Annotated in this window: 103 protein-coding genes, 4 tRNA genes, 1 other RNA gene and 1 pseudogene (2 of these 109 running past the window's edge); 47 read left to right on the forward strand and 62 right to left on the reverse strand. The window is 66.6% G+C overall.

What is annotated here, in order from left to right; translation table 11 throughout:
* From C5E10_RS08535 to C5E10_RS08550, 4 genes are all read right to left on the reverse strand, one after another.
* A protein-coding gene (locus C5E10_RS08535) for a Na+ dependent nucleoside transporter N-terminal domain-containing protein (protein ID WP_104241284.1) crosses the window boundary here: on the reverse strand, positions 1-110 show its 5' portion. It extends 85 nt beyond the left edge of the window; the window shows 110 of its 195 coding nt (coding positions 1-110); its start codon is at positions 108-110; its stop codon lies beyond the left edge, outside the window.
* A gap of 37 nt (positions 111-147) precedes the next feature.
* Complete coding sequence (locus C5E10_RS08540) at positions 148-573, reverse strand: DUF948 domain-containing protein (protein ID WP_104331253.1); 426 nt, start codon at positions 571-573, stop codon at positions 148-150.
* Between the two features lie 197 nt (positions 574-770).
* Positions 771-1,400 (reverse strand): 30S ribosomal protein S4, encoded by a 630-nt coding sequence (gene rpsD, locus C5E10_RS08545; RefSeq protein WP_104241286.1) that lies wholly within the window; start codon positions 1,398-1,400, stop codon positions 771-773.
* 198 nt (positions 1,401-1,598) lie between these two features.
* Positions 1,599-2,924 (reverse strand): replication-associated recombination protein A, encoded by a 1,326-nt coding sequence (locus tag C5E10_RS08550; RefSeq protein WP_104331254.1) that lies wholly within the window; start codon positions 2,922-2,924, stop codon positions 1,599-1,601.
* A 69-nt stretch (positions 2,925-2,993) separates the two neighbouring features.
* On the opposite strand from C5E10_RS08550, the gene C5E10_RS08555 reads away from it, so the two are divergent.
* The 3 genes from C5E10_RS08555 (at position 2,994) to C5E10_RS08565 (ending at position 5,758) form a co-directional block, all read left to right on the forward strand.
* A complete protein-coding gene (locus C5E10_RS08555) occupies positions 2,994-3,773 on the forward strand; it encodes a peptidylprolyl isomerase (protein ID WP_104331255.1) in 780 nt (259 codons plus the stop codon).
* A 136-nt stretch (positions 3,774-3,909) separates the two neighbouring features.
* Entirely contained in the window at positions 3,910-5,142 is a 1,233-nt protein-coding gene (locus C5E10_RS08560; protein WP_104241289.1) for a DUF349 domain-containing protein, read from the forward strand.
* A 40-nt stretch (positions 5,143-5,182) separates the two neighbouring features.
* Positions 5,183-5,758 (forward strand): hypothetical protein, encoded by a 576-nt coding sequence (locus C5E10_RS08565; RefSeq protein ID WP_146080204.1) that lies wholly within the window; start codon positions 5,183-5,185, stop codon positions 5,756-5,758.
* Here C5E10_RS08565 and C5E10_RS08570 read toward each other — a convergent pair.
* The 14 genes from C5E10_RS08570 to C5E10_RS19295 form a co-directional block, all read right to left on the reverse strand.
* On the reverse strand, positions 5,745-7,979 hold the full coding sequence (locus C5E10_RS08570; protein WP_104241291.1) for a bifunctional (p)ppGpp synthetase/guanosine-3',5'-bis(diphosphate) 3'-pyrophosphohydrolase: 2,235 nt from the start codon (positions 7,977-7,979) through the stop codon (positions 5,745-5,747). The two genes, C5E10_RS08565 and C5E10_RS08570, sit on opposite strands and share 14 nt — an antisense overlap.
* A gap of 85 nt (positions 7,980-8,064) precedes the next feature.
* Entirely contained in the window at positions 8,065-9,135 is a 1,071-nt protein-coding gene (secF, locus tag C5E10_RS08575) for a protein translocase subunit SecF (RefSeq protein WP_104331257.1), read from the reverse strand.
* On the reverse strand, positions 9,135-10,898 hold the full coding sequence (secD, locus tag C5E10_RS08580) for a protein translocase subunit SecD (protein WP_228502687.1): 1,764 nt from the start codon (positions 10,896-10,898) through the stop codon (positions 9,135-9,137). The genes secF and secD overlap by 1 nt, the downstream gene beginning before the upstream one ends.
* Positions 10,899-10,956: 58 nt before the next feature.
* A complete protein-coding gene (yajC, locus tag C5E10_RS08585; protein ID WP_181057836.1) occupies positions 10,957-11,352 on the reverse strand; it encodes a preprotein translocase subunit YajC in 396 nt (131 codons plus the stop codon).
* A gap of 125 nt (positions 11,353-11,477) precedes the next feature.
* Entirely contained in the window at positions 11,478-12,512 is a 1,035-nt protein-coding gene (gene ruvB / locus C5E10_RS08590) for a Holliday junction branch migration DNA helicase RuvB (RefSeq protein WP_104331258.1), read from the reverse strand.
* Positions 12,509-13,132 carry a Holliday junction branch migration protein RuvA gene (gene ruvA, locus C5E10_RS08595; protein WP_104331259.1) on the reverse strand — a complete coding sequence of 208 codons (624 nt, stop codon included), beginning with the start codon at positions 13,130-13,132 and terminating at the stop codon, positions 12,509-12,511. The genes ruvB and ruvA overlap by 4 nt, the downstream gene beginning before the upstream one ends.
* 4 nt (positions 13,133-13,136) lie before the next feature.
* The gene (ruvC, locus tag C5E10_RS08600; RefSeq protein WP_104331260.1) at positions 13,137-13,763 is read right to left on the reverse strand and encodes a crossover junction endodeoxyribonuclease RuvC; all 627 of its coding nucleotides are present in this window, start codon (positions 13,761-13,763) and stop codon (positions 13,137-13,139) included.
* 5 nt (positions 13,764-13,768) lie between these two features.
* The gene (locus tag C5E10_RS08605) at positions 13,769-14,533 is read right to left on the reverse strand and encodes a YebC/PmpR family DNA-binding transcriptional regulator (protein ID WP_104241297.1); all 765 of its coding nucleotides are present in this window, start codon (positions 14,531-14,533) and stop codon (positions 13,769-13,771) included.
* Between the two features lie 128 nt (positions 14,534-14,661).
* A complete protein-coding gene (locus tag C5E10_RS08610) occupies positions 14,662-15,966 on the reverse strand; it encodes a M18 family aminopeptidase (protein WP_104331261.1) in 1,305 nt (434 codons plus the stop codon).
* Between the two features lie 46 nt (positions 15,967-16,012).
* Positions 16,013-16,609 (reverse strand): pyridoxal 5'-phosphate synthase glutaminase subunit PdxT, encoded by a 597-nt coding sequence (gene pdxT / locus C5E10_RS08615; RefSeq protein ID WP_104331262.1) that lies wholly within the window; start codon positions 16,607-16,609, stop codon positions 16,013-16,015.
* A gap of 7 nt (positions 16,610-16,616) precedes the next feature.
* The gene (gene pdxS, locus C5E10_RS08620) at positions 16,617-17,534 is read right to left on the reverse strand and encodes a pyridoxal 5'-phosphate synthase lyase subunit PdxS (RefSeq protein WP_104331263.1); all 918 of its coding nucleotides are present in this window, start codon (positions 17,532-17,534) and stop codon (positions 16,617-16,619) included.
* Between the two features lie 118 nt (positions 17,535-17,652).
* Complete coding sequence (locus tag C5E10_RS08625; RefSeq protein ID WP_104331264.1) at positions 17,653-18,225, reverse strand: HIT domain-containing protein; 573 nt, start codon at positions 18,223-18,225, stop codon at positions 17,653-17,655.
* Complete coding sequence (thrS, locus tag C5E10_RS08630) at positions 18,222-20,144, reverse strand: threonine--tRNA ligase (protein WP_219820342.1); 1,923 nt, start codon at positions 20,142-20,144, stop codon at positions 18,222-18,224. Before thrS ends, C5E10_RS08625 begins: the two co-directional genes overlap by 4 nt.
* 199 nt (positions 20,145-20,343) lie before the next feature.
* Positions 20,344-20,760 (reverse strand): hypothetical protein, encoded by a 417-nt coding sequence (locus C5E10_RS19295; RefSeq protein WP_219820338.1) that lies wholly within the window; start codon positions 20,758-20,760, stop codon positions 20,344-20,346.
* A gap of 208 nt (positions 20,761-20,968) precedes the next feature.
* On the opposite strand from C5E10_RS19295, the gene C5E10_RS08635 reads away from it, so the two are divergent.
* From C5E10_RS08635 to C5E10_RS08650, 4 genes are all read left to right on the forward strand, one after another.
* Complete coding sequence (locus C5E10_RS08635) at positions 20,969-22,081, forward strand: fatty acid desaturase family protein (RefSeq protein WP_374953495.1); 1,113 nt, start codon at positions 20,969-20,971, stop codon at positions 22,079-22,081.
* Between the two features lie 116 nt (positions 22,082-22,197).
* Positions 22,198-23,040: a phosphoribosyltransferase family protein gene (locus tag C5E10_RS08640; RefSeq protein ID WP_104331266.1), complete on the forward strand. Its 843-nt coding sequence runs from the start codon at positions 22,198-22,200 to the stop codon at positions 23,038-23,040.
* Positions 23,041-23,092: 52 nt separating this feature from the next.
* Positions 23,093-24,574 (forward strand): nicotinate phosphoribosyltransferase, encoded by a 1,482-nt coding sequence (locus C5E10_RS08645; protein ID WP_258071049.1) that lies wholly within the window; start codon positions 23,093-23,095, stop codon positions 24,572-24,574.
* Entirely contained in the window at positions 24,571-25,242 is a 672-nt protein-coding gene (locus tag C5E10_RS08650; protein ID WP_104331268.1) for an NUDIX hydrolase, read from the forward strand. Before C5E10_RS08645 ends, C5E10_RS08650 begins: the two co-directional genes overlap by 4 nt.
* 46 nt (positions 25,243-25,288) lie before the next feature.
* On the opposite strand, the gene C5E10_RS08655 is transcribed toward C5E10_RS08650, so the two are convergent.
* Positions 25,289-26,206, reverse strand: coding sequence for a methyltransferase domain-containing protein (locus tag C5E10_RS08655; protein ID WP_146080205.1), 918 nt, complete (start codon positions 26,204-26,206; stop codon positions 25,289-25,291).
* Between the two features lie 492 nt (positions 26,207-26,698).
* Between C5E10_RS08655 and C5E10_RS08660 the strand changes: the two genes are divergently transcribed.
* Positions 26,699-27,145: a hypothetical protein gene (locus C5E10_RS08660; RefSeq protein WP_104331270.1), complete on the forward strand. Its 447-nt coding sequence runs from the start codon at positions 26,699-26,701 to the stop codon at positions 27,143-27,145.
* Between the two features lie 137 nt (positions 27,146-27,282).
* Here C5E10_RS08660 and C5E10_RS08665 read toward each other — a convergent pair whose 3' ends face one another.
* The 5 genes from C5E10_RS08665 to C5E10_RS08685 all read right to left on the reverse strand — a co-directional run bounded on the left by C5E10_RS08665 (position 27,283) and on the right by C5E10_RS08685 (position 29,541).
* A complete protein-coding gene (locus C5E10_RS08665) occupies positions 27,283-27,984 on the reverse strand; it encodes a hypothetical protein (protein WP_146080206.1) in 702 nt (233 codons plus the stop codon).
* 506 nt (positions 27,985-28,490) lie between these two features.
* Positions 28,491-28,970, reverse strand: a complete 480-nt coding sequence (locus C5E10_RS08670) for a hypothetical protein (protein ID WP_104331272.1) — start codon at positions 28,968-28,970, stop codon at positions 28,491-28,493.
* 286 nt (positions 28,971-29,256) lie between these two features.
* Positions 29,257-29,328 (reverse strand) — tRNA-Val (locus tag C5E10_RS08675).
* 6 nt (positions 29,329-29,334) lie between these two features.
* A tRNA-Cys gene (locus tag C5E10_RS08680) sits at positions 29,335-29,405 on the reverse strand.
* Positions 29,406-29,469: 64 nt separating this feature from the next.
* Positions 29,470-29,541, reverse strand: a tRNA-Gly gene (locus C5E10_RS08685).
* Between the two features lie 308 nt (positions 29,542-29,849).
* On the opposite strand from C5E10_RS08685, the gene C5E10_RS08690 reads away from it, so the two are divergent.
* The 8 genes from C5E10_RS08690 (at position 29,850) to C5E10_RS08725 (ending at position 35,978) form a co-directional block, all read left to right on the forward strand.
* Positions 29,850-29,922 (forward strand) — tRNA-Val (locus tag C5E10_RS08690).
* Positions 29,923-30,777: 855 nt separating this feature from the next.
* Positions 30,778-32,220, forward strand: a complete 1,443-nt coding sequence (locus tag C5E10_RS08695) for an MFS transporter (protein ID WP_104331273.1) — start codon at positions 30,778-30,780, stop codon at positions 32,218-32,220.
* Between the two features lie 48 nt (positions 32,221-32,268).
* The gene (locus C5E10_RS19555) at positions 32,269-32,853 is read left to right on the forward strand and encodes a 4'-phosphopantetheinyl transferase superfamily protein (RefSeq protein ID WP_104331274.1); all 585 of its coding nucleotides are present in this window, start codon (positions 32,269-32,271) and stop codon (positions 32,851-32,853) included.
* Between the two features lie 36 nt (positions 32,854-32,889).
* On the forward strand, positions 32,890-33,840 hold the full coding sequence (locus C5E10_RS08705; RefSeq protein WP_104331275.1) for an aldo/keto reductase: 951 nt from the start codon (positions 32,890-32,892) through the stop codon (positions 33,838-33,840).
* Entirely contained in the window at positions 33,837-34,808 is a 972-nt protein-coding gene (locus tag C5E10_RS08710) for an AfsA-related hotdog domain-containing protein (RefSeq protein WP_181062696.1), read from the forward strand. The genes C5E10_RS08705 and C5E10_RS08710 overlap by 4 nt, the downstream gene beginning before the upstream one ends.
* Complete coding sequence (locus tag C5E10_RS08715; protein ID WP_104331277.1) at positions 34,805-35,155, forward strand: hypothetical protein; 351 nt, start codon at positions 34,805-34,807, stop codon at positions 35,153-35,155. Before C5E10_RS08710 ends, C5E10_RS08715 begins: the two co-directional genes overlap by 4 nt.
* Complete coding sequence (locus C5E10_RS19560) at positions 35,152-35,337, forward strand: HAD hydrolase family protein (RefSeq protein ID WP_104331278.1); 186 nt, start codon at positions 35,152-35,154, stop codon at positions 35,335-35,337. Before C5E10_RS08715 ends, C5E10_RS19560 begins: the two co-directional genes overlap by 4 nt.
* Positions 35,334-35,978: an MBL fold metallo-hydrolase gene (locus tag C5E10_RS08725; RefSeq protein WP_181062697.1), complete on the forward strand. Its 645-nt coding sequence runs from the start codon at positions 35,334-35,336 to the stop codon at positions 35,976-35,978. The genes C5E10_RS19560 and C5E10_RS08725 overlap by 4 nt, the downstream gene beginning before the upstream one ends.
* Here the strand turns inward: C5E10_RS08725 and C5E10_RS08730 are convergent.
* The 6 genes from C5E10_RS08730 to C5E10_RS08755 form a co-directional block, all read right to left on the reverse strand.
* Complete coding sequence (locus C5E10_RS08730) at positions 35,975-36,943, reverse strand: zinc-binding dehydrogenase (RefSeq protein ID WP_104331280.1); 969 nt, start codon at positions 36,941-36,943, stop codon at positions 35,975-35,977. The genes C5E10_RS08725 and C5E10_RS08730 overlap by 4 nt on opposite strands.
* A 99-nt stretch (positions 36,944-37,042) precedes the next feature.
* Entirely contained in the window at positions 37,043-37,504 is a 462-nt protein-coding gene (locus C5E10_RS08735; RefSeq protein WP_104331281.1) for a MarR family winged helix-turn-helix transcriptional regulator, read from the reverse strand.
* Positions 37,505-37,553: 49 nt separating this feature from the next.
* The gene (locus C5E10_RS08740; RefSeq protein WP_104331282.1) at positions 37,554-37,937 is read right to left on the reverse strand and encodes a hypothetical protein; all 384 of its coding nucleotides are present in this window, start codon (positions 37,935-37,937) and stop codon (positions 37,554-37,556) included.
* Positions 37,938-38,060: 123 nt separating this feature from the next.
* Complete coding sequence (locus tag C5E10_RS08745) at positions 38,061-39,035, reverse strand: helix-turn-helix domain-containing protein (RefSeq protein ID WP_146080207.1); 975 nt, start codon at positions 39,033-39,035, stop codon at positions 38,061-38,063.
* Between the two features lie 257 nt (positions 39,036-39,292).
* Positions 39,293-41,092, reverse strand: coding sequence for an HSP90 family protein (locus tag C5E10_RS08750; RefSeq protein ID WP_104331284.1), 1,800 nt, complete (start codon positions 41,090-41,092; stop codon positions 39,293-39,295).
* Complete coding sequence (locus C5E10_RS08755; RefSeq protein WP_146080208.1) at positions 41,089-42,624, reverse strand: hypothetical protein; 1,536 nt, start codon at positions 42,622-42,624, stop codon at positions 41,089-41,091. The genes C5E10_RS08750 and C5E10_RS08755 overlap by 4 nt, the downstream gene beginning before the upstream one ends.
* Between C5E10_RS08755 and C5E10_RS18840 the strand changes: the two genes are divergently transcribed.
* From C5E10_RS18840 to C5E10_RS08765, 4 genes are all read left to right on the forward strand, one after another.
* Positions 42,607-43,389 carry a hypothetical protein gene (locus C5E10_RS18840; protein ID WP_146080209.1) on the forward strand — a complete coding sequence of 261 codons (783 nt, stop codon included), beginning with the start codon at positions 42,607-42,609 and terminating at the stop codon, positions 43,387-43,389. The two genes, C5E10_RS08755 and C5E10_RS18840, sit on opposite strands and share 18 nt — an antisense overlap.
* A gap of 421 nt (positions 43,390-43,810) precedes the next feature.
* Complete coding sequence (locus tag C5E10_RS19130) at positions 43,811-43,984, forward strand: hypothetical protein (protein WP_181062698.1); 174 nt, start codon at positions 43,811-43,813, stop codon at positions 43,982-43,984.
* Between the two features lie 257 nt (positions 43,985-44,241).
* A complete protein-coding gene (locus C5E10_RS08760) occupies positions 44,242-45,399 on the forward strand; it encodes an MFS transporter (RefSeq protein WP_258071059.1) in 1,158 nt (385 codons plus the stop codon).
* A gap of 170 nt (positions 45,400-45,569) precedes the next feature.
* Positions 45,570-46,511 (forward strand): HNH endonuclease family protein, encoded by a 942-nt coding sequence (locus C5E10_RS08765; RefSeq protein WP_104331287.1) that lies wholly within the window; start codon positions 45,570-45,572, stop codon positions 46,509-46,511.
* Between the two features lie 53 nt (positions 46,512-46,564).
* On the opposite strand, the gene C5E10_RS08770 is transcribed toward C5E10_RS08765, so the two are convergent.
* Both C5E10_RS08770 and C5E10_RS08775 read right to left on the reverse strand, forming a co-directional pair.
* Positions 46,565-47,653 (reverse strand): ankyrin repeat domain-containing protein, encoded by a 1,089-nt coding sequence (locus C5E10_RS08770; RefSeq protein ID WP_104331288.1) that lies wholly within the window; start codon positions 47,651-47,653, stop codon positions 46,565-46,567.
* Between the two features lie 66 nt (positions 47,654-47,719).
* Positions 47,720-48,409: a hypothetical protein gene (locus C5E10_RS08775; RefSeq protein ID WP_104331289.1), complete on the reverse strand. Its 690-nt coding sequence runs from the start codon at positions 48,407-48,409 to the stop codon at positions 47,720-47,722.
* Between the two features lie 87 nt (positions 48,410-48,496).
* Between C5E10_RS08775 and C5E10_RS08780 the strand changes: the two genes are divergently transcribed.
* Positions 48,497-48,703, forward strand: coding sequence for a hypothetical protein (locus C5E10_RS08780; RefSeq protein WP_104241325.1), 207 nt, complete (start codon positions 48,497-48,499; stop codon positions 48,701-48,703).
* Between the two features lie 19 nt (positions 48,704-48,722).
* Here the strand turns inward: C5E10_RS08780 and C5E10_RS08785 are convergent, their stop codons facing one another.
* A complete protein-coding gene (locus tag C5E10_RS08785) occupies positions 48,723-49,049 on the reverse strand; it encodes a hypothetical protein (protein ID WP_104331290.1) in 327 nt (108 codons plus the stop codon).
* Between the two features lie 68 nt (positions 49,050-49,117).
* On the reverse strand, positions 49,118-49,360 hold the full coding sequence (locus C5E10_RS08790) for a hypothetical protein (protein WP_146080210.1): 243 nt from the start codon (positions 49,358-49,360) through the stop codon (positions 49,118-49,120).
* Between the two features lie 166 nt (positions 49,361-49,526).
* Here C5E10_RS08790 and C5E10_RS08795 point away from each other — a divergent pair, with 166 nt between their 5' ends.
* On the forward strand, positions 49,527-50,417 hold the full coding sequence (locus tag C5E10_RS08795; RefSeq protein ID WP_104331292.1) for a DUF5996 family protein: 891 nt from the start codon (positions 49,527-49,529) through the stop codon (positions 50,415-50,417).
* Between the two features lie 42 nt (positions 50,418-50,459).
* On the opposite strand, the gene C5E10_RS08800 is transcribed toward C5E10_RS08795, so the two are convergent.
* Positions 50,460-50,678, reverse strand: a complete 219-nt coding sequence (locus C5E10_RS08800; RefSeq protein ID WP_181062700.1) for a DUF3263 domain-containing protein — start codon at positions 50,676-50,678, stop codon at positions 50,460-50,462.
* A gap of 87 nt (positions 50,679-50,765) precedes the next feature.
* A complete protein-coding gene (locus tag C5E10_RS08805) occupies positions 50,766-51,329 on the reverse strand; it encodes a hypothetical protein (protein ID WP_104331294.1) in 564 nt (187 codons plus the stop codon).
* Positions 51,330-51,473: 144 nt separating this feature from the next.
* On the opposite strand from C5E10_RS08805, the gene C5E10_RS08810 reads away from it, so the two are divergent.
* A complete protein-coding gene (locus C5E10_RS08810; RefSeq protein ID WP_146080211.1) occupies positions 51,474-51,677 on the forward strand; it encodes a hypothetical protein in 204 nt (67 codons plus the stop codon).
* Positions 51,678-51,767: 90 nt separating this feature from the next.
* On the opposite strand, the gene C5E10_RS08815 is transcribed toward C5E10_RS08810, so the two are convergent.
* Positions 51,768-54,170, reverse strand: coding sequence for an ATP-dependent DNA ligase (locus C5E10_RS08815; RefSeq protein WP_104331296.1), 2,403 nt, complete (start codon positions 54,168-54,170; stop codon positions 51,768-51,770).
* Between the two features lie 93 nt (positions 54,171-54,263).
* On the opposite strand from C5E10_RS08815, the gene C5E10_RS08820 reads away from it, so the two are divergent.
* Positions 54,264-55,292 (forward strand): Ku protein, encoded by a 1,029-nt coding sequence (locus C5E10_RS08820; protein WP_104331297.1) that lies wholly within the window; start codon positions 54,264-54,266, stop codon positions 55,290-55,292.
* Positions 55,293-55,398: 106 nt separating this feature from the next.
* Complete coding sequence (locus C5E10_RS08825; RefSeq protein ID WP_104331298.1) at positions 55,399-58,260, forward strand: ExeM/NucH family extracellular endonuclease; 2,862 nt, start codon at positions 55,399-55,401, stop codon at positions 58,258-58,260.
* Positions 58,261-58,364: 104 nt separating this feature from the next.
* On the opposite strand, the gene C5E10_RS08830 is transcribed toward C5E10_RS08825, so the two are convergent.
* The 4 genes from C5E10_RS08830 to zapE form a co-directional block, all read right to left on the reverse strand.
* Positions 58,365-59,243 (reverse strand): hypothetical protein, encoded by an 879-nt coding sequence (locus tag C5E10_RS08830; RefSeq protein WP_104331299.1) that lies wholly within the window; start codon positions 59,241-59,243, stop codon positions 58,365-58,367.
* Positions 59,244-59,355: 112 nt separating this feature from the next.
* Positions 59,356-59,856, reverse strand: a complete 501-nt coding sequence (locus C5E10_RS08835) for a DUF456 domain-containing protein (RefSeq protein WP_104331300.1) — start codon at positions 59,854-59,856, stop codon at positions 59,356-59,358.
* 122 nt (positions 59,857-59,978) lie between these two features.
* Positions 59,979-61,211 (reverse strand): ammonium transporter, encoded by a 1,233-nt coding sequence (locus C5E10_RS08840; RefSeq protein WP_104331301.1) that lies wholly within the window; start codon positions 61,209-61,211, stop codon positions 59,979-59,981.
* Positions 61,212-61,417: 206 nt separating this feature from the next.
* Positions 61,418-62,404: a cell division protein ZapE gene (zapE, locus tag C5E10_RS08845; protein ID WP_104331395.1), complete on the reverse strand. Its 987-nt coding sequence runs from the start codon at positions 62,402-62,404 to the stop codon at positions 61,418-61,420.
* Positions 62,405-62,573: 169 nt separating this feature from the next.
* Between zapE and C5E10_RS08850 the strand changes: the two genes are divergently transcribed.
* Entirely contained in the window at positions 62,574-63,017 is a 444-nt protein-coding gene (locus C5E10_RS08850; RefSeq protein ID WP_104331302.1) for a SufE family protein, read from the forward strand.
* 260 nt (positions 63,018-63,277) lie between these two features.
* Here the strand turns inward: C5E10_RS08850 and C5E10_RS08855 are convergent.
* Both C5E10_RS08855 and C5E10_RS08860 read right to left on the reverse strand, forming a co-directional pair.
* A pseudogene (locus C5E10_RS08855) lies at positions 63,278-64,160 on the reverse strand (IS5 family transposase).
* 48 nt (positions 64,161-64,208) lie between these two features.
* Positions 64,209-65,390 carry an alpha/beta hydrolase gene (locus tag C5E10_RS08860; RefSeq protein ID WP_104331303.1) on the reverse strand — a complete coding sequence of 394 codons (1,182 nt, stop codon included), beginning with the start codon at positions 65,388-65,390 and terminating at the stop codon, positions 64,209-64,211.
* Between the two features lie 104 nt (positions 65,391-65,494).
* On the opposite strand from C5E10_RS08860, the gene C5E10_RS08865 reads away from it, so the two are divergent.
* The 4 genes from C5E10_RS08865 (at position 65,495) to C5E10_RS08880 (ending at position 70,765) form a co-directional block, all read left to right on the forward strand.
* Positions 65,495-66,100: a DUF3000 domain-containing protein gene (locus C5E10_RS08865; protein ID WP_104331304.1), complete on the forward strand. Its 606-nt coding sequence runs from the start codon at positions 65,495-65,497 to the stop codon at positions 66,098-66,100.
* The gene (locus C5E10_RS08870; protein WP_104331305.1) at positions 66,090-67,316 is read left to right on the forward strand and encodes an HRDC domain-containing protein; all 1,227 of its coding nucleotides are present in this window, start codon (positions 66,090-66,092) and stop codon (positions 67,314-67,316) included. Before C5E10_RS08865 ends, C5E10_RS08870 begins: the two co-directional genes overlap by 11 nt.
* A 75-nt stretch (positions 67,317-67,391) precedes the next feature.
* A complete protein-coding gene (locus C5E10_RS08875) occupies positions 67,392-68,618 on the forward strand; it encodes a thiolase family protein (RefSeq protein ID WP_258063782.1) in 1,227 nt (408 codons plus the stop codon).
* A gap of 5 nt (positions 68,619-68,623) precedes the next feature.
* Positions 68,624-70,765, forward strand: coding sequence for a 3-hydroxyacyl-CoA dehydrogenase NAD-binding domain-containing protein (locus C5E10_RS08880; protein WP_104331306.1), 2,142 nt, complete (start codon positions 68,624-68,626; stop codon positions 70,763-70,765).
* Between the two features lie 78 nt (positions 70,766-70,843).
* Here the strand turns inward: C5E10_RS08880 and C5E10_RS08885 are convergent, their stop codons facing one another.
* The 5 genes from C5E10_RS08885 to dut all read right to left on the reverse strand — a co-directional run bounded on the left by C5E10_RS08885 (position 70,844) and on the right by dut (position 77,034).
* A complete protein-coding gene (locus tag C5E10_RS08885; protein WP_104331307.1) occupies positions 70,844-71,995 on the reverse strand; it encodes a glycerol dehydrogenase in 1,152 nt (383 codons plus the stop codon).
* Between the two features lie 153 nt (positions 71,996-72,148).
* Entirely contained in the window at positions 72,149-74,965 is a 2,817-nt protein-coding gene (gene acnA / locus C5E10_RS08890; RefSeq protein WP_104331308.1) for an aconitate hydratase AcnA, read from the reverse strand.
* A gap of 119 nt (positions 74,966-75,084) precedes the next feature.
* Positions 75,085-75,834, reverse strand: coding sequence for a DUF3159 domain-containing protein (locus C5E10_RS08895; protein ID WP_104331309.1), 750 nt, complete (start codon positions 75,832-75,834; stop codon positions 75,085-75,087).
* The gene (locus tag C5E10_RS08900) at positions 75,831-76,586 is read right to left on the reverse strand and encodes a DUF3710 domain-containing protein (RefSeq protein WP_104331310.1); all 756 of its coding nucleotides are present in this window, start codon (positions 76,584-76,586) and stop codon (positions 75,831-75,833) included. Before C5E10_RS08900 ends, C5E10_RS08895 begins: the two co-directional genes overlap by 4 nt.
* Complete coding sequence (gene dut / locus C5E10_RS08905; RefSeq protein ID WP_219820339.1) at positions 76,573-77,034, reverse strand: dUTP diphosphatase; 462 nt, start codon at positions 77,032-77,034, stop codon at positions 76,573-76,575. Before dut ends, C5E10_RS08900 begins: the two co-directional genes overlap by 14 nt.
* Before the next feature lie 75 nt (positions 77,035-77,109).
* On the opposite strand from dut, the gene C5E10_RS08910 reads away from it, so the two are divergent.
* Positions 77,110-77,574, forward strand: coding sequence for a DUF3093 domain-containing protein (locus tag C5E10_RS08910; RefSeq protein WP_104331311.1), 465 nt, complete (start codon positions 77,110-77,112; stop codon positions 77,572-77,574).
* 113 nt (positions 77,575-77,687) lie between these two features.
* On the opposite strand, the gene C5E10_RS08915 is transcribed toward C5E10_RS08910, so the two are convergent.
* A complete protein-coding gene (locus tag C5E10_RS08915; protein ID WP_104241348.1) occupies positions 77,688-77,984 on the reverse strand; it encodes a DUF4193 domain-containing protein in 297 nt (98 codons plus the stop codon).
* Between the two features lie 214 nt (positions 77,985-78,198).
* Between C5E10_RS08915 and sepH the strand changes: the two genes are divergently transcribed.
* Positions 78,199-79,299 carry a septation protein SepH gene (sepH, locus tag C5E10_RS08920; RefSeq protein WP_181062701.1) on the forward strand — a complete coding sequence of 367 codons (1,101 nt, stop codon included), beginning with the start codon at positions 78,199-78,201 and terminating at the stop codon, positions 79,297-79,299.
* A 9-nt stretch (positions 79,300-79,308) separates the two neighbouring features.
* Here sepH and C5E10_RS08925 read toward each other — a convergent pair whose 3' ends face one another.
* Complete coding sequence (locus C5E10_RS08925) at positions 79,309-80,457, reverse strand: alkaline phosphatase family protein (protein ID WP_104331313.1); 1,149 nt, start codon at positions 80,455-80,457, stop codon at positions 79,309-79,311.
* A gap of 52 nt (positions 80,458-80,509) precedes the next feature.
* Between C5E10_RS08925 and C5E10_RS08930 the strand changes: the two genes are divergently transcribed.
* A complete protein-coding gene (locus tag C5E10_RS08930; protein ID WP_258071052.1) occupies positions 80,510-83,044 on the forward strand; it encodes a DNA topoisomerase (ATP-hydrolyzing) subunit A in 2,535 nt (844 codons plus the stop codon).
* A gap of 117 nt (positions 83,045-83,161) precedes the next feature.
* On the opposite strand, the gene C5E10_RS08935 is transcribed toward C5E10_RS08930, so the two are convergent.
* Positions 83,162-85,261, reverse strand: coding sequence for a type IIA DNA topoisomerase subunit B (locus C5E10_RS08935; RefSeq protein WP_104241351.1), 2,100 nt, complete (start codon positions 85,259-85,261; stop codon positions 83,162-83,164).
* 219 nt (positions 85,262-85,480) lie between these two features.
* On the opposite strand from C5E10_RS08935, the gene C5E10_RS08940 reads away from it, so the two are divergent.
* Positions 85,481-86,161 (forward strand): alanine racemase C-terminal domain-containing protein, encoded by a 681-nt coding sequence (locus C5E10_RS08940; RefSeq protein ID WP_104331314.1) that lies wholly within the window; start codon positions 85,481-85,483, stop codon positions 86,159-86,161.
* A complete protein-coding gene (locus tag C5E10_RS08945; protein WP_104331315.1) occupies positions 86,158-87,207 on the forward strand; it encodes an alanine racemase in 1,050 nt (349 codons plus the stop codon). Before C5E10_RS08940 ends, C5E10_RS08945 begins: the two co-directional genes overlap by 4 nt.
* A 67-nt stretch (positions 87,208-87,274) precedes the next feature.
* On the opposite strand, the gene C5E10_RS08950 is transcribed toward C5E10_RS08945, so the two are convergent.
* Both C5E10_RS08950 and C5E10_RS08955 read right to left on the reverse strand, forming a co-directional pair.
* Positions 87,275-88,033 (reverse strand): type 1 glutamine amidotransferase, encoded by a 759-nt coding sequence (locus C5E10_RS08950; RefSeq protein WP_104241353.1) that lies wholly within the window; start codon positions 88,031-88,033, stop codon positions 87,275-87,277.
* Entirely contained in the window at positions 88,030-89,313 is a 1,284-nt protein-coding gene (locus C5E10_RS08955) for a Mur ligase family protein (RefSeq protein ID WP_258071053.1), read from the reverse strand. The genes C5E10_RS08950 and C5E10_RS08955 overlap by 4 nt, the downstream gene beginning before the upstream one ends.
* Before the next feature lie 228 nt (positions 89,314-89,541).
* On the opposite strand from C5E10_RS08955, the gene C5E10_RS08960 reads away from it, so the two are divergent.
* Positions 89,542-89,781, forward strand: a complete 240-nt coding sequence (locus tag C5E10_RS08960) for a hypothetical protein (RefSeq protein WP_104241354.1) — start codon at positions 89,542-89,544, stop codon at positions 89,779-89,781.
* Between the two features lie 87 nt (positions 89,782-89,868).
* Here C5E10_RS08960 and C5E10_RS08965 read toward each other — a convergent pair whose 3' ends face one another.
* The 3 genes from C5E10_RS08965 to C5E10_RS08975 all read right to left on the reverse strand — a co-directional run bounded on the left by C5E10_RS08965 (position 89,869) and on the right by C5E10_RS08975 (position 93,739).
* Positions 89,869-91,275: an RNA polymerase sigma factor gene (locus C5E10_RS08965; RefSeq protein WP_104331316.1), complete on the reverse strand. Its 1,407-nt coding sequence runs from the start codon at positions 91,273-91,275 to the stop codon at positions 89,869-89,871.
* 131 nt (positions 91,276-91,406) lie between these two features.
* Positions 91,407-92,723, reverse strand: coding sequence for a nitrate/nitrite transporter (locus tag C5E10_RS08970; RefSeq protein WP_104241356.1), 1,317 nt, complete (start codon positions 92,721-92,723; stop codon positions 91,407-91,409).
* Between the two features lie 101 nt (positions 92,724-92,824).
* Positions 92,825-93,739, reverse strand: coding sequence for a proteasome assembly chaperone family protein (locus C5E10_RS08975; protein ID WP_104331317.1), 915 nt, complete (start codon positions 93,737-93,739; stop codon positions 92,825-92,827).
* 102 nt (positions 93,740-93,841) lie between these two features.
* Here C5E10_RS08975 and C5E10_RS08980 point away from each other — a divergent pair, with 102 nt between their 5' ends.
* From C5E10_RS08980 to sucB, 3 genes are all read left to right on the forward strand, one after another.
* Positions 93,842-95,308: a leucyl aminopeptidase gene (locus C5E10_RS08980; RefSeq protein WP_104331399.1), complete on the forward strand. Its 1,467-nt coding sequence runs from the start codon at positions 93,842-93,844 to the stop codon at positions 95,306-95,308.
* 91 nt (positions 95,309-95,399) lie between these two features.
* The gene (gene lpdA / locus C5E10_RS08985; protein WP_374953494.1) at positions 95,400-96,800 is read left to right on the forward strand and encodes a dihydrolipoyl dehydrogenase; all 1,401 of its coding nucleotides are present in this window, start codon (positions 95,400-95,402) and stop codon (positions 96,798-96,800) included.
* Between the two features lie 32 nt (positions 96,801-96,832).
* On the forward strand, positions 96,833-98,314 hold the full coding sequence (gene sucB / locus C5E10_RS08990; protein ID WP_104331319.1) for a 2-oxoglutarate dehydrogenase, E2 component, dihydrolipoamide succinyltransferase: 1,482 nt from the start codon (positions 96,833-96,835) through the stop codon (positions 98,312-98,314).
* Positions 98,315-98,319: 5 nt separating this feature from the next.
* Here the strand turns inward: sucB and C5E10_RS08995 are convergent, their stop codons facing one another.
* A complete protein-coding gene (locus C5E10_RS08995; protein ID WP_104331320.1) occupies positions 98,320-100,053 on the reverse strand; it encodes a hypothetical protein in 1,734 nt (577 codons plus the stop codon).
* Between the two features lie 116 nt (positions 100,054-100,169).
* Between C5E10_RS08995 and C5E10_RS09000 the strand changes: the two genes are divergently transcribed.
* On the forward strand, positions 100,170-100,889 hold the full coding sequence (locus tag C5E10_RS09000; RefSeq protein WP_104298719.1) for a DUF4191 domain-containing protein: 720 nt from the start codon (positions 100,170-100,172) through the stop codon (positions 100,887-100,889).
* A gap of 36 nt (positions 100,890-100,925) precedes the next feature.
* Here the strand turns inward: C5E10_RS09000 and C5E10_RS09005 are convergent, their stop codons facing one another.
* Entirely contained in the window at positions 100,926-101,351 is a 426-nt protein-coding gene (locus C5E10_RS09005) for an RDD family protein (RefSeq protein WP_104241362.1), read from the reverse strand.
* 165 nt (positions 101,352-101,516) lie between these two features.
* Between C5E10_RS09005 and glnA (C5E10_RS09010) the strand changes: the two genes are divergently transcribed.
* Entirely contained in the window at positions 101,517-102,941 is a 1,425-nt protein-coding gene (glnA, locus tag C5E10_RS09010) for a type I glutamate--ammonia ligase (protein ID WP_068492563.1), read from the forward strand.
* A 134-nt stretch (positions 102,942-103,075) separates the two neighbouring features.
* Positions 103,076-103,402, forward strand: a complete 327-nt coding sequence (locus C5E10_RS09015) for a hypothetical protein (RefSeq protein ID WP_104331321.1) — start codon at positions 103,076-103,078, stop codon at positions 103,400-103,402.
* Between the two features lie 58 nt (positions 103,403-103,460).
* Here C5E10_RS09015 and C5E10_RS09020 read toward each other — a convergent pair whose 3' ends face one another.
* Entirely contained in the window at positions 103,461-106,478 is a 3,018-nt protein-coding gene (locus C5E10_RS09020; RefSeq protein ID WP_104331322.1) for a bifunctional [glutamine synthetase] adenylyltransferase/[glutamine synthetase]-adenylyl-L-tyrosine phosphorylase, read from the reverse strand.
* A gap of 3 nt (positions 106,479-106,481) precedes the next feature.
* The gene (gene glnA / locus C5E10_RS09025; RefSeq protein ID WP_104241365.1) at positions 106,482-107,819 is read right to left on the reverse strand and encodes a type I glutamate--ammonia ligase; all 1,338 of its coding nucleotides are present in this window, start codon (positions 107,817-107,819) and stop codon (positions 106,482-106,484) included.
* A gap of 75 nt (positions 107,820-107,894) precedes the next feature.
* On the opposite strand from glnA (C5E10_RS09025), the gene panB reads away from it, so the two are divergent.
* Complete coding sequence (gene panB, locus C5E10_RS09030; protein WP_228502331.1) at positions 107,895-108,722, forward strand: 3-methyl-2-oxobutanoate hydroxymethyltransferase; 828 nt, start codon at positions 107,895-107,897, stop codon at positions 108,720-108,722.
* A 33-nt stretch (positions 108,723-108,755) separates the two neighbouring features.
* Here panB and C5E10_RS09035 read toward each other — a convergent pair whose 3' ends face one another.
* On the reverse strand, positions 108,756-108,944 hold the full coding sequence (locus C5E10_RS09035) for a hypothetical protein (protein ID WP_104241367.1): 189 nt from the start codon (positions 108,942-108,944) through the stop codon (positions 108,756-108,758).
* 12 nt (positions 108,945-108,956) lie between these two features.
* Between C5E10_RS09035 and map the strand changes: the two genes are divergently transcribed.
* A complete protein-coding gene (gene map, locus C5E10_RS09040; protein WP_104331323.1) occupies positions 108,957-109,829 on the forward strand; it encodes a type I methionyl aminopeptidase in 873 nt (290 codons plus the stop codon).
* A 40-nt stretch (positions 109,830-109,869) separates the two neighbouring features.
* A complete protein-coding gene (gene ppgK, locus C5E10_RS09045; protein ID WP_104242077.1) occupies positions 109,870-110,652 on the forward strand; it encodes a polyphosphate--glucose phosphotransferase in 783 nt (260 codons plus the stop codon).
* A gap of 89 nt (positions 110,653-110,741) precedes the next feature.
* On the opposite strand, the gene rnpB is transcribed toward ppgK, so the two are convergent.
* An RNA gene (rnpB, locus tag C5E10_RS09050) (RNase P RNA component class A) lies at positions 110,742-111,108 on the reverse strand.
* A gap of 322 nt (positions 111,109-111,430) precedes the next feature.
* Here rnpB and C5E10_RS09055 point away from each other — a divergent pair.
* Positions 111,431-112,747: an ABC transporter substrate-binding protein gene (locus tag C5E10_RS09055; protein WP_104241369.1), complete on the forward strand. Its 1,317-nt coding sequence runs from the start codon at positions 111,431-111,433 to the stop codon at positions 112,745-112,747.
* Positions 112,748-112,858: 111 nt separating this feature from the next.
* Positions 112,859-113,975: the 5' portion of a carbohydrate ABC transporter permease gene (locus tag C5E10_RS09060; protein WP_104331324.1), read on the forward strand. 14 nt of this gene lie beyond the right edge of the window; the window shows 1,117 of its 1,131 coding nt (coding positions 1-1,117); its start codon is at positions 112,859-112,861; its stop codon lies off the right edge, out of view.

Below are 113,975 nucleotides of genomic sequence, written 5' to 3' on the forward strand. Positions count from 1 at the left end.
CGACCGTTCACGCCAGCGAAGAACTTGCGTCCTGCCGGAGTCGAGTTGACGAGGTGGGCGAGGGCGAACCCTGCGGCGATGCCGCCGATGATGCTGAGTGCTGTGCGCATGCGAACTCCTGTGAAGAGGGGTGAGGGGTCGGACGGGTCAGCGCGTGGCGCGCGGCTTCGGCTTCTTCGGCGTGCTCTTCGGCGTCGACTTGACCTTGGACTTGGACGGCCCGTCGCTCTTGAGGCTCGAGATGCCGGCGCGCACTGCCGCGGAGAACCCGGCGAGCTTGATGAGGGGGCCGCCGACACTGGCGGCGGTGAGCGCGACGAGGCTGGAGACGTTGCTCGTCGTCTCGGACACGTGGGTGGTGATGCTGTCGATCTTCGCGAGCTGCTTGTTGGCCTCGAGGACGGTGACCTGCGTCTCGGCGAGCGTCGGGGTGATCGCATCGACGGACTCGCGGATGCCGCTGCGCACCTCGTCGAGGACGCCGCCGAGCTTCAGGAGAGGGACGGCGAGCAGAAGGACGAGGACGAGGAAGACTCCGGCCGCGATGAGGCCGGCGATGTCGCCACCAGACATGGTGCTCCTTACTGAGTGCAGCGAGCTGCCGCACGGATAGACGAACGGGGCTGCCGCGCGCGTAGACGAGCGGCACAGTGCCGCAGGACAGACAAAGGGGCGGGCCATCTTGCGATGACCCGCCCCTATGCTAGTTGGCTCTCGCGGCTCGGGCTGTCCCGAACTGCCAGTTCCGGCGAACCGGAGCGCCTGCTTGGCTAGCGAGCAGCGTAGTACTCGACGACGAGCTGGACTTCACACGTCACCGGGACCTCGACACGCTTCGGGCGGCGCACGAGGCGCGCCTGGAGCGTTGCGAGGTCGACATCGAGGTACGCGGGGACCTTGGGGAGGACGTCCGCGTGGCCACCGGCGGCGGCGACCTGGAAGACCTCGAGGGCCTCCGAGCGCTGCTTGACCTGGACGAGCTGTCCCGGCTTCACGCGGAAGCTGGGGCGGTCGACGAGCTTGCCATCGACGAGGATGTGGCGGTGCACGACGAGCTGGCGAGCCTGTGCCGTGGTGCGGGCGAAGCCCGAACGCAGGACAAGCGCGTCGAGGCGCATCTCGAGCAGCTCGACGAGGTTCTCACCCGTCAGGCCCGCCGCGCGACGCGACTCTTCGAAGACGATGCGAAGCTGCTTCTCGCGGAGCCCGTACTGGGCGCGCAGACGCTGCTTCTCGCGCAGACGGACGGCGTAGTCGCTGTCGGTCTTGCGACGCGTGCGGCCGTGCTCTCCCGGTGCGTACGGGCGCTTCTCGAGCGCGCGCTCTGCCTTCGGGGTGAGTGCGATGCCGAGTGCGCGGCTGAGGCGCACCTTGCTGCGTGAACGTGAGGTCTTGGACACAATTGCCTTTCGAGCGAAGTTTGGCGCGCGTGAGCGCGCAGAAATGAAGTTGCTCTCCGCCAAGGCCATGCCCCGGCGTCAAACTTGAGCAGTGTCGCGCGTGCGTCGGCTACAGACTGCACGCCTTGCTCTCGGACGCGCAGCCGCACGCGACCCCGGGAGGTAGACCGAGAAAGACTAGCACAGTGGGAGCCGCGCTCAGGGTCCTGGCTTGGTGATGGCCCGCAGCTTCTCGAGCCTCGCAGCTATCTCCCGCTCTTCTCCGAACCGGGTCGGCGAGTAGTACTCGCGCTGGCTCAGCTCGTCGGGGAGGTACTGCTGCTCGGAGACTCCCCGTGCGTCGTCGTGCGGATACCGGTATCCCTTGCCGTGGCCGAGGCGCTTGGCCCCGGCGTAGTGCGCGTCCCTGAGGTGCTTCGGCACGCGGCCGATACCGCCCGCCTTGACGTCGGCGATCGCCGCGTTGATGCCCGAGTAGGCAGCGTTCGACTTCGGGGCAGTCGCAAGGAAGACGGTCGCCTGGGCGAGCGGGATGCGTCCCTCAGGCATGCCGATGAGCTGAACGGCGTCGGCCGCGGCCACCGCTATCTCGAGCCCCCGCGGCTCGGCGAGGCCGATATCCTCGCTCGCGAGCACGATGAGCCTGCGGGCGATGAAGCGCGGGTCCTCCCCCGCCACGATCATGCGTGCCAGGTAGTGGAGTGCCGCATCTGGATCGCTGCCCCGCACCGACTTGATGAACGCGCTGATGACGTCGTAGTGCTCATCGCCGTCCCGGTCGTAGCGGAGCAGCGCCTGATCCGAGGCACTCGAGACGATCTCGGCATCGATCGTCGTCTGCCCGGAGGCCTGGGCGGCGGCCGCCGCCGCTTCCAAGGTCGTGAGGGCCCGCCGTGCGTCGCCCGAGGAGAACTGCACGATCGCGCGCTTGGCGTCGTCCGCGACCTCGAAGGCGCCGCCGAGGCCGCGCTTGTCAGTCGTCGCGCGGTCGAGCAGCTCGACGAGGTCTGCCTCGTCGAGCGGCTGCAGGGTGAGCAGCAGACTCCTGGAGAGCAGCGGGCTGATGACCGAGAACGAGGGGTTCTCCGTGGTCGCCGCGACGAGCGTGACCCAGCCGTTCTCCACGCCGGGGAGCAGCGCATCCTGCTGGGCCTTGGTGAACCTGTGGATCTCGTCGAGGAACAGCACCGACTGGATGCCGTACAGGTCACGTTGGGTGAGCGCCTCATCCATCACCTGCCGCACGTCCTTCACGCCGGCGGAGATGGCGGAGAGCTGCGTGAATCGCTTGCCGGACGTGTGCGCGATGGCCTGCGCGAGGGTCGTCTTGCCCGTGCCGGGTGGCCCCCAGAGGATCACGGACGTTCCTGCACGCGTGTCCTGCTCGGGCGAGGCGAGGGCGCGCAGGGGCGAGCCGGGGCGCAGCAGGTGCCGCTGACCCACGACCTCGTCGAGAGATCTCGGGCGCATCCGCACCGCGAGGGGCGCAGTTGTGCCCGCAAGGCTTGGCGCGTCACCTGTCATGAAGCCCGATGTTAGTAAACTCCCCTCTGGTGCCTGCACGGCATGCTGAAGACAAGCGAATGAGGCACAGTGGCAACTTCGGACAAGAACTCCCGCGAACAGCGTCGGCGGACCCGCGAGTACGAGGCGCGCGTCGCCGTCCACGAGCGCGGCGTCCGGCGCCGCAGTCGCGACAACCGCACATGGACGATCGCTCTTGTCGTGGTCGCCCTCGTCGTCGGCGCGCTGCAGGTCTTCTACTTCACGGGCGGTCCAGGAGCACCAGCCCCCGCCGCGGACGAGACGACGTCCCCTGCGGCCACGCCGTCCGGCGAGGTACCGGACCCGGCGCTGGCAGAGGGACGCACCTGGACGGGCGAGATGACCTTCAACGGCGACCTCACGCTGGGCATCGAGCTCGATGGCGCAGCCGCCCCGCAGGCAGTGGCGAACATGGTCTCGCTCAACGGCCAGAACTACTTCACCGACACCTCCTGCCACCGGCTCACGACCGAGGGACTCTTCGTTCTGCAGTGCGGCGACCCGACAGGAACGGGAACAGGCGGCCCCGGCTATAGCTGGGGTCCCATCGAGAATGCGCCGGAAGACGGCGTCTACCCCGCTGGCACGATCGCCATGGCTCGCCAGGGCGGCAACGCGGAGAGCATGGGCAGCCAGTTCTTCATCGTCTACGAGGACACCATCCTCCCGGGCGATGCCGCAGGCGGCTACACCGTCATGGGGCAGGTCACGGACGGCCTCGACGAGTTCATCGCGGGGATCGTCGAGCCGGGTGTCGACCCGGCTTCCGGCGGCGGCGACGGCGCTCCAGTGGCGCCCGCCGTCATCACCTCCCTCTCCCTGCAGTAGCGGATCGAGCGGGCAGCCTGCCGGAGCGGGACGGTGAGACTGGGCATGCCCTGGTGAACGAAACGCCCGCAGTGTCCTAGCATGGGGAGTCAGTCGCGCAAGCTGCGCAAACGCCTACCGTGAGGGAATACTCGCCATGTCTGCACTCCCCCAGAATCCGTGGGGCCGCGTCGAAGAAGACGGCACCGTGTACGTGATCGAAGATGGAACTGAGCGCAAGGTCGGCCAGTACCCCGATGGCACGACAGAGGAAGCCCTCGCGTACTTCGTTCGCAAGTTCTCCGACCTCGAAGGCCAGGTGTCTCTCCTCGAGCAGCGCGTCAAGAACGGAGCTCCGGCCTCTGACATCGCCAAGTCCGCCAAGCACCTCAGCGCACAGCTGAGCGACGCGAACGCGGTCGGCGACCTCGCCGCACTCCGTTCGCGTCTCGAGGCGCTCGGCGGCACCGTCAGCGAGCTCACCGAGCAGCAGCGCGAGGCGCAGCAGGAAGAGATCGCCGGGGCGCTCCAGGAGCGCGAGGCGATCGTGGTCGAGGCTGAGCGCCTCGCCGCCCAGCCTCCTGCCTCCATCCAGTGGAAGCAGACGACGGCCAGCATCGACGAGCTCTTCGCGAAGTGGAAGACCCACCAGCAGGACGGGCCACGGCTGCCGAAGGCTGAAGCCAACGCGCTCTGGAAGCGATTCCGTGGCGCGCGCAGCACGCTCGAGCGTGAGCGTCGAGCCTTCTTCGCGGAGCTCGACGCGAGCCACAAGACGGCTCGCGATGCCAAGACCAAGATTCTGGAGCGGGCTGAGGCGCTTGCCCCTCGCGGCGCCGACGGTGTCGCTGAGTACCGCAGGCTCCTCGATGAGTGGAAGGCCGCGGGCCGTGCGGGCCGCAAGTACGACGACGCGCTCTGGAACCAGTTCAAGGCTGCCGGAGATGTGCTCTTCCAGGCCAAGGGCGAGGTCGACGCAGCAGAGAGCGTCGAGTACTCCGCCAACTACGAGGCCAAGGCCGCTCTTCTCGAGGAGGCGACCCCGATCCTCCAGCTGACCGACCGCCGGGCGGCGCGAGAGAAGCTCGCCGACATCCAGCGTCGGTGGGATGAGATCGGGCGTGTGCCCCGTGAGAACTTCAAGGCCACGGAAGACCGCCTTCGCGCCATCGAGCAGCATGTGCGCAAGCTCGACGACGATCACTGGCAGAAGTCCAACCCCGAGCGTCAGGCCCGCAGCCAGGGCATGCACAGCCAGCTGACCGAGGCCATCGAGAAGCTCGAGGCCGAGCGCGCCGACGCTGAGGCGCGGGGTGACAAGCGGGCTGTCAAGGAGGCTGAAGAGGCCCTCGAAGCCCGCCGCGTCTGGCTCGCCGCCATCGGCAGCTGAGGCTGAGCGTCACTCCACAGCAGGCGAGACCGTCTGCCGTGTGAGTCACGAAGTGGGGCAGGATGCGAGCGTGCATCCTGCCCCACTTCGTCTTCTGTCCTTCGCCGAGCTCCAGGTCATGGAGCGGGACGGTGAGATCTTCCGTTTCGGCCACGCGTGTGCCGTGGGGTACGCGTCGATCGCTGGGCAGCTCACGGCGGAGGACCGGGCTTCGACGCTCGCGCGTCTCGTGACCGGCAGCTGCGCCGTGGGTGGCGAATCAGCGATCTGGGTGCATGCGGGTGGCCCTGCGCCGCAGCAGCTCACGTTGGCGTCCCCGCGTGGTGCGCGGCCGCCGAGGCGGCAACGTGCGGGCGTGAGGTACAGGTCCACCGCTCCGCCGGCGGAGGCCGTTGTGCTCGTCGGTGGCGTCCGGGTCGTCCGGGCCGATCTTGCGCTCCTGGATCTCCTGCACGACCCGGAGAGCAGCCAGGCGTCGATCGATCACGCGGTGCGGCTGCTCGCCAGGGACCCGGTGGAGCTTCTCGCTGACTATCCCAGCCACCGGAGACCATTCGTCTCGCTCGCGAGGGACCGCGCGACGCTGTCCCGCTGTGCGAGTGCTACTGCGTCTTGACCCGGTACACGTCGTAGACGCCGTCGATCCTGCGGACGGCGTTGAGCACGCGGTCGAGGTGCGTCGTGTCGCCCATCTGGAACGAGAACTTGCTGATGGCGAGGCGAGCCTTCGAGGTGTGCACGGTTGCGGAGAGGATGTTGACGTGGTGCTCGCTCAGCACGCGCGTCACGTCGCTGAGCAGTCCGGAGCGGTCGAGCGCCTCCACCTGGATGTTCACGAGGAACACGCTCGAGGAGCTGGGGGCCCACTGGACCTCGATCATGCGCTCGGGCTCGCGCCGGAGGCTCGCGACGTTGTTGCAGTCAGCGCGGTGCACGGAGACGCCCTGGCCGCGTGTGACGAAGCCGAGGATGTCGTCACCTGGCACGGGAGTGCAGCACTTCGCGACCTTGACGAGGATGTCAGGCGCACCCCGGACGAGGACGCCGGAGTCGCTCGTGGTCGGGATCGTCGTGCCGGGGGTGAACTGCGGCGCCTCATCCGCGGCGGGGACGTCCTGCTCCTGGCGGAGGGCTGCCTGCAGCTTCTCCATGACCGACTGGGTCGAGACGTGCCCGTCGCCGACTGCGGCGTAGAGGGCGGTCACGTCGAGGTAGCGGAGGTTCGACGCGACCGAGGAGAACGCCTCCTGGACGTGGTCCTTGTTGAGCGGGAGACCGGCCTTCCGCAGCGCCTTGGCGACGGAGTCCTTCCCCTGCTCGATGGCCTCGTCTCGGCGCTCCTTCGAGAACCACTGCCTGATCTTGTTCTTGGCTCGGGCGCTGGCGACGAAGGTCAGCCAGTCCTGCTTTGGCCCGGCATCCGGATTCTTCGAGGTGAAGACCTCGACGACGTCGCCGTTCTGCAGCTTCGAGTCGAGGGGCAGAAGACGCCCGTTGACCTTCGCGCCCATGGTCCGGTGACCGACATCGGTGTGGATCGAGTACGCGAAGTCGACGGGCGTGGCCCCCGCGCTCAACCCGATGACCTTGCCCTGGGGCGTGAAGACGTAGACCTCCTTCGCGCCGAGGTCGAAGCGGAGGGAGTCGAGGAACTCTCCGGGGTCGGTGGTCTCCTGCTGCCAGTCGCTCAGGTGCTTGAGCCACGCCATCTCGGTGCGGGTCTCGTCAGCCTTGTCCTGCTTGCCGGACTGGGCGTTCTGCTTGTACATCCAGTGCGCCGCGACGCCGAACTCTGCGCGGCGGTGCATCTCGATCGTGCGGATCTGGATCTCGACGGGTTTGCCGTCCGGTCCGATCACCGTGGTGTGCAGCGACTGGTACAGGTTGAACTTGGGCGTCGCGATGTAGTCCTTGAATCGCCCTGGCATGGGCGTCCACCTGGCGTGGATGGCTCCGAGGACGCCGTAGCAGTCGCGCACCGAGTCGACGATGAGGCGGATAGCCGTGAGGTCGTAGATCTCGTCGAAGTCGCGGCCCCGCACGATCATCTTCTGGTAGATCGAGTACAGCTCCTTGGGGCGCCCGTAGACGTCGCCCCGCATCTTCAGCTGTCGGAGGTCGGACTGCACCTCGGCGATGACGCGCTGCACGTACTTCTCGCGCTCGGGCTGCCTGTGGGCGACGAGGTTCTTGATCTCGGAGTAGATCTTGGGATTGATGACGGCGAAGGAGAGATCCTCGAGTTCGTTCTTCATCGCCTGGATACCCATGCGGTGCGCGAGGGGCGCGTAGATCTCCAGCGTCTCCTTCGCTTTGCTCTTCGCCTTCTCCGGGGACATGAAGCCCCACGTTCGAGCGTTGTGCAGGCGGTCGGCGAGCTTGATGACGAGGACGCGGATGTCCTTTGACATCGCCACGACCATCTTGCGCACGGTCTCTGCCTGCGCGTTGTCGCCGTACTTGACCTTGTCGAGCTTCGTCACGCCGTCGACGAGCATCGCGATCTCGTCGCCGAAGTCGGATCGAAGCTCGTCGAGCGTGTAGTCGGTGTCTTCGACGGTGTCGTGGAGGAGCGCGGCGGCCACGGTGATCGAGCCGATGCCGAGATCGGCGAGGATCTTCGCGACGGCGACCGGGTGCGTGATGTAGGGCTCGCCGCTGCGGCGGAACTGCCCCTCGTGGGCGTCCTTCGCCACCTCGTAGGCCCGCTGCACGAGTGCCGTGTTCGCTCGAGGGTCGTGCTTTCTGAGCGACTTGAGAATCGGCTCGAGGACGTGCACCGGCTGCTTCGCGAACATTCGCGGCATTCGCCAGCGCAACGAGGAGACCTCACTCATGCAGCACCTCCATATGCATCATCACCCTGGCCTGCGTGGGTACGCGGACCAGGGTGATGACAAGTTATCACCGTGCGGGGTGTCCTCAGGACGCGGACGCCTTGGGCGCCGGCTCGGACTCCGAGGCGACTGCCTCTTCGTCGTCTTCGGCATCCGCATCCGCCTCGTCGCGCTCCTTGAGCGTGCGGGCGCGAGCCGCGAGGATGCGCTTGTCCGTGCGTGCGATCTCCGGCTCGCGTGAGCGCAGCGCAGCGTACAGCGGGCCCGCGACGAAGATCGTGGAGAGCGCTCCGACGAAGATTCCGATGAACAGCGCGAGGGCGATGTCCCGCAGCGTGCCCGCGCCCATCAGGAAGGCGCCGATGAACAGGATCGCTCCGACCGGGAGCAGCGCGACGACCGAGGTGTTGATCGAGCGCACGAGGGTCTGGTTGATGGCCAGGTTCACGAGCTCGCCGAAGGTCCGGGAGGATTCCGCGTTGTAGTCCTCGGCGTTCTCACGGATCTTGTCGAAGACCACGACGGTGTCGTAGAGGGAGTAGCCGAGGATGGTGAGGAAGCCGATGACCGCTGCGGGGGTGACCTCGACGCCGGTGACGGCGTAGACGCCCGCGGTCACGACGAGGTCGTGGGCGAGGGCGACGAGTGCCGCGATCGACATCTTCCAGGTGCGGAAGTACAGCGACATGAGGATGGCGGCGATCGCCACGAAGACGCCGAGGCCGATCACCATCTGACGGGTGATGTCCTGCCCCCACGATGGCCCGATCGTGGACAGGTTGACGTCCTCGACAGGCACGGAGTACGCCTCGGCGAGCTGCGCACGCAGCTCGGTGTTGGCGTCCTCGGAGAGGGCGTCGGTCTGCACGCGGATTCCGCCGTCGCCGAGGACGGCGACCTTCGCGGGGGTTGCCGTGAACTCGGCGGCGGCCGCGATGGCTGGCTCCTGCTCGTCGGTCGCCGGCTGCGAGACCAGGAACTCGGAGCCACCAGTGAACTCGATGCCGAGCTCGAGGCCTCCGCGGAGGATCGGCACGAGGATCGAGATGAGGACCGCGATTCCCGCGATGGAGAACCAGATCTTCCGTCTGCCGACGAAGTTGAACGAGCGCTCCCCCGTGTACAGGTCGTTGCCCAGGGTCTGGAACTTGCTCATCAGGCCTTCTCCCCATTGCTCGTGGTCGACGTCTGGTCGGCATTGGCCGATCCGGCCGCCACGAGGTCATCGCCGCCGGCCTTCTTGGCGGCTTCTGCCTTGCGCTCGGCGAGCGTCTGTCGGCGCTCGGCCTCGCGTGTTGCGCCGCGCTTCTTCTGCTCCGGGGTGCGGAACGTGCCGCGTCCGCGGTACACCGCGCCGAGCGATCTGGGATCGAGGCCCGAGGCGGGGTGTCCGTCCGCGAAGAACGGTGTCCGAGCGAGCAGGCGCATGAGTGGGTGGGTGAAGAGGGTGACCACGATGATGTCGATGATCGTCGTGATGCCGAGTGTCAGCGCGAAGCCGCGCACGTTGCCGACGGCCACGAACAGCAGCACGATGGCGACGAGGAAGTTGACGGCGTCCGATGCGAGGATCGTTCGGATGGCGCGTGTCCAGCCGCCCTCGACGGCCGAGACAAGCCCCTTGCCGTCTCTCAGCTCATCCTTGATGCGCTCGAAGTAGACGATGAACGAGTCGGCCGTGATGCCGATGGCGACGATGAGGCCCGCGACACCCGCCAGCGAGAGCCTGTACCCCTCTTGGTTGGAGAGATACGTCACGACGATGTAGGTCAGGGCCGCGGCGATGACCAGCGACGCGACGGTCACGAGTCCGAGCGTGCGGTACTGGAACAGCGAGTAGACGACGACGGCCGCGAGCCCGATGAGACCGGCGATGAGGCCGTTCACGAGCTGCGAGCTGCCCAGTGTCGCCGAGATCGTGGAGGTCGACTGCGCGACGAAGTTGAAGGGCAGCGCGCCGAACTTCAGCTGGTCGGCGAGGGCCTTGGCACTCTCCTCGTTGAAGTTTCCGGAGATCTGCGGCTTGCCGTCGGTGATCGCCGCGTTGGTGGTCGGAGCCACGATGACCTGGTTGTCGAGCGTGACCGCGAAGCGGTTCTGGTTCTCCGTCAGCCCGACGAGTCGCTCGGTCACGGCGGCGAACTCCTGCGTGCCCTGCGCATCGAACTCGATGTTCACGGCCCACTGGTTGGTGGTCGCACCGGTGCTCGTGGTCGTGAGACCGCTGGTGGCGTCGGCGATGCGCTCACCCGTCACCTCGACCGGACCTAGGACGTACTTCTCCGTGCCGCTGTCGTCGCAGGTGATGAGCGGCTGGGTCGGGTCGATGTCAGCGGCGGGTGCGAGGTCGGCGCAGTTGAACTGCAGGAAGTCGACGTACATCTGCTCGGTGACCCAGTTGATGTCGCTCGCGTTCGTCGGCTCCGCCGTTGGCGTCGTCGAGAGCTCCTCAGGCAGCTGGTCAGCCGGGATGGCCTGGCTGTTCGCGGCCTGGTCGGCGACGAGCACGGCACGGAACTCGAGCTTGGCCGAGTTCTCGATGCGGTCACGCGTGAGCTGATCCATCTCACCTGGGACGGAGACGACGATGTTCCGACCGCCCTGGGTGGTGATCTCCGCCTCGGAGACGCCGGACGCGTCGATGCGCTGGCGGATGATCGAGACCGCCTGCTGCATCTGCTCGGACGACGGGTCCGCCTGGCCCTCCGGCAGCTGCGCGGCGAGCACGACCTGGGTACCACCCTCGAGGTCGAGCGCGAGGCGAGGCGTCCACTGACCGCCTTGCGTGGCAACGGCCAGCCAGTTGAGGCCCACGAGGGCAAGGATGAGGATCAAGAGCCACGTGAGCGTGCGCCAGGCGCGCTGGACGATGCCAGCACCCCGACCACGACGCGCCGATGACGTTGTCGACTTCGCCAAGAGAGTTCTGCCTTCTGACCTCAAGACGAGGCCCGTGCGTGAGAGGTGAGGGAGTCGCCTACGCCTTGTTGATGTTCGGTCCGGACTCGGAGCCGTTGTCGCTGTCGCGGCGCTCGGACTCAGCCTCGGCCTCGAGCTCGGGACGCTCTTCGACGGCCTCGTGCTCGGAGAGCGCGGAAGCGTCGTCCGGGACAGCCGGCGTGAGGATGTTGGCGACGGTCATCGAGTGGACGCGCAGACGCGTGCCCGGCTCCGACTCGATCGTGGTGATGTTGTTCTCCTCGTCGATGTCGACGATGGTGCCGTAGACGCCGCTCTGCGTCATGACATCCGCGCCGATCACCGCGCTGCTGCGCATCTCCTGCTGCTGCTGAGACCTCTTCTTGTTGCTACGCCACATGAAGAAGATCATGACGCCGAGGAGGACGAGGGGAAGGAGAAGCGTGAGATCCATTGTGGGTGCCTTTCTGGCAGTCCGTACTACGACTATGCACGCCCGGAACGACGGCAAACGCATCTAGTGTACGTCGCGGTCGTCCGGATGTCGCTCAGCAAGAGCTGGAGGGTTGAAGCTGGTTCCTAGATGTCGAGAGCTGCCCGCTGGGGTGCTCCCCCGCCAGGGAGGGTGCGCCCGAGGTGCGCGTAGGCCTGCTGCGTCGCGACGCGGCCCCTCTGCGTGCGCGTGACGAGTCCGGTCCGGACGAGGAAGGGCTCGACCACGCTCTCGACGGTCTCCGCCTCCTCGCCGACGGAGACGGCCAGCGATCTCACGCCGACCGGTCCCCCGGCGAAGCGATCGATGAGCGCCTGCAGGACGGCGCGGTCGAGGCGGTCGAGGCCGAGCGCATCCACGTCATAGACGAGGAGTGCGTGCTGCACGGCCTGCTCGTTGGCGTCGGTCTCGTGGACGAGGGCGTAGTCGCGCACTCTCCGGAGGAGTCGGTTCGCGATTCGCGGTGTGCCCCGGCTGCGGGTCGCGATCTCGGCGAGCGCCGCATCGTCGACGCGGAGGTCGAGCAGGCGGGCCGCACGGGCGAGGACCCGTTCCAGCTCGGCGTCCTCGTAGAACTCGAGGTGCGCGGTGAAGCCGAAGCGGTCGCGAAGGGGGTTCGGGAGGAGGCCCGCCCGGGTGGTGGCGCCGATGACGGTGAACGGGGCAAGCTCGAGCGGAACGCTCGTTGCGCCAGCGCCCTTGCCGACCATGATGTCGATGCGGTAGTCCTCCATTGCGAGGTACAGCATCTCCTCGGCCGTGCGCGCCATGCGGTGGATCTCGTCGATGAACAGCAGCTCACCCGGCACCAGGCTGGAGAGGACGGCCGCCAGGTCGCCCGCGTGCTGCAGCGCCGGACCGCTCGTGAGTCGAATGGGCTGCCCCGTCTCCTCGGCGACGATGAGAGCCAGCGTCGTCTTTCCGAGGCCAGGGGGGCCAGCGAGCAGGATGTGGTCCGGGGTGCGGCTCTGCAGGGCAGCGGCCTTGAGGAGCAGCTCCAGCTGCACTCGCACCTTCGCCTGGCCGACGAACTCGGCGAGGTTCGCTGGTCTGAGGGCTCCCTCGAAGGCGATCTCCGCCTCGGACTCGGGTGCTTCGGGGAAGTGCGAGGCGTCGGTCACGATCGGCTCCCAGCCGGCCCGAGCAGCTTGAGTGTGGCCCGCAGCAGCTTCGCGACGTCCTGCTCTTCACCCTCGAGCGCCTTCGCGGCGTCCTCGACCGCAGGTGAAGCCTGCCGTTCTGCGTAGCCGAGGCCGAGCAGCGCTTCGACCACGTCGCGGCGCACCGCCGCCGCTCCGCTGTCGGAAGACGGCTCCCCCGTGGTCGTGCCCGGGGCAGGCGCGAGAGTGATCTTGCCCGCGAGCGAGAGGATGATGAGCTTGGCGGTCTTGGGGCCGATGCCGCTCACTGCCGTGAAGGCCTTGACGTCCTCCTCGCCGACGGCGCGTGCGACCTGCTCCGGCTCGAGATGAGCGAGCACGCCGAGCGCGGACTTAGGGCCGACTCCGGTGACCGTGATGAGGTGCTCGAAGATCTCGAGTTCCTCCGGTCGCTGGAACCCGTACAGAGTCCAGGCGTCTTCGCGGACGACGAGGTGCGTGCGCAGCAGCACCTCGGAGTCGAGGCGGAGCTGCAGAGCATGGGCTGGGGTCACGAAGACCTGGTAGCCGACACCCGCGGCCTCGATCGTGACCGTTGTGGCGGTCCGGTACAGCACCTGGCCGCGGAGGGAAGCAATCACCGGTCTACCGTACGCGGCGGCCGCGAGATTTCGCGGCACGCTCGGCGGCGAGCCACGCGCTCTGCGCGGTTGTCGGCGCGTCCGCAGGCCGCCCGGCTGAGGCGACGGCTCGCTGCGCTGGCGTCTGGCCCCCCGCGGGCTTGAGGGTGTCGAGCGGGGATTTCCATGCCGAGCAGATAGCGAGCGCCAACGCGTCGGCGGCGTCGGCCGGCTTGGGGATGTCGTCGAGTCGGAGGATGCGCTGCACCATCGTGCCGACCTGCTTCTTCTCGGCTGAGCCGTAGCCGGTGACGGCGGCCTTGACCTCCGACGGGGTGTGCAGGACAGCGGCGATGCCCCGACGTTCCGCCGCGACGAGGATCACTCCAGAGATCTGGGCGACCCCCATGACGCTCGGCAGGTTCTGTTGGGCGAAGACGCGCTCCAGGGCGATGGCATCCGGCTTGAACTCGTCGAGCACGGCCTCGATGCCGTCTGCGAGGAGTCGGAGGCGCCGCTGCAGCTCATCTCCGGGAGCTGACGTGACCACCGAGACGTGCACGAACTCGACACGCTGTCGGCCGTGCGCGTCGACGATGCCGAGGCCGCAGCGCGTGAGGCCGGGGTCGATGCCCAGGATTCGCCGCGGCACTCGGACTACTCGTCGTCTTCGGAGAGCTGCTGCTGCACCTCGGCGGAGACGTCGATGTTCGTGAAGATGTTCTGCACGTCGTCGCTGTCCTCGAGTGCGTCGATGAGGCGGAACACCTTGCGAGCGGTGTCGGCGTCGGCCTCGACCTTGACGTTCGGCACGAACTCGGCGTCGGCGGAATCGTAGTCGATGCCAGCGGCCTGCAGGGCCGTGCGTGCGCCGACCATCTCGCTGGCTTCCGTGCGGATCTCGAACACGTGCCCGTGGTCGATGACCTCCTCGGCGCCGGCGTCGAGGACGACCTCGAGCACGTCGTCCTCGGTGGGGGTCTCCTCGTGAGGGACGACGATGACGCCCTTGCGCTCGAAGTTGAAGGCAACGGAGCCCGGGTCCGCCATGTTGCCGCCGTTGCGGCTCATGGCGGTGCGCACCTCGGCCGCCGCGCGGTTCTTGTTGTCGGTGAGGCACTCGATGAGCAGCGCGATGCCACCGGGGCCGTATCCCTCGTACATGATCGTCGTGTAGTCGATCGACTCGCCCGTGAGGCCCGCGCCGCGCTTGACGGCCCGGTTGATGTTGTCGATCGGGACGCTGGTCTTCTTCGCCTTCTGGATGGCGTCAGCCAGCGTGGGGTTGCCAGCGATGTCGGCGCCGCCGATCTTCGCCGCGACCTCGATGTTCTTGATGAGCTTGGCGAACGACTTCGCGCGACGCGAGTCGATGATGGCCTTCTTGTGCTTGGTCGTCGCCCACTTGGAGTGTCCGGACATCTGTTCTCCGTTGTTCTAGCGCGTCTCACCTGCGGTGGGCGCCTGCTGCTGTTCGTATGCACGCTGACACCGTGGCCCGAGAAGTGGACGCCACTGGTCGCCGTCGGCGAGCGGTCTCTTCGTCTAGTTTACGCGTGCTCCGGCCAAGCGCCCGCGAGGAACACAGCAAGTGCGCGTTCGAGGGCCTCGATGTCGGCGATCGCGGCCAGCTCGCGGGCCGAGTGCATGGAGAGGATGGGGATGCCGACGTCGACGGTCGAGATGCCGAGTTCGGTGGACGCGATCGGGCCGATCGTCGAACCGCACGGCAGCGAGTTGCTCGACACGAAGGCCTGCACGGCCACGCCGGCGTTCTGGCAGACGCCGGTCCAGAGTGCGCTCCCACGCGCATCCGTCGCGTAGCGCTGGTTCGCGTTCAGCTTGAGGAGGGTTCCTCGGCCCGCGATGGGCCGGGTCTCGTCGTCGTGCTTCTCTGGATAGTTCGGGTGCACGCTGTGGCCCAGATCGCTCGAGACGAGCCACGAGGCGGCCAGCGCTCGCCGCTGCTGGGCGGGACCTGCGCCGAGGCCCTCCTGGATGCGAGCGAGCACGTCGCCGAGGAACGGGCCGGCCGCGCCGGAACGGCTCGCGGAACCCACCTCTTCGTGGTCGAAGGCCGCGATGACGGGGATCACGCCACTCGGCACGGTCTCGACGAGTGCCGTCGTCGCGGCGTGGACGCTGACGAGGTTGTCGAGGCGTGCCCCGGCGAACAGCGCCTCGCCGTGTCCGAAGAGCTGGGCGTCCTGGGCATCTGCGAGGAAGAGGTCGAAGCCCGTGATCGATTCCGGGTCGACCCCGGCGTCGGATGCGAGCGCCGCTACGACACCTCCCGCTGCCTCGAGACCGAGGACGGGGTGGGTATGGCGCTGCGGGTCGAGGACGAGTCCGCGCTCGTTGACGCCCCGGTCGAGATGGATCGCGAGCTGCGGGATGCGCGCGATGGGTCCTGAGGCGGCGAGCACGGTGGTGCCGTCAGCGAGGGCGAGGCGGCCAGCGACGCGCAGCTCGCGGTCGAGCCAGGAGTTCAGCAGCGGCCCGCCGTAGACCTCGACCTCGAGGCGCTGCCAGCCCTGCGATGTCGACTCCGGGTTCGGCTTGAGCTTGAACCCAGGCGAGTCGGTGTGCGCTCCGACGATCGCGAACGGCGTGATCGGCGACGTGGACTCCGGCACTCGCCACGCGATGACCGCGCCGTCGCGGACGACGACGTAGCCGCCAGCCTCCTGCGGCCATTCATCGCGTTCGTCGAGCGACGTGAAGCCGGCATCCTCGAGCCGCCGTGCGACCTCAGCTGCCGCGTGATAGGAGGAGGGGGCTTCGCGGATGAAGGCAGCGAGGGACTCGCTGACCTGCTTGCTCCTGGCTGCCTTGCTCGGACGGCGTCTCGCCATGTTCTGCTCCTGGTTCTCTGTCGAATCGGTCGGTGCGTGGCGTCGTTCAGCCGGCGTGCTCGGCGACCCGGTCGAGGAAGTAGCTGTGGAACCGGGTCTCGCCGCTCATCTCGGGGTGGAACGACGTCCCGAGGAGGTTGCCCTGCGCGACGGCGACCACTCGACCGTCCGGGAGCGCCGCCATGACGCGGGCACGGCTCCCGACGGCATCCACGACGGGGCCGCGGATGAAGGTGGCGTGCACGGCCGGCTCGCCCAGCTCCGGAACCTCGATCTGCGTCTCGAACGACTGGTTCTGCGAGCCGAAGGCGTTCCGCCGCACCGACACATCGAGGCCGCCGAAGCTCTGCTGCCCCCTGATCGCGTCGACGACGGTGTCGGCGAGCATGATCAGGCCGGCGCACGTGCCGAAGACCGGCATCCCAGCTGCGATTCGATCCTGGATGGGCTGGGCGATGTCGAAGATCCGAGACAGCTTGTCGATGACACTCGATTCGCCTCCGGGGATCACGAGGCCCGAGACTTCTTCGAGCTGCGCCGGGGTGCGCACGAGCACCACGTCGGCGCCGAGGTCCGTGAGCACCTGCTGGTGCTCACGGACGTCGCCCTGCAGGGCGAGGACGCCGACTACGGGAGTCGCCAACGCCTCGCTACCAGCCGCGCTCAGCGAGACGGTGCGGGGCTGCGAGGTCGGAGACGTTGATGCCGACCATGGCTTCGCCGAGTCCGCGCGATGCGGCAGCGATCACGGCAGGGTCGTCGAACGCGGTGGTCGCCTTCACAATGGCGGCGGCGCGCTGGGCCGGGTTGCCCGACTTGAAGATGCCGGAGCCGACGAAGACACCGTCTGCACCGAGCTGCATCATCATCGCGGCGTCGGCCGGGGTCGCGACGCCACCCGCGGTGAAGAGCACGACGGGCAGCTTGCCGGTCTCGGCGATCTCGCGCACAAGTTCGTAGGGAGCCTGGAGCTCCTTCGCGGCGACGTAGAGCTCGTCGCGGGTCATGGACGTGAGGGCGGCGACCTCGCCGCGGATCTTCCGGATGTGCTTGGTCGCCTCTGATACGTCGCCCGTGCCGGCCTCGCCCTTCGAGCGGATCATGGCGGCGCCCTCGTTGATGCGCCGCAGCGCCTCGCCGAGGTTCGTGGCGCCGCAGACGAACGGCGTCGTGAACTGCCACTTGTCGATGTGGTTGACGTAGTCGGCGGGGCTCAGCACCTCGGACTCGTCGATGTAGTCGACGTCGAGCGCCTGCAGCACCTGCGCCTCGACGAAGTGCCCGATGCGAGCCTTCGCCATGACGGGGATGGAGACCTCGGCGATGATGCTCTCGATGAGGTCGGGGTCGCTCATGCGGGCGACGCCGCCCTGCGCGCGGATGTCGGCCGGGACGCGCTCGAGGGCCATGACGGCGACAGCGCCGGCGTCCTCGGCGATGCGCGCCTGCTCTGCGGTGACGACGTCCATGATCACGCCGCCCTTGAGCATCTCCGCGAGGCCGCGCTTGACCCGGTTGGAGCCTACGGTCCCGTCGACGGCGACGAGGGGGGCAGTGCTTTCGCTCATGATGTCCTTACTTTCCGCGTGCAGAGAGTGCATGGCGGTTCGGAGATGAATTGGCTCAAGTGTAGACGCGCGTGCGTCCCGGCTTGATTGGGCGACTGCCCAATCAAATCGCGGTAGATCAGGCCTTCGGCCAGGCGTCGGCGAGGGCCTGGCGGGTCTCGCCGAGCAGCGATGGGAACGCCTTCGTCTTCGCGATGATCGGGAAGAAGTTGGCGTCGAACTGCCAGCGAGGCACGATGTGCTGATGCAGGTGCCCGGCGATGCCAGCTCCGGCCAGACGACCCTGGTTCATCCCGATGTTGAAGCCGTCGACGTTCGAGACTGCGCGGAGCACACGCATCGCGGTCTGCGTCAGGTGCGCGATCTCGAGCACCTCGGCCTCGGAGGCCTCGTCGTACATCGCCACGTGCCGGTACGGGCACACGAGCAGGTGACCGGAGTTGTACGGATAGAGGTTCATGACCACGAACGCGTGCTCGCCCCGGGCCACGATGAGCGACTTCTCGTCGTCCATCGTGGGCCCGACGCAGAACGGGCAGGCATCCTGTGCGGGGTCCTGGCCATCCTGGATGTACGCCATCCGGTGCGGCGTCCAGAGCCGCTGGAAGGAGTCGGGCACCCCGGCAAAGTCAGCCGAGCGCTCGATGCCGAGGCCGTCGAGCTCGCCTTCGGGGAACCCGAGCGCGCTCATGCCAGGTCTTCTGCCGTGTTCACGAGCAGGTGCTCGTCGACGGCGCCGCGGACGAGGCGGATCGCGTCCTCGATCGGAACGCCGTTGCGCTGGGTTCCATCGCGGAAGCGGAAGGAGACCGTCTTCGCGGCGCGGTCGTCCTCGCCGGCGATGAGCTGGAACGGCACCTTCGCCTTCGTGTGGTTGCGGATCTTCTTCGGCATGCGGTCGTCGGACGCGTCGAGCTCGGCTCGCACGCCGTGGGAGCGCAGCTCGTCGACGATGCCCTGGAGGTAGTCGCCGTACTGCTCCGCAACCGGGATGGCGACGAGCTGCACGGGCGACAGCCAGACTGGGAAGGCGCCGGCGTAGTGCTCGACGAGCACGCCGAAGAAGCGCTCGATCGAGCCGAAGAGGGCGCGATGGATCATGACGGGACGCTGGCGCGTGCCATCCGGAGCCGCGTACTCCATGTCGAAGAGCTCTGGCAGGTTGAAGTCGAGCTGGATGGTCGACATCTGCCAGGTGCGGCCGATCGCGTCGCGCGCCTGCACGGAGATCTTCGGACCGTAGAACGCGGCTCCGCCCGGATCGGGGACCAGGTCGAGTCCGGACTCGGTGGCGACCTCCTCGAGCGTGCGCGTCGCTTCCTCCCACGTTGCGTCGTCGCCGACGAACTTCTCGGGGTTCTTGGTCGACAGCTCGAGGTAGAAGTCGTCGAGGCCGTAGTCCTTGAGCAGCGAGAGCACGAACTTGAGGGTGCGGGTCAGCTCGTCCCGCATCTGGTCGCGCGTGCAGTAGATGTGGGCATCGTCCTGGGTGAAACCGCGTGCGCGGGTCAGGCCGTGCACGACGCCGGACTTCTCCATGCGGTAGACCGTGCCGAACTCGAACATCCGCAGTGGCAGCTCACGGTAGGAGTGCGCGCCCTGGTTGTAGATCAGGTTGTGCATCGGGCAGTTCATGGGCTTCAGGTAGTAGTCCTGGCCCTGCTTGGTGACGTTGCCCGCCTCATCCACTTCCTCGTCGATGCGCATCGGCGGATACATGCCGTCTCGGTACCAGTCGAGGTGCCCGGAGATCTCGTAGAGACGCCCCTTCGTGATGTGCGGGGTCGAGACGAAGCTGTACCCCTCCTGCACGTGGCGCTTTCGCGAGTGCTCTTCCATCTCGAGCTTGATGATCCCGCCCCTGGGATGGAACACCGGCAGCCCGGATCCGAGCTCGTCCGGGAAGCTGAACAGGTCGAGCTCGCGGCCGAGGCGACGGTGGTCGCGCTTCATGGCCTCCTCGATGCGCTCCTTGTAGGCCCGCAGCTCGTCCTTCGTCGGCCAGGCCGTTCCGTAGATGCGCTGGAGCTGCGGGTTCTTCTCGGACCCGCGCCAGTAGGCGGCCGCAGAGCGAAGGATAGAGAAGCCATTGCTGAGCATCCGGGTCGAGGGGATGTGTGGCCCCCGACAGAGGTCCTTCCAGTAGACCTCTCCCGTCTTCGCGTCGACGTTGTCGTAGATAGTGAGCTCACCAGCGCCCACCTCGACCGACTCGTTGTCGGCGTTCGCGCCGCTGCCCTTGAGCCCGATCAGCTCGAGCTTGTAGGGCTCGTCGGCGAGTTCGGCCCGTGCCTCATCGTCGGTCACGACCCGACGCACGAAGCGCTGCCCCTGTCGCTGGATGCGCTGGGCTTCCTTCTCGATGGCCTTGAGATCCTCCGGTGTGAACGGGGTCTCCACGTCGAAGTCGTAGTAGAAGCCGTCGGTGATGGGAGGTCCGATGCCGAGACGCGCATCCGGGTTGATCTTCTGGACGGCCTGCGCGATGACGTGCGCGGCAGAGTGGCGGAGGATGTTGAGTCCGTCGGCACTGTCGATCGTCACCGGTTCCGTGATCGCCCCGTCCGGCACCACCGTGGCGAGGTCGACGAGCACACCGTCGAGCTTCATCGCGACGACGGAGCGGTCTGTGAAGAGCTCGAATCCGGTGGTCGTCGCGCCGCCGTTCTCGTGCGGGCGGATTTCGGTCTCGAGGTCAACGGGATCGCTGGTCACGATGCTCCTTGTCGTTAGGCATGAACAAGCGACCACTTTATCGCGCGACTGCCCTCGCGCGGCGCACGGAAGCCGACCCTGAGGAGCGGGACTCCTAGTTCTTGCGACGTCCTTCGCGGGGCGTGAACGTGCCGATGTCCTCGGGGGTGTCCGAATCGGAGCGTGTCGCCGAGGGGCGTGCGCCTCCGCTTGCGGGCTTCGCGTCGCCACTCTCGGCCGAGGCCTTGGAATCGGACTCGGCCTTGCCATCCCTGCCAAGGGTGTCGACCAGGCTGTTCAGAGCCAGGAGCGCCAGGCGGATCTTCTGGTGGTGTCGGCCCTCGGTCTTGACGTCGAGCTTCTCGGCGAGCTTCACGGCCTGATCCTTGATGACGCTCTCTCGTCCGGTCACGACCTTCTTCAGGCCCGTGTGCACGGCCTGGACTCGCGCACCGGAGTTCGCGGACTCCCGCATCCGCTCACCCCTCGCTGAGCCAGTGCTGTCGCCTGCGCCGCTGCCCGTCGAAACCATGATTCCTCCAAGTGCGCCGACCGGCGCGATCCGTGATGGCATCAAGATACGCGCAATCGCGATACATCGCGTGTGAAGACGCTGGGTGACGACTCGCACAGATACACAGCCAACAAAGCAGCTCCTCCCGCTAGCCTGAAGTCAGCGATCGGCGCACTGCCTTTGGCGAACGAAACAACCAAAGGTTGCCGACCGAGGGGATCCTCACATTACGACTTCATCTTCTGCGCTCCCCCAGGGCATCGGCCGGATCCGTACCACCAAGCCCCGCACCCCGGGAGCGAAATCCGTCACGCAGAGCTACAGCGCCGTGTCGAAGGTCATCCGCGAGATGGGCTTGCTCAAGCGCACTCGCTGGTTCTACGGAATGCTGGCTGCTGGCCTCATCGTCGCACTGGGCGGAGCCATCACCGGGTTCATCCTGCTCGGTGACAGCTGGTTCCAGCTGCTCATCGCTGCAGCCCTCGGCGTCATCTTCACGCAGTTCGCCTTCATCGCCCACGAGGCGTCGCACCGACAGGTGCTCGAGTCCGGCCCGGGCAACGACCGCCTCGGTCGCTTCCTCGCTGCTGGTGTCGTCGGCATGAGCTACAGCTGGTGGATGACGAAGCACACGAAGCACCACGTGAACCCGAACAAGATGGGCAAAGACCCCGACATCGACTTCGACACGATCTCCTTCACGGAGGAGGACGCTCGGAAGCAGACCGGTCTCCTCGCGCTGATCACGCGGAAACAGGGCTACCTGTTCTTCCCGCTGCTCACCTTCGAGGGCTACAACCTGCACTTCCGCTCGATCAAGTCCCTCTTCACTCGCCAGCCCATCAAGGGACGCTGGGTCGAGTTCACGATGATCACGGTTCGCTTCGCGATCTACCTCGGAGCTATCTTCTGGCTGCTCCCCCTCGGCATGGCGTTCGCCTTCATCGCCGTCCAGATGGCCGTCTTCGGCGTCTACATGGGCGCATCGTTCGCTCCGAACCACAAGGGCATGCCGATCATCCCCGCCGACGTGAAGATGGACTTCTTCAGCAAGCAGGTCCTCACCTCGCGCAACGTGAGCGGCGGCTGGTGGGCCAGCGCGCTCATGGGTGGCCTCAACTACCAGGTCGAGCACCACCTCTTCCCGAGCATGCCCCGCCCGCACCTTGCCAGGGCTCGCGAGATCATTCGCGAGCACTGCCAGAACCTCGAGGTCCCGTACACGGAGACGACGCTCATCAAGTCGTACGGCATCGTGATCGACTACCTCAACAGGGTCGGCCTCCAGGCTCGCGATCCCTTCGATTGCCCGCTCGTCAATCAGTTCCGCCGCGTCTGATCTGACACGCGCACAAAGGCCCACCCGGTTCATCCGGGTGGGCCTTTCTGCGTGCTGAATGCTCCTCCCGCGAGAGAGCTATTCGTAAATCTACGAATAGCTGGTACAGTCGGAGCATGAGCATCCACTTCCAAGCACAGATGCCTTCCGGCTGGAAGGCCACAAGCGCCATCCGAGTCCTGCGATTCCCCGGAGGCGAGATCACCCTCGTCGTCCCCGCGGATCTCAACGAGAAGCCCGCCTACGCCACCGTCACGGGCGCAGAACCGGGCGACCTCATCGCCCTCGGGCTCTGGGCCGATTACGCGCATCAGCTCGGCCAGCGGGCAGTCGCGGTCCTCCCCTATCTCCCGGCGGCTCGTGCCGACCGAGGCGCGCCCTTCGGGGCGAAGGTCTACGCCGAGCTGATCAACAGCTTCGGGCTCGATCAGGTGATCGTCTTCGACCCCCACTCCTCGGTCGCTCCCGGCCTGATCCACAATGTCAAAGTCGTGGGCTCGGCCCCCTACGTGCGGCGCGCGACGATCGGACGCGTCGGATCCCCGCACGAATACGTCGGCGTCATCGCACCGGATGCGGGTGCCGTCGGCCGTGCACAGGCCGCTGCGTCCGCGCTGCACCTCCCGCTCTTCCGCGCCGAGAAGCACCGTGACTTCCAGACCGGGAAGCTCTCCGGCTTCAGCTGCGAGGCTCTCCCCCGTGACGGACGCCTCCTCGTGGTCGACGACATCTGCGACGGGGGCGGCACCTTCCGGGGCTTGGCAGAGGCCACTGGACTGCCGAAGGAGCGCCTGACACTCTTCGTGAGCCATGGGGTCTTCTCGGGCGACGCCCCCGCCCTCCGACAGCACTTCGGCGAGATCATCACCACCGACTCGCACCCAGGCTCCGCACGCGAGGGCGTCGCGACCAAGGTGCTCTCGATCCGGAACATCCTCGCGCCCTACGTCGAGTACTGAGTCGCGGCAGACGCGACCTCGACGCCACAAGCTCCCCTCGAAAGGAATGACCATGGACTACACATCTGTTGCGCCCCTCTTCCAGACCGATGCCTACAAGCTCGGCCACCTTCAGCAGTACGGCCTCGCCGGCGACGTCACCGGCGTCTACTCCAACTACACCAACCGCGGTTCCCGCATCCCGGACATCGGCGCGGTCGTGCACTTCGGACTCCAGGCGTTCCTCGAGCGATACGCGGATAGCTTCCGCGTCTTCTTCGAGGCCGACGAGGATCAGGTCTGCCAGGCCTACGAGGCTCGTCTCGCGAGCATCCTCGGGCCGAACACGATCGGCAGCGCCCACATCCGCGCGCTGCACCGCCTCGGCTTCCTCCCCCTGCGGTTCTGTGCCGTGCCGGAGGGCACAGCAGTGCCACTTCGCGTTCCGAGCTTCACGATCGAGAACACGCACCCCGACTTCTTCTGGCTCACCAACTACATCGAGACGGTGCTGAGCGCGGAGATCTGGCAGGCATCGACGACCGCGACGATCGCGAAGGCGATGCGTGAGACGCTCGAGACCGCGGCGACGAGAACGGGGACACCCCTGGCTGCTGTCGACTGGCAGGGTCACGACTTCTCCTACCGAGGGATGTCCTCCAACGAGACCGCCGCGATGAGCGGAGCCGCGCACCTGCTCAGCTTCACGGGCACCGACTCACTCGTCTCCATCGACTGGATCGAGCGCCACTACGGCGGAGCGTTCATCGCCGGCAGCGTGCCGGCCACGGAGCACTCGGTGATGTGCGCGGGTATCGCGACGGTCGGCGAGCGTGAGCTCTTCGAGGGGCTGCTCGGCCTCTACCCGAGCGGCATCGTCTCCGTCGTCTCCGACACCTTCGATCTCTGGCGAGTGCTCACCGAGTACCTGCCGGCGCTTCGAGAAGAGGTGCTCGCCCGGGACGGGAAGCTGGTCATCCGGCCAGACTCCGGGAACCCCGTCGACATCCTCTGCGGGGTCGAGGATGGTGCCCAGGACGCTGGCGCGGCTGAGCGGAAGGGCGTCATCGAACTGCTCTGGGACACGTTCGGCGGAACGGTGAACGAGGCAGGCTACAAGGAGCTCGACCCACACATCGGGGCGATCTACGGTGACTCCATCACCCGCGAGCGGGCGGTTCGGATCACCGAGCGGCTTGCCGCGAAGGGCTTCGCTTCTGGAAACGTCGTCTTCGGCATGGGAAGCTTCGGGTACCAGTACCAGACCAGGGACACGTTCATGTCGGCGATCAAGGCGACGTGGATTCAGGTCGATGGTCGCGGCGTCGACATCCGGAAGGACCCTGTGACGGACAGCGGAACGAAGAAGAGCGCGACGGGCCGCCTGGCGGTGGTGACGGACGCCGATGGTCGCATGCGCCTGATCGAGCGGGCTACGCCTGCCGAGGAGGCGGAGTCCCTGCTGCAGCCCATCTGGGAGGACGGCGCCTTCGTGCGGCGGCAGACGTTCCCGGAGGTTCGGGCGGTGCTCGCGAAGCAGACGGTGCTGCGTTGACCGAGTCCTACGACCAGCCGCTCGTCGCGATGGATGCACTCGCTGTGCGCTATCGCGACGAGCGGCTGGAGTTCGGCGTCGCGGTGCGCGAGAACGCGCCGCACGCCGGGGTGGAGGCCATCCCCGGCGTCCTGCTGCTGTCCGGGGAGCACGGGGCTGGCCCCGTGCTGCGCGCGATGCGGACGAAGGCTGGGATACCGGACGATGATGTGCGACTGACGCGCCAGCTCGGCTGGTTCGACGGCACGATGCGCGACCCACGCAGCGCCACGATCTCGCTCGCCAGCCTCGTCTTCCTGCGCGCGGAGGCGCGCGACGGGCTGCTGCGCTGGCATCCGCTCGACAGCGTGCCGCACCTCCCCTTCGACCATGCGCAGATCGTCGAGGCGGCTCGTGTGCGACTCGGTGAGATCGTCTGGCGCGACTGGGCCGTCACCCGGGCGCTGCTCGGCGAGAAGTTCACGTCGGGGATGGCTCTGGCGCTCGGGGTGGCGCTCGATGCTGAGCCCTTCGACCGACCGAACTTCCGCCGGTGGCTGGAGGGGACGGGGGTCGTGCGTGTCACCACTGACACCACTGGGGTGAAGCTCCGGGGCCGGACGACGGTCTGGGAGTGGAAGGACTCAGATTCGAGCGCACTCGAGGGGCCGGCGGGGACGAGGCGATGACCGCCACCCGGCTCGCTTCAGGCGGGCTGAACCACCGTGGTCACGATCAGGCGCGTGTCGAGAGCGGCGAGGCCGCCTTCTCGAAGACCCAGAGGGCTTTCGTCTTCGGGAACCACGGGGTGCCGTCCTGCTCGAGCACGGACCAGGCGGCCAGGTGCTGTCGGTAGCCGGGCTGCACCCAGGCTTCCCGATGCACCGGCGTCAATCCCGCACCGAGCGCTTCGACGACGTCGACGAGCTCCTCCAACTCGAATTGGCAGTACTGCTCCTGTGTCTCGCGCGCCAGCGACTCGGCGCCCCAGTTCACGGTCAGCAGCGCCTCCGTCACCACCCGAGCTGTGCCGACGAAACGATGCTCGCCGAGGCTCTCGAGACGCGTCAGCTCAGGGAGGGGAACGCCCTCGAGATACGCGCTGAGGAGATCGTCGCCATCGTCGCCCGGGCTGACCAGCGTCGTCAGGCGATCCGGTCGAGCGGGTGTCACGAAGTCACGGATGACGAGGACCCCGCCTGGCCTGAGCGCCTTGGCGATGATCGCGAGGTTCGCCATGATGGCCTGACGCCCGTTCTCCGGCCCGTTCGGGCCGTACGACGCGATCTCGTGCAGGACAGAGCTCATCACGATGCCATCCAGGTCCCGCAGGCCCAGCACCTCCAGTTGGTCCGCGGAGCCTGAGCGCACAGTGATGCCGGGCACCTGCTGGAGATGTGCGATCGCATCGGCGGAGTCGTCGAGTGCGATGGTCTCTTCGATGTCCGGAAGCACTGCGATTCTCGCCGCGAGCTCCCCTCCTCCGGCGCCGATGTCGAGGACCCGCCCGCCGCGCAGCCAGTCCGTGAGCTGGGTCTTCTCATCCACGGCGGCTGCCATGCGGCGGAAATAGCGTTCCTCGAGTTCGTGGCGGGCAGCGCGGGCTCCGGTGGCCGCGAACACCATGCTCTCTGCGTGTTCGGTATTCGTCACGGGCCTCACGCCTTCCGGTCAGGATCTCGACGGGGCGCGAAGAAGGCCCCCGATCTCTCAGGGGCCTTCTCCTCACTGGTTGGCGATGCAGGGATCGAACCAGTGAAGGCGTCATTGGAGTCGACGCCTGAAAGCGCTCATCCTGCTGGGTCTGCGCCGTCCTGAAGCGGAACAACCCGTGCAGTGCATCGAGACCCAAGAGTACAAGAACCGCTCGCAGGTGCCACGAGAATGCGCGAGGGCCGCGCGAAACGGTGCACCCAGGTTCGCGCGGCCCTCATTGATCGTGTCGGCAATGGTGTTACCCGAAAGCCGGCGAACGCCCCCGGCGCCCGTCTCCCCAGAACACGATCGTTCCTCACTGTAGAGATCGCGCGCGCCCAACGACGAGCACTGCGCAAAGTGGCCGATATTCGGCGCAAATCGTCTCAAAAGTGAATCGATCATCTGCATAATCGAGCTCGGATGCTCTACGCGTTTAGAATCAGATTCATGCACCTCGGTTTCACGCTGCCACTGCCCCTGGGCGGGCCGCAGACCTCTGAGAACCTGTCCCGCCGGAAGCTGCGCGAGCACCTCCTCTTCCTCGTCGCCGTCGGTGGCGAGCCGAGGCACTCCGACGTCGTGCATCCACCGAGCAAGACGGAGTCAGCGACGTCCAGCCCAGCACCTTCGCCGCTCGACGTCGCTGGTCTCGAGCTCGTCGCCATGCGGTTGTTCGAGAAAATACAGGCACCGGGCCCATTCGGCACGACCGTCTTCGACGAGGAACGAGTCATCATCGTCTCGAAACAAGGTCGCGGCGGCATCTCGATTCTCGTGGGCGAGGACGGTGGCGTGCTCTACTTCACCTCTGCGACATCACCGTCGACCGCGGTCGCGGACTATCAAGCTGGCGGTCGGACTGACCCGGCATTGTTCCGCGCCCGAGGGACCTAGGCGGAGCTGAGCCGACGCCCGACGGGCGGGGCTCACATCGCTGACGTTCGCTTCGGGTTCCTCACCACGTCCGGACCCGAGATCTTAATCTTCACACCGGCCGACGTCGCAGAGCTCAGCGAAGCTCGGGCCATGCCTCAACGCAATAGCGGACGCTCCCCGAGCGCGACTCCACTCGCCGCGAGTAGGTCCCATTGCTGAGCTGCCTCCTTCGGGCCGGGAGACTGCAACATGGAGTGGTGGTCGTGGAACAGCGAACGCTGGTGCTCCAATACATCGAACCGTGCTCCCGAGAGTTCTAGGACTGGGAAGAGGCGGCGGTCCTCATGCTTGCGCGCGTGGGCGACCGCGACGTAGGCGCGCCGTTCGCCCGGAACTTCCCACAGAGTGAAACGAGTGGAATACCGCTTACTCGTGGAGTTGATGTTTGGGGTGTAGTAGCGGGGCTCCGCATACGCGAACCCTCGATGGAGTGCCTCGGCCCCGCCAGCGTCGGTGTGCCGTGCCCCGTCCCAGATCCGCCGCAGCTTCGTGCCGCTGGCGCGGTCGATGAAGCTCGGTGACTTCCGCAGGAACTGCACGAAGGTGACGATCGACATCGCGTACAGAGCCGGAATGATGACGGGCATGAACGTCAGCCCCTGCCGGACCCGCCGCGGCTCCGATGCCGCGGTGTCGATTGCGCCGAACAGCGGTTCCCAGAACACGAGCAACACGGTCGGGAAGAGGAAAAGCCCGAGTGCTCCGAGAAGCACCGGTATCGACCGGCTCAGCTGAGTCTCGACTCGATCATCGAGAGCGAGAGCCTGTTCTGGCCCTGTGAGCCGTGATGCGCGCATGGACTCCTCCCGTAACCCAGACTACCTGGCAGTGGCCATCTCAGGGCCCGACGAGCCGCTCCGGTGTGGCAGTGAAGTTAATCCTCGAACGGTGCTCTTCTGACTCCAGGCTCGACAGTCGCTTGATGGATTCGGCGGTATCGAGACCCATCCGTCACGGCTCTGCATCACGCAAGATGGATCGTGAGGTGGTGGTGCCGTCGACAGCCGCGGCTGGGGTTCCAGCCTCTGGCCGTGCACACTGTTGGACCCCACAGCGACTCCGACGAGGCTGGGTAGAACAACTGCGACCGAGAGCAGCACTGTCAAGACAGCCGCGCCGAGGATGTCGGGCCCACCGCAAGACGTCGACGTCTCCGTACAGGACCTGAACGGTGCTCCACTGCCGGAGTTGTCATAACTGCTGGTGAAGGAGTCCATCAGCACGAAGCCGATCACGAAAGGGACGGAGAACGCGCTGGCCAGAACCAGGCAGGCGAAGATTCCGAAGCTTCCTCGAACAAAGCTCATCTCGCATGCTCGGAGTAGAACTGTTCAGCAGGAATCCACGTGTTCTGTGTGAACCGGTGGTCGTGGCTGCACCTTCTGCCAGCGCCCCACACGGCCAACTGCGCCCCGGTCTGGTCGAAGACGCACACAACCCACAAGGACGAACTCCCCATGTCTGCCGAGCCGGCGTCTCCGACCTCTTCAAGATGCCTCAACTGGTTCGGGGACACATCTGCAGGAAGGAGCACGTCGACCACCACCGGAAATGAGTCGTCAGCTCCGCTCACTCGGAAAGCTTCGGCTCCGCGCACTTGCGCAGCCAGCTGAAGCACTTCTCCCCGGAGCCCGAACGAGTCCATGCCGCGCGGAGTGATCCAGGCCCCCACGGCCAGCACTGATGTCGCCAAGCTCAGCAGGAGGAGAGCCGTGACAAGAAACTGCATCCGGAGATTCATCATTGACCGCCTCTGAAGCCTGTTCGTGCCTACGATCGCCATTGCTGTCTCCCTTGAACGAGTGCCGTGCCAACTGTGCACGTGTCATGGCCCGTTCGTCGCGTGACCGACTGGTCCGTGACGATCCTGGAACGCGATGTGGGCTGCGAGACCTGCCTGTTACCAGCGACACGCTGGAGGGCTCCTCCTGCGCCGCTCATACCGGGACTGCAGCAACGTCTCAGCTCTGGAGTGCCGATCGTCGAGCACCTGAACACGGGTCGTGGTCATCGTCGACCGCCGTGTTTCGGACAGCAAAAAACCCCCGGCGAACCAGGGGTTTTTCTCGTGGGCGATACTGGGATCGAACCAGTGACCTCTTCCGTGTCAGGGAAGCGCGCTACCGCTGCGCCAATCGCCCATTGTGAGGTGACGACGGGATTCGAACCCGTGTGGACGGCTTTGCAGGCCGCTGCCTCGCCTCTCGGCCACGTCACCGTGTTGTGGGTTGAAACCCGTGCAAACTCCGTCTGGTGATTAACACCAGACTGAGTCACACTCGAGCGGATGACGAGATTCGAACTCGCGACCCTCACCTTGGCAAGGTGATGCGCTACCACTGCGCCACATCCGCATCGCGCTTGTCTCGGGAACTTCCGTTCCGGCTTGACCAGCGCGAGAATGACTCTATAGGAACTCGGGCCGCGATACAAAATCCACCGGTGTAATTCGAGGAAAACCCTGGTCAGAACGGCAGGTCGCGATCGTGAGCACGAAGCCATACCCCTCTCTCGCCGCTTGCACGATCGGTCGACGGCCTTCGCGAGGCGTCACGCGTTTGCAGTGCGGGTCACTGCCTGTCGGAGTGGCGACACGCAACGCCTACACGCACGTCGGTGATCATGCACAGCCCGAATCTGTGGCATGATTAGTGCTCGTCGCGGGTGATTGGCGCAGTTGGTAGCGCGCTTCCTTCACACGGAAGAGGTCGTGGGTTCGAGTCCCGCATCACCCACCGCGAGAAACCCCCGGCCGGGAAGACATTCGCTCTTCCTGGGTCGGGGGTTTTGCTACATGCAGCCGCAAGGCCACCGTTTCCCCACAGCCGCTCCCACTCGGGGCCGGCGAGCCCCTCGGCCGCCTCTCCTCAGGCGAGCCCCTCGGCTGTCTCTCCTCAATGGAGGACCTGGCTGAACCCAACGGCCCCCAAAGGACACGCTCTCCCACTTCAACTCAGAAAGGAAGGGCCCGAAGAATCTGCTCAAGATGGGCGAACAGATTCGGTTCTTCGAGTCAGGGGTCCGCGCTTCTGTCTAGACGTTCTTGACCGAAGCCATCGAGAGGGCAGTCCAGCTGCGCGGGCGCGGCGAGAGCACGCTCGAGGGTGCGGAACGCGGCACGGCCGATTCGAACTCCAGTACTCACACCGAGCAGACCCCCTTTCGAGTTCGAGAAGCGGTTGTGTGGGTTCGAACCTCCGACCGGACGCGGCAGACGTCGAACCCACCAAGATCCAGACCCTCCGCCCAAATCGCAACCGCGCCCTCACCGCAGACGTGCTTGCTGGGGCGGATGCGGCAGGAGAGCGGCGACACGGTGGCCCATAGGGCTGGACCGCTCTCGCACGGTGTGTCGCCGACACCCTCGAGCTTGCGTAGGGCGGAACTGCGTCGCACCTTGGCTGAACGCGATCTCAACGACCTGAACCTCGAGACGGTTTCCTCGGCTGGCCAGGTCGCGGCCGGACTATTCCTTGGGCCTAGTGGGGCTCACTCAAGCGAGTCGAGCATCGGTGACCTGTTGAATGTCAAGGTTCTGTCTCTTGTTCGTGTACTGTAACGAATCAGCGTACACATCCAAGGAGTATTTGATGACCGTTTCCTCTGAATCTGTGCCGCGGCTCCACGAGCCAGACGCGGTGAGAATGTCCGTCCGCGATCGCTGGAAGCTCGCCGTCCTGATGAGCGCAACGTTCATGCTCGCCGTGGATTTCTCGGTCTTGAACGTCGCACTTCCCGATATCCAGCGTGATCTCGGTTTCACGCTGAACAACCTGCAGTGGGTCATCACCGCTTTCGCGCTCCCGGCAGCAGGCCTCGGCCTGTTCTTCGGACGCCTCGGGGATCTTGTTGGACGCCGCAGCGTGTTCCTGGCGTCGATGGCCCTGCTCGCACTTGGCTCAGGCCTCGGGGCAATCGCTGCCGAGCCCTGGGTGCTCCTGTTCGCTCGCGTACTTCAGGGAATCGCGACGGCAGCTGCCGCGCCGACGGCACTCGCCCTCCTCACCACAACGTTCCCTGAGGGCCCAATGCGCGCGAAGGCCCTGGGGATCAACGGAGCTCTCCTTTCGGCGGGATTCGCGACAGGTGCCCTGCTCGGCGGCGTGCTCACGGCTGGAGTGTCCTGGCGGGCCGCGTTCTGGATCAACGTTCCTGTTGCGTTGTTCGTCCTCTTCGTGGCCCCGGTTCTCTTCGCTGAGTCGCGACCGACCGTGAAGCCGAAACTCGACTTCCCGGGTGCCATCACGATCACCCTGGGCCTGTCTGCGTTCGTCTACGGGGTCTCTCGAGCCGGCGAGCATGGCTTCGAGGATGCGCAGGTTCTTGGTGCTCTTGCTGCAGGCTTGGCGCTCATCGCGGTCTTCGTCGTGGTGGAGCTTCGTGGCTCGCATCCCCTCATTCCGTTGTCGGTCCTGAGACGCAAGAACGTCCGTCTCGGCAACCTTGCGGGCCTCACGACCTTCGCCATGATGTCCTCCTTCACCTACCTCACGACTCTCTATCTGCAGCTCGTACTTGGTCTCAATCCTGTCTTCACGGGAGCTGTGATCGCGATCATTGGTATCGTCGCGGTCGTCGGTGCCCTCTTCGTGCCGAAGCTGATCGGACGTTTCGGGCAGGTGCGCGTCCTCATCGGAGCGCTCGTCGTCCAGGGAGTTGGAACCGCGCTCGTAGCGATCGCCGGCGACCACGCTGGGTCGATCTCGCTCATCTGCGCGGGGCTTGCCATTTCGAGTCTCGGCCACATCTCAAGCATCATCGGCTACACGGTGACGGCTACGTCGGGCCTGCCAGATACCGAACAAGGCCTGGCGACGGGATTGACCTCGACGAGCCAACAGGTTGCGATCGCGCTGGGCACGCCAGTGCTGGCTGCCGTGGTCGCGCTCATCGCGGCGGCCGAGCGCACCAGCTCCGCGGAGACGTCAGCGACAGCGCTCAGCGGCGCGATTGGCGTGAACGCGGTCATTTCTGTGTTGGTCGCTCTCAGCCTGTTGGTTGGCTTCGCGCGCCGCGAGCGGCCCCAAGCGTAAGTGACCCGCGTGGAGTCGTCGCGCTCTACCACGACCCTCGGGGGTCCGATGGGCGTTTCAGGCACGTCTGACACCGCGATCCTGGCCGCTTGGGCGGCGCATGGGGTGGTCACGCTCTGGGGGCAGTCTTCGACGAAGAGTGCCCCAGTCCACGCGGCCCTTCAGATCGCGAATCTTGTGGAGCCGCTCTCGGTCGGCTCGCACTCGATCAGCCGCTTGCCATCCGGAGCCCCGCGACTGACTTCCTCAACCGAGTTGCATGTGAGTTGGAGTCGCGCTCCAGGACTGTGGGCCGCCACGCTCGGCGCCTGCCCAGTGGGCGTGGACATTGAGCGAACTCGGCTCCGGCCGATGAGTCTCGGCCTTCATGCCCGGGTGTTCTGCAGCTCCGTCGAACTAGAGCTGCTGGGCAGCTGTCACGCCCGGGAGCATGAGGACGTACTGCTCACGATCTGGTCGCTGAAAGAAGCCATCTCCAAAGCTCGCGGGCACGGGGTAGCAAGCGTGTTTCGCGAGTGGACAGTGTGGCCTCCATCGCGGTCGTCTGCTCCCGGGATCTCGGCGACTCACACCAGCTATATCGCGGGCCGTGCCGTTTTAAACATCGCACTCGGCCGTGTCCTCCCTCCCTAGCCAACAATCTTGCCCCCTTCGAAAGGACCATTTGCAATGCCAAACGACCTGAGCTCAGAATCCTCGACAGCCGCCCGTCGGATAGGTCTCGGATGCATGGGACTGAGCTGGGCCTACGAGGACCCCAGCATCGAACACGCGAAGAAACTGGAATTCCTGCGAGAGGCAGTCGCTCGCGGAGTCGACTTCTTCGACACCTCCGACCAGTACGGACCGTTCACAAACGAAGCCCTCGTCGGCGAGGCCCTTGAGACTCTCCGCAACCGAGTCTCGATCGCCACAAAAGGTGGCCTTGTCGTCGACGAGCACGGAAAGACAAGCCGGGACGGGCGACCCGAACATCTCTCCGCTGCGCTCGAAGCGAGCCTGCTGCGACTCCGGACGCACCAGGTCGACCTCTATCAGCTCCATCGCGTTGATCCGGCGGTCCCAATCGAGCGCAGCTGGGAAGCCATGGCCACCCTCGTTGAACGTGGGCTGACCGCCAGCATCGGCCTGTCCGAAGTAAGCGTCCGGGAGATCGAACGCGCGCAGAGCATTTACCCCGTCGCGTCCGTGCAGTCCGAGCTATCCCTCTGGAGTCGAGACGCGCTCGACGAAGTTCTCCCCTACTGCGAGGAGAACGGGATTGCCTTCATCGCGTTCTCCCCACTCGGACGAGGCTTCCTCACGGGCGCCCTGTCGTCTCCTGAGGACCTCCCGGAGGGTGACTGGCGCCTCAACCACCCGAGATACCAGGCGCACAGCATGGCAGCAAACATTGAGCTCGTCGAGATTGTCCGCGCTTGCGCCGCGGACTCGCACTCCACCCCAGCCCAGGTCGCACTCGCCTGGGTGCTCGCGCAGGGTTCCCACGTAACGGCTATCCCGGGCACCCAGCGAATCGAGTATCTCCTCGAAAACCTCGGCGCGGAGCGACTCGCGCTCACTCCCGAATGGATGTCCAAGCTGGACGCGCTTCCAGCAGCTATCGGAGGCCGCAGTTGACTCTCGAGGCACTCACGCCTGAGCCGGCGCGTCTCTCGCCGCTCGACCAGAGCGCATCCGCCATACTGACACACCGAACGAGCATTGGGGAGATCTTCCTTCTCGGCAGCGTCTCCGAGGCAGGAGATGTCTGGAGCACCGTGGGGCAGGTTCCACGGAGCAACCTCTACTTCAATGATCACCACGAGCCCACGATGTACGTCGACCCTCTGGCGCTCATCGAGATCGTTCGACAGAGCTGCTCGTGCATCGCGCACACTGCACTCGCCCTACCCACCAGCACGAAGTTCGTGCTGAACGAGCTCGCATTCGACCTGCGGACCCTCCGCTACGACGGACTCGACGCGCGCAGGTCCATCGTCGCGAACACCCAGATCGAAGTCATTCGAGAACGACGTGGAATTCCTCAGACCGCCGTATTCACCTCGGAGCTCTACAACGGCTCGAATTTCGTCGGACGTGTGAAGTTCGAGACGAGCTTCTTGACGGATCCGGTCTACTCGGTCCTCCGCGGGGGACGGACTCAGCGAGGTGGGGATGCTGAGGGTGCACTCATCTCGGCGCCAACGGTCGGTGTCACACCACAATCCGTCGGTCGACGGCATCCGATCAATGTCGTAATCGCTGATCCGTCTCGGCCTAGCCATCGCGAACTCGTCTGCCAGATTCAACCGCAGTTCTCCAACCCAAGCATGTTCGATCACGCACAGGACCATGTTCCCGGCATGGTCATTCTCGAAGCTGTCCGCCAGGCGGCACAGTACAGTTTCGGCGCTTTGGCGCGCCCTGTCTCCGGGGCGTGCATGTTCTACAACTTCCTTGAGAACGACGACGCGGGACGAATCGTTGGGGAGTCGGCGCAGGACGGCGTGGCAACGCGAAGCCGACTCTTCGGCGAAATTCAGGATGCACGAGGTATCGCACTCGGAAGGTTTGATCTGCAGCTCTCCGCGGAGGAAGCCGCGTGAGATCCGGATCCGTCCTCAAGCCAGTCTTTATCGAGAGCGCGAGGAGCTACCTGCCATCATCCTTCGAACGAACCGCAGAGGCGGTCGCCAACGGAACCGTGCTCGGAGCGACCGCCGCAAGGTCGGGCGTCGCGCAGCTTCCTGTCGAGCATGACCTGTCTGCACCCGAAATGGCAGTCCAGGCAGCCAAGAGTGCGCTCCTCGACAGCGCGGTTTCAGCGGACGAATTGGAGGCGATCTTCTACGCCTCCACGTTCTTTCAAGGCGCGACCTTCTGGTCGCCCGCGCACTTCATCGCCGAAGCTAGGCGGGTGACCGATATCTCGGAACCCTGCAGACGCCCATGATTGGAGAGAACAAGGCTTACGCCATCCTGGAGTACTGCGTCAGGAATGGCGTCGATCCAGCAGATTGCATCGCCTTTGGTGATCACGAGAGCGATCTCCCGATGCTAGAAGCGGTGGGGGGCGGATTCTGGGTTCGCACCTCGGGAGAAATCGAACAACACCGTCCATCGGTGCGCACGTGAGCGCCAGATTCGTGGGTGAATCGTTTGGTCATGGCTTTGACACGAACTCCTATGTCGTTTTCGACGAAGACAGTCTCGATGCAGTGATCGTGGACCCCGGGAAGGGGAGTACCCGCTGGCTCCTACCCGCGGTTGCGTCCATAGGCGTGCGGGTCCATGGTGTCCTGCTCACCCACGGACACATGGACCATTCGTGGGACGCGCAACCGCTCTCCGACGAACTTGACGTGCCGGTCTATGTTGGCGCGAGCGACCTGCAGCTGTTGGTCGAACCGGAGTCGGGGCTTCCGCCGGATTTCCCATCCCACGCACTCGTCGGGTATCCCCGGCAGCTCCCGAAGAACGTGTTCGCACTGCCTGGCCCGGAGATTCATGCCGGCAATTTACACGTGACCGCGCACGCGGTTCCGGGCCACACCGCGGGATCGTTTGCCTACCTCATCGGAATTGACGCAGAGCTGCTCTGCAGCGGCGACTCGTACTTCGCATCGTCACCACCGCAAGCTATCGCCCCTACGGGCGATCCTCGGGCACTCAGAGAATCACTTGACAAACTGGTCACAGCGGGCATCGGCACCCACGTCATCCTCCCGGGCCACGGTCCAGTGTTTACCGGGGCCCAGGAGGACCTCGGGTCCTAAGCCGCCGGGTGCTCCAGCACCCACTTGCCGCTCGTCGCCCCACCCTCGATGCGCGCCAGCACTGCACCAGCGTCAGCGAGTGGCGCCGTGCCCTCCACGTGAATCCGCACGGCGCCATCCGCGACCGCTGCGACAGCATCCGCTAGATAGGAACTGGCCCTTTCTGGCTCGAGAGCGCAAAGGGCGCCAAGGTTGAACCCCTGGACGCCTGTGCCTGACAGCCACAGCTGCGTCGCGTCCACGAGGACTGGTTCCGACTGGGACGCGTTGCCAACGCTCAGTAGCTTCCCGCCGAATCGCAAGTGCCCCAACGCTGCTTCGCGCACTGCGCCGCCGACTGGGTCGACGACGACATCGAACTGCTGGCCCAGGTCGCCCGTCAGCTCCTCGCGGAGCACCACATCGTCGTAACCCAGATCGAGCGCAAGAGCCTTCTTGGCTTCCGTTCCAACGACTCCGACGACGACGCCGGCACCGCGCAACTTGGCGACCTGCCCCACCTGCGATCCAAGACCGCCGACCGCAGCCAGGACGAGCACGGCCTTTTGCGAGCCGAAGTGAGCGACTTCGCCATCCAGCGCGAAAGCTGTCGTCGTGTTCGCTGGCAGCGCGGCTGCCTGAATCCAATCCAGGCTGTCGGGGATGGGGGCGACCAGTTCGGACCGCGTCACTGCCACTCCCCCGTACCCTCCACCGTTGTTGATCGTCAGGGCTGCGACGCGCTCACCGACCTTGACGCGTCGGACCTCTTGACCCACTGCGATCACCGTGCCCGCAGCTTCAATGCCTGGCACCCAGGGCAATTCAATCCCCACAAAGCCACGTGCGAAGAGTGCTTCCACGAAATTCGCTCCGCTTGCCTCAACGGCGACCGCGACATCCTTCGGCCCGATTCTGGGCGTGCCAACATCGCCATAGGTGAGCGCGGCTGGACCTTCGAAGTTGACGATCGAGATTGCTTTCATGCTGATGACCCCCTATTTCAGTGATGCTTGCTGCACCACCACGAGAGTATCAGTGCCCTGTCATAAGTCAGCACTCCCCGTGAAGCTAGGAGCTGCTGCCTATGCCTCGCGTTGGAGCTGTTCGATGGCACGCTGGAGGTAGTCGCGAAATGCGATGAGCTCGCCAGGGCTGAACTGCGCCGCGAGGGCATCCTCGATGGCGCGTGCCTTCGCATCGGCGGCGACAACAAGTTCGGTACCCTCGCCCGTGATCGTGGTGACGAGGACTCGAGTGTGGAGCGGAGAAACCTCACGCCTGACGAGGCCCTTCATCTCGAGGTTGCCTACGATCGTCGACATCGTCTGCGGCGACACCGTAGCAGCTCGGGCCAGCTGCGCAGCGGACTGTCCGGGGGTGAGATGTAGGGCTAGCAGCGTCGCATATTGCGGCACAGTGAGATCGAACTCTCGCAATGCGCGACTTTTTGCCGCGATCAGGACTTGTTCAGCGGCCTTCAGGGAGGAGCCGAGGCGTTCTGCGACAGATTGCGGTGTGGTCGCGGCGCGGGGGGATTGCGGCATGCGGTGGGCTCCAAAGGATGAGTTGACGGCAGATTCACGGTACTGCTTTTCAGCAGTGTAGTGACGAAGACACGAACCATGACCGAGTCAGCGCGCCTCCTATCGATTCACGCGAACCTAGACAATCAAAGCCCGGCTCCGTGCGCCGTCGATAGGCTTCGAAGCCGGTCACCTGCCCCCGATACGCGGCCCGCTGAAGGCCCAGGAGTACCCCTGAGGCAAGGTCTCGGAACAGCGACTGCCGCATCAGCACGAGCGATCCCGCGGCGACGGCGTCTGCGCGTGCGGTGTGCGCGTCGTCGAGGCGGACCCCGTGGTGATGCCACGCACTGTCGTTGCCCAACACGGGTATCCCAATGCCGGTGGCCTCCAAGTCGAAGACGCGCACCTGGTTCAACGGCAGGGTTGCAGTGGGAGTGGTGCCGGAAGTCATGTCAGTCCTATGCGGGCATCCGCCTCGCCACCCAGAGCGTCCGCAACGTCTGGGCCCTGGTCACCGCTCGTGCCTGCACGACTACGCATCGGCGCGTTGCAGTGTTCGCCGCCGTGTCTGGATTCAGTCCCCGGCAGGCTTGCGTTCTGCGGATTCCTGGCTCAAAAGTCGACGCATGGTTCGCAGTGACCCGAATCCGCTTTCTTGCGCGATTCTGTAACGGTCCGATTTTGTATTATCGCTTGACCGTAGAAGCATCCGCGCCCGGTCTACGCGCAAGCGGCGAACAAGCGCGCCTACTGAATTGCTTTCGTGTGCGAAAATTCGGTGCAGCTGCGACACGGAGATGTTGAGGTCACGGGCCAGCACATGGATCGAAAAGGCTGGGTCTTGAAAATTCTCCTTGATCAGGAGGTGCGCGCGAGCGAGACGCGAATCTCGAGGCGATTGACAGTTCGTATTGTGCTGCACGTTCGCATCGGCGAGCGTTGCAAGCAGCAGGTCCTCGATCCCGCGCCTCCAGGAGTGGAAGCCAACCTGCCCCTCTTTGAGTTGTGATTCGAAGGAGGCATTCAAAGATGCAATGAGGACTCTTCGAAGACTGCTGGTCATCATGAAGGGTCCAGGTGCCTGACTCTCGACCCACGGAAGATCTACGAGACGCTCCCTTGGTATCCCGATAAAGAGACAGGAATAGGGCTCCACAGCGGAGATGCGCACCGGTCGACGCGCTGAATACGTGAAGAAGTACGGCGCAGGGACTTCTTCTTTCTTCCCTTCTCCGGCCTGGAGCAAGAGACAACCCTTCACAACAAAACACACATGGACAAGGTCGGGATTGTACGAGTCCGCGTCTGTGTCAACGGCCGTCGTCGTTTGCCAGTTGCGCCCCACCAAGAACGTTCGGGTCCCGATGAAGTCCACATGAGCACGAACTGACGCTTCATCATCTTGAACACCCCAGCCCTGTTCGTGCAGCCACTGCAGGGCGTCACCATCCTTAAGGCCCTGAGCATATGCAGAGAGCATCGCCACCCCGATCGTCGCGCTCAATCCAGGCGTCAGACCTTCCACGAGTGGTTCGACGCCAATCAGCACCCTAGGTGTCTGAACTTGGTCGGGGACACGTTGTTGTGGAATCGTCGGCAAATTCGTATGCTGTCGCCGGTTCGTTCAGAACGCTCACCGATAACGAGAAATCGCAGCGAAATACTTAGGTCATGGTGGGCGCGACACCTGCGTGTGATCGAAGCACGACCGCACTGGCCTCGTTCACGTCATGGATCCAATGTTGCAAGGAACTGCGGGATGCTCGCACGGTGCGCTGAGGTGAGGATGCCGCAGCGACGGGTTGTTCACTCGGTCTCGGCATCTCCCGCCGCGGTCATCAGCGCCTGCAGGGCCCGGTTGAGGAGCACCGCATCTTGTGGCTGGAGGCGCTCCCCCGCGGTGAGCCTGCCGATGACGTAGAGGCCGGCGATCGCCTCCTCTCGGACGTAGCGATCCTTGATCGTCCCGAACGCGCGCACCGAAGTGCTTCCGACGTTGACGACCAGGCGTGGGCCGTGCGACGCAGACGACTCAGCTGCCGTGACGAGATCGCTGAGGAGGGCGCCCCAGGCGTCATCGCCGTCGGCTTGGTCATCGCCGGCTGCGTTGAACTCAGCGTCCCCGGAGGCCCCGACGAAGAGCACCGGCACCGTGACGGGCGAGAACTCTCGCAGGTCGAGTGCAACCCCGAGCTGCTGCAGCACCGGGCGTGCCTGCTCCTCAAGTAGCTGGGCCGCAGTGTCCCCGGCAAGCGGACGCTGAAGCTCATCGATGAAGCGCCCCGCATCGAAGGCTCGCAGCCTTGCCCCTCGAAGCGGACGCTCGACCAGACGTCGCAGGATTTCACGTCCGTAGACATAGGAGGCGTTCACGAGGGGTGTCCCGCGCGCGGCGAGAATCGGAGCGAATGCCGTGAAGTCAGTCATCGAGGTCGTATAGAGCACCACCTCCGCGCGGCGCCGCATCTGCGCCAGGGTCTGGTAGCCCTCGTTGGTCTCCCATTTCACGCTCTGCGACACGAGATCGAGCATGTCGTCGTCGCTGACCGCCATCGCCATCAAGCCTTTGGCGTGGACATCCAAGAATCTGGAGAAGCCAGCGGGATCGTTCTCAGCGAAACGCTCGATGCCTTGCCGGACCTGTATGCCCACCTGCTCTTTGACGGCGTCGATGGTGAACGAATCCTGAAGTGCCTCGCGGGATGCAGTGAGCGGCAGATCACCGGCTTCCACGACGAGGCGCACGAAGTACGCCCAGGATGGAACCAATTGCACGCTGCTGTCGGTGACGAACATGCCCTTCGAGTAGACAGTGTCACCTCGACGCGTGCCAACCTGGCCGGGGCTATCAGCGATGAACGCGAGCCCGCGCACCCCCGCGCCGGGCACAGCGACCGGGAGGATTGCGAGTGGCCGGAATCCCAGCTCCTGGTGCGCCCAGTCCTCCATTTCCTGTGCGCTGCCCCGCCAGGGCTGTGTCCGCTGGCTGACGATCTCAGCGGGCAAGACGGGTCCGCGATGAAGCGCGACGGGCAGCTCGAGCAGTCCCGCGAAGCGTTCTGCCAGCAGTCGCACTCGATGCGGTTGGGTCCATTCCCACTCGTCAGGGCGGGCCTTTACGCGCACCTCCGTGCCTGGCTCAGCGAGGGGTTCGGTGGCGGGGCTGATGGCGAACGTGCCGTCCGCGCTACCTACCCAGCTGATCGTGGCCGCATCTGCAGTCCGGGCGCTGCGAGAACGTACCTCGATGCGGTCCGCGATCAGGAAACAGGACAGCAGCCCGATGCCGAACTGCCCGAGGTACTTGCGCCGGGTCCGAGCGAAGTCTTCTCGCTTGCTCGACGCACCGATAGTCGCGAGTACGTCGCGCATTTCCTGTTCGGTGAGGCCGATGCCCTGGTCTCGGACGATCACTGCCCCGGAAGCCTCGTCGACGGTGATGCTGATCTGCTCTGGTGAGTCCGGATCGATCTCGTGCCGTGCGACCACCGCATCCCGCGCGTTCTGTATGAGCTCACGCAGGTAGACCCTCGGGCTGGAGTACAAGTGGTGGGACAGGATGTCGACGAGTCCGCGGAGGTCGACGAGGAAGCGCTCGTCGCTCATACTCGCGCCCCGAAGACCCGGTCCTCGTTCAGCCAACGGTCGTGAAGATGCGTGCTCCACCCGTTGTGGCCGTTGCGCTCGTCGAGACGGCGTGCGGTTCTCTGGACCTCATTCCTCAGTTCCACTCCCCGCGGGTCGTTCGGGGCTCGGTCCTGCAGCACTCGGCTCGCGGCCGCGAAGAGTTCGATTTCCGTGCAGTCACCCGCAACTGCCTCGGTGAGGAGCGCATCCACCACCGAGACGAGATCGACATCTGAGTCGGTCAACGCCTCGAGCATCGCCCAGCCGGGCAACTGCTCGATCTCCTCGGTGGCACCACCGACCGACTCGAGCAGCGCAGCCAGCTCGGTGGCGCCGGAAGGGTCACCGTCGCGCACCCGCATCCAGCACAACCAGCCTGCCGCACCGCGCCGTTGCAGCTCGTTGCCTGCTTCCGCGACGCGGATGGCCGCCCTCCGGGCGATGTCGGGGAGGGTCAGCGCCGTCTGCCGGACTGCGACGAGGTCGAGGATGTTCCGATCAAAGGGCTCCTCACCGGCAGCTAGGCTGGCGAACATGCGGTCGGTGCGTTCGCGCAGCTCCGCCAGGTCGCCATTGTGGGCGGCGATCTCCGCTCGAGCGAAATGGACTCGAGCCTCGGAGCCGCCTGTCCACGTCCGGAGCTGATCCTCGACGTCGATGACCGCGTCGACCTGCGCCCACGGCACGCTGGGTGTGGAGACACCGTCGAGGAGCGCGAGGAGGAAGGCCGAGGGCGCGAACCCGCGGTACGTGGCGTTCACCGCCGTAGGGTCGGTCGCCAGGGAGCGCTGCGCACGCTGGTAGAGGTCGACGACCTGGCCGTTGGCGCCGAGCATCGACGACTGGAGTGAGTGAAAAAGCGGGACACAGAAGCGTGTGGTTGCGCAGCGGAGACGTTCTCCCTCAGCTTCGAGCTCGGCAGCGAGGGCATTCGTCTCTTCCATACTCGCTGTTGCCATGAGCTCACGGAATCTGTCGAACAGCGCCGTGTATCTCTCCCACAGGGACACGGGGATGCGGTCTTCGCGCACCGAGCCTGCTCTTGTGAGCCACCCGGCGGAGAGGATCAGCAGTGCACGCTCACTTGGGTCTCCCCAGGTCTTGTCGTCCTGGACCACACTCGGCGTGGGCCGGGACTCAAGGCCCGCCCACCAGAAGTCTGCGAGCTCACGGACGTGCGTGTCGGTCGCACCGCGCCGGTCGAGGGCCGCTGCAGCCTGATGCGCGAGAACTCGGATGAGGCCACCCTCGTCCCCATCAGGGTCGGCGAGGAGCCGATTTCGCGCCACCGCGGCCAAGGTCTCCGCGTCGCTCTCGTCAAACGACAGGTTGCGCAAGACCTCGTCGACAACGAAGATGGCCGCGTCGGGACGATGCTCCAGGATGGGGATGAGCTGGCAGGCCACTGCCTCGCGGGCGAGGACCTCGATACCCACGCCATCGAGCAGTTGATCGGCGATGGCGCGGGCCTCGGCGATGTTGCCGGAGCGAAGATGGAAGAACGCGAGCATGGCGAGCACAGGAATCGCTTCGATACGCTGCTGAATGTCGAGTCGATCACGGTCGATGCCCAACATCCGCAGTCGTTGCTCGAGTGTCTCGGTGGCGCGCTGCAGGTCGAAGCTTGCAATGAGCGGCAGCTCGATTTGGATGACCCCGAGATCGTCCGCTCGCCATTCCTCACTTGCCTCGGAACGCCACCGCTCGATCCAGTCGGCAGTTTCGCTGCCATCGCCGCGGGCCGAAGCGATTGCTGCCCTGGCGACCAGCACGCCGACTGGGTCGGTGCCGCGTCTGCGCACCTGAGCTTCGACCAGATCGATGACTCGCGTGAGCTGCTCGAGTGGCAGTGTCGGGTCGTTCAGCATGGTGAGGGTACTCGTGGCCACTGCGTTGAGCATGCGGGTGACGTTGCTTGGATGGACCAGGTCGCCGTAGCGGTCGAGGTGACGCATGAGTCGTGCGAAGGCTGTCAGCGCTTCGCGAGTCAGACCGCCGTCACCGTACGTCACGTGCAGGTCGAAGAGCGCGCTGGCGATGAGGGGCGGCAGCTGAGCACGTTCACAGTCACCGATGAACTCCTCAAGAGCGTCAATCTTGCCCATATCGTTCGGGAGCGCCCAGAGGCGGTGACTGCGATCGTAAAGGGCCTGGATGCGCTCGCGCTGCTCCCCCTGAAGAGCCTGCAGGTCTGCGTAACCGATCATGTGGTCCTCCGAGTACGAGTACGTTTCGACGCGATCATTGAGCCGAATGGATGCCTCGAATCAACTTAGCCGCTGTCGACGAGCCCGTTCATCAGCCGAAACCGGTCGGCCACTCCTCACGAATCGTCGAGCGTTCACGCGATCTTCGCGGACCACTGACCACGTACGGATGCCGAGGAGTCACATCGTGTGGTGGCCGCCGCGGGCGGCCGACACCGAGGTCGTCAGCCCGCCGCGGGTGCCGGCCATGAGCTGCGCCCCGAAGAAGAAGCCGCCTGGTCCTTGCCGCGGATGCTCACGCCGTTCGAGTCCCCCGGACGACCGCCAGAGTCGTCGTGATCTCGAGACCCACCGCGATGACGTCCCTCAGACCGGTTGAACGGAGTCCGCCGGGCGTGACCCCCCAGAGGAGCCAGGAAATCAACCGGGTGATCGAAAAGCATCCAGATTGCGTAACATCCTCGAAACACACCGGGCGAAGGAGCCCAGAATGACTTCCATCAAGACGCACACCCCACCAAGAGTCGAGACGACCGACCACGGCGAAGGTACCTGCAAGTGGCACGAGTGCCACAACATACTCGACCCGAACTACGTTGGCCCGTACCCACAGTTCTGTTCGGACGACTGCTGGATGGACTGGCAGTCCGAGCACCCGTTCTAGTTGGTCGACACTCGATCAGGCACGAACCAGAACTTGGGCAACGCGTTCTCGGCCTCGTCCGGGGGTGGGCTCGGCGCGCACGACCCGGAATGGCTTGAGGCGGAGCCCAAGGATCGACTGCTCGCGGGCGATTCCCAACGTCGATCTGCGTTTCTCGGAACCATGTCGAGCAGCAGGCTGCCCCACGCACGCATGACTCCCCCAAGACGATGAGTGCATCCTCGGGTGCGGAGCAGCGGCAGATCTATCGCGGATTGATGCGAGACCGGCGAGTGGCCGGACAGCTTCTCTCGGTCTTGATCTCAACTGTGCCCCTGGGAATGATCCCTATCGCCGTGGTCCTGACCGTGCACGCCTGGACCGGGTCCTTCGTCACCGCGGGCTGGACAAGCGCGGCTCTCACATGCGGAACCGCAGTCGGCCTGATCGGCCAGGGGTACCTCATCGATCGGATCGGAACACGCAAGACCATCACCGCCGCAGCTGCCACGTTCCTCATCGCGATCCTCGCGCTCGTGCTCTGTGGCCGCTCAGCTTCGTCCTGGACGGCGGCGTTGCTCATCGCCGCCTTCGTCGCGGGAGTTTCACTGCCGGAGATCACGACGGCGGTCCGTGTCTGGCTCGCGAGATCCTCGCTCGGTCCAAGAGAACGTGTCGCGAGCTACTCGCTCCTCGGAGCCTGCTTCCAAACGGGCCTGGTGCTCGGGCCACTCCTCGTCAGCTTGGTCGTCGTCATCGCGGGACCCGACATCATCATCCTGATGATCGGTGGCCTCGCCGTGCTCAGCGCCGGGTTCTTCCTGCGCACCGCTCGTCGCGCTGACGCAACTCCCGTGACCGTCCGACCACGTGAACCCGTGAGGTGGCTTCGGGGTCCGATGCTGGCGATTCTCGCCCTCGCTGCAGTTACGGGAACCGTCGGTGGAGTCGCAGTTCTTGTCGTCCCCCGCGTCGCCGAAGCGAACGACGCCATTGACGCCTCTGGCCTTCTGTTCGCCGCTCTCGCACTTGGCGAGGTGCTCGGTGCGATTGCCTACGGCGCCATCCGATGGTCCGTCTCTCCGAGCAAGCAGCTGGTGTCGGCTCTCGCCTTCACGGGTGCTGCGCTCGCGCTGTCTGCAATGACGCTGGAGACCCTGTGGCTGTTCGGGCTGCTCCTCTTCTGCGTGGGTGCGGCAGCCGGCCCCATCGCCGTGCTCCTGGCGTCAGCGACGGAGAACGCCGCCGACACGGGCACCATCGGCAGTGCCTCCGGCTTGCGAATCAGTGTCTCGCTCGTCGCTTCAGCCGCGGGTAGCGCGTTCGCTGGTGGCACCAGCGCGGCGCTCACGACGCCCAGCGTGCTGCTCGCTCTCGCGCTGCTCCTGGCCGTCTCTGCGCCGCTCCCGCTCCTCGCGCGACGGGTCTATGGGTAGATCGAGTTCGTTGTGGGCACCACTCGACGCCCACCACGGAAGACGGACGCCCCTCAGAACAGGTTGACGCCCACATCGAGATCTCCGAGCTGCCTCGGCACCTCCTCTTCCGCTTCCCGCGCGCGTCCGCCGAAAGGAGCAGTCACTTCGTTCTAACCTTGCAGGCACGCATGTCCTCCTCCCTCCTCCGCACGGGCGCCGCTGGTGCGTTCCTCGCAATCGCAGCCACCACCCTCGTCGCCGCCCCTGCTCTGGCCGCAACGGACGCCCCGCACGTTCCAATCGCGCTGGACGTGACCAAGAGCAACATCGCACCCCTGGTCGACGCCGGGTTCGCGTCCCAGGTCGACGGTGCCTGGTACGTCGACGGCGCTGCGGTGGCAGCAGCCGCTGAAGGGCTGCGGACGGTCAACTCGTCCGCGACGGAGTACGACCGCGACCTGTTCGTGCACTGGTCGGACCCGGACGGCAACGGCTGCGACGCGCGCAACGACATGCTGCAGCGGGACCTCACGAACTTCGTACTCCGCGATGGAAGCGCCTGCATCGTGGAACGAGGCACCCTCGATGACCCGTACACGGGCGAGGTGGTCCCCTTCACCCGTGGTGTCGCGACGTCCGGTGCCGTCCAGATCGACCACATCGTCCCACTCGCCGCAGCCTGGACCGGTGGGGCGAACACATGGGACGCGGCCCAGCGTGAGGCCTTCTCAAACGACCCTGTGAACCTGCAGGCTGTTGAGGGTCGCGCGAACTCAGCAAAGGGCATGCGCCTCGCCTCCGAGTGGATGCCGACGAACACGGCCTTCCACTGCACCTACCTGGCCCAGATGACGAACGTCCTCACGAGCTACGACCTCGCGGTCACCCCGATCGATCAGGATGCGATCCTCAACGGCGGCACGATCAACGGTGTCCCCGTCGTGGGTGTGACCTCGTGCTCCCTGCCGACGGGCGCTGAGGTGACCGAACCGAGCATGGCGGCTGAGGAAGCGGACTCGCCCGCCGCCAACGGGACCACTGCCTCTGCGTTGCCCTGGGCGCTGGGGCTCATCGGTGCGACGCTCACCGCTCTCGCGGCCGCCGTCCTCCGGCACCAGCGGAAGGGCTAGCCGACAGTGCGGACGCCCTCCGAGGACAACGACGTCTGAGCGCTCGCGGCTGACTAGCGCGCGTACTTCGGAGGCGTCAATCCGACGCGGTCGGGGTTTCGGAGCACCCAGGCCACGGCGAGCTCGGTGAGCGTGTCGACGGCGTCTTCGTCGTAACCACCGCCGGTCAGGGTCTCGACCGCCTCGTCGACCCTGTCGAGGTCGTCCTCGCTGAGCGTCGCGCCCGTTCGCACGTGCATCCGGTAGGTCTGCAGCATTTGGTCGAAGTCCTTGTCCCAGTTGCCGCCGCCGTTGTCGAGCAGTTCGTGGCCGACGCGCCCGGCGATACGCACAACCTCTCCCTGCACGCTCTCGGCCGGACCCCCTCCCGGCACAAGCATCTTCCAGAGTTCGCTGTACTGCCCCTTCCACGCCTCGACGGTCACCGTGATCGGTGCGCCGGGAGCAAGCACACGCGGCGGCACCGACGGCTCGACGCCAAGCAGCTCGAAGAGCTCGTGGAGCTGCGCCAGGTTCGCCTCGGAGCCCTTGCCACGGGCGACGAGGCCTTGGAGGCGAGACATGGTCTGACGCAGGTACTTCGGAGTGTCGCCGGTGACACTCGCACCTCGGGCGACGAGGATGCGCGCCACCTCGAGCGCCGCGGCTGCCTGATAGTCCTTCATTCGGGTCATCGCGCGGTCGAGGGCATTCCCATCCGGGCGACCGAAGCTCAGCATCGGGTCGGCACCGCGTTCCAACAGCAGCTCGAGCCCATCGACGTTCATGTACTCAGCGGCAGACGCCAACGGCGATGAGTGCCCGGTGATGTTCGGGTCTGCGCCGTGCTCGAGCAGGGTGGAGACGACGTCGAGATTCGTTCTCCACATCGAATGGTGCGTGAGCGCGGTGTTGCCGAAGCGGTCCGTCGCGTTGACCTGGGCCCCACGCTCGATCAGCCAGCGGATGCCGTCGGCGTCGAGCCGCTCGCTCATGAGCGCAGATTCCTTGGTGTAGTCGCGACCGACGGCGGTCACCTCAACGTTCGCGAAGATGCCATCCAGCTCGGCGATCGAGTACAGCTCGCCCGTGCGGAACTCCTTGGGAAGGGTGGTGCGCTTCTTGGCCAAGGTGATCTCCTCCGCGTCGTTGGCCAGGAGCATAACGGGTTGCCTTGGTAGTGCGGCGGGTGCGCGGGTCTGCGCCAGCGGCTCGGCCGACGACGAGCGTCAGGTGAGCGCCTGGAGGATCCTCACGAGCAGAAGGACGAGCGTCACGAGCGTCCCGAGCACGGACACGCTCGCTGCGGCGATACCCAGGCGGCGCCCACGACCGCGCGGCACGATCGCGAACACCGCCATGATCGACGCGGCGAGCTGGAACGGCCAGCCGAGGATGAACACGGGCGGAATGCAGCTGAAGTAGAGGCCGGTCAACGCCAGGAAGAGCGCGGCCAGCGCGAGGCGGGTTCGGTCCGGGCCGGTGTCTCGCCTGGCCGCCGCGGGTTCGCCTCTCGCTGCATCCGAGACCGGGAGGTGACTCGGGTAGGGATTGCCGGGCCTAAGGGCTTGCAGGGTGCGGATTCGATATGCGTCGAGGGTGCCGTCACGTGCCCGCGCAGCATCGCTCATCGCGAGTGCGTCGTTCCCGTGTCCTGCCGCCTCGTGCTGCATGATCGCCCAGGCGAAGAGAGCTCGCTCGAGCGGGGTCGACCGTGTCGCCGTGTCGACGGTCCACGCGAACGTAGTGAGGAGCGCGATGCCGATGAGCGCGATGAGGACCGCGCCGCCCGGCTCATCCGGTTTGACGACAAGGAGGACGTAGCTGGCTGCAACGCTCCCGGCCCCAAGCAGCGCGGTCACGACGATCTGCGTGCCCCAGTACCCGTTGCCCGATCGGGGGCCCGCGACTTTGGTCATGGCGCGATCCTAGGCGGCTGACGCGGAGGGGCAGCTTTGCGGCCGCGCTCACAGGCACCAGGATTCTCGTCGAGCCAAGATGCGTGGATGACCTTCCCGTTGTTCGGCCTCGTGCTCGGCGCCGTGGTGCTCGCGAGCGGTGTCCTGCTCCTCACCCCGCTCGGACGACGGCGTCGAACCGTCGTGACGGTCGCGATCGTCCTGTTGGCCGCGGGAGCCCTCGCCGGCCTGGAGATCACGACGATGCTCCTCGACATCGTCTTCACCTCGGATTGGCTTCCCGATCAGAGTTAGCGCGCGACAGCGGCGAGGCCTAGAACACTGGGCGGTCTGCCGTGGACACGACAACGGCTGCGACCACGGCGAGAGCCGAGGCTGCGCCAGATGCAGCCCAGGTCCAACGCGGCACGGTGCGCCGTGCGACGACCAGGACCTGCGCGAGAAGCGCTAGGGCGGCGAGGGCGGTCAGCACGGTCCCGACGATCGCTGGTTCGAACACCGCGACCTGCTTCGTGGCGACGCCGCTGGCCCCAGGCGCGGAGTACCACGTCATGCCGATCTGGCTCGCGACGATCACCAGCGCAAGCGCAGCGGTCAGCAGCAAGCCGGACGCGAGGATGATGCGCTGGACGCGGGGCATGGCCTCAGTATGCAGATCTCTGTGGTCAGCGTGCAACGGCGCGCAGTCATCGACGTGAGCGCGTTCGCTCAAGCACCGTTGTCTGCACGAGCATCTCCTTCACCGTCCGCGCTAGCTCTGCCTCGGACCGCGAGGAACCAGACGATTCCGATGAGGATGCCTGCCAGAACCCCGATGCCCAGTCCGATGGCCCAGCTGTCCAGGATCAGTGCGAGGGTGACGCCGATGAGGAGGCCGAGGGACATGCCGACGCTCATCTGCGTTGATCCGTTCGCGCCACTCGTGGCGCCTCCGCGTTCTGCGTTGTCCATGTCGTATCCCTTCGTCACTCCTCAAGCTATGCGCTCCTCGCCGGCGTGCCTTCGCCTGTGAGGGGGAGATTACTCAGCCCTCGGCCGGAGACTCGGCTCGCCCACGAGACGGAGGTCAGACGCCCGCATCTGGCCGCGGTGCGGTCGCCTCGGCTATCGTCATGGCGTGACCGACAGACCTCTTCTCACCGTCGACAGCTGGACCGATACCCGGGACACCCTCCACCGTTGGCTGCAGATCGTCGGAAAGATCCGAATGGTGAGCACGCCACATGTCAACCACTGGTGGAACGTGACCCTGCACGTCACACCGCGTGGGCTGGGCACGGGCTCGCAGGTGCACGGCGACGCGATCTTCGACATCGAGTTCGACTTCGCCACGCACCTGCTCGTCATCCGTCACAGCGACGGCGGCGAGCGCACGTTGCCGCTCGTGCCGATGTCGGTCGCCGAGTTCTCGGCTGGGCTCTTCGAGCTGCTCGCCGAGCTCGACCTGCACCCGCGCATCCATGGGGCCCCGAACGAGGTCGAGCTCGCGATTCCGTTCGCCGAGGATACGAAGCACTGCAGCTACGACCCGGACGCGGCGCACGCGTTCTGGCAGCAGCTCGTCGACGCCGACCGCGCGCTCTCGCGGTTCAGGGCCGAGTTCACCGGGAAGGTGAGCCCCGTGCACTTCTTCTGGGGTGCCATGGACCTGGCCGTCACGCGCTTCTCCGGACGCGAAGCGCCCGAGCATCCGGGTGGCGCTCCGAACTGCCCCCACGAGGTCATGATCGAGGGGTACTCGCACGAGATCTCGAGCGCCGGTTTCTGGCCCGGTGGCGGGCGCGAGGGCGCCTACTACTCGTACGCGTACCCCTCACCAGCAGGCTTCGCCGAGGCGCAGGTTCCGAACGGCGCGTACTGGGACGATGCGCTCGGCGAGTTCCTCCTGCCCTACGAAGCGGTGCGAGCGTCCGCTGAACCGGATGCGCTTGTCCATGGCTTCCTGACCGCCACGTACAACGCTGCGGCCACGCTCGCCGACTGGCAGAGCGTCAACCGGAACGCGTAGCATCGGGCGCCAGAGCGCCGTAGCACTGGCCAGCTGAGGAGCTCAGCGGCGAGATTCCTGCCCGCGCCGCTGGTTCCAGTAGCGATAGACGAGCTCGGGATACTCGGCCATGACGTCGACGTCGGCGACCAGCTGTTCGAGCCGGGCCTCGTAGCCGTCAGGGGTAAGGCCGAGCCCTCGGATCTTCTCCAGCTTCGAGACGTTGCGCTCAGGATTCGCGGTCTCGAAGTCGAGGAGCGCCCTTGCTCGTGTGGTGATCATCTCCGCAGGATAGGTGACGACATAATCAAGGCTCCAGCTCTTGATTTCCGCCCCCGTTTCGTGCATGCCGGAGACTGGCGAGCAGCCCTAACCGGCTACGGGACGGACGCCGACGAACTGCATCCGGTCTTCGCCGTAGAAGCAGGACTGCAACGCGAAATCGCCCTGCAACCCGATGAGCGCCTCGGTCGTCTCCCAGTGCTTTGCCGTGTGCCGAACGTCGACGACCTCGAACGTGCCCGGTTGCCCTTCGACCTCGAACTGCGTGCCGACCTCCCAGTTCAAGACGACGTCGCCCCCGCAATTGTTGTGCGCCGCGTAGACGGCTGGTACTCCGACGGTGTTCCGGTACGAGGTCATCTCGATGAAGGAGCCGTCGCATACGTCGAGTTCGGCTTGTCCGCCCTCGACGCCGAGTCGCACCGCAGGGAGCTGTACCTCAGCCGCGACGTCGTTCACCGCCGCTTTGACTTGACCATATCCGCGCTCGACCGTGGTCGGCGCGAAGAGCGACGCCGCGAGCACCGCCGCTCCAGCGAAGATGAGGGCCGTGCCGAGCACGCCGAGCACGGTATTGCCGAGTGAACGTCGCCGGCGTCGCTGCGACGCCGCTCGTGCGTGGGCAGGCGGCGCGGGCCGGGTGCTCGTCATAGACAGCGGTCTCCTCAAGGTCGGGCGATGCCGATTCTCCACCAGCACCTTATGGTCTCCGTGTGAACGGATGCGCGACCAGCCCCGGGAGGGGCCCGTCACGCACTCATCTTCGTCTCGGCTGGTATGCGTACGGTCGTTGTCATGTCAGATCAGCACGCGAACCCAGAGTCCGAGAACGACGCCGCCCTCGACGAGACCAACGAGCGGCTCGAAGCCGAGTCGATCCAGGGCCTCGGCACCGGCGAACCGAACCAGGAACGACCCGACCAGCCGCCGACGCAGGTCCGCGACGACGCAGCGCAGCACCGCGACGACACGATTCCGCCCGCCGGCGTCAACGGCTGAACGGTCTCACGCAAGGCCGGGTCCGCGATGGCGGGCCCGGCCTTCGTCGTCCTCAGCCCAGGTGTCGCCGGCCCGCTTCACGCTCGGAGCTCACTCCCCCGCAGGCTCCACTTCGGCGGGTGACTTGTCGGGTCGCCATCCTCGCCAGCTCGGTTGCCGGAGCCTTCCGCCAGCGGTCCACTCCGCGAACTCGACCTCGCCGACGAACACCGGAGCTACCCAGACGGCGCCCTTCGCGTCGGACGCCGGTATGTTCTCGAACGGCGAGGTCCCCGTCGTCTCCAGCTCGAGCTTGCCGAGCGCGCGCTCCAGGTCTCGATCGCTGAAGCCGGTGCCGACCCGGCCGACGTAGCGAAGCCCGTCGACCCCTGGCACGCCAACGAGCAGCGAGCCGATCGCACCCGACCGGCGTCCGCGCCCCGGCCTCCACCCGCCGACGATCACTTCCTGGGACCTGTGGTGCTTGACCTTGACCCAGCTCTCCGAGCGCCGTCCCGGTCGGTAGACGCTCTCGAGACGCTTCGCCATGATGCCCTCGAGCCCGAGCTCTGCGCTGCTGGACAGGGCGAGTCGGGCGTCGCCGGGGATCGCGGGTGGTACCCGCAGGCCGTGCGCTTCCCGCACGATCTCATCGAGCAAGGCACGGCGCTCGACGTATGGCCGACGAAGCAGGCTCTGACCCTCGACCTCGAGCAGATCGAAGGCGAAGTACTCGACGGGCACATCCTTCACACCCTGTGCCACGTCCCTCGGCGATCGCAGGCCCATCCTCGCCTGCAGCCGACCGAAGTCCGGCCGTGCCCTGCGATCGAGCGCCACGACCTCGCCATCCACGACCACCGACCGGCCCGCCGTGCTCGCCTGCAGCGCATCGACGACCTCCGGGTAGACCGTGGTCACGTCGTTGCCGTTCCTCGTGCGCAGACGGATGTCGTCCGGCTGCACGGTGGCGACGATACGGAGGCCGTCCCATTTCATCTCGAAGGCCCACTCCTCTTCGTCCTCGAAGACGCCCTTCTCTCGAGGCGTTGCGAGCATGGGCGCTATCGAGCTCCCGGCACCACCTTCTTGCCCGGGGCCGTGGAGCTTCGGCTTCGGGGTCTTCGTCGAACGACTTCCTCGCTCCATCCGATGCAGCAGCCAGGTGTCCTTCTCGTCGCTGCTCCCCCGCGTGTGGATGAGGGCCACCCGTGTCGGCTGGCCGAGTCCGCCCGCGGCCGCGCCGTGGAGCGTGACGATGACCTCCTCGCCGTCCCGCCACTTCTCGAGCTCGTAGGTACCGGAGTCCCAGAGATGCACCTCGCCTGCGCCGTACTCGCCGCTCGGGATCATCCCCTCGAACGTCGCGTATTCGAGCGGGTGGTCCTCGGTCTGGACCGCGAGGTGGTTCCGCGTGGTCTCTGGGGGTATGCCCTTCGGGACTGCCCAGGACACCAGCACGCCGTCGCGCTCGAGGCGGACGTCGTAGTGGAGCCGCCGCGCGTGGTGCTCCTGGATGACGAAGCTCCGCCCGTCCGAGGAGGGTGGGGCCGCCTCGGGCACGGGCTCGGTCGTCTTCGCGGCATCGCGCATCGATCGGTAGCGCAGCAGCCTGTCCTCCTGGCCTGCCTCGGCAACGGGTGCGAGGGGATCCGTGCGCGTGCGCATCCGCTCCAGTACCTCCGCGAACTCGAGTTGCCGAAGCCTGCTGGAGGCGAGCTCTCGCCACGTGCGCGGAGCGGCGACGGTCGGGCGCGCGCGCCCGCGAAGCGAGTAGGGAGCGATCGTGGTCTTCGCTGCACTGTTCTGGCTCCAGTCCACGAGCACCTTGCCTGCCCTCAGAGCCGTTCTCATCTCGCTCACGACAAGCTCGGGGTGGTCGGCCTCCAGGGCTCTCGCGAGCTCGTGCGCGACCTGCGACACCTGCTCGGAGGTGTGGGTTCCGTCGAGGGCCGTGTAGAGGTGGATGCCCTTGCTGCCGCTTGTCACCGGGACCGGGTCGAGCCCCATGTCCCTCAGGATGCGGCGCGCGAGCCGCGCAACCTCGGCGCACTCCAGGAGCCCAGCGCCCTCCCCCGGATCCAGGTCGAGCACCAACCGATCCGGATTCAGAGCTGCGCCGTGAGCCGAGAAGCGCCACTGCGGCACGTGGAGCTCGAGCGCCGCGACCTGGGCGAGCCACGTCAGCGTCGCGACATCGCGGACGATCGGATACTCGTTCCTGTGGTCCCGGTGATCGATCCCCTCCCGCGGCACCCAGGCCGGCGCGCTCGCCTCGAGATCCTTCTGGAAGAAGAACTTCCCGGGATGCTCTGCCGTGCCGACGCCGTCCACCCACCGCTTCCGGGTCACCGGCCGCTGCCGGATGTGCGGAAGCATGAAGGGAGCGATCTCCGCGTAGTACGAGAGCACCTCCGCTTTTGTCGTGCCCGACTCGGGGTACAGCACCTTGTCGAGGTTCGTCAGGGTCACCCGGTGCCCCTCGACCACCACCGTCTGCTGGGACGTCGCCATCGGCCCAGGATGCACCCGACTCCTGAATCGCGGAACGGTGAATACACAGCCTCGACCCGGTTTCCGACGTGACTCGTCGGCTGTACTGGGCGCATGAGATCCATCTGGAAAGGCTCGATCGCCTTCGGCCTCGTCAACGTGCCCGTGAAGCTGTACAGCGCCACCGAGGACCACGACGTCCACCTGCACCAGGTCCATGACAAGGACGGCGGGCGCATCCGCTACCAGCGACGTTGCGAGGTCTGCGGGAAGGTCGTGGACTTCGAGCACATCGACAAGGCCTACGCCGAGGAGGACAGGACCGTCGTGCTCACGGAGGAGGACCTGAGCTCACTGCCGGAAGAGCGCAGTCGTGAGATCGACGTCGTCGAGTTCGTGCCGAGCGAGCAACTCGACCCGATCATGTTTGACCGCAGCTACTTCCTCGAACCCGATTCGAAATCCGCGAAGGCGTATGTGCTGCTGCGCAAGACACTGGAGAAGACCGAGAGGACCGCCATCGTGCACTTCTCGCTGCGGCAGAAGTCGAGGCTGGGCGCGCTTCGGACCCGAGGCGATGTGCTCATGCTGCAGTCCCTGCTCTGGGACGACGAGGTGCGCGAGGCGAAGTTCCCGGCCCTCGACGAACGTGTGAGGATCTCGGCGAAGGAGCTGAAGATGTCGGCGTCGCTGGTCGACTCGTTCGCGGCCGACTTCGCGCCGGACCGCTTCACCGACGACTACCAGGAGCAGCTGCAGCAGCTCATCGACGCGAAGCTCGCGGAGGGGGACGCCCTCGACACGGCGGCGACCTTCGGCGAGTCCGAGGACTCGGAACCAGGCGGCGAGGTGATCGACCTCATGGAGGCGCTTCGCAGGAGCATCGACAAGGGCAAGACGACACCTGCAAAGAAGGGCACCGCGAGGAAGACGAGGTCAACGACGGGAGCTTCCGGCAAGAGCGGCAAGAAGAAGGCGGGCGCGAAGAAGAATTCTGCCAGCAAGACTGCGCCGAAGAAGGCCGCTCCCACGAAGCAGAGAAAGACCAAGGCCGAGGCGAAGGCCGACGACCCCTCAGCCAAGCGCTCGAAGGCCGGCTCGAACTCGAAGACCGGCTCAGCGAGGCGCTCGAAGGCCGGGTAGACGGACTGCCCCGTTCACCGGGTGTTCACGTGCGCGAAGTCGCTGGGCGAGACCGCGGCGATACGGTGACCGCAACCCGTCAGAGACGCACGTCCAGGAGGAACCCGTGACTCGAACTTGGCAGAAGCTCCTTGCGGTGGGAACCGCGACGACCGTTGCCGGAGGCGGCCTGCTCGTCGCCGCTGCGCCCCCGACCTTCGCGGCTCCCAGCGGCACCGAGCTCGTCATCAACGAGGCATACGGCGGCGGGGGCAACATGGGGTCGAGCTTCTCGAACGACTTCGTCGAGCTCTACAACCCGAGCGCTTCGACGGTGAGCGTCGACGGCTGGTCGGTGCAGTACTTCTCTGCGGGCGGCAACCTCGGCGGAGTCGCCGAGCTCTCGGGCGACGTGGCACCTGGGAGTCACTACCTCGTCGCGCTCGCGGCCGGAAGCGCCAGCACCGGCGAGCTGCCGACCCCGGATTCGAGCGGCGACATCGCGATGGGGGCGCGTGGTGGCATCGTGGCTCTCGCGAACACGACCGACGCGATAACCCTTCCCTCGGCCGACGGCACAGGCGCGGCTGCAGTCGTGGATCTTGTCGGCTACGGGAGCGCGAGCATCTTCGAGGGCGCAGCTTCCGCGCCGGAACTCGACAATGCTCTGAGCACGCAGCGCGCGACGACGGGGGTCGACACCGACCAGAACTCCGCCGATTTCATCGCCGCGGCGCCGACACCCGAGAGTTCTGCCAACGGATCGACCACCACCCCCGAGCCCACGGCGAGCTCGACTCCGACTCTGCCGCCCGGCGCGCACCTCTCTTCGATCGCTGAGATACAGGGCACGGGATCGGCGTCGCCGCTGGTCGACCAGACGGTGACGACCGAGGGCATCGTCACCGCGGTCTACGCGGAAGGCGGACTCGGCGGCTTCAACATCCAGACCCGAGGCGCGACCGACCCGACCACGCACACTGCATCGACCGGCATCTTCGTCTACGGCCCGGCCGCCGCCGCCACCGTCAGCACCGGCGATCGAGTCGCAGTCACCGGACGGTTGGCTGAGCGGTTCGGGTCGACGCAGATCAGCGCGAGCGCTGTCGAGCCTCTCGAGCGCGGGCCCGAGGACGTCGTGGAGCCCCTCTCGATCGAGTGGCCGGAGACGGACGTGGAGCGGGAGCGCTTCGAGGGAATGCTCCTCGCCCCGGCTGGCGCCTACCGGGTGGCGGACAACTACGCCCTCAACCAGTACGGCGAGATCGGGCTCTCCGTCGGCGAGCGTCTGCTCGTGACGCCGACGGAGGCTGGGGCACCGGGTAGCCCAGAGGCGGACGCTCAGGCGGAGTACAACGCCGCCAACAGCGTCATCCTCGATGACGGCGCGTCCACTGACTTCCTCCGTCGCGAAGAAGGCGGCCTCATCAACGCCGACATCCCGCTCCCCTACCTGAGCATCGATTCGCCCGTCACGATCGGCGCGACGGCGAACTTCACACAGCCAGTCGTCGTGCACTACTCCTTCGACAGCTACCGCTTCCAGCCCACATCGACGCTCACGGGCAGCGACGGCGCACCGGCCACCTTCTCCGACGCCCGCGAGACCACTCCCGAACCGGTCGGCGGCAGCATCCAGCTGGGGACGTTCAACGTGCTCAACTACTTCACGAGCCTTGGCGTCGACTTCTGCGACCCGAGTGAGAGCTACACCGATCGGGACGGCAAGCCGGTGAGTGCCAACGGATGCCTCCCGCGGGGCGCTTGGGACGAGGCGAACCTCGCGAGGCAGGAAGCGAAGATCGTAGCCGCAATCAATCAGCTCGACGCCGACATCGTCGCGCTCGAGGAGATCGAGGACTCGTCGGACTTCGGCAAGGACCGCGACGCAGCGCTCATCGATCTTGTCACGGCGCTCAACACGGCGGCAGGCTCGGAGCGATGGGCCCACGTCCCATCCCCCGCCGAGGTGCCGTCCACGGGCGACGACGTCATCCGCACGGCGTTCATCTACCAGCCAGCCTCCGTCGAGGTGAGCCACCCCTCGAGCATCCTCGACGACCCGGCCTTCGCGAACGGTCGCGCGCCGCTCGCCCAGGCGTTCTCTGACCCAGCGACGGACACGGAGTTCGTCATCGTCGCGAACCACTTCAAGTCGAAGGGCGGCTCAGGCGACGGCGACAATGCCAACGACGACGACGTCGGACCCGCAGCAGCCGTCGGTGGCTGGAACGGCGACCGAACACGGCAGGCACAGGCCCTCGTCCGCTTCACGGATGCGCAGCGCGCGGAACACGGCACCGATCTGGTCTTCCTGACCGGTGACTTCAACAGCTACTCCTACGAGGCCCCCATGCGCGTGCTCGCGGATGCGGGCTTCACGAATCTGGGGGATGCGCGCAACCGCGCCGCGGGAGCACCCGGCTCACCGGGCACCGAGTACTCGTACAGCTTCGGCGGCGCTGTCGGGTCGCTCGACCACATCCTGGCGAGCAACGCAGCGGAGGACGCGGTCACGGGCGCCGATGTCTGGACGATCAACGCCTACGAGCAGGTCGGCACGGAGTACAGCAGAAACAACTACAACCGCACACAGCTCTACTCGGGCGATGTCTACCGCTCCTCCGATCACAACCCGTTCCTCATCGGACTGGACTTCGCCGAAGAGTCGTCGCCGCAGCCGACGGCGACGGCGGATCCGCCGAGCACGCCGGCCCCCTCCGAGCCGCAGTCGACCCCGACGCCGACGCCGACTCCGACGCCGACGCCGAGCGATGCTGGTGGACCCGGTGCGTTGGAAACGCCCGGCGCAGGTCCCGCGACCCCAGGCGCACACGGGGACCGTTCGGACGATGGCCCAGGCGCGGACGGCCAGCAGCTCGCGAGCACCGGGACCGATCTCGGCGCACTCCTGGCTGTCGGCGGTGGGGCGAGCCTGCTCGCGGGTGTGCTTGCGCTGCTCCTGAGGCGGCGCAAGGCACGCGCCTGATCTGACGGACAGGCGCCGAGACGTTCGTCCACGGAGAAAGAGCCGGCCGCACTGCATGACTGCAGTGCGGCCGGCTCGTCGGCATCCGGGCAAGCCCCCGAACGTCAGGTGCTCGGTGTGCTTCCCGATTCGGAAGTGGCCGTCGGCTCCCCCGTCGGCTGCGGCTCGATCGGCCCCTCTGTCGGATCCGGAGCGGGAGGCTCCGTCGGCGCCGGAGTCTCTTCGGGCTCCGCTGGTGGCGTGCTGGCACCAGGACCGTCCGGGACGGGCTGGGCCGTCAACGCCGGTGGTACAGGATCGGACGGTGCTGGGGCCTGGGTGGGCTCGTCTCCTCCAGAATCGTCCAGCGGAGGCTCTGGTGCGTTGGTGTCCTCCCCCTGCTGGGAGTCGACAGCGGCGCTGTGTGAGCTCTGAGCCGCGGTGCCTTGGCGCACGACCGCTGAGATGCCGCTCGTGCGGGCATGGTCGTCGGCGGCGTCACCCAGTTCGATGAGCGCTGCGTCGTAGGCCGTGAGGATGTCCGACGAAGCGAGCGTGACCTGCAGGCGATGCTCACGACCCAGCGCGAGCGTGCTCGTGGCCATTCCGCCCACCGCGTTCTGGAGCGCCGTGTACGCCGTCTGCAGCGAATCCGCCTCCGAAGCGGTCGCACTCAGCGCGTCCTTGACCTGCTTGAGGGCGTCCTCCAGAGCAGTCTTCTGCGCAGAACCCACACGCTCGGCGGGCAGGCTGGCGAGCGGCTGCGCGAGCATGTGCAGGTTGACGACGTCACTCGAGTTCGCGGTCGATGCGGCCACGCTCGTCGTATCAGGCACAGCGACGGTGTCGATGGGCTCGGCGACGTTGGCGCCCTGACCGCTCGAGACCGTCAGCGCAGCGACCACGGCCCCCACGGCGATGACGCTCATGGTCGCCGCGGCGAGCTCACCAGGGCGCTTCTTCACGAACGCCAGTACGGCGTTCGAGGTCTCCCCGTTCGACATACGGCTCCTCCGAACACGATCTGCTCTCGCGCTCAGAACGCGGACAGCTCCATCCAGAGTATGGGGATCCGCGCAAAAGACGAAGTCAGACCTGCCCGCGAGTTCAGGAAACTCAGAGCCAGACGAAGTGGACGAAGATCGAGATCGCGAGAATCGTGGTGGCGACGAGCGCGCACATGAGCTCGATGACCATGCCGAGGCCCAGCGCCTTCACTGCGGTCCAACTCGAGTCGAGAGCCGCGCGGAACTCCCGAACCCTCCAGTACTCCGACGCCACGAGACCGACGGCGAACCCGATCGGAAGCCCGAACGCCGGCAGCACGAACAGCCCGACGATGCCGACGCCGAGCCCGATGAGCACGGAACGATTCGGGACCTGCTTCTTGCGCAGGCCGCGCCCTGTGAGCACCCAGCCGATGATCATGCCCGTGATGAGCAGTGCGGCGCCGACCCCGAACGCAGCCCAGACAGGCCAGGAGCCGGCGAAGATCGCCCAGACGAGGAAGCCGATGACGATCGTGATGCTGCCTGGCAGCACGGGAACGATGATGCCGACGATGCCGATGATGGCGAGGATCACGGCGACGATTGCTGCGATCACAGGTGCACTCATGCCCTCAACCGTACCGGGTTGCCGAGTCCCATCCCTTGGGGGTGCGCTCGGGGTGAGGAACGAGAACGGGGGCCGTGCATCCACAGTTGTGGATGCACGGCCCCCGAAGGCCGTCCGCGTGATCAGCGGGACAGCGCGTAACCGGTCTCGCCGTGCACGACCACGTCGACGCCGGCCACTTCATCCTCGTGGCGCACCCGGAAGCCGATGGTCTTCTGGATGACCCAGGCCACGAGGAAGCTCACTCCGAACGAGTAGAGGAGAACACCGAGGGAAGCGATGAGCTGGACGATGAGCTGCTCGAATCCGCCACCGGTGAAGAGGCCCGTGTTGAAGGCGAACAGGCCGGGCCAGATGGAGCCGACGAGGCCGCCGACGAGGTGCAGACCCACGACGTCGAGCGAGTCGTCGAAGCCGAGCTTGAACTTCAGCTCGATCGCGAAGGCGCAGAGGACACCGGAGACGAGGCCGAGGAGCAGCGCCCAGCCGGGAGTCAGCACGGCGCAGGCCGGTGTGATCGCGACGAGGCCGGCGATCGCACCCGACGCGGCGCCGATCGAGGTCGCCTTGCCGTTGCGCAGCTTCTCTACGATGATCCAGCCGAGGATACCAGCGGCGGGAGCCGCGATGGTGTTGATGAAGAGCAGTCCGGGTCCCGGGAACTCGGTGCCCTCGAGGTCGCCCCAGGCAGCTCCGACGTTGAAGCCGAACCAGCCGAACCAGAGGATCGCGGTTCCGAGGAGCACAAGAGGAACGTTGTGCGGCTGCGTGATGCCCTTGCCGAAGCCCACGCGCTTGCCGAGGACAAGCGCAAGGGCGAGCGCGGCCGCTCCAGCGTTGATGTGCACCGCCGTGCCACCTGCGTAGTCGATGACCTCGACGCCTTCGAAGCCGAGCTGCGCGCCGAGCTGCATGATCCAGCCACCGCCCCAGACCCAGGCAGCGACGGGGAAGTACACGAAGGTCGAGAAGATGCCGGCGAAGAGCATCCAGGCACCGAACTTCGCTCGGTCCGCGATCGCTCCCGAGATGAGGGCCGTGGTGATGATGGCGAAGGTGCCGCCGTACGCCGCACCGGCGGTCGCGTTGCTGTCCTGGATCAGGTTGGTCAGCGCGAAGTCGGAGAAGGGGTCACCCGCGAACTGGAAGAAGGAATCTCCCGAGACGGCGGACATGTTGTAGCCGTACAGGATCCAGAGCACTGCGACGAGGCCGAGGGCCCCGAACGAGAGCATCATCATGCTCACGACGCTCTTTTCCTTCACCATGCCGCCGTAGAAGAGGGCGAGTCCTGGTGTCATGAAGAGCACAAGCGCTGCGCTGATCATCAGCCAGGCGGTTCCACCGGTATCCATTGCATCCTCGCTTTCGCCACCCGTGCTGCGACCTGGAGGCCGCGTCGTCGTGACACGGAGTGGGGAGATGCAATGAGTCTGCGCAAGGCGCGTGTCAGCGATGGGGCGGGGCCGTTTCCATCATGTTTCGGAGCGGCCCCGCGTGTTACGAGTCTGTGTCGCGAGCGTCATCGTGCCATCGGAGGCGCGGCACGGCACGCGCGCCGTCACACGGAGGCGGTCTGCTCCTGTGCGGTCGAGGCGATGAGCCTGGAGACGCAGCGCAGGTACTTCTTGCGGTAGCCGCCGTCGATCATTCCGCCGCCGAAGATCTGGTCGAGGGCGAGGCCAGATGCCGCGACGGGGATCTGCGCGTCGTAGACGCGGTCGATGAAGGCGACGAAGCGGAGGGCCTCGGCCTGGTCGGTCAGCTCGTGCACGTCGCGGAGAACGAGGAGGTCGACGTCCTCGACGAGCCGGACGTACTTGGACGGATGCACGGTGGCGAGGTGCTGCACGAGATCATCGAAGCCGTCGTACGCGACGGACTTGCCGTCTGCGACCGCGTCGTCCACCAGCGAGTCGAGGCGCTCCGGCGGCGTGACGGTGGCATGGCCGGACATGTCGCGGCGACGGTAATCGGTGCCGTCGATGCGGAGGGTGTCGAAGACGTCGGCGAGCTTCGTGATCTCGCGGAGGAAGTCCGAGGCCGCGAAGCGCCCCTCGCCCAGTGCGTTCGGCGGGGTGTTGCTCGTCGCGGCGATGCTCGTGCCCGAGTCGACGAGCTCACCGAGGAGTCTGGACATGACCATCGTGTCGCCCGGGTCGTCGAGCTCGAACTCGTCGATGGCGATGAGGCTGGTGCCTCGCAGAGAGCGGACTGCCTCGGCATAGCCGAGAGCGCCCACGAGCGCGGTGTACTCGATGAAGGTGCCGAAGTACTTGCGTCCCGGATGCGCGTGCCAGATCGAGGCGAGCAGGTGCGTCTTGCCGACGCCGAAGCCGCCGTCGAGATAGATGCCGGGCTTGACGGGTGGTGCCTTCTTGAGGAAGCCGAAGAGGCCCTTGCTCCCGGACGCGGGAGCTGCCTTGACTCCTGCGAACCGCTCCCCCGCCTCGACAGCCGCGGCCTGGGATGGATACTCGGGATCGGGCCGGTAGGTGGCGAACTTGGCGGCGTCGAACTGCCTGGGAGGCACGAGGTCCTTCACCATCTCTGCCGCCGTGACGGTCGGTGAGAGTTCGGTCAGGTGCAGCAAGCGGCCTACGCCCACGGAGTCCTCGTACTTTCCAGTGAGTAATGCCCGGTGCGGGCTCCTGCAAATCCTACCGCCAGCCGCTCAGCTGCGCGTCGCCAGAGTGCCTGCCCGGTACCGTGGTGGCATGCACGACGTCACGCTTCCGGAATCCCTCGATCTGCTCCGCGAGGAGCTGCTCGAGGTATCGCCCCGCGATCGCCTCGAGCTCCTCGCCGAGATCGGTGCAGAGCTCCCCGGTGTCGACCCCGGCGACACCGAGTCGTTCGAGCGCGTCATCGAGTGCCAGTCACCCGTCTTCTTCGACGTCACGTTGACCCCGGAGCGGCGTGTGCACCTGAGGATCTCCGTGCCACCCGGCGCGCCGATGACACGCGGTTTCGCGTCCGCGCTCGTCCAGGGCGTGGATGGGCAGGAACCGGAGGCTCTCCTGCGACTCCCCGAGGATCTCCCGAGCGCTCTCGGGCTCACGGATCTGGTCTCGCCGCTGCGACGAAGCGGCATGGTTGCCCTTCAGGCGCGGGCGAAGCGCCAGTTGCTCGAACGCCTCTCGGCGGCCGGACCCTCCTAGGACGTGTTGCTAAAGTTGCGACGCACACGGGTATTAAAATCGAAGGTTGGTGTGGGATGACTGCTGTGGATCGTCGTCGATCGTTGCTGCTGGTCGGAGCAATTCTCACGGTGTGCTTGTCGTTCGGGTTCTCCTTCACTGACGGCGGCGCAGTGTGGTTCTGGACCGAGGTGCCTTGGTTCGGTGGAGTGTTTGTCCTTTTGGGGGCAGTGCTCACAGGGGTGTATCTGGTTCTTCGTCGCCGCTCTAAGCGTCGGCTCTCATAGTTCGGCGCTGCTGATCCAGTGCAGGGTTGCGGCGAGGCAGAGCCCGGCATGGTAGTTGCTGGCGAGTTTGTCTGATCGCATCGCGATCCCGCGCCACTGCTTGAGCTTGCCGAAGCAACGCTCTACGACGTTCCGACCGCGATAACGCGCCTTCTGCGCGTCACCGAAGTCGATCGGCCGACCACGTCGTTTGCGACGGTGCGCGATCTGATCGTCACGCTCCGGGATGGTCGCCGCGATGCCGTGTTCGCGCAACCAGGCCCGGTTCGATCTGGATGGGTAGCCCTTGTCAGCCATCACCCGGTCTGGCCGGGTCCGCGGGCGCCCGGCGGCGCCACGGACGCGAATCTCAGCGAGAGTGGCCTGCATCCAGCTGGTGTCAGCTGACTGCCCCGGGGTGAGCAGGAACGCCAAAACGCGTCCCCTCCCATCGCAGACCAGGTGATTTTTGGTCGTCAACCCGCCACGTGAGCGGCCGATCGCGTGATCAGGTGGCTCCGACCCGAACTTCTTGTAATTCTGCTGAGCCCCCCGTGACCCGAGGCAAGGTGGCTCCGTGCTGGTGCACTCGGACGATGGTGGAGTCGATCGAGGTGACCCAGTCGATGTCACCGGACTGCTGCGCGAGAGACTGCACCCTCTCTAGGACGCGCGCCCAAACACCGGCGTCGGACCACCTGTTGAAGTTCTTGTAGATCGTGTTCCAGTTCCCGAACCGCTCCGGGAGGTCCCTCCACGGAGCCCCCGTCCGGAACCTCCACGCCGTCGCCTCGACTACTATCCGCCGATCCACAGGCGGCCGACCCGTGCTCTTCACCTGAGGGAACAGCGGGCCGATCACGGCCCAGGCCTCATCAGAAATCACATCACGCGACACGAGTCAAGACTCAACTACCGGCACCCGAACCGGGTTTAGCAACACGCCCTAGAAGGTCGCCAGCCACTCGTCCAGCGACTGCTCCCATCTCCCGCTGTCGACGTTCCAGAGCCGCGTATGCAGCGCCCGTTCGAACTCTCGATAGGTGACGAGGTCTGGGCGCCGCCTGGCGAGCTCGCGGCTCGCCTCGACCGGCACCACCGTGTCACCGCTCGAGTGGAAGAGCAGGACCGGCACCGTCAGCTCGGCGAGCCGATCGAGGATCTCCAGCTTCGAGAGCGGGATCGGCGCCTCCAGGCCGAGGAGCGGCCGGGCAAGCGGACTGCCGATGAGCCAGATGCCAAGGGCGGTCACGAAACGAGGGAGCCGCATGGCCGACCCCTGATATCGAAGGATCGATCGCCAGCTCAACGCCGGAGACTCGAGGAAGATGCCCGCGATGAGCTCACGATGTCGCGCGTTGAGGGCCGCCTGCATCACCGTACCCCCGCCCATCGACCACCCGACGAGGATGATGCGCCGTGCACCCCTGGACACGGCCCAGTCCATCGCCGACTCGACGTCGCGCCACTCCGTGGCTCCCAGGCCGAACTTGCCGTCTGGCGAGGGTGGCGCCAGTGCGTCGTTGCGGTAGCTCACGACCAGCGAGTTCCAGCCTCGACCGCGGAAGAGCGGAACAGCGCGGAGGGGCTCCGTCATGACCGCGCCTCGACCGTGGACGTGGATCGCCCACGAGTCGCTCGCCTGGGCCGCTGGGATGAGCCAGGCTGGCATCGCACCGAGCGGTGTCTGCACATCGACCCAGCGCCAGGGCAGGTTGAGGTCTCGAACCCAGAGCTGCGGCGCAGATGCCAGGCGCACGGACCGCACTCGCTCGAGCTGCGCACCCTGCTCGCCCCAGAAGCGCCTCGTCACGGTGCGCTCCGACTCGTCGACCACTGCACCCACGTTGGCGCGACCCGTCTCGGCCGCGAAGACGAGGCTGTAGTGCCCGGGAGCGGCCGTCTCCGGCGTGCGCGCGAGCGTGACGGTCCCTGCCTGCTTGTCGACGCCGAGCAGACGGACCGGATCCTTGCGCCGGCGCGGCGGGGTGACGACTGCGCGCGCGACCATGGTCGAGGCGGTCGCGACGACGGCCCCGAGTCCCACGACGAGAGCGCCGAGCGAGGCTGCGACGAATTTCGTCGCCGAGGACGACGACTCGGCTGAGGCACGTTTTGCGGCACACATCACGTCGATGATGACGCAACCCGGCCGGGAACACGCCGGACGGGCGACGTTCCGACACGGCGCGCCTGATCTGCGGAGCCCAGGGCCAGGCCTAGTCTCGTCGCGTGGTTGTCCCGTTGCATCGATCCGCCCCGGAGTTCGAGGCCGCCGTAGAGGCGGTCCGTGCGGCCGAGTTCCGCTCTGCCCTCACGGTGAGCGAGATCCGGCCCCCGGCGAACCTGGCCCCCGAGTCGCTCGCTCTCTCCGGAGACGTGCGACCTACTGCTCATGCGAGCGATTCCGAACTCGGAACCGGCAGGTTCATCCTGCTGCACGACGAGAGCGAGCCAGAAGCCTGGCGTGGCGCCTTTCGCGTCGTGTGCTTCGCACAGGCTCCCCTCGAACCCGAGATCGGCGTCGACCCCTTCCTCGCACCCGTTGCCTGGTCGTGGCTCATGGATGCCCTCGAGTCCAGAGGCGCGGCCTTCGAGCACCCGTCCGGCACGGCGACGACCATCAACGGTCGGGGCTTCGGCGAGCTCGAAGAGCAGGGCGAGGGCGCCCAGATCGAACTCCGAGCATCCTGGACCCCACGGGAGACGGACCTCGCGGCTCACGCCGAGGCCTGGGGTGAGCTGCTCTGTCTCCTGGCGGGCATGCCCCCGGAGACCGAGGCCGACGACGGGGTACAGGTTCTCCGGCACTTGAGGAAGGCGAAAGATGGGGCTTGATGCCGACCGTCTGAAAGCTGGCGGACTGGAGGTGATCGAGACCGAAGCGCAGCTGCAGGCGGCACTCGATCGTCTCGCCGCCGGCACGGGACCTGTAGCCGTGGATGCGGAGCGCGCATCCGGATACCGATACTCGGAGCGCGCCTACCTGGTGCAGCTCTACCGGCGAGGGAGCGGCACGCTCCTCATCGATCCGATCGCGACGGGATCACTCGCGCGGCTGCAGGAGATAATCGGAGACGAGGAGTGGATCTTCCACGCCGCGACACAGGATCTTCCGTGCCTTCGCGAGCTCGACCTCGACCCGAACCTCATCTTCGACACCGAGCTGGCGGCGAGGCTCCTCGGATACGAGAGAGTCGGTCTCGGCGCCGTCATCGAGCGCCTGCTCGGCATCTCGCTCGAGAAGGCGCACTCAGCGGCCGATTGGTCGACTCGCCCATTGCCGGAGACCTGGCTCGCGTACGCGGCGCTCGACGTGGAGCTGCTCATCGACGTCAGGGACCAGCTCCACCAGGAGCTCATCGACGCCGAGAAGCTCGATGCCGCCCGCGAGGAGTTCGCGGACATCCTGACTCGCGAGCTCGGGGTCAAGAAGCCCGACCCGTGGCGACGCATCGGCGGCATCAGCCGGCTCCGCAGCCCGCGGGCCCTCGCCGTGGCGAGGGAGCTCTGGCTCTCCCGCGACGAGGCGGCACGCAGTACCGACACCGCGCCTGGTCGACTCTTCCCCGACCGAGCACTCGCAGCGGTCGCGACGGCCATGCCCCGCACTCGAGGCGAGCTGGCTCGCCTGAAGGAATTCACCGGACGCGCATCCCGGACCCAGCTCGACCGCTGGTGGGGTGCCGTCGAGCGCGGTCTCACGACCGAGGAGCTGCCTCCGCAGGCCCCGCGGGACCCGGACCGGATGCCGCACCATCGGCAGTGGGAGCAGCGGTCCCCCGAGGCGGACCGCCGGCTCAAGCTCGCACGCGAGTTCCTCGTCGCCCACGCCGAGACCCTCCACATGCCCGTCGAGAACCTGCTGACTCCTGAGCTGCTGCGGCGAGCGGCCTGGGTTCCACGTCAGCCTGTCTCCGCCGACGCCGTCGCGGAGCACCTGCGCGAGCTCGGCGCACGGGCCTGGCAGACCAGCGAGGTTGCACAGGGAATCGCCTCGGCTTTTGTAGAAGCTGACCAATTGACTTCCGTCCCGAACGACGAGGATTCGTAGCTTCACACGACGCATCGGCTTCCGACCAGGCGAGCATCCATAGGATGACCGAGTCAATAGATGCTTGGAGGCAGTGTGGCCAATCGAGAAGTGTTGTTCATCGACGGCGTTCGAACCCCATTCGGACGTGCGGGCGAGAAGGGCATGTACTGGAAGACCCGTGCGGATGACCTCGCGGTCAAGGCGATCAAGGGTCTCCTCGACCGGAACCCGCAGATCCCGCACGAACGCTACGACGACGTCGCCATCGCCGCGACGACCCAGCAGGGCGACCAGGGACTGACGCTCGGCCGATCCACGGCGATCCTCGCGGGACTTCCGAACACCGTTCCCGGCCTCGCCATCGACCGCATGTGCGCTGGCGCCATGACGGCCGTCACCACCATGGGGTCCGGCATCGGCTTCGGGGCCTACGACGTCACCATCGCCGGCGGCGTCGAGCACATGGGCAGGCACCCGCTCGGCATCGGCGCAGACCCCAACCCGCGCTTCGTCGCCGAGCAGCTCGTCAGCGGTGACGCCCTGAACATGGGCAAGACCGCCGAGCGACTCCACGATCGCTTCCCACAGCTCACGCGCGAACGCAGCGACCGCTACGCGATGCGCAGCCAGCAGAAGGCCGCTGCCGCCTACGAGAACGGCCAGCTGCAGCCGGACCTCATCCCCGTCGCCATCGAATCCGAAGCCGGCTGGGGCCTCGCGACCCGCGACGAGACGCTCCGACCAGAGACGAACATGGCGACGCTCTCGACGCTGAAGACCCCGTTCCGCCCGCACGGCCGAGTGACGGCCGGAAACGCCAGCGGGCTCAACGACGGGGCCACGGCCGCCATCCTGGCCTCGAGCGCCGCCGCGAAGGAGTTCGGCCTCGCCCCGAAGATGCGCATGGTGACGTTCGCGTTCGCCGGAGTGCAGCCCGAGGTCATGGGTCTCGGGCCCGTGCCCTCGACCGAGAAGGCCCTCGACCGAGCCGGCATGACGATCGACGACATCGGACTCTTCGAGCTCAATGAAGCCTTCGCCGTCCAGGTGCTGTCGTTCCTCGACCACTACGGCATCGACGACGACGACCCCTCGGTCAACCCGTACGGTGGAGCCATTGCCATCGGGCATCCCCTTGCATCCTCCGGTGTTCGCCTCATGACACAGCTCGCGAAGCAGTTCGAGGAGCACCCGGAGGTACGCTTCGGCCTGACCGCGATGTGCGTTGGACTCGGACAGGGCGGCACGGTCATCTGGGAGAACCCGAACTGGAACGGCAAGTCGCACGCACGCCGAGGCTTCGGCAAGAAGGGACGCTGAGCACCATGGCAACCGATCTTCGAGCACGCTACGCTCCCCTGCTCGCCATGAGCACCGACGAGGTCGTGACGCACTCGCTCGTCCGTGACGTCACACTGCCGAGCGGCCGCACGCTGGCCCTCATCACCCTCGACAACGGCCACGACTACACGCGCCCGAACACGCTCGGACCGGAGACCCTCGCCCAACTCGGCGAGGTCCTCTCCGGTCTGCGCGCCCGCGCCTCCTCCCATGACATCCATGCGGTTGCGATAACGGGCAAGCGGTTCAACTTCGCAGCCGGCGCCGATCTCTCCAACGTGGGATCGATCCCGAGCCGAGAGGTCGCGCTCCTCCTGGCGAGGCTCGGCCATGAGGTGCTCGGCTCCCTCGGCAAGCTCGGGGTACCGAGCTTCACGTTCTACAACGGCCTCGCGCTCGGGGGCGGCGTCGAGATCGGGCTCAACTCCGACTACCGCACGGTCGACGCGACCGTTCCGGCATTCGCCCTGCCCGAGACCTTCCTCGGTCTCGTTCCGGGCTGGGGCGGCGCGAGCATCCTCCCGAACCTCATCGGCATCGAGAACGCCCTCAAGGTCATCATCGAGAATCCGCTCAAGCAGAACCGGATGCTCAAGGGACCCCAGGTCGCGGAGCTCGGCATCGCCGACGCGATCTTCCCGAGCCTGAACTTCCTGGAGGACTCGCTGGCGTGGGCCGACAAGGTCATCGGCGGAGACATCGAGGTCAAGCGGGCGAATGCTCCGGGGCGCCTCGAGCGCCTCGCGAAGTGGGATCTCGCGATCAGCATCGCGAGGAAATCGCTGGAGGAGAAGCTCGGCACCGTCGCGCTCGCTCCCTACCGGGCGCTCGAGCTGCTGAAGCTCGCGAAGGGCGACGACCGGGAGAAGGGCTTCCCCGCGGAGGACGAGGCCCTGGCCGACCTCATCTCCGGCGACCAGTTCGTGGCTTCGATCTACGCCTTCAACCTCGTGCAGAAGCGTGCGAAGCGCCCCGCAGGCGCCCCGGACAAGGCGCTCGCTCGCCGCATCGACAAAGTCGGTGTCATCGGTGCCGGGCTCATGGCAACACAGTTCGCGACGCTCTTCGTGCGTCGCCTCAAGGTCCCGGTCGTCATCACCGACCTCGACCAGGCTCGCGTCGACACGGGAGTCGCGGCCATTCGGCGCGAGCTCGAGAAGCTGCACGAGAAGGGGCGGATCGAGAGCGACGAGTACGGCCGACTGATCGGCCTCGTCCATGGCACGACCGACCGGAGCGAGTTCGCGGACTGCGACTGGGTCATCGAGGCGGTCTTCGAGGAACTGGGCGTCAAGCAGCAGGTCTTCGCGGACTTCGAGAAGATCGTCGGACCGGAGACCGTTCTCGCCACGAACACCTCCTCGCTCTCGGTGGCGGAGATCGGCGCTCAGCTCGAACACCCGGAGCGCCTCGTGGGCTTCCATTTCTTCAACCCCGTCGCGCAGATGCCGCTCATCGAGGTCGTGCGGACCGACAGCACCGACGACGCGACGCTGGCGACGGCGATGGCAACCGCCAAGAACCTCAAGAAGACCGCCGTCATCACCAGGGATGCGCCAGGATTCGTCGTGAACCGCGTCCTCGCCAAGGTCCTCGGCGAGGCCATGAATGCGGTCGACACCGGCACCTCGTTCGAGACCGTTGACCACGCGCTCGACAGGATCGGCCTGCCGATGACGCCGTTCGAGCTGCTCGAGCTGGTGGGGCTCAAGGTCGGCGCCCACGTGCTCGACACGCATCACAAGGCGTTCCCTGATCGGTTCTTCGAGTCCGAGAACCTGCACAGGCTGGCCGACTACGGCAAGCTGTACGACCGTGACGGCAAGGGGCGCGTGAAGGGCTTCGACAAGAAGGCCGTGCAGATCGTCGCAGGGGGCAAGACGCCGATGACCGCCGCCTCTTTCGCCGACCGCGTCGAGGTCGGCCTTGCCGACGAGATCAAGCGGATGCTCGATGAGAAGGTCGTTGCGGCCCCCGAGGATATCGACCTGTGCCTCATCCTGGGTGCTGGCTACCCGTTCCAGGCGGGAGGCATCACGCCCTACCTCGACCGGGTCGGAGCCTCGCAGAAGGCGTTCGGAGGGACCTTCCATACGCCGCCGATCCGCGGAGCCGCCTCGCACTGATCGGTCCTGCCAGCTGACGACGAAGGCGCCTCCTCACCCGAAGCTCGGGTGAGGAGGCGCCTTCGTCGCGTGGCGTCGTCAGTGCTTGGCGTGGTACTTGACGGGCTCGGGGAGCCCGGCCTCGGCACGGATACGGCGCGAAAGCCGCTCGAGCGAGGTGAGCGCGGCGATGACATCGTCGGACGACACCGCGAACGGCATGTTGTGGATGGTCTCCCCCGGCACGGTCGCGGCCTCGGCGACGAGCCGCAGCTCGTGCTTGTCGTCGGTGGAGAGCCCGATCTCCGTGAGCGTCGTCGGAAGTCCCAGCTTCGTGGTGAAGACGATGAAATCGCGGATCTCCTCCGCGGGAGCCCCCTCGAGGATGAGCTGAGCGATCGATCCGATGTTGACCTTCTCGCCGTGTTGCAGGCCGTGTGTCTGCGGGGCGGCCGTCAGACCGTTGTGGATCGCGTGGGCGGCAGCGAGCCCACCTGACTCGAAGCCGAGTCCCGAGAGCAGCGTGTTCGCCTCGATGGCACGCTCGAGAGCCGGAGTCACGACGCCGTCCTCGACGGCGTCCAGCGCGGTCGCCGCGTTCTCCCAGAGGACATCCCAGCTGAGCTTCGCGAGGGCCGTTCCTGTCTGCGTGGGCAACCCGCCCGCCATCGTGCTCGCGTTGGATCGGCTCGTCGCACGGGCCTCGAGCCAGGTGGCTAGCGCGTCGCCGAAACCAGCCACGAGGAACCGTGCGGGTGCATCCGCGACGAGCTGGGAATCGATGAGCACGAGGTCGGGGTTGCGCGGGAAGAAGCGGTACTCCTCGAACTCCCCAGCCTCCGTGTAGATGACGGCGAGCGCCGATGTGGGCGCGTCGGTGGATGCGACCGTGGGGACACTCACCCATCGGACACCAGCGAGGTAGCCCGCGGCCTTGGCAGCGTCGATCGTGCTGCCTCCACCGACGGCGACGATCACGTCGCTGCCGCTGGCCGTGATGACCTCCACGATGCGGTCGATCTCTCCCGAGGAGGCGACGCCGTTGAAGCGCTCGCGCGGAACCTCGGCCTCTCCCCCGGTGAACGAGGTCGAGAGGCGCTCCCCGAGGAGGTCCCAGACGAAGTCGTCCGCGAGCAGCAGCGGGGTCGACCCGATCTGCGCGACGAACTCCCCGAGCCGTGCAAGCGCGCCCTTGCCCTGCACATAGCGGCCGGGGCTCAGTACGGTGCGGATGGGAATCTCAGTGCTCATGCGGAACTCCTTCGTCGTGGAAAATCGCTCCAACGGTATCGACCGGAGATGCACGCGCACAGCGGTCTTACTCAGCGAGTGAGAGCGCGAATCGTGTACGACGCCGAAGGGCGGAGCCTCTCGGCTCCGCCCTTCGGTTCTGCGCTGCGCCCGCTACGCCGTGGCGAGCTGGCGGAGCACGTACTGCAGGATTCCGCCGTTGCGGTAGTAGTCGGCTTCACCCGGGGTATCGATGCGGACGACCGCATCGAACTCGATCGGCTGCTTGCCCTCGGGCGAGTCAGAGGTGGGCTCCGCGATGACGTGCACCGTCTTGGGCGTGAAGCCCTCGTTGAGCTGCTCGATGCCCTGGATCGAGATCGACTCCGTGCCGTCGAGGCCAAGCGATGCCCAGCTCTCGCCTGCCGGGAACTGCAGCGGCACGACACCCATGCCGATGAGGTTCGAGCGGTGGATGCGCTCGAAGCTCTCGACGATGACGGCGCGGACGCCGAGCAGGCTCGTGCCCTTGGCAGCCCAGTCGCGAGAAGAGCCGGAGCCGTACTCCTTGCCACCAAGGACGACCAGCGGCGTGCCGGACTCCGCGTAGTTCTGCGCGGCGTCGTAGATGAACGACTGCGGGCCGTCGGGCTGCGTGAAGTCACGCGTGTAGCCGCCCTCGACGCCGTCGAGGAGCTGGTTCTTGAGGCGGATGTTCGCGAACGTTCCGCGGATCATGATCTCGTGGTTGCCGCGACGCGAGCCGTAGGAGTTGAAGTCCTTGCGACCGACGCCGTGCTCCGTCAGGTACTTTCCGGCGGGGCTGTCTGCCTTGATCGAGCCAGCGGGGCTGATGTGGTCGGTCGTGACCGAGTCGCCGAGCTTGGCGAGCACCCGCGCGCTCTTGATGTCGGTGACCGGCGTGAGCTCCATGACCATGCCATCGAAGTACGGGGGCTTCCGGACGTACGTCGACTGGTCATCCCACTCGAACGTGGCGCCGGTGGGCGTGGGGAGCGAGCGCCAGCGCTCGTCGCCGTCGAAGACCGCGCCGTACTCGCGCGTGAACATGTCCGTGTCGATCGACGTGTCGATCGTGGACTGCACCTCGTCTGCGGTCGGCCAGATCTCGCTGAGGAAGACGTCCTTGCCGTCGGAGTCCTTACCGAGCGCCTGCGTCTCGAAGTCGAAGTCCATCGTTCCGGCGAGCGCGTAGGCGATGACCAGCGGCGGCGAAGCCAGGTAGTTCATCTTCACGTCGGGGTTGATGCGACCCTCGAAGTTGCGGTTTCCGGAGAGAACAGCGGTGACGGCGAGGTCGTTGTCGTTGATCGCCTCGGAGATCTCCTCGTTCAAGGGACCCGAGTTGCCGATGCACGTCGTGCAGCCGTAACCGACCGTGTAGAAGCCGAGGGCCTCGAGCGAGTCGGTGAGTCCGGCCTTCTCGTAGTAGTTCGTGACGACCTTCGAGCCGGGGGCGAGCGTGGTCTTGACCCACGGCTTCGCCTTCAGTCCTCGCTCGCTCGCCTTCTTGGCGAGGAGGCCCGCCGCGAGCATCACCGAGGGGTTGGAGGTGTTGGTGCAGCTCGTGATGGCCGCGATGGCGACCGAGCCGTGGTCGATCGTGTAGCTCTGGCCATCAGCACCCTGCACCTGGACCGGCTTGCGGTCGTGCGAGAAGGTCGGCGCCGTCTGCTGCTCGCGGACGTCGGAGTCCTCGGAGGTCGGCGTGAGCTTGGCGGGGTCGGATGCCGGGAAGCTGTCCTCGCCGGCGACGTCGACGAGACCGAAGTCCTCCGCCGTGTAGTCGTTGAGGTCGGCGCCGAACTGGCCCTTGGCCTTGGACAGCTCGATGCGGTCCTGCGGGCGGCGGGGGCCGGCGATCGACGGGACGACGGTCGAGAGGTCGAGCTCGAGGTACTCCGAGTATGAGAGCTCCTTGCTCGGGTCGTGCCAGAGGTGCTGCTCCTTGGCGTAGGCCTCGACGAGCTTGACCTGCTCCTCGCTACGGCCCGTGAGGCGCAGGTAGCTGAGGGTCTCGTCGTCGATCGGGAACATGGCGGCCGTCGAGCCGAACTCGGGGCTCATGTTGCCGATCGTGGCGCGGTTGGCGAGCGGCACTGCGCCGACACCTTCGCCGTAGAACTCGACGAACTTGCCGACGACGCCGTGCTTGCGCAGGAGGTCGGTGATCGTGAGGACGACGTCGGTCGCGGTGACGCCCATGGGGATCTGGCCCTTGAGCTTGAAGCCGACGACCTTCGGGATGAGCATCGACACGGGCTGGCCGAGCATGGCCGCCTCTGCCTCGATACCGCCGACGCCCCAGCCGAGCACGCCGAGTCCGTTGACCATCGTGGTGTGGGAGTCGGTGCCGACGAGGGTGTCCGGGTAGGCCTGCAGCACACCGCCCACCTCGCGGACGAAGGTGACGCGCGCCAGGTACTCGATGTTGACCTGGTGGACGATGCCCGTTCCCGGGGGGACGACCTTGAAGTCCTCGAAGGCGGTCTGGCCCCAGCGGAGGAACTGGTAGCGCTCGCCGTTGCGCTGGTACTCGATCTCGACGTTGCGCTCGAGCGCGTCGGCCTGACCGAAGAGGTCGGCGATGACCGAGTGGTCGATGACGAGCTCAGCGGGAGCGAGCGGGTTGACCTTCTCGGGGTCACCGCCCAGCTGGGTCACGGCCTCGCGCATGGTGGCGAGGTCGACGATGCAGGGAACGCCGGTGAAGTCCTGGAGGACGACACGCGCTGGCGAGAACTGGATCTCGGTGTCCGGGTCTGCCGAAGGCACCCACGAACCGAGCTTCTGGATCTGCTCTGCGGTCACATTCGCGCCGTCTTCGGTGCGGAGGAGGTTCTCGAGGAGAACCTTGAGGCTGAAGGGGAGCTTCTCGAACCCCTCAACCTTGTCGATGCGGAAGATCTCGTACTCGGTGCCGTCGACACTGAGCGTGTCTTTGGCTCCGAAGCTGTTGACTGCGGTCACGTCTCGGCTCCTTCTTTGCAACTCTGGGTGCGCGGCCCGCGCCCAGCAATCATCTCGCGTCTCGCCGTGGCTTGCCTCGAAGGTGATCCTGAGTTGATCGAGACGCTTTTATCTTGACATCAAGATACTTTACCTGGTTCACTCTGCTCTCCCGACCGTGACGCGCTCAGGAGCGCCCGGACGAAGAGGACCGTCACGACCAGGACGACGGCATACATGGGGGTGCCCATGAGCAGCCGGGCGAGGCCCAGCGCCTCGACGTTGCCGGCGAAGTAGAGCGGCAGCTGCACGACGAGACGCAGCGCGAAGAAGCCGACCCACACGAGCGTGATGACGGACATCCACCGCAGCATCGCGCGGTCCTGCCGCCAGCTCGAACCCTGCCCGGTGATGAGCCCCGTGACCAGTCCGATGACCGGCCAGCGGACGAGGACCGAGACGAGCAGAGCCGCCCCGTAGGCGGCGTTGGTGTAGAAGCCGACGAGGTAGAAGTTCTCGCCCCTGCCCGTCGTCATCGCGAGGACGCCGGAGATCAGGAGCGCGACGAGGCCCGAGATCGCGGGGACGACGGGCTCCTTCTGCACCGCGCGGACCACGATGAAGAGGAGACCGAGGACCGCAGGCGCGAGGACGGCGATCCATAGCTCGGTGCCGAGCGTGAACAGCACGAGGAACACGATGCCGGGAAGCAGCGTCTCGACCAGGCCGCGGACGCCGCCCATGGCCGCCAGGAGCGACGCACCGGAGATGCCGCCCTCGGTCAGCCTGCCGAGCGAAGACGACTTCGCGGCGTCTTCCAGCTTGCGCCTGTTGGGCGCGTCGGCGGAGGGCTCCGCCTGCTCGGGCCGTTCGTCCTCGGGCAGCGTCATGCCTTTTCTGCCTCCCCGGATGCGGCGTCCTCGGTTGCCGTCTTCGACGTCGGGTCGGCCATGGCCTTCGGGACGACGAGCGTCAGGAGCTCGCGCGGAGGAAGCGGGGCATCGCCGCGGACGACGACGACGCTCCTGAACAGCTCCACGAGCTCGACACGGGTGGCCTCGTCCCGCAACGCCTTGCCTGTCAGGACGCCTCGGAGGAACCAGCGGGGGCCATCGACGCCGAAGAAACGCGCGGACCTGGTCTGATTCGACGCGGCACCCTTGATGACGACCGGGATCTTCGTGTCAAGCACGGGGCCGAGGATGCCCTCCACCTCTTCCGCCGTTCCGCCCTGCTTGCGGACCTGCTCGGCGAGCTGCGCCATGATCGAGTGCCAGAGACCGGTGGATCGAGGCGCTGCGAAGGCCTGGATCTGCATGGTCGACTCCTTGTAGTCGAGGGCGACGGCGACGAGTCGCTTCGTCTTCTCCTCGACCTCGAGCCGGAGCCCGAGTCCTTCACGAGCCGGGATGCGCAGCGCGCCCAGGTCCACGTAGCGCTTCGCGGGGCTCGCCTCGGAGATGTCGAACGGCCCGCGGGTCTCGCGATCTTCAGGCGCGGACTTCGCGTCCACGTCCTCGTCGTCTTCGAGGTCAACCGCGTCGTCGAGTTCTTCCTCGTCGATGCCGTCATCGTCGACGGTGAGCTTGTCAGCCTTCTCAGGCTTCTCTTCTTCCTTCTTGAGGAAATCAAACAGTCCCATTGGGTGCCTCCTGGTCAGACGAATAGCCGGTGGAGCCGAAGCCGCCCTCTCCACGCTGCGAGGCGGAGAGCTGCTCGGTCTGGATGAAACGCACTGGCGCGAGCTGCATGACCACGAGCTGCGCGATCCGGTCACCTGCCGCGATGGCGTAGCTCTCAGACGAATCGGTGTTGAGCATGATCACCTTCACCTCACCCCGGTATCCGGAGTCGATGGTGCCAGGCGCGTTGACGAGCGTTATGCCGTGCTTCGCCGCCAGCCCCGAGCGCGGCATCACGAAGCCGACGGTTCCCGCCGGAAGCTCGAGTCGAACTCCCGTGCCCAAGACAGCGCGCTGGCCGGGGGCGAGAGTGACGGATTCGGTCGCGATCAGGTCGGCCCCGGCGTCGCCTGGCTGGGCGAACGTGGGGAGGACGCCCGAGACGGGCACATCTATGGCAATGCTCACCGTACGAGCCTAGCCGAGGCGTGACCGGATCGTGATCTGACAGCGGCGCACGACAAAGCGTGATGCAATATCTCCATGCCTGTCTTCCACGAGCGCCTGTGGCCAGCCGCGTGGGTGTACGCCGTCGGCTTCCTCATGGTGCCCGCCGTCATCCTCGTGTTCACGCCGATCAACTTCTGGATCGGCGCGGCCATCGCAGTGACGCTCTACGCCGCGTTCCTCACGCTCGTCCTCGCGTACTCGCCCATCATCGAGGTCACGGCGACCCAGGTCCGAGTGGCGGGCGCCCACGTGCCGCTGAGCTTCACAGGGCAGTGCCTCCCGCACACGACCCGTGAGCGTGCTCGTCTCGCCGCTGGCCCCCAGCTGGACCTGCGTGCCTGGCTGTGCATCCGCGGCTGGATCCCGACCTCGCTCACGATCGAGATCACCGACGAGGCGGACCCCGTCCCCTACTGGCTCATCTCGACGCGCCGGCCCACTGAGCTCGCGGCTGCCATCACCGAGGCTCGGGCTGCGAACAGGCGCCAGGCGAGTTGACGCAGCGGGACACTCCCGTCGCGCGACTCTGAGCCGCGTTCCCCTGTCGCGCCGACAGACGACCGAAGCCGCATCCCGGGGGATGCGGCTTCGGTCGTCTGTGCTGCCTTCGATCAGGCGGTTGCGCAGTCGTGGCAGATCGGCCCGAGGGCCGAGCTCTTCTCGAGCTGCGAGCGGTGCTTGACGAGGAAGCACTCGACGCAGGTGAACTCGTCGGCCTGCGGCGGGATCACCACGGTCTCGAGTTCAACGTCTGCGAGGTCTGCCGCAGAGAGGTCGAAGCTGCCGGGGTTGTCCGCATCTTCGGCGTCAACGCTGCCGGAGAGACGATCCGGCACTCGCTCCTTCAGCGCCTCGATGGACTCTGCGTCATCGTCGGTCTTGCGAGGTGCGTCGTAGTCGGTCGCCATACCTATCCAAATCTCTTCAATGGGGGGGAACTCCCCCAGGCGCGGCAATTGTGCACGACTCAGGGGTGAAACTCAAACCGAAGTGAGCAGTGTTCGCGCGGAGCGAGATCGAATCCACGCCAGAGTTGGACGGCGCGCCCCGGGGCTCCCCGATTCCACCCTCCTCGCGTGTGATGCTGTGGCCCAGGAATCGGCAACGCCAAGGAGTACGAGCATGCATGAGCTCAGATTCATCGACCTGGATGAAGGTGCCCTCGTCGTGTCCGGAGATGACGGCCAGCGCTTCCGCGTCGTGATCGACGAAGCGCTTCGTGACGCGCTGCGCCCGCGCATCTCCACTCGCGTCGACGCGCCGAAGGTGCCTCCGCGCGCCATCCAGCAGCTCATTCGGGCCGGGAAGACCATCGACGAGGTCATCGAGCTCACGGGCGCGGCCCGTGAGGACGTGGTCCGCTTCGAGGGACCGGTTCGCGCCGAGCGCGACTACCTCGTGCGCCAGGCGCGCGCGGTCACCGTTCGATTGAAGACCGACACCGACCCCCTCGGCCAGGACGGAACGACCTTCGGCGAGGTCATCGATGACCGCCTCGAGGCGTCCGCTGCTTCCGCAGTCATCTGGGATGCCTGGAAGGACGACGAGGAGGGCTGGAGAATCGGTCTGTCCTTCGCCGTCGACGAGATCTCGCGAGAGGCGCTGTGGGGCTTCGAGCCTAAGACGCAGGCGCTCACCCCGCTGAACCCGACGGCGACGATGCTCTCGCAGCAGGGCGAGCCCGCGTCGCTCGGCAGCCCCCGGCTCCGTGCCGTCATGGAGTCCCCGCAGCGCGAGGCCGCATCGGCTCCCTCCGTCGAGCCGGTGAGCAAGGAACCGGTCTCCTGGATCGGTGCCGCGGCGTCGCGACTCGAGCGGGCAACCGAGCAGCAGCACCACGAGACGGCCGATCTCCTCGAGGCCCTCCGGCGGCGTCGCGGAGAGCGCGTCCCGCAGTCCTTCGAAGACGACGCCGAGGACGGCGACGATCAGGGCTCAGTGCACGAGGGCGACGAAGATCACTCGACGGCATCCGAGCAGACGCCCGTCAAGCTCTTCACCCCACGCGTTCGGGACGAGGACAGCTTCGAGACGGAGACCATCGAGCCGAGCGATCTCGGCTCCGGTGGCGTGCGGGCGGTCGACGTCCCGCTCGACGGACTCGATGACCCCAAGCACGAGGCGCAGGAACCCACACCGTCGAAGCACTCGCCGAAGCGCGCAGGGCGTGCCGCGATGCCGAGCTGGGACGAGATCGTCTTCGGGACCCGCAGCGACGAGTAGCTGCGCGGCTCAGCGAGTGAACGCTCCGGCGCGGATGAGCGGAACGATCGTCTCCTCAGGGGTGATCGATCCGTGCTGTCCGACGACGAGCCTCGCACCTGACTGCATCGACGTGGCGTAGAACGTGACTCCCTTGGTCGCGGCGACGACGACATCCCCGATGCGCTCAGCCGCGACGGGGTCGACGTTCGGCCCGTACCACCCCTCGGAGACCGCCTCCTGCCGGGTGACGATCGTGGCGCGGGCGCCCTGGGATGCGATCCACCTGTCGCGCAGGTCTCCCGCCGCGTCCGCCGTCGCTCCCGGCTCGAGGTAGAGGTGGCGAAGTCGCGGCTCGCCGGCCATGGCGAGCACGCCGTCGAAGAGGGGGTCGTCGTCGTCGACATCGATCTGACGATGCCGGGGAATGTCGATCATGCCGTGGTCGGCGGTGACGAGGATGCCGGTGCCGGCATCCACTCCCCTGGCGAGTCCCTCGAAGGCCGCGTCGAGCTCCTCCAGGCGAGCCAGCCAAGCATCCGACTCCCAGCCATGGGCGTGCCCCGCCTGATCGAGCTCCGCGTTGTACAGGTAGATGAGCGCGCGGGGATGATCGTCGAGTGCCCGCAGCGTGACCTCGACCCGCTCCTGCATCGTGCCGCCCTCGAGGTAGAGGGCACCGCGCAGGGAGGCGTGCGTGAGGCCTGAGTCGCGGTACTGCGGCATACCGACGACGATGCTCTGCACGTCGGAGCCCCCGTCGCGCAGCTCCTCGAAGATCGTGCGGCGCAGCTGCCAGGTCGCGGGGTCCATCCCGTCCCCCCAGCCCGAGAGCTGGTTGCGGATGACACCGGCAGCCCGGTCGAAGAGGGAGTAGCCGAGCAGCCCGTGCTCACCAGCTCGAGTCGCCGTCGTGAGCGAGGTGATCCCCGCGACGGTGGTCGATGGGAACGAGAAGGCGGTGTCCTTCTTGCGCCACTCCGCGGTGAGGCGCCTGGCGTGCCCAGTGCGGGCGCGGAGCATCGAGGCTCCGAGCCCGTCGACGAGCATGACCACGACCGAGCGGGTCTCCGGCAGCCCGAGGGACCCGGTCTCACCCCGCAGAGAAGCGAGCGAATTCGGCAACACGTCGGAGAGCGTCGGGCGACCGCTCGCCGCGCTGAATAGCATGGACGACATCCGTCCCAGTCTCCCACAGGGGCGCCGAAGCACGACCCTCCCGACAGGTGACATGAGTACAACACGCAACGACGACTCCGCTTCGATGAGCGAGCAGCGCATCGAGGACATCGACGTCTCGACAGAGATGCAGTCCTCTTTCCTCGAGTACGCGTACTCGGTCATCTACGCGAGAGCGCTTCCAGATGCGCGCGACGGGCTGAAGCCGGTCCAGCGGCGCATCCTCTACCAGATGGCCGAGATGGGGCTCCGGCCCGACCGGGGGCATGTCAAGTCGGCGCGCGTCGTGGGCGAGGTCATGGGACGCCTCCACCCCCACGGCGACACCGCCATCTACGATGCGCTCGTGCGCATGGCCCAGGGCTTCGTGCAGCGCGTGCCGACGATCGATGGGCACGGCAACTTCGGGTCGCTCGATGACGGCCCGGCAGCCCCGCGGTACACGGAGGCTCGCCTCGACGCCGCCGCTCTGGCGCTCACCGCGGAGCTCGACGAAGACGTCGTCGACTTCGTGCCGAACTACGACAACTCGACCACGCAGCCCGAGGTGCTTCCGGCGGCCTGGCCGCACCTCCTCGTCAACGGAGCGAGCGGCATCGCGGTGGGCATGGCCACGAACATGGCGCCGCACAACCTCGGGGAGGTGATCGCGGGGGCGCTGCACCTGCTCGAGAACCCCGGTGCGACGCTCGAGGAGATCATGCAGTTCATTCCGGGCCCGGACCTCCCGTCCGGCGCGCGGATCACGGGCCTCGACGGCATCAGGGATGCCTACGCGGGAGGTCGCGGATCGTTCCGGACGCGTGCCACAGCAAGCGTGGAACGGGTGACGGCCCGCAAGTCGGGCATCGTCGTGACCGAACTCCCCTACATGGTCGGACCCGAGAAGGTCATCGAGAAGATCAAGGACGGCGTCCAGGCGAAGAAGCTCGCCGGCATCAGCGACGTCGCCGATCTCACCGACCGCAAGCACGGCCTGCGCCTCGTCATCGAGATCAAGACCGGATTCGACCCTGACGCCGTGCTCGAGCAGCTGTACCGGCACACGCCCCTCGAGGACATGTTCCACATCAACAACGTGGCGCTGGTCAACGGGGGTCCGCAGACGCTCGGGCTCATCGAGCTGCTCCGCGTGTACCTCGACCACCGCATCCAGGTGGTGCGCAGGCGAAGCGCCTTCCGGCTCGCGCGGAGGCTCGAGCGACTGCACCTCGTCGAAGGCCTCCTCGTCGCGATCCTCGACATCGACGAGGTCATCCAGATCATCCGGTCGAGTGACGACGCCTCGGCGGCCGGCGAGCGACTGCGCATCGTCTTCGACCTCTCGGAGCTGCAGTCGGACTACATCCTGGAGCTGCGCCTGCGCCGCCTCACGAAGTTCTCGCGCATCGAGCTCGAGTCGGAGCGCGACCAGCTCAAGCAGGAGATCGCCGAGCTCGAGCGTCTGCTCGGCGACGAGAAGCTGCTGCGCGCGCGGGTCGGCACCGAGCTCCAGGAGACCAGCGACCGCTTCGCGACGCCGCGACGCACGCTGCTCACCGAGGGTCAGGGCACCCCGCCGAAGCGCGGAAAGGCGATCGAGACCACGCAGCTGCAGCTCGCGGACTCGCCCACCCAGGTGCTGCTCTCGACGACGGGGCGGCTCCTCAGGGTCGATACGGCCGACGCGGATGCGCGCCTCCAGCAGCCGTCGCGGCGCAGCAAGCACGACGCTGTGCGCTCCCACGTCACCACTACGGTCCAAGGCGAGCTCGGCGCCGTCACGAACCTCGGGCGGCTGATCCGCGTACCCGTCGTGGCCCTCCCCTCCAGCCCCCAGGGGTCGGTGCTGCTCTCCGCCGGAGTCAAGGCACACGACTTCATCGGGCTCACGAGCCCCAAGGAGCAGGTCGTCGCGCTCGTGCCCATCGACCAGGAGACGCCGATCGCGCTCGGGACGAAGCTGGGCGTCGTCAAGCGGGTGACGGGCATTGACTTCGGCAAGAACCGAGAACTCGAGATCATGACGCTCAAGGCCGGGGACGAGGTCGTCGGAGCCGCGCTCGCGTCCGATGAGGATGAGCTGGTCTTCGTGACGGATGACGCGCAGCTGCTGCGCTTCTCGGGGAAGCTCGTTCGTCCGCAGGGCCGTTCCGCGGCTGGCATGGCCGGCATGAAGGTCTCCGATGGCGCCGTGGTCCTCGCGTTCTCCGTCGTTGCGGCGGCCAACGTCGAGATCTGCGAGGTCGCGAGCGTCGCGCGCAACGAGGACGCCCTCGAGGGCACCGACTCGGGCACGGCGAAGGTCTCCAGCCTCAGCGAGTTCCCGGCGAAGGGACGCGCGACCGGTGGGGTCCGGGCCCAGCGGCTCCTGCGCGGGGAGCGACGCCTCAGCGCCGCCTGGGTCGGCCCGGGCGCGCCGTTCGGCAACGCGCGTGATGGTGCGATCCGCGCCCTCCCGACGGGCGGCGCGAAGCGCGACGCGTCTGGCACGCCACTCGACCAGGTCGTCGACCTCATCGGACGCGGCATCGGAGACCCGACGCCGCCCGTCGACGACGACGCGTCGTCAGCCGAGGGCAGCCCCGAGACACCGGCGACCGACTGAGCTGCTGCGCCGCTGCGCTGCTGCGCTGCTGCGCTGCTGCGCGCAGCATGCAAGAGGCCGGCCCCCGATCGGGGGCCGGCCTCTTGCGCACGGCGTCCTGGCCGCCAAGACGTGCAGCTAGACGTCGATGTCCGCCCGAGCCACGTGCTCGGATCCCTCGATGATGAACTCCTTGCGAGGCGCGACCTCGCTGCCCATGAGCAGATCGAACACCCGCTCTGCGTTGTGCGCGTCCGCGTTCGTGACGCGCCTGAGCAGGCGCGCGCTGGGGTCCATGGTCGTGTTCCAGAGCTGGTCTTCGTCCATCTCGCCGAGGCCCTTGTAACGCTGGATCGGGTCCTGGTAGCGCTTCCCCTGCTTCTCGAGCTTCGAGAGCAGCGTGTGCAGTTCCTTCTCCGAGTAGGTGTAGACCGTCTCGTTGGGCTTCCTGCCCGCATGCATGATGACCACCCTGTGCAGGGGCGGCACGGCCGCGAAGACGCGACCCGCGTCGAGCATGGGCCTCATGTATCGGAAGAAGAGGGTGAGCAGCAGCGTCCTGATGTGCGCGCCGTCGACGTCGGCGTCGCTCATCAGGATGACCTTGCCGTAGCGAGCCTGGCCGATGTCGAAGCTGCGCCCCGACCCTGCACCGACGACCTGGATGATCGACGCGCACTCCGAGTTGGAGAGCATGTCGGAGACCGAGGCCTTCTGCACGTTGAGGATCTTGCCGCGAATGGGGAGCAGCGCCTGGAACTCCGAGTTCCTCGCCGGCTTCGCGGTGCCGAGCGCGGAGTCACCCTCGACGATGAAGAGCTCGCTCTGCGCCACATCGTTCGATCGGCAGTCGACGAGCTTCGTCGGCAGCGAGGAGCTCTCGAGTGCGTTCTTGCGTCGCTGCGTCTCCTTGTGGGCGCGAGCGGAGAGACGTGACTTCATCTCCTGCACGACCTTGTCGAGCAGGAGGTTGGCCTCGGCCTTGTCCTGGCGCTTGGTCGACGAGAACTTCTCGGTCAGGCCTGCCGTCACGGCCTTCTGGACGATCGCCCTGGCCGCTGGCGTTCCCAGGACCTCCTTCGTCTGCCCCTCGAACTGGGGCTCCGGGATGCGGACCGTCACGACGGCAGTCAGACCCGCCAGGACATCGTCCTTGTCGAGCTTGTCGTTGCCGACCTTGAGGCGCCGGGCGTTCTTCTCGACCTCTGCCCGGAAGAACCGGAGCATCCCCTGCTCGAACCCGGCGAGGTGAGAGCCGCCCTTGGGGGTCGAGATGATGTTCACGAAGCTCTTCACGGTGGTCTCGTAACCGGTGCCCCAGCGCAGCGCGAGATCGACGTGCATCGTGCGCGCGACTTCCTTCGTCACGAGCTGCAGGCCCTCGTCGTCGAGCACCGGGATGGTCTCCGTGAACTCCCCGCTCCCCTCGATGCGCCAGGTGTCGGTCGTCGGAGCGTCCGGTGCCAGGAAGTCGGCGAATTCCGTGATCCCGCCGTCGAAGCGGAACTGCTGCGTCGTAGGCGCGACCGACTCGTCACGGGCATCCTCGATGACCATCTCGAGGCCCGGCACCAGGAACGCCGTCTGCCTCGCGCGCTCGGCGAGGTCGTTGGTCTGGAAGCTCGCCTCACGGATGAACACCTGCGGGTCAGCCCAATAGCGAACCCGCGTGCCGGTGACGCCGCGCTTCGCCTTGCCGACGACGCGGAGCTCGCTCGTGTCGGTGAAGGGAACGAAGTTCGACGTCGGGCTGGGCCCGCCGGCACCATCCTCGAAGATGCCGGGCTCGCCACGCCGGAAGCTCATCGCGTAGGTCTTCCCGCCCCGGTCGACCTCGACGTCGAGGCGCGCGGAGAGCGCATTCACCACCGAGGCGCCGACACCGTGGAGGCCTCCCGCAGACCCGTAGTTGCTCGCACCGAACTTGCCACCCGCGTGGAGCTTCGTGAAGACGACCTCGACGCCACTCAGACCGGTCTTCGGCTCGATGTCGACGGGGACGCCTCGCCCGTCGTCATCGACGCTGACGGATCCATCGCTGTGCAGCTGAACTCGGATGCGTGAGCCGTGACCGGCAAGGGCCTCATCGACCGAGTTGTCGATGATCTCCCACAGGCAGTGCATGAGCCCACGCGAGTCGGTCGAGCCGATGTACATGCCCGGCCGCTTCCGGACCGCATCGAGCCCGTCGAGCACCGAGAGGTGTCTGGCTGAGTATGCGTCTCCGGAATTCGCCACCGAGGTCCTCGTCCTTCTTCTGCGTCATCGTGTCTGCGATCTCGGCCCAACCGCGTTCAGCGGCAGGCCACCTTCGAGCGTAGACCGGATGCGGGCTTTCTCGCGGCTCCCACACCACAGCGACCTCACGCGCGCCTCAGCGGGCCCAGGAACCGCCGGTGCTAGCCTGACCACGCCAGCGACGACCAGAGAGGGCACAACGTGCAGACTCCCGAGCCGGTGCGCAGACGCATCCACATCGACCTCCGCGCGATCCGCGAGAACTCGACCCGACTCCTCGGATCGGAGACGGCCAGCTACGCCGACCTGCGCGCCGACGCCTACGGCCATGGCGCCCTCCGCGTCGCTGAAGCGCTCGACGGCGAGGGATACGACGGCTTCGTCGTCTCCCCTGAGCTCGACCGCGCATCCCTGTCGCATCTGAGCACGAAGCTGGTCGACGCGGACTCCGTGAACTCCGACAGGATAACGGGCGGCTCCCTGTTCGGGCTCACCGATCGCGCCTACCGGCCCGCGATGCGCGTGAGCGCCGAGATCCTGGCGGTGAAAGATGTCGGAGCCGGCGAGGGCGTGTCCTACGGGTACAGCTACGTCACGACAGAAGCGACGCAGCTCGCACTCGTCGGTGTCGGCTACGCCCACGGGGTTGTCCGCCGCGCCTCGAACACCGCATCCGTGCTCATCGGCGGGAAGACGCGCACCATCGTCGGCGCCATCTCGATGGACCAGTTCTCCGTCGACCTTCTCGGCGCAGAAGCGCAGCCGGGCGAGCTGGCGATCCTCTTCGGCGACCCGGCCGTCGGCGAGCCGAGCATCCTCGACTGGCAGCATGCGACCGGCCTGCGAGCTGCGGCCATCGCGAGCCGGATGAGTCCCCGATTCGAACGGAGCTACACATGAGCCGCGCAACAGCGCACGTCGATCTCGAGGCCATCAGCCACAACATCCGAGCCCTGCAGGAGCTTGCCTCCGACTCGCAGTTCATGCTGGCCGTCAAGTCGAACGCCTACGGGCACGGCCTGCACGAGGTCGTGCGCACCGGGCTGGAAGCTGGGGTCTCATCCTTCGGCGTTCTGGAGTCGACCGCGGGGATCGATCTCCGCGCTGCAGGCGTGGAGGTGCCCCTCTTCGCCTGGATGCATGGCCAGGACACCGACTTCGCGGCCGCGGCAGAAGCGCGAGTCGACCTCGGCGTGCAGACGTTCTGGCAGCTGGAGGCGATTGCGGCGAGCGACGCGGAGCGCACGCCACGAGTGCACCTCAAGATCGACACAGGCCTGCACCGCGGGGGCGCCGACCAGCCGCGCTGGGCCGAGTTCGTCACGGAGGCGCTCAGGCTGCAGTCGCTCGGCAAGCTCGAGGTCGTCGCCGCGTGGAGCCATCTCTCTGACACCTCGCACAGTGCCGACCTCGCATCGACGGCCCTGTTCGAGGCCGCCGTCGACGAAGCCAGAAGCCTGGGCGCGGAGTTCGAGCTCCTCCATCTCGGAGCGAGCGCGGCCGTCATCGATCTGCCCGAGGCGCACTTCGACCTCGTGAGGGTCGGCATCGCCGCCTACGGCATCTCGCCGTTCGGCGATCGAAGTGCGGCGGACCTCGGGCTGAGGCCGGCCATGCAGCTGCGAGCCCCGGTCCTGGATGCACGCCACGGCCTCGCGAGCATCGCCGTGGGCTTCGGTGACGGAATCCAGTCCGACCCGGACTCAGGCGCCTACATGGTTGTCGACGGACACGTCGCACCGGTCGTCGAGGTGGGCGTCGACGAGACGGTCGTCGCGCTCCCGAACGATGCAGATGGCATCTCGGCGGGCGCACCGTGCATCGTCTTCGGCGACGGCTCGCAGGGAGAGGCGACCGCGGAGCAATGGGCAGTGTGGGGCGACACCGTCGGCGACGAGATCGTGACAGGACTCACCTCCCGCGTCCCGCGGAGCTTCAGCCACTGAGCGACGCGCTGGCGCGCTGAAGCACGCCAGCGCCCCACTCAGACGGTCAGACCGTCAGACCTCTGGGTCAGACTGCTGGAGCAGAGACGCCGATTCTCCGCATCAACGCGTGGCGTGCGTTCTGCGACCAGCCGTCGAGTCGTTCCAGCTCCGCTCCGCCGTCTCCGAGCGTGCGGTCAGCATCGTGACGATGCACGGCCTGCTGCAGGAGCTGGTCTGCCAGCGTGGGGTTCAAGGCGAGGATGGGGCCGTGCAGGTGCGTCCCGATCGCGCCCAGGCGCTGGACGCCCTCGGCTCCGCTGTTCTCCGCAGCTGAGCCGCCGTTGCCGAAGCCACGGACAACCTCGCCCAGCGGCTCCGACCCCGCGTCGAGGGAGGTGACGGCATTGTGGTTCGCGAACCCCGCGAGGAGTCCACCCGGGGTGCGCACGACCGTCTCCGCGACGCTCTGCGCCGGCTCCCGGACAGCCCTGGAGGCGAAGACGCCGAGACCGGTGAGCTCGCCGTCATCGTGGGTGATACTCGATCCGAGCAGCTCCCACCCTCCGCCGATCGCAAGCAACGGCAGGCCAGCCGCGACGAGGTCGCGGAGCTGCTCAGCGTGCTGCAGCGCGTCAGCCTGCACCGTCTGCACGGCGGCAAGAGGGCCGGAGCCGACGTGCAGCAGGTCGATGTCGCCGGGCAGCGAGGCCGCCCCACGTCCGACGTTCACCACTTCGACGTCGAAGCCGCGCACGCGCGCACGCTTCGCGAGCACAGTGACGTTGCCGACATCTCCGTTGATCCCGAGCTCCACCGGGTAGAGGTGAGCGATTCGCAGCTTCATGAGTTGACCTTCCCCTCGATACCCGATTGCCCGAGTCGCCGGCGAATCGACATCATCTGCTCGTAGTTGACGATCATGGTCTTCATGCCGCGGCTGGGCTTGGGCAGTGCCAGGAACTTGTCGAGCGCCTCCCCCAGGCTGGGCTCCACGAGACCGACCGGAATGTCGCCGTAGCCGAGCCTCGTCGCGATCTGCCAGGCCTTCGTGCCGGAGACGACGTCGACGTGCTCGAGGCGGCTGAGATCGGCACCGAAGATCCAGGACGGGTCGGGGGTTCCCTCGTCGACGGAGACGAACACCTGCTCCGGAGCCTCCTCGAGCGCATCGAGGTTCATCTGCAGGCTCGGCGGGTTCTTCATCATGATGATCTCGATGTCCTCCCCGCGGACGCTCATCACCTCACCACGCCCGTACACGGTCTGCGACTCGCCGAGCGCCTCCGCGACAAGCGCGGGAACGAAGGAATCGCCGAGGATGCGCTGAGCAGTCGCCGCTGCACCAGCAGCATCGAGCGCGTAGTGCAGGCCACGCGCGGGGAGACGGATCTCCAGCTCCTCGTCGCCGATCCGCAGCGTCGCATCGCGCCCCTTCAGTGCCACGACCTGCACGGCGCGCTCGCCTGCGGCGACCTCGACGCTCGCGGCTGAGATGTCATCGAAGTTCGAGAGACCATTCGGGGACTGCTCGATGAGCTCAGGTGCGACCCCGAACCAGGTCACCGGCGCATCCAGCGAGACGGGAAGTCCGCGAAGCGATGCGTCATCGGCGTTCAGGACGCTGAAGTCGCCGCATGCGGCCGCGATGGTCCTGAGGAACTCAGTGACTCGAGACGGGTCGTAGAAGCGGTTCAGCTGATCGACCTGCACGTTGAGGAGCAGCACCCCGCGTGGATGCAGGTGCGGGAGGAGGCGGGGCCCGTAGGCCTCGTCGACCTCGAGGACAGCGATGTCCGCTCGCAGGTTGCCGTTGACGTCGACATCCGGGAGCATCGACGACGCGATGCCCTGCGGGAGGTTGCCGCCGGAGGAGTTCGTGAACACCCTGAGCCCGTGCCGCCGAAGCATGCGGGTCAGGAAGTGCGTCGTCGTCGACTTGCCGTTCGACCCGGAGACGAAGATGACGCCGAGCGGGAGCTTCGCCACGGCCGTCTCGAGGAAGTCCGGGGAGATGGCGAGCGCCACTCTGCCGGGGACTGCTGAGCCGCCTCCGCGGAGACGCATCGCTCCGCGCGCGCTCCGTCCGAGACCGACGGCGATCATCCGCCGCAGCTTGCCACCCATGCACACTCCTCATCCTGCGCAACCACGTGCGCGTCAGCGTCTGCGGCGAGAATCCCCCGGCTCGCCGACCGCGGCCAGTATCTCACGCGCCCACGACGGACCCCGGGTCGTCACGCGGGTGAAACACTGCTACGCGCAGGGCGAACCTGACCGCCGAAAGCACACGGGAATCCGGTGCCCGTGCTCTAATTGTCCTGATCGGCAGATCACTGAAGCTTTGGAGGCATCATGACGGAAAGCACAACGGCCCTGCGCACCGACTCGGCGCCAATTGCCGCAACAGACCGTTGCGACGCGTGTGGAGCTCAGGCCTACGTCCGCGTCCAGCTGAGCGCCGGCGAGCTCCTCTTCTGCGCGCACCACGCGACGCGCCACGAAGAGAAGCTCCGCAAGCAGGCGGTCGCCTGGCACGACGAGACCTCGCGCCTGCACGGCGAGAAGGCTGCGGCTGGTCAGCCGGCGGAGTAGCCGCCACCGAGACACCACCGCGGTTCGACCGCGTACGACGAAGGCCCGGATGCAAGCATCCGGGCCTTCGTCGTACTGGATTCGTGCCTACTCGAGGTAGTCGCGCAGCGACTGCGAGCGTGACGGGTGACGCAGCTTCGCCATCGTCTTCGACTCGATCTGGCGGATACGCTCGCGGGTCACGCCGAACGTGTCGCCGATCTGGTCAAGCGTCTTCGGCATGCCGTCTCCGAGGCCGAAGCGCATGCGGATGACGCCGGCTTCGCGCTCTGCAAGCGAGTCGAGCAGCGACTCGAGCTGACGCTGCAGCATCGTGAAGCTCACTGCGTCGGCGGGAACGACAGCCTCGGTGTCCTCGATGAGGTCACCGAACTCGCTGTCGCCGTCTTCACCAAGCGGGGTGTGGAGCGAGATCGGCTCGCGACCGTACTTCTGCACCTCGACGACCTTCTCGGGCGTCATGTCGAGCTCCTTGGCGAGCTCCTCAGGCGTGGGCTCGCGACCGAGATCCTGCAGCATCTGGCGCTGCACGCGAGCCAGCTTGTTGATGACCTCGACCATGTGCACCGGGATGCGGATCGTGCGCGCCTGGTCGGCCATCGCACGCGTGATCGCCTGGCGGATCCACCAGGTGGCGTACGTCGAGAACTTGAAGCCCTTCGTGTAGTCGAACTTCTCGACTGCACGGATGAGGCCCATGTTTCCCTCCTGGATCAGATCCAGGAACTGCATGCCGCGACCCGTGTACCGCTTGGCGAGGCTCACGACCAGTCGGAGGTTGGCGCCGAGGAGGTGGCTCTTCGCGCGATCGCCGTCACGGGAGACCCACTTGAGCTCGCGAACGAGCTGCTTGTCGAGCTCGCCCTCCTGCTCCTTGAGCTTCTCGGCGGCGAACAGGCCCGCCTCGATGCGCATGGCGAGGTCGACCTCTTCGGCCGCGTTCAGCAGTGCGACCTTTCCGATCTGCTTCAGGTAGTCCTTGACGGGGTCGGCCGTCGCGCCGGTGATCGCAGCGGAGTAGACCGGGGTCTCTTCCTCGTCGTCACTCGGCGTGAGCACGATGGCGCCCTTGACGCGCGCCTTCTCGGAGTCGGCCTTCGCGTCCTTCGGGTCGGCCGGCTTGACCGAGTCGTCGTCGGAGTCGACTGCTTCCGACGCATCCGCGTCGACATCGGCCTCTTCGATCTCGCCTTCTTCGACGCCGTCTTCCGGCTCGTCGCCTTCAGCCTTCTTCTTCGTCGCCGCGCGCTTGCGGGGCGCAGCCTTGGCTGGCGCGCCCTCCGAGGCAGTCGCTGCCTTGCGCTTCGCGGGTGCGCGCTTCGCGGCAGGCTTCTTGGCGCCCGCGGCTTCGTCAGCTGCGCTCTCGGTCTCGACAGCGGCACCCGATTCGGCGCTCGCCTTCTTGACCGGCGCTGCGCGCTTGCGCGCTGGCGCCTTCTTGATGTCCTCGGTTGCTTCTGCAGTAGCCGTGGTAGCTCCCGTGCGTGTCGCCATGTTCAGACCCCTCTCGTCACGGTGCGGGCATAAGGAAGGCCCTTGTCAAGTCTGCACAGAGGCAGACCCGCAGGGTCCATCCGTTGATTATGGCACGGTTTCGGGAGAAACCTTGGATTCACGCGTGAGATTCACATCCCACGCCTGCCCGAACCGAACCATCTCCTGCCTATTGCAACCCAGAGCGGGTCGATGATTATTCCCTCATCGCGTGCCATTCGGCCTCTCGTGCGTCGTCTGCTGAGCAGCAGACCGCTCAGCCCGATGAGCATGATGCCGGGGATCACCCAGAACGCGAGCTTGTACTGCTGCCAGTCCACGGCTCCCGCTACGCCGATGCCGAGCCCGTCCAGCGAGATGCCGATCAGGAACATGGTCGTGAAGCTGGCGACGAAACCTCCGACGTTCACGATGCCGGACGCCGATCCGAGGCTCGAAGCCGGGTTGAAGGTGCGAGCGTAGTCGAAACCGATCGCCGAGCCCGAGCCGCCGATGCCCATCACGACGAGGAGCACGATCAGGAGCCAGAGCGGCGGCAGGCCGGGCCACAGGAGCATCGCCACCCAGACGCCCAAGATGAGCAGGGCGCAGATCAGCACGAGGTTGGAGCGCCGGAGCGGGTATCGCCCTGTGAGCACCCCGAGGAATGGGCCGAGGACCATTCCCGCGAGCACGATCACGGGGAGCAGTGACGAGGCAAGGGCCGGCTCCAGCCCCATGCCCTGCGTCATGAGCGGGAACCCCCACAGCAGGCCGAAGACCGTTCCAGGGAACTGCGTCGTGAAGTGCGCCCAGAAACCGAGCCTCGTCCCCGGGCGGCGCGCGGCCTGGGCGACCTTCCCCATGACGCCACGGACGCTGATCGCCTCGCCGGCTCTGCGCAGCTCCGGGCTGTCCCGCAGGAACACCGCGACCGCGACCGAGGTGATCAGCGCAAGGCTCGCGACGGAGAGGAACGCCGGCGTCCAGGACGTGGACCGGAGCAGGAAGCCGAACGGGACAGCAGAGAGCACCTGTCCCAGCTGGCCGAGGTTGCCGTACCACTGCACGAAGACCGGCACCCGCCGCGGCGGGAACCACGCGGCGATGATCCGGAGTCCTGAGACGAACGTCGTCGCGTCCCCGGCCCCGACGAGCATCCGGCCCATGACCGCGACACCGAGTTCCGGCGCAAGCGCCACGATCAGCTGCCCTCCGGACATGAGCAGCGCCCCGACGAGGATGAGCCTCGACGGCCCGAATCGGTCGAGCAGCATGCCGACCGGAATCTGCAGGGCGGCATAGACCGCCAGCTGCGCGACGGCCAGCGTCGACAGCGCAGCGGCCCCGACCTCGAAACGCTCGCTGGCGAGCACGCCGGCGACCCCGAGTGACGATCGCTGCGTGACGGCGACCATGTAGGCGATCGCCGTGATGGCGAACATCGCGGGAGCAAGGCGGCGGTTCATCTGAACTATTGTCTCGCGTCCCGCCACCGGGACACGCCACACGGCGCAGACGAGAAGGCCGTCACACCGAAACGGTCACCGGGACGAACCCGGGCAGGACCTCAGGACTCGTCGTCGCGGCCGAGCGCCAGATAGCGCTCGATCTCCGCGGCGAGCTGGTCTGCAGAGGGCAGCTCGCCGGCCGCGTCCTCGAAGTCGTTGGTCACCGCGAGATTCTGCAGGTAGGCGTCGTGCTGCGTCTCGAGGGCGTGGATGAGCTTCTGCCCATCCGGATTGGACTCGAGCTCGGCATCGACGCCAGCGCGGAACGTGCGATCCCGCTCACGCAACGCCTCGGTTGCGATCATGCGACCGGTCGCGCTTCCCAGGGCGGACAGCGCCGCGACCGCCCCTGCCGGCACCGAGGAGTCGGCGACGTAGTGCGGAATCAGCATCGCGAGGCTCAGAACGGGATGGCCGAGCTCCTCAGCCCGAACCTGGAAGTACTGCATGACGTGAGCCGGTGCCTCGGTCGTCGGGTTCCACACCGAGAGGGAATCCACGAGCTCCTCGCGATTGCCGGTCGCGGCGATGCGAATGGGACGCGTGTGGGGAACCGGCATGGGCACGGCGTGCACCCAGGTCGTCGACGAGACCTCGAGCGCGTCGACGGCATCCACGAGCGCCTCGCTGAAGAGCCGCCACCGGTAGTCCGGTTCGAAGCCCGAGAGGAACAGGAACTCCTGGCCGAGCTCGTCGGCGACGAGCCTGAGGTCGAGGCGAGGTGACGACACGGACTTCACTCGACCATTCGAGACGGACACGATCGGGCGCCGAGCGCGGTAGTCGTAGAGCTCGTCGACATCGAACTCCGCGACGATCCGGGCGTCCTCGTCGAGACCGATGATCTCGTCGGAGACCTGCGCCGCCACGGCTCCGGCGTCGTGACCGCCCCGCAGCGCGACGATGAGGGGCAGGCCTGCAGGGACGTCATGCCATGCGGCAGCCACTCGGAAGATGCGCTCAGTCTCGCTCATGGCTCCAATGCTAGGTCGGAAGGCTGACGTTGGTACGGGCGTTCGCGCTTGGCGCACGAGACGGCAGGCGTGGCTCCGCGCGCTCGCAATATGCTGGCCTGCATGACGCTTGCCACCCTGGAACTCGCCGAATCCGCTCCCGATGCACAGCTGCTGGTGCTCCCCGTGATCCGGCTGGAGGAATCGCTCACCGTCTCGGCTCCCGCCGGGCTGCCGGACCTCGAGCCGTATCTCGAGGCCACGGGCTTCCTCGGCAAGAGCGGCGAGACGCAGAAGATCGCCATCCCGGTCGACGGGGGTGTCCGGGCGGCCATCGCCCTCGGTCTCGGCGACGCGAGCGACGAGGAGCAGGCGAGGCGAGCAGGAGGCGCCCTGGCTCGCGCGGTCGCCACCTCGGCCATCTCCATCGATGTCGACGCCCTCGACCCAGCGATCCGCGAGGCTGTCCTCCTCGGCGCCGTGCTGGCCAGCTACCGCTTCACGCCCTACAAGTCCGAGGAAGATGACGCCGCGCTGGCGACGATCAGCGTCGTGACTGCCGATGACGCTCGCGCATCCGCCGAGATCGCCAGGGTGAGCGCCATCGCGTCGTCCGTCGCTCTGGTCCAGGACGCCGTCAACACGCCACCGAACGACCTCCCGCCCGCCGCCCTCGCCGACATCGCGGTGCGAGTCGCAGAGTCGAAGGGCATCGAGTCCCGGGTCTGGGACGCCGAGCAGCTGCGCGAGGGGGGCTTCGGCGGCCTGACGGCCGTTGGACAGGGCTCCTCGCGCGGCCCACGTCTCGTCCGTCTCGACTACCGGCCGGAAGGCGCGCAACTGCACGTCGCGCTCGTCGGGAAGGGCATCACCTTCGACACAGGCGGGCTCTCGCTCAAGCCAGCCGGCTCGATGGTCGGCATGAAGTTCGACATGGCCGGAGCGGCGACGATCGTCGGCGTCCTCCAGGCCGCGGTCGAGCTCGACATCAAGGTCGCGATCACGGGCTGGCTCTGCATCGCCGAGAACATGCCTTCGAGCACGGCCACACGACCCGACGACGTCGTGACGATCTACGGAGGCAAGACCGTCGAGATCACCAACACCGACGCGGAGGGCCGCATCGTCATGGCCGACGGCATCGCCGCTGCCAGCGAGGAGCACCCCGACCTCATCATCGACATCGCGACGCTGACCGGCGCCCAGATCGTCGCCCTGGGCGACCGGACCACCGCGGTCATGGGCAACGACGACGCCTGGACCAGCAGCGTCGTCGAGGCATCGCGCTCGATCGGCGAGCCCTCCTGGGCGATGCCCATCCCGGAGGAGGTCGGCGACACGCTCAAGTCCCCCGTCGCGGACCTCGCCAACATGCGCTCCGGCAACCGCTCGGCCGGCATGCTCGTCGCGGCCGCGTTCCTCGAGCGCTTCGTCGGCGAACGAGCCGACGGCGAAGGTGCCATCCCCTGGGTGCACCTCGACATCGCGGGCCCCTCGAACAACACCTCGGCCGCCTACGGCTACGTCCCCAAGGGCGCCACCGGCGTCATGGTGCGAACGCTCATCGCACTGCTCGAGTCCCGTTCCTGAGCTGGTTATTCCTGCCAGTTCGACGCGTGTAGGCTTCCCTGAGGGGTAATTTCGCCGCGCGTGGCGACCAGAAACCGGCCGCCGCTTCTCTATGAATTCCATTGAGGGAGTTTTCCGGGTGTCAGAACACAATTTCGACCTCGTCGTCCTTGGCGGAGGAAGTGCGGGATACGCCGCAGCTATCCGCGCCGTTCAGCTGGGCTCAACCGTCGCTCTGGTTGAGAAGGACAAGCTCGGAGGCACCTGCCTCCACCGTGGCTGCGTGCCTACGAAGGCCATGCTCCACGCGGCAGAGCTTGCCGACAACGCACACGAGGCATCATCGGTCGGTGTGCTCACCGAGTTCCAGGGCGTCGACATCGTGAAGGTCAACGCCTTCCGCGAGGGCATCGTCGCCAGCAAGTTCAAGGGCCTCCAGGGCCTCCTGAAGGCCAAGGGCGTCACCGTCTTCCAGGGAGAGGGAAAGCTCGTCTCCCCCACGACCGTCCAGGTCGGAGACGACACGCTCACGGGCAAGAACGTCGTCCTCGCAACCGGGTCCTTCTCGCGTTCGCTGCCGGGCCTCGAGATCTCGGGCAACGTCATCACGAGCGAGCAGGCGCTCGAGCTCGAGTGGCTCCCGAACCGCGTCGTCATCCTCGGTGGCGGCGTCATCGGCCTGGAGTTCGCCAGCGTCTGGCGTTCGTTCGGCGTCGAGGTCACGATCGTCGAGGGCCTCAAGCACCTCGCTCCCGCTGAAGAGGAGTCCGTCTCCAAGCAGCTCGAGCGCGCCTACAAGAAGCGTGGCATCGACTTCAAGCTCGGCGTCCGCTTCAAGGGCGTCACGCAGGACGAGTACGGCGTGCACGTCGAGCTCGAGTCGGGCGACGTGCTCGACGCAGACCTGCTCCTCGTCGCAGTCGGTCGCGGCCCTGTGACCAACGGCATCGGCCTCGAAGAGGTCGGCGTCACGACGGACCGCGGCTTCGTGCCCGTCGACGAGACACTGCAGACCAACGTCCCCGGCGTCTACGCCATCGGCGACATCGTGCCCGGCCTCCAGCTCGCGCACCGCAGCTACCAGCACGGCATCTTCGTCGCCGAGCAGATCGCCGGCCTCAACCCCGTGCAGGTCGAGGACATCAACATCCCGAAGATCACGTACTCCGACCCTGAGATCGCATCTGTCGGCTACTCCGAGGCGAAGGCGAAGGAGAAGTTCGGCGACGACGCCATCTCCACGGCCGAGTACAACCTCGCGGGCAACGCGAAGAGCTCGATCCTCGGCACAAGCGGCACCGTCAAGCTCGTGCGCGTCAACGACGGCCCGATCGTCGGTGTCCACATGATCGGCGGCCGCGTCGGCGAGCTCGTGAGCGAAGCTCAGCTCATCGTCAACTGGGAGGCCTACCCAGAGGACGTCGCGCACCTCATCCACGCCCACCCGACGCAGGGTGAGACGATCGGCGAGGCAGCGCGTCTGCTCGCCGGAGTCCCGCTGCACGCCCTCTGACCAGCCAGAACCACTCAAGGAGAACCCACATCATGAGCGAAGACGTAACGCTCCCGGCACTCGGCGAGAGTGTCACCGAAGGAACCGTCACCCGCTGGCTGAAGAGCGTCGGCGACACCGTCGAGGTCGACGAGCCACTGCTCGAGGTCTCGACGGACAAGGTCGACACCGAGATCCCGTCGCCCATCGCCGGCGTCCTCGAGGAGATCCTCGTGGGCGAAGACGAGACCGTCGAGGTCGGCGCAGTGCTCGCTCGCCTCGGCGACGGCTCCGGCGCGTCGTCCTCGGACGACAGCGCCCCTAAGGCCGAAGAGGCTCAGGCCGAGCCCGAGGTCGAGGAAGCAGCCGAGTCGACCTCGCAGCCCGCCGCGGCTCCCGAGGCCGAAGAGGCCCCTGCAGACAAGGAAGACGAGGGCTACGCAGAGCCGGCTCCCGAGAAGGAGACGACGTCTGAGGCTCCCGCGAAGCAGGCAGCGACCCCTGCCGCGCAGACGGCGCAGCAGTCCGCTTCCGCTCCGAAGCCGCCGGCGCAGCCCAAGCAGCCTTCGCAGCCCAAGCAGGCTGGTGAGACGGCTCAGGCCGCCTCGAGCTCCGACCCCCGCTACGTCACGCCGCTCGTTCGCAAGCTCGCGGCAGACGCTGGCGTCGACCTCTCGAAGGTCCAGGGCACCGGAGTCGGCGGGCGCATCCGCAAGGAAGACGTCGTCGCCTTCGCGGAGTCGAGCAAGTCCGCAGCTCCGGCAGCGGCAGCCACGGCCGGCACCCCCGGCGAGCCCACTCCGTTCGAGGTCTCCGAGCTGCGTGGCACGACGGCGAAGATGTCGCGTCTCCGCAAGGTCGTCGCCGAGCGTGCTGTCGCTTCGATGAACTCGACGGCCCAGCTCACGACGGTCGTCGAGGTCGACGTGACTCGCATCGCGCAGCTGCGCGACCGCGTCAAGGGCGACTTCCACGCGAAGACGGGCAACAAGCTCTCGTTCCTGCCGTTCTTCACCCTTGCGGCGGCGGAAGCGCTCCAGAGCTTCCCGATCATCAACTCCACGGTCGACGGAGATTCCATCGTCTACCCGGAGTCCGAGAACATCGCGATGGCTGTCGACACCGAGCGCGGCCTGCTCACGCCGGTCATCAAGAAGGCGTCGCAGTTCGACATCGCCGGCCTCGCGGGGCAGATCGCTGATCTCGCCGAGCGCACGCGCGACAACAAGCTGCTCCCGGACGAGCTGGCCGGCGGAACGTTCACGGTCACGAACACGGGCTCGCGCGGCGCGCTGTTCGACACGCCAGTCGTCTTCCTCCCGCAGAGCGCGATCCTCGGGACCGGGATCGTCGCGAAGCGGCCGGCTGTCGTGAAGACGGCAGACGGCCAGGAGTCCATCGCGATTCGCTCGCTGGTCTTCCTCGCACTGAGCTACGACCACCGCATCATCGACGGTGCCGACGCGGCTCGCTTCCTCTCGCAGGTGAAGAACCGCCTCGAAGAGGGCGCGTTCGAAGGACAGCTCGGGCTCTAGAGCCGTCACTGGGGAGCTGCCGCTCCTCGGATATCCCGCAGACGCCAACCGGCCTCCCCACGAGTGATCGTGAGGGAGGCCGGTGGTGTCTCTGCGGCCTGAACCGCGTCCGCTGTCCACAGATCAACCACGACGAGGTCGCCGTAGCGATCCCTGAGTGTCGCCGCTGTCAGTCCCGCGAGCTGATCTGCTGCGCCCCCTCCGCGGGCGAGGTCCGCGTGCAGGCCAGGCGCGTCACTCTGGTAGACCTCCTCGAGGCAACCCGCCGTCTCGCTGGCAAGGCACTCGGCCCGCCGCTCGACCAGAGCCAGCACGGCGACGGTCGGATCCTCCGTCATGGTGCGTGCGCGCCAGTCAGGGGCCGCAGCTGAATCGGCGACGGGTGTCGCCTCTTCACCCGGCGGGTAACCGGAGCTCGGAGGGCCCGACTCAGCTGTCTGCGCAGGCCCAGCATCGCTCGTCGGCACGCTCGACGCCGACCCCTCTCCCCCACCAGGTACCTCGCCGAGCAGCCCCAGGGCCGCGGCGCAGATGCACAGGACCATCGCGGCAGCTGCCGCGATGCGAAAGGGGAGCCTGATGGTGCCCAGCGTGCGGCGCAGGAAGCCGGGCTGCCGACGCGCCCGCTGCCGCCTCCTGCCTCGCCCACCACGAGACGCCCGCTGATCGGGAGCCTCGGGGCGGTCTCGACGTCTGCCTTCCCCTCGGGCCCGCGCGGAGTGCGCGCGGCGGACGACTCTTCCTGCGCCTGCGTCATCGAAGTCGCCGTCCGCCTCGTCTGTGTTGTCGTCATCGCCGTCGAGCAACGAGTTGGTCAAGCGGCGTGTATCGGCACCCGCCGAAGCGAAGTCCTCGTGCTCGTCGACAGGCGGAGTCGCGTGAGGCAGCGTCGACTCGTGCGCCAGCAGGGCCCGGTGAGGAGTGCGCTCTCCCGCGGCCGGGTCCTGGATGTCCCTGGCGTCGTGCCAGGCGAAGAGCGCGTCGAGCAGCCGCTCTGGCAGCTCTGCATCCACGTCACCGCTCAGGCACCTATCGAGTTCGCGCTCGAGTGCCGCCGGGAGCTCGAGCTCGGTCGGCAGCTGAGCGAGCACCAGATCTGCGAAGCCCTCGAAGGCCTTCCAGTCACGGACGATGCCGGGCTGCAGCCGGTCGTCGGACCTCTCGAGGCGTGACAGCGTGTCCCACCTCTTGACGACGGGGCGCCCCTGGGCGGTGAGTCGAACGTCGTCGGGGCTCAAGCCGCCGAGAGCCAGACTCGCTCGGTGAAGCTCCGCGAGCGTCTCCGCGATCGGGGCGAGGATCGTCACGATCTCACCGGTCGAGAGGGGGTGGGTCCGGTCGAGTAGCTCCCCCACGCTGGAGCCGGTCGTCGCTTCGAGTACCGCCACGGTCTGTCGGTGGTCCGTCAGGCCCACATCCAGCAACGCGGGAACGCTCGGAGCGCTGATCTCGTCGAAGATCTCGCAGAGTTCGTTCAGTGTCGGGCCCCCGCTCGCCTCGACTTCAACGACAAGCTCGACCGTGCCGAGGAGTCCCGCCGCAGGACGCCGCGGGACGGAGACATCAGCCGCTCCGGAGAGCCATTCCTCCTCATCCGGTGCCGCCTGTTCCTTCGACACCGCCAGGAGGCGCTGCCAGGCACCCCTGTCGGCGAGCACCTCGACGACCCGCCAGCCCACGACGTCGAAGTACTCGGGGCGGTCGAAGCGGTCGGTTCCTGGCAGATTTCTGGCTCGCACGACGCGAGTCTGACGGTCCCGACACCCGTGGAGCGGGCCAGCTTCATCGTCTGTGGAGAAGTCGTCACGAGTCCGAATGTGAATACAGGGTGAAGTGCCGGTATTCTGGATGCACTATGGCGAACTCTCCACAAGCCAGCGCAGCAGCGGAAAAAGAACCAGGTCGCTTCAAGCAGATCTGGCAAGTCCTCAAGATGACGGTCAAGTACGACAAGACCGCACCTTGGATCATGGCCGCTGCCGTGCTCGTCCCCCTGATCATCGCAGCGCTCGTGAGCATCTTCCTGCCCGGATCGAACGCGCTCATCTGGATCCTCACGATGATCCTCGGCCTCATGGTCGGCGTGCTCCTCTTCATGTTCACGCTGAACTGGCGCGCCGAGCGGGTGGCCTTCGGGCAGCTCGAAGGGCGTGCCGGTGCAACCGGCCAGGTCCTCACCAGCGCCATGCGCGGAACCTGGCAGACCAGCGAGATGCCGGTCGCCTTCAACGCGAAGACGCAGGATGCGGTCTACCGTGCGATCGGCAAGCCCGGCGTTGTCATCCTCACTGAAGGCAGCAAGTCCGGCACCAAGCGACTGCTCGACGACGAGCGCCGCAAGACCGCGCGAATCCTGCCGAACGTGCCCATCCACCACTTCCACGTGGGGACGGGCGCCGACGACGTGAAGCTCGTCAAGGTGCGCAAGACCCTCAACAAGCTCCCGAAGAAGCTCACCAAGCCGGAGATCGTCGCCGTGACGAGCCGACTCAAGGCGCTCGGCAGCAACGCGCTCCCGATCCCCAAGGGCATCGACCCGATGCGGATGCGCTCCTCGCGTTCGCAGATGCGCTGATCCGCTGCATCCCCGCCAGAGACTCGCCCTGTCGCTCTACACGAGCCGCAGGGCGAGTTTTGTCATGATGTCGTGGCCGCCGCGCTGGTCGCTGTCCCAGACGAGCATGGGCAGCACGAGCGTCACGAGGAGCTGGCGGATGAGGGGACGCACGTAGCCGGGTGCTGAGCCATCGAGTCTGGTCACGCGCATCCGGAACAGCAGGTGTCCAGCCGAGCCCCCGAAGAGCATGATGCCGACGGAGCTCATGGAGAAGAAGAGGAGCAGGATCGCGATCGACTCGTAGTCGAAGAAGAGGAACGCGACGCCGGCAGCGAGGGCGTAGTCCACGATGAGGGCGGGGATGCGTCGACGCATGGGCCCAATCGAGCCTCGCCCTTCCTCGGGATAGCCGAGGCGGTAGCCCGGGTAGCGGTTATTCTCCGGGCGTGCGAACTCCGGACTGCTTGACTGTGCGGGCATCCGGACAGTTTACCTTCGCGATCCGAGCCTCCTCGGTGCGCATGCCCACATATCACGCTCTGCGTAACGTGCCCGAAACATAACAGTGACCAAGGGGCAACAGCGAGTGGTTAGCTTGTGACAGGACCCCGTCCGCCAACACCTTCGACACGACCCGGAGAAGCCATGTTCAAAGAACCGTCTGAAGTCCTCGCCTATATCGCCGATAACGATGTCAAGTTCCTCGACATCCGCTTCACCGACCTCCCGGGTGTGCAGCAGCACTTCAACATCCCCGCGTCGACCGTCGACGAGGAGTTCTTCTCCGTCGGCCAGCTCTTCGACGGCTCCTCGATCCGCGGTTTCGCGTCGATCCACGAGTCGGACATGCAGCTCATCCCCGACGTGACGACCGCGTACCTCGACCCGTTCCGCGACGCGAAGACCCTGATCATGGTCTTCGACATCTACAACCCGCGCACCGGTGAGATCTACCACCGCGACCCGCGCCAGGTCGCGAAGAAGGCTGTCGACTACCTGTCCTCGACCGGCATCGCCGACACGGCGTTCTTCGCTCCAGAGGCCGAGTTCTACATCTTCGACGACGTGCGCTACTCCGTGACGTCGAACCAGAGCTTCTACTCGGTCGACTCCGAAGAGGGTGCCTGGAACTCCGGCCGCGAGGAAGAAGGCGGCAACCTCGGCAACAAGACGCCGTTCAAGGGTGGCTACTTCCCCGTCTCCCCCGTCGACAAGACGGCAGACCTGCGCGACGACATCACGCTCAAGCTCATCGAGGCTGGTTTCATCCTCGAGCGCTCGCACCACGAGGTGGGCACCGGCGGGCAGCAGGAGATCAACTACCGCTTCGACACGATGGTCAGCGCTGCAGATGATATCCTGAAGTTCAAGTACATCGTCAAGAACACCGCTGAGCAGTGGGGCAAGTCGGCCACGTTCATGCCGAAGCCGCTCTATAACGACAACGGCTCGGGCATGCACACGCACCAGTCGCTCTGGAAGGACGGCGAGCCGCTCTTCTACGACGAGGCCGGCTACGGTTCGCTCTCCGACACGGCTCGCTGGTACATCGGCGGTCTGCTTGCGCACGCCAACTCGCTCGCAGCGTTCACCAACCCGACCACGAACTCCTACCACCGCCTGGTGAAGGGCTTCGAGGCTCCCATCAACCTGGTCTACTCGGCAGGAAACCGCTCGGCTGCGATCCGCATCCCGATCACGGGCTCCAACCCGAAGGCGAAGCGCATCGAGTTCCGCGCACCGGACGCCTCGGCCAACCCGTACCTCGCGTTCGCGGCCCAGCTCATGGCAGGCCTCGACGGTATCCAGAACCGCATCGAGCCGCACGAGCCCGTCGACAAGGACCTCTACGAGCTTCCCCCGGAAGAGGCGAAGAGCATCCCGCAGCTGGCCACCTCGCTGCCTGAGGCGCTCGCAGCTCTCGAGGCTGACCACGAGTACCTCACCAAGGGCAACGTCTTCACGCCGGAGCTCATCGAGAACTGGATCAACTACAAGACGGTCAACGAGGTGCAGCCGCTCGCGCAGCGCCCGCACCCGTACGAGTTCGAGCTCTACTACGGCGTCTAACTCGTCGAGGTAGCTCCACGCCCGGCCCGTCTCGCAAGCTGCGAGGCGGGCCGGGCGTTTTGCATCTGGCGGTGTGCGCGTCCGCGCCTCCGTGCCGTCCAGGTAGGCGCTGCATGGCATGGCAGGCTGGGTGGATGGATGAAGCAGAACTCCACGAGCAAGCTCTGGCCGCGATCGACCACCACAAGCGGTTCGCCGCGAGCATTCACGCCGCGGCCGTCCGTCGGCTCTCGTCCGAGCCGCAGAGCGAGGACTGGCACCGGCACAACGCGGACGTCGACAGCGCCATCGACGAGCTCCTCGCCCACGAATTCACGACGCCGAAGTCCGCGCTGCAGGCGCTCGCCTCGCATGAGGCCCAGCACGCCGTCGGCATCGGCAGGCAGTCCGGCCTCGACGCCGTCCTGATCGCCGACAGCCTCGAGCGCGCCATCATCGAGCAGCAGGCCGCTCAGTCCTAGGTCCTAGGCTCTCAGTCCTCGTGCCTCGTCCGCGTCTGACGGAGCAAGGAGCCGGCGGCTACTCGCCGTAGAAGAGCCGCTCGAACACGCGACGAGCGCGGCGGGTCTCGCCGAGGTAGTCGTCCTCGAGATGCGGGCCCGAGCCCGGCGCGTAGCCCAGCGCACGTGCCACAGCATCGAGCGTCGGACCGTCCTGGGGAAGCAGGTCGGACTGCTTGTTCGTCGCCAGGTACAGCGCCGAGCGCACCCGCGAGGCCAGCAGCCAGGCGTCACGAAGCTGGTTGGCGTCGGTTGGCGTCAGCAGCTCCTCGTCCTGTGCAGCGTCGATGGTGCCGAACGTCGACGTCGTCCGAAGGGACGTGCGGTGCGTCGCGTGCTGCAGCTGCAGCGTCTGAGCGAGCCACTCGACGTCGCTCAGCGAGCCGCGTCCGAGCTTGAGGTGTCGCGTCGGGTCCGCTCCCTGCGGCAGCCGCTCGTTCTCCACCCTCGCCTTGATGCGCCGCACCTCGCGAAGGCCGTCCTCGGACAGCTCCTTGCCGTACCGGACCTCGTCGACGAGGTCCATGAACCGGTCACGCACGTTGGCATCCCCGACGACGTCGTGGGCACGCAGGAGCGCCTGGGTCTCCCAGCCGAGCGACCAGCGGGCGTAGTAGCTGCGGTAGGCGGACAGCGACCGGACGAGGGGCCCGGACTTGCCCTCAGGGCGGAGCCCCGCATCCAGGTCGATCGGCATGCGCGGGTCGGCCGTGAACTCCACGATCCGGTGCACGAGCGACAGCGCTCGCCGACTCGCCAGGTCGGGGTTCTCGAAGTCGCCCTTCTCGAAGACGTAGAGGACGTCGAGATCCGAGCCGAAGCCGAGCTCGCGACCGCCGTAGCGGCCCATGGCGATGATCGCGAACGGCGGGTACTCGACCTTGTCGATACGTCGGACCGCGTCGTACGCACCCTGGAGTGTCGCCGTCGCGATATCGGAGAGGCCGGCTCCCGTCTGCTTGATGTCGATGAGGCTGAGGAGACCGCCGATGGCCAGGCGCAGGACCTCGCGCCGACGGAACGTGCGAAGGGCCCTCCGAAGGGCAACCTCGTCGTCGTGACGGCGGATCGTGGTGGCGACCTCGTCGAGCAGCGCGGTGAGGGTGCGGGGCTTCAGCTGGGCGTCGTCGTCCAGCCACTTCACCGCCTCCGGGTAGAGCTCGAAGAACTCTGCTGCGAACTTCGAGCCGGAGAGCAGCTGCGTGAGCCGCTTGGCCGCCGCCGAGCTGTCGCGCAGGAGTCTCAGGTACCACGCGGTGTCGCCGAGCCGCTCCGAGAGCTTCCTGAAGGCGAGGAAGCCGCTGTCGGGGTCGCTGCCCTGCGAGAACCAGTCGATGAGCACCGGCAGCAGCGTGCGCTGCATGATCGCTCTGCGGGACACCCCCTTCACGAGCGCAGTGATGTGCGCGAGCGCGCCCCGCGGGTCGAGGAAGCCGATGGCGCGCAGGCGAGCCTCCGCCTGGTCCGAGCTCAACGCGAACCCCTCGGTGGGCAGCGCCGCGACCGCGGAGAGCAGCGGGCGATAGAAGACCTTCTCGTGCAGACCGCGGACACGGAGCTTCACCCGCTGCCACTCGTCGGTGAGCTCGCGTGAATTCGCGAAGCTCGCCGAGCGAGCCAAGACGGCACGTTCGATGTCGCTTGTCGGCATGAGGTGCGTGCGCCGCAGGGCACGCAGCTGGATTCGGTGCTCGAGCAGGCGAAGGAACTCGTAGTCGGAGGAGAACTGATTCGCGTCGTCGCGCCCGATGTAGCCGCCCTCGCTGAGCGCCTCGAGCGCCGCGAGCGTCGACCGTTCCCTCACGGTCTCGTCATGCTGACCATGCACGAGCTGCAGGAGCTGGACAGTGAACTCGATGTCGCGGAGCCCGCCAGGTCCGAGCTTGATCTGCAGATCGACTTCCTCCGCAGGGATGTGCTCGGTCACGCGCTCGCGCATCGCCCGTACCTGGTCGACGAAGTCCGCGCGGCTGGCGCTCGCCCAGATCAGCGGCTCGACGCGGCGCTCGAATTCCTCTCCGAGCCTCAGGTCGCCCGCCATGGCCCTGGACTTGATGAGTGCCTGGAACTCCCAGTTCTTCGCCCACCGCTCGTAGTAGCGCGCGTACGAGTCGATCGTGCGCACCAGCGCACCGTCCTTGCCCTCCGGCCTGAGGTTGGCATCCACCTCCCAGAGCGCTGGCTCGATGTCCGTCGAGTCGATGACGCGCATCGTGAGGCTGGCGAGCCTCGTGCCGATCTCGACGGCCTTCGGGACAGCGACGCGCTCCGGATCGGACGATTCGGCGACGAACATGATGTCGACGTCGCTGATGTAGTTGAGCTCCTCGGCGCCGGCCTTGCCCATGCCGATCACCGAGAGGCGAACGCACTCGACGTCCTCGGCAGGGAAGCGTCCGAATCCGCTCGGTGGCGCCTGGGTCTCTGCACGGGCGACCATGATCGCGGCATCCAGCGTCTCTCCCGCGAGGTCGGCAAGAGCACGACTCACCTCGCGGACGCATCCGCGCTGGTCGTCCTGGGCCAGGTCGAAGGCGGTGATGCGGGCCAGTTCGGTGCGGTAGCGGATGCGGAGGGATCGAATCGCCTCAGAGCCCGTGATCTGCGCGACAGCCATGCCGAATCCGCCGTCGGCGTCCGCCTGGTCGGCGTCGACGCCGACACTCGCCGCCATCCGGCGTTGCAGCTCGGCGCGGGTCGGCAGCTCGGACTCGCCGGACTGCACGACCTCCATCGTGCGCGGGTGGCGCAGGAAGAACTCGGCCAGGCCTGTCGACGCCCCGAGCAGACGGACAACCGTCTTGGCGTTGGGTCGCTCCGCGAACAGCGAGTCGACGGCACTCGGGTGCTGCCGCGCGAGATACACGAGCCACTGGAGCGCCTGGTCCGGATCGGCGACGCGCTCGTCGACGACGGAGAACACGTCGTCTGCACGCACCCCGGTCAGCTCGGCGAGCTCCACAAGGCGCGGCTCGGCTTCGCTGGGCGCAGCGAAACCCGCCCTCGCGAGGCGCGTTCGCAGACCGTCAGAGCGCACGGCTTACAAGGAGTGCAGGTTCGAGGCGAGCTCGAACGGCGTCACCTGAGCGCGGTACTGCTTCCATTCCGCACGCTTGTTCGCGAGGAAGTAGGCGAAGACCTGCTCTCCGAGCGTCTCGGCGACGAGCTCCGAGTTCTCCATGATGGCGATGGCCTCGTTGAGGCTCGAGGGCAGCGGGTCGAAGCCGAGCACGCTGCGCTCACGCGGCGACATCTCCCAGATGTCTCCCTCGATCTCGGCAGGGAGCTCGTACTCCTCCGACACGCCCTTGAGGCCGGCCGACAACAGGACCGCGTACGCGAGATACGGGTTGGCCGCGGAGTCGATGCCGCGGTACTCGACCCGAGCCGAGCCGCCCTTGTTCGGCTTGTAGGTCGGGATGCGCACGAGCGCAGAGCTGTTGTTGTGGCCCCAGCACGCGTAGCTCGGGGCCTCGTCTCCGCCCCAGATGCGCTTGTAGGAGTTGACGAACTGGTTCGTCACAGCCGTGATCTCCGGCGCGTGCTTGAGGAGACCCGCGACGAAGTGCCTGCCGATCTTCGACAGCTGGTACTCGGCGCCCGGCTCGTGGAACACGTTCGTGTCGCCCTCGAAGAGCGAGACGTGCGTGTGCATGCCGCTGCCAGGGTGCTGCCACATCGGCTTGGGCATGAACGTGGCGTACACGCCCTGCTCGATGGCGACTTCCTTGACCACGGTGCGGAACGTCATGACGTTGTCGGCGGTGTTGAGCGCATCCGAGAACCTGAGGTCGATCTCGTTCTGCCCCGGGCCAGCCTCGTGGTGGCTGTACTCGACCGAGATGCCCAGGTCTTCCAGGATGCGCACTGCGCGACGACGGAAGTCGTGAGCGGTTCCGCCTGGCACGTTGTCGAAGTAGCCCGCATTGTCTGCCGGTACGGGCTCTCCGCTGAGCGCCTCGTCGGACTTCAGCAGGTAGAACTCGATCTCGGGGTGCACGTAGAAGGTGAAGCCCTGCGCCGACGCCACGTCCAGCGCACGGCGAAGCACGCGGCGCGGGTCGGTGACCGAGGGCTGCCCGTCCGGAGTGGAGATGTCGCAGAACATCCGAGCTGTCGGGTCGATCTCACCGCGCCACGGAAGCATCTGGAACGTCGACGGATCCGGGTGCAGGAGCATGTCGGCCTCAGACCGCCTCGTGAACCCCTCGACGGCTGAGCCGTCGAGTCCGATGCCCTCGTTGAAGGCACCCTCCACCTCCGCCGGTGCGATTGCCACGGACTTCAGTGTTCCGAGAACATCCGTAAACCACAGGCGGATGAACTTGATCCCGCGCTCCTCGATCTGGCGGAGTACGAAGTCCTGCTGCTTGTCCACTCGGGCTCCAATTCTTGTTGTGCGCCTCCCCCTAGGCTACTGGGCCTGAGGCCGCCCCGCCGTATGATGGCCTGCATGTCTCAGGCCAGTGCACCGAAGCGAGTCCGAATTCGACACTTTCAGACGGCCAAGGCCGCCGGCGAGCGCATCACCGCGCTCACGAGCTACGACGCCATGACCGCTGCGGTGTTTGACGAGGCAGGCATCGACGTGCTCCTCGTCGGAGACTCCGCGGCCACCACCGTGCTCGGTGAGACCTCGACGCTGCCCGTCACGGTCGACGAGCTGATTCCCATGGCACGCTCCGTCGCACGCGGCGTGTCGCGAGCCCTCGTCGTCGCAGATCTCCCGTTCGGCAGCTACGAGCGCGGACCCGAGCAGGCTCTGGACACCGCGGTCAGGTTCATGAAGGAGGCCGGCGTGCAGGCCGTGAAGCTCGAGGGCGGCGTGCGTTCGCAGGCCACCATCAAGCGCATCGTCGAGGCCGGGATCCCCGTGATGGCCCACATCGGCTACACCCCGCAGAGCGAGCACGGTCTCGGCGGGCACGTCGTGCAGGGCCGAGGCGACGCGGCGGAGCGAGTTCGAGCGGACGCTCGGGCGGTGCAGGACGCCGGCGCGTTCAGCGTGGTCCTCGAGATGGTCCCAGCCGTCCTGGCCGCGGAGATCACGCGGGAGCTCGTCATCCCGACCATCGGCATCGGCGCCGGTGCCGAGTGCGACGGCCAGATCCTCGTGTGGACCGACGCGATGGGCCTCGGCACCGGTCGCATGCCGCGCTTCGTGCGCAAGTACGCCGACCTGCGCGGCATCCTCCTCGACGCCGCATCGAGCTACCGCGACGAGGTCAAGTCAGGCGCGTTCCCCTCGGAGGCGGAGAGCTTCGAGGACCAGTCCGGCTAGGGCCGCCTCGAGAACGAGGAGGGACGCCGAAGCTCAGCGGTCCTCTTCGGCCTCTTCCTCAGCCCAGGCCTTCGCGCGCTCCTGAAGCTTCTCAGGGGCGCGCTTCGCCTCTGCCTCGGATGCGAACGGGCCGACGAGCTCTGAGCCGAGGGACTGCCGTCCGACCTCGACCTCGCCCGTGCGCGAGTTGTACCAGAATTCCTGTGCATGCGTATCGGTCATAGGCTCAAGCGTATGCCGAAAGACCCGAACACAGGACTCCTCATCCCCGGCCGCAGCGACCCGGCCAGATCCGTCCCAGCCGCCATCACCCGTCCGCCGTACGTCGGCAAGCAGGCGCCGGACAAGTGGACAGGCGGGGATGTCTACACGCTGGAGGAGATCGCCCGGATCGAGCGGGCATCCGCCATCGCCGCCGATGCCCTCGAGCACCTCGAGCAGTTCGCCGTCCCAGGCGTCACCACCGATGAGCTCGACAGCATCGCGCACGACTTCGTGACCGCGCGAGGCGCCTATCCGTCGACGCTCGGCTACCGCGGGTTCCCGAAATCGAGCTGCACCTCGCTCAACGAGGTGATCTGCCACGGGATCCCAGACGACACGGTGCTCGAATCCGGAGACATCCTCAACGTCGACATCACCGCCTACTTCGAGGGCATGCACGGAGACACGAACCGCATGTACCTCGTCGGCGACGTCGCCGACGAGTCGCGGCTGCTCGTCGAGCGCACGCACGAGGCCATGATGCGCGGCATAGCCGCAGCCAAGCCGGGGCGGCAGGTCAACGTCATCGGGCGCGTCATCGAGAAGTACGCGGGCAGGTTCGGCTACGGGGTCGTGCGCGACTACACGGGCCACGGTGTCGGTGGCGCCTTCCACTCCGGCCTGATCATCCCGCACTACGACTCCCCGCAGCACACCACGGTCATCGAAGAGGGAATGGTCTTCACCGTCGAGCCGATGCTCACGCTCGGGACCTCGGACTGGCGCCTCTGGGATGATGGCTGGACCGTCGTGACCTCCGATGGCTCTCGGTGCGCGCAGTGGGAGCACACCGTCGTCGTCACCTCAGACGGCCCGCGGCTCCTCACCGTGCCATCGGCCTGACGGCGCGAACGGGCACCCCGCTCCCGATATGCTCACACGCATGGGCAAGAGCAGAGCCACCAAGGCCATCGGCATCGACATCGGCGGCACCGGCATCAAGGGGGCGCTCGTCGACCTCCGCACGGGCGAGCTGCTCTCCAAGCGGCGCAAGGTGCCGACGCCGGTCGGCGGTGACCCGCGCGAGGTCATCGACGCGACCATGGAGATCGTCCGCAAGATCTGGGACAAGGACCTCGACGGCGACACGGACGTCCCGGTGGGCATCAGCGTTCCCGCCATCGTCAAGCACGGGGTGACGCGTTCCGCGGCCAACATCTCGCCGCGCTGGATCGACTTCGCCGCCAGAGCAGCCTTTTCGGAGGCGGTCGGACGCGAAGTGGCGCTCGCGAACGATGCAGACGCGGCCGGCATCGCGGAGGTGCGCTTCGGCGTCGCGCACGGGCGACTCGACAGCGTCATCATGACGACGCTCGGCACCGGGATCGGGACGGCCATGTTCTACGGGGGCCACCTGTTCCCGAACTCCGAGCTCGGGCATATCAGCATCGGCGACCACAGCGACTACGAGAAGTTCGCCTCGTCCAAGGTGCGCGAGCGCGATGAGCTGTCGTTCTCGGAATGGGGTTCGCGACTCACTCCCTATTACCGTCAGCTCGAGGCGCTCTTCTCCCCCGATGTCTTCATCGTCTCGGGTGGCATCTCCAAGCAGGCAGACGAGTTCCTGCACTACATCGACGTCGAGACCCCCATCGTCGTCGCCGAGTTCATGAACAACGCTGGCATCGTCGGCTCAGCGTGCCTCGCAGCTGAGCACTGGGTCTGATCCCCGACCCCAGACTCGCGCTGAACCGAACCACGGAGGCCGGGCCGGAAGCCAGAACAGCTTCAAGCCCGGCACCGCGACCAAGAGGGTGAGCAGGCCGACCGATACGCCGGGTTCTGTCCCGATGTGAATCGGGGGCGGCCATCTCTCTCGCGCACACGTTGCCGCGTGCATCTAGCGGCCTACCCGGGGACTCGGCGAGCAGCGTCGTCATCCCCTGTATGGCCTTGCTCCGGACGAGGTTTACCTTGCGGCGACTGTCACCAGGCGCCCGGTGGGCTCTTACCCCACCCTTTCACCCTTACCCCTGCATCCCGAAGGACGCGGCGGGGCGGTCTGCTTTCTGTGGCACTGTCTCGCGGGTTTCCCCGGGTGGGCGTTACCCACCGTCCTGCTCTGCGGAGCCCGGACGTTCCTCGGCATGGCTTCCCATGACGCGACCGCCTGGTCGACCTGCTCACGCACCATCGTAGTGCCTGGAGAACGCTCCGAAGATTGTTCAGACAATCTGACTCAACGCGGGCGAATGACGCTTCCGTAAGCAGGGATCAGAGCGAGGAACGTGCCATATTCACCGCAGCTGGACATCCCTTCATAACGACTTAGTGAACGGCGTGGATCAACTGAGGAGTTCGTGTACGCTCCAAAAGCGCACGGCATTTCCACACGCAGCTCTCAGGAATGCCGTAGCCGAACCGACGCGCTCTTGCAGCGAGTCTGGGCAATGACTGCCCAGAACGGCGGTTCGCTCGCAGTCAAGGACTTAAGGAGGAGTTCAATGACAACATCCACGAAGCGACGTGCCGCAACATCGGTTGCCGCACTCGCAGTCGCCGGTCTCGCCCTGACCGCCTGTTCCGGTGGACCCGGAGTGCAGGACAGCTCGGGCGGCCCAAGCGACAACAAGGTCACGATCTACGGCACGATCGTCGACGCCGAAGCCGAGCTCCTCGAGGAATCGTGGGCCGGCTGGGCGGAAGAGAACGGCATCGAGATCGTCTACGAAGGCTCAAAGGAGTTCGAGACGCAGATCTCCGTTCGAGCCCAGGGCGGTACCCCACCAGACATCGCCATCTTCCCGCAGCCCGGCCTCATGGGCGACCTCGCCAGTGGCGGCCTGCTCACCGAGGCACCGGAAGGCGTCGTCAGCAACCTCGAGCAGTACTGGTCGGAAGACTGGAAGACGTACTCCTCGTACGACGGCACGGTCTACGGGGCGCCACTCATGGCGAACCTCAAGGGCTTCGTCTGGTACTCGCCGAAGTTCTTCAAGGACAACGGATACGAAGTGCCGAAGACGTGGGAAGAGCTCATCACGCTCACCGGCGAGATCCAGGCCAAGACCGGAACCGCGCCCTGGTGCGCCGGGTTCGGCTCCGACGCCGCAACCGGATGGCCTGGCACCGACTGGATCGAAGACCTGGTCATCCGCCAGCAGGGACCAGAGGTCTACGACCAGTGGGTCGCGAACGAGATTCCCTTCACCGACCCGCGCATCCAGGCCGCGTTCGATGAAGCAGGCAAGATCCTCACGAACCCCGACTACGTCAACGCCGGCTTCGGCGACGTGCGCTCCATCAACTCGACCGCGTTCGGCGACCCAGCCGCAAAGCTCGTCGACGGCACATGCGCGCTGCACCACCAGGCTTCGTTCTACGACGGCTTCATCACCGAAGCGGGCGGCACGGTCGGTGAGGACGGCGACGTCTGGGCCTTCATGACTCCGCCCGTCGAGGGCAAGGAACTCGCCGTCACGGGCGGCGGCGAGATCGTGGGATCGTTCAACGCGGACGAGGACACGGTCAAGGTCCAGGAGTACCTCTCCAGCCCTGAGTGGGCGAACAGCCGCGTCTCCCTCGGCGGCGTGATCAGCGCGAACACGGGTCTCGACCCGGCAAGCGCGTCCAGCCCCATCCTGCAGGAGTCCATCGCGATCCTCCAGGACCCGGCGACGACCTTCCGCTTCGACGGATCTGACCTCATGCCCTCGGCAGTGGGAGCAGGAACGTTCTGGAAGGGCATCATCGACTGGATCAACGGCACGGACGTCAACACCGTGACCACCCAGATCGAATCAGGCTGGCCCTCCAGCTAAGCACCGTGTTGTGGAGCACTCGGCCTCGCGCCGGGTGCTCCACACGCATTCCACCGCACGGACGACGACGTCCCCCGCGCACGTGCTTGTCTGCCACCCTGGAAGGTCACAATGGCAAGTTTCTTCACGTGGCTGGCCCAACTGCCGCCACTCCTGCAAGTCCCGATCGTCATCATCGCGTTCCTCGCGGTGGTTGCGCTCATCGTCTACTTCGTCGAGCTCGCGCCTCGACCCGGCAAGAAATACACGATCCTGCGGCTCGTCGTCTGCATCGCAGTCCCAGTCGCACTCGTGTTCATCCTCGGCACCTACACCTGGGCGGCGATCGTCGCCATCCTGCTCGGTGCCCTGCTCTTCTGGTTCGACCAGAGGTCGCGTGAAGGCGCCGGCTACCTGATCGGCCTCATCGGCTTCCTCGCACCTGCCCTGATCCTGGTGATCATCGGACTCATCGTCCCGAGCATCCAGACCACCGGCCAGGCGTTCACGAACAAGGCCGGCGACTTCGTCGGCCTCGAGAACTTCATCTGGATCTTCACGCAGCCAAGCGGGATCCGGACCGTCCTCAACACGATCATCTGGGTCGTCGTGACGCCGATCCTGTCGACGGTCGCGGGCCTCGCCTACGCCGTGTTCATCGACAAGTCGCGTGGTGAGAAGTTCCTGAAGGCGCTCGTGTTCATGCCCATGGCGATCTCGTTCGTCGGCGCGTCCATCATCTTCAGGTTCATGTACACGGCACGACCAGCCGATCAGGACCAGATCGGCCTCCTCAACCAGATCATCGTCTGGTTCGGCGGGCAGCCATACGACTTCCTCGCCGAGTCGCCACTGAACACGTTCTTCCTCATCATCGTGCTCATCTGGGTGCAGACCGGCTTCGCCATGGTCGTGCTCTCGGCCGCCATCAAGGGCGTTCCGATGGACCAGATCGAAGCCGCGTCCCTGGACGGCGCCAACCCGTGGCAGCGGTTCATCAATGTCACGGTCCCCGGCATCCGCTCCTCGCTCGTCGTCGTCGTCACGACGATCTCCATCGCCTCGCTCAAGGTCTTCGACATCGTTCGCACGATGACCGCAGGCGCGAACGACACGAGCGTCATCGCGAACGAGATGTACACGCAGTTCAAGACCTTCGAGACCGGACGATCGGCCGCCTTCGCGGTCGTGCTGTTCATCCTCGTGCTGCCGATCATCATCTACAACGCGAACCAGATGAAGAAGCAGA

It is taken from the genome of Pseudoclavibacter sp. RFBG4 (assembly GCF_002931515.1).
GTDB lineage: Bacteria > Actinomycetota > Actinomycetes > Actinomycetales > Microbacteriaceae > Pseudoclavibacter.

Bases quoted from the DNA above. Each gene is read 5' to 3' on its own strand.
- yajC (WP_181057836.1), bottom strand. From the start codon at position 11,352: ATGGATCTCACGCTTCTCCTTCCCCTCGTCCTCCTCGGCGTCATGATC.
- C5E10_RS19555 (WP_104331274.1), top strand. From the start codon at position 32,269: ATGGGCGTTTCAGGCACGTCTGACACCGCGATCCTGGCCGCTTGGGCG.
- C5E10_RS08785 (WP_104331290.1), bottom strand. From the start codon at position 49,049: ATGCCCCGCGTCCAGCGCATCATCCTCGCGTCCGGCTTGCTGCTGACC.
- C5E10_RS08885 (WP_104331307.1), bottom strand. From the start codon at position 71,995: ATGAGCACTGAGATTCCCATCCGCACCGTACTGAGCCCCGGCCGCTAT.
- C5E10_RS08560 (WP_104241289.1), top strand. From the start codon at position 3,910: ATGTCTGCACTCCCCCAGAATCCGTGGGGCCGCGTCGAAGAAGACGGC.
- C5E10_RS08790 (WP_146080210.1), bottom strand. From the start codon at position 49,360: ATGGACAACGCAGAACGCGGAGGCGCCACGAGTGGCGCGAACGGATCA.
- C5E10_RS08755 (WP_146080208.1), bottom strand. From the start codon at position 42,624: ATGCTCGCGTTCTTCCATCTTCGCTCCGGCAACATCGCCGAGGCCCGC.
- C5E10_RS08840 (WP_104331301.1), bottom strand. From the start codon at position 61,211: ATGGATACCGGTGGAACCGCCTGGCTGATGATCAGCGCAGCGCTTGTG.
- ppgK (WP_104242077.1), top strand. From the start codon at position 109,870: ATGGGCAAGAGCAGAGCCACCAAGGCCATCGGCATCGACATCGGCGGC.
- C5E10_RS08830 (WP_104331299.1), bottom strand. From the start codon at position 59,243: ATGTCGAACGGGGAGACCTCGAACGCCGTACTGGCGTTCGTGAAGAAG.
- C5E10_RS08950 (WP_104241353.1), bottom strand. From the start codon at position 88,033: ATGAAGCTGCGAATCGCTCACCTCTACCCGGTGGAGCTCGGGATCAAC.
- C5E10_RS08730 (WP_104331280.1), bottom strand. From the start codon at position 36,943: ATGAAAGCAATCTCGATCGTCAACTTCGAAGGTCCAGCCGCGCTCACC.
- C5E10_RS08660 (WP_104331270.1), top strand. From the start codon at position 26,699: ATGCACCTCGGTTTCACGCTGCCACTGCCCCTGGGCGGGCCGCAGACC.
- C5E10_RS08735 (WP_104331281.1), bottom strand. From the start codon at position 37,504: ATGCCGCAATCCCCCCGCGCCGCGACCACACCGCAATCTGTCGCAGAA.
- C5E10_RS08915 (WP_104241348.1), bottom strand. From the start codon at position 77,984: ATGGCGACCGACTACGACGCACCTCGCAAGACCGACGATGACGCAGAG.
- sepH (WP_181062701.1), top strand. From the start codon at position 78,199: ATGCATGAGCTCAGATTCATCGACCTGGATGAAGGTGCCCTCGTCGTG.
- sucB (WP_104331319.1), top strand. From the start codon at position 96,833: ATGAGCGAAGACGTAACGCTCCCGGCACTCGGCGAGAGTGTCACCGAA.
- panB (WP_228502331.1), top strand. From the start codon at position 107,895: ATGTCTCAGGCCAGTGCACCGAAGCGAGTCCGAATTCGACACTTTCAG.
- C5E10_RS08930 (WP_258071052.1), top strand. From the start codon at position 80,510: ATGAGTACAACACGCAACGACGACTCCGCTTCGATGAGCGAGCAGCGC.
- map (WP_104331323.1), top strand. From the start codon at position 108,957: ATGCCGAAAGACCCGAACACAGGACTCCTCATCCCCGGCCGCAGCGAC.
- zapE (WP_104331395.1), bottom strand. From the start codon at position 62,404: ATGGTGAAGGACCTCGTGCCTCCCAGGCAGTTCGACGCCGCCAAGTTC.
- C5E10_RS08980 (WP_104331399.1), top strand. From the start codon at position 93,842: ATGACGCTTGCCACCCTGGAACTCGCCGAATCCGCTCCCGATGCACAG.
- thrS (WP_219820342.1), bottom strand. From the start codon at position 20,144: ATGAAGCTCGACGGTGTGCTCGTCGACCTCGCCACGGTGGTGCCGGAC.
- C5E10_RS08645 (WP_258071049.1), top strand. From the start codon at position 23,093: ATGGACTACACATCTGTTGCGCCCCTCTTCCAGACCGATGCCTACAAG.
- C5E10_RS19295 (WP_219820338.1), bottom strand. From the start codon at position 20,760: ATGGTTTCGACGGGCAGCGGCGCAGGCGACAGCACTGGCTCAGCGAGG.
- C5E10_RS08770 (WP_104331288.1), bottom strand. From the start codon at position 47,653: ATGCTCCTGGCCAACGACGCGGAGGAGATCACCTTGGCCAAGAAGCGC.
- C5E10_RS08900 (WP_104331310.1), bottom strand. From the start codon at position 76,586: ATGGGACTGTTTGATTTCCTCAAGAAGGAAGAAGAGAAGCCTGAGAAG.
- C5E10_RS08925 (WP_104331313.1), bottom strand. From the start codon at position 80,457: ATGTCGTCCATGCTATTCAGCGCGGCGAGCGGTCGCCCGACGCTCTCC.
- C5E10_RS08570 (WP_104241291.1), bottom strand. From the start codon at position 7,979: ATGAGTGAGGTCTCCTCGTTGCGCTGGCGAATGCCGCGAATGTTCGCG.
- C5E10_RS08835 (WP_104331300.1), bottom strand. From the start codon at position 59,856: ATGAGTGCACCTGTGATCGCAGCAATCGTCGCCGTGATCCTCGCCATC.
- C5E10_RS08740 (WP_104331282.1), bottom strand. From the start codon at position 37,937: ATGACTTCCGGCACCACTCCCACTGCAACCCTGCCGTTGAACCAGGTG.
- C5E10_RS08820 (WP_104331297.1), top strand. From the start codon at position 54,264: ATGAGATCCATCTGGAAAGGCTCGATCGCCTTCGGCCTCGTCAACGTG.
- pdxS (WP_104331263.1), bottom strand. From the start codon at position 17,534: ATGAGCGAAAGCACTGCCCCCCTCGTCGCCGTCGACGGGACCGTAGGC.
- C5E10_RS08550 (WP_104331254.1), bottom strand. From the start codon at position 2,924: ATGACAGGTGACGCGCCAAGCCTTGCGGGCACAACTGCGCCCCTCGCG.
- C5E10_RS08760 (WP_258071059.1), top strand. From the start codon at position 44,242: ATGCGAGACCGGCGAGTGGCCGGACAGCTTCTCTCGGTCTTGATCTCA.
- C5E10_RS08860 (WP_104331303.1), bottom strand. From the start codon at position 65,390: ATGTGTGCCGCAAAACGTGCCTCAGCCGAGTCGTCGTCCTCGGCGACG.
- C5E10_RS08895 (WP_104331309.1), bottom strand. From the start codon at position 75,834: ATGACGCTGCCCGAGGACGAACGGCCCGAGCAGGCGGAGCCCTCCGCC.
- C5E10_RS08605 (WP_104241297.1), bottom strand. From the start codon at position 14,533: ATGTCCGGACACTCCAAGTGGGCGACGACCAAGCACAAGAAGGCCATC.
- lpdA (WP_374953494.1), top strand. From the start codon at position 95,400: ATGAATTCCATTGAGGGAGTTTTCCGGGTGTCAGAACACAATTTCGAC.
- C5E10_RS08955 (WP_258071053.1), bottom strand. From the start codon at position 89,313: ATGGGTGGCAAGCTGCGGCGGATGATCGCCGTCGGTCTCGGACGGAGC.
- C5E10_RS08810 (WP_146080211.1), top strand. From the start codon at position 51,474: ATGTCAGATCAGCACGCGAACCCAGAGTCCGAGAACGACGCCGCCCTC.
- C5E10_RS08765 (WP_104331287.1), top strand. From the start codon at position 45,570: ATGTCCTCCTCCCTCCTCCGCACGGGCGCCGCTGGTGCGTTCCTCGCA.
- C5E10_RS08665 (WP_146080206.1), bottom strand. From the start codon at position 27,984: ATGCGCGCATCACGGCTCACAGGGCCAGAACAGGCTCTCGCTCTCGAT.
- C5E10_RS18840 (WP_146080209.1), top strand. From the start codon at position 42,607: ATGGAAGAACGCGAGCATGGCGAGCACAGGAATCGCTTCGATACGCTG.
- C5E10_RS09015 (WP_104331321.1), top strand. From the start codon at position 103,076: ATGGATGAAGCAGAACTCCACGAGCAAGCTCTGGCCGCGATCGACCAC.
- C5E10_RS08775 (WP_104331289.1), bottom strand. From the start codon at position 48,409: ATGACCAAAGTCGCGGGCCCCCGATCGGGCAACGGGTACTGGGGCACG.
- C5E10_RS08960 (WP_104241354.1), top strand. From the start codon at position 89,542: ATGACGGAAAGCACAACGGCCCTGCGCACCGACTCGGCGCCAATTGCC.
- C5E10_RS08965 (WP_104331316.1), bottom strand. From the start codon at position 91,275: ATGGCGACACGCACGGGAGCTACCACGGCTACTGCAGAAGCAACCGAG.
- C5E10_RS08750 (WP_104331284.1), bottom strand. From the start codon at position 41,092: ATGAGCGACGAGCGCTTCCTCGTCGACCTCCGCGGACTCGTCGACATC.
- C5E10_RS09035 (WP_104241367.1), bottom strand. From the start codon at position 108,944: ATGACCGATACGCATGCACAGGAATTCTGGTACAACTCGCGCACGGGC.
- C5E10_RS08800 (WP_181062700.1), bottom strand. From the start codon at position 50,678: ATGATCACCACACGAGCAAGGGCGCTCCTCGACTTCGAGACCGCGAAT.
- secF (WP_104331257.1), bottom strand. From the start codon at position 9,135: ATGAGCAAGTTCCAGACCCTGGGCAACGACCTGTACACGGGGGAGCGC.
- C5E10_RS08870 (WP_104331305.1), top strand. From the start codon at position 66,090: ATGGGGCTTGATGCCGACCGTCTGAAAGCTGGCGGACTGGAGGTGATC.
- C5E10_RS08970 (WP_104241356.1), bottom strand. From the start codon at position 92,723: ATGAACCGCCGCCTTGCTCCCGCGATGTTCGCCATCACGGCGATCGCC.
- C5E10_RS09055 (WP_104241369.1), top strand. From the start codon at position 111,431: ATGACAACATCCACGAAGCGACGTGCCGCAACATCGGTTGCCGCACTC.
- C5E10_RS08625 (WP_104331264.1), bottom strand. From the start codon at position 18,225: ATGAGCGCGCTCGGGTTCCCCGAAGGCGAGCTCGACGGCCTCGGCATC.
- C5E10_RS08640 (WP_104331266.1), top strand. From the start codon at position 22,198: ATGAGCATCCACTTCCAAGCACAGATGCCTTCCGGCTGGAAGGCCACA.
- C5E10_RS08815 (WP_104331296.1), bottom strand. From the start codon at position 54,170: ATGGCGACGTCCCAGCAGACGGTGGTGGTCGAGGGGCACCGGGTGACC.
- C5E10_RS08670 (WP_104331272.1), bottom strand. From the start codon at position 28,970: ATGGCGATCGTAGGCACGAACAGGCTTCAGAGGCGGTCAATGATGAAT.
- C5E10_RS08695 (WP_104331273.1), top strand. From the start codon at position 30,778: ATGACCGTTTCCTCTGAATCTGTGCCGCGGCTCCACGAGCCAGACGCG.
- C5E10_RS19130 (WP_181062698.1), top strand. From the start codon at position 43,811: ATGACTTCCATCAAGACGCACACCCCACCAAGAGTCGAGACGACCGAC.
- C5E10_RS08805 (WP_104331294.1), bottom strand. From the start codon at position 51,329: ATGACGAGCACCCGGCCCGCGCCGCCTGCCCACGCACGAGCGGCGTCG.
- C5E10_RS08780 (WP_104241325.1), top strand. From the start codon at position 48,497: ATGACCTTCCCGTTGTTCGGCCTCGTGCTCGGCGCCGTGGTGCTCGCG.
- C5E10_RS08910 (WP_104331311.1), top strand. From the start codon at position 77,110: ATGCCTGTCTTCCACGAGCGCCTGTGGCCAGCCGCGTGGGTGTACGCC.
- C5E10_RS09000 (WP_104298719.1), top strand. From the start codon at position 100,170: ATGGCGAACTCTCCACAAGCCAGCGCAGCAGCGGAAAAAGAACCAGGT.
- C5E10_RS08850 (WP_104331302.1), top strand. From the start codon at position 62,574: ATGCACGACGTCACGCTTCCGGAATCCCTCGATCTGCTCCGCGAGGAG.
- glnA (WP_068492563.1), top strand. From the start codon at position 101,517: ATGTTCAAAGAACCGTCTGAAGTCCTCGCCTATATCGCCGATAACGAT.
- C5E10_RS09005 (WP_104241362.1), bottom strand. From the start codon at position 101,351: ATGCCCGCACAGTCAAGCAGTCCGGAGTTCGCACGCCCGGAGAATAAC.
- C5E10_RS19560 (WP_104331278.1), top strand. From the start codon at position 35,152: ATGATTGGAGAGAACAAGGCTTACGCCATCCTGGAGTACTGCGTCAGG.
- C5E10_RS08880 (WP_104331306.1), top strand. From the start codon at position 68,624: ATGGCAACCGATCTTCGAGCACGCTACGCTCCCCTGCTCGCCATGAGC.
- C5E10_RS08945 (WP_104331315.1), top strand. From the start codon at position 86,158: ATGAGCCGCGCAACAGCGCACGTCGATCTCGAGGCCATCAGCCACAAC.
- C5E10_RS08705 (WP_104331275.1), top strand. From the start codon at position 32,890: ATGCCAAACGACCTGAGCTCAGAATCCTCGACAGCCGCCCGTCGGATA.
- C5E10_RS08540 (WP_104331253.1), bottom strand. From the start codon at position 573: ATGTCTGGTGGCGACATCGCCGGCCTCATCGCGGCCGGAGTCTTCCTC.
- C5E10_RS08975 (WP_104331317.1), bottom strand. From the start codon at position 93,739: ATGAGCGAGACTGAGCGCATCTTCCGAGTGGCTGCCGCATGGCATGAC.
- C5E10_RS08610 (WP_104331261.1), bottom strand. From the start codon at position 15,966: ATGGCGAGACGCCGTCCGAGCAAGGCAGCCAGGAGCAAGCAGGTCAGC.